Source organism: Streptomyces sp. NPDC039465, assembly GCF_055639315.1.
In genome coordinates this window covers 171,936-284,990 of sequence record NZ_JBVKAP010000003.1, presented here as the reverse complement: position 1 = coordinate 284,990, position 113,055 = coordinate 171,936, and the positions used below count along the sequence as shown (strand labels likewise).

General features: G+C 71.3%; 95 protein-coding genes and 1 pseudogene (2 of these 96 running past the window's edge). 38 read left to right on the top strand and 58 right to left on the bottom strand.

Translation table 11 applies throughout. The annotated features are described in order from the left end of the window. The 6 genes from ACZ7LT_RS11765 to ngcE form a co-directional block, all read right to left on the bottom strand. Positions 1-95 carry the beginning of an ATP-binding cassette domain-containing protein gene (locus ACZ7LT_RS11765; protein WP_471235850.1) on the bottom strand. The gene continues 700 nt to the left of window position 1, outside the view, so 95 of the gene's 795 nt are visible here — the first part of the coding sequence; it begins with the start codon at positions 93-95; its stop codon lies beyond the left edge, outside the window. A 146-nt stretch (positions 96-241) separates the two neighbouring features. After that, positions 242-1,348 (bottom strand): substrate-binding domain-containing protein, encoded by a 1,107-nt coding sequence (locus tag ACZ7LT_RS11760; RefSeq protein ID WP_471235849.1) that lies wholly within the window; start codon positions 1,346-1,348, stop codon positions 242-244. A 122-nt stretch (positions 1,349-1,470) separates the two neighbouring features. Beyond that, positions 1,471-2,682, bottom strand: coding sequence for an ROK family transcriptional regulator (locus tag ACZ7LT_RS11755; RefSeq protein ID WP_471235848.1), 1,212 nt, complete (start codon positions 2,680-2,682; stop codon positions 1,471-1,473). A 194-nt stretch (positions 2,683-2,876) separates the two neighbouring features. After that, positions 2,877-3,806, bottom strand: coding sequence for a carbohydrate ABC transporter permease (locus ACZ7LT_RS11750; RefSeq protein WP_471235847.1), 930 nt, complete (start codon positions 3,804-3,806; stop codon positions 2,877-2,879). Between the two features lie 5 nt (positions 3,807-3,811). Further along, on the bottom strand, positions 3,812-4,738 hold the full coding sequence (locus ACZ7LT_RS11745; RefSeq protein WP_471235846.1) for a carbohydrate ABC transporter permease: 927 nt from the start codon (positions 4,736-4,738) through the stop codon (positions 3,812-3,814). A gap of 48 nt (positions 4,739-4,786) precedes the next feature. Continuing rightward, the gene (gene ngcE, locus ACZ7LT_RS11740; protein WP_471235845.1) at positions 4,787-6,238 is read right to left on the bottom strand and encodes an N-acetylglucosamine/diacetylchitobiose ABC transporter substrate-binding protein; all 1,452 of its coding nucleotides are present in this window, start codon (positions 6,236-6,238) and stop codon (positions 4,787-4,789) included. A gap of 442 nt (positions 6,239-6,680) precedes the next feature. On the opposite strand from ngcE, the gene ACZ7LT_RS11735 reads away from it, so the two are divergent. Then, complete coding sequence (locus tag ACZ7LT_RS11735) at positions 6,681-10,508, top strand: GH92 family glycosyl hydrolase (RefSeq protein ID WP_471235844.1); 3,828 nt, start codon at positions 6,681-6,683, stop codon at positions 10,506-10,508. Here the strand turns inward: ACZ7LT_RS11735 and ACZ7LT_RS11730 are convergent. The 3 genes from ACZ7LT_RS11730 to ACZ7LT_RS11720 form a co-directional block, all read right to left on the bottom strand. Then, the gene (locus ACZ7LT_RS11730; RefSeq protein WP_471235843.1) at positions 10,505-10,861 is read right to left on the bottom strand and encodes a hypothetical protein; all 357 of its coding nucleotides are present in this window, start codon (positions 10,859-10,861) and stop codon (positions 10,505-10,507) included. The genes ACZ7LT_RS11735 and ACZ7LT_RS11730 overlap by 4 nt on opposite strands. Before the next feature lie 103 nt (positions 10,862-10,964). Beyond that, entirely contained in the window at positions 10,965-13,682 is a 2,718-nt protein-coding gene (acnA, locus tag ACZ7LT_RS11725) for an aconitate hydratase AcnA (RefSeq protein ID WP_471235842.1), read from the bottom strand. Positions 13,683-13,833: 151 nt separating this feature from the next. Next, positions 13,834-14,886: a LacI family DNA-binding transcriptional regulator gene (locus ACZ7LT_RS11720; RefSeq protein WP_471235841.1), complete on the bottom strand. Its 1,053-nt coding sequence runs from the start codon at positions 14,884-14,886 to the stop codon at positions 13,834-13,836. A gap of 178 nt (positions 14,887-15,064) precedes the next feature. Between ACZ7LT_RS11720 and ACZ7LT_RS11715 the strand changes: the two genes are divergently transcribed. The 3 genes from ACZ7LT_RS11715 (at position 15,065) to ACZ7LT_RS11705 (ending at position 19,028) form a co-directional block, all read left to right on the top strand. Next, positions 15,065-16,981: an amidohydrolase gene (locus ACZ7LT_RS11715; RefSeq protein WP_471235840.1), complete on the top strand. Its 1,917-nt coding sequence runs from the start codon at positions 15,065-15,067 to the stop codon at positions 16,979-16,981. Positions 16,982-17,091: 110 nt separating this feature from the next. After that, a complete protein-coding gene (locus tag ACZ7LT_RS11710) occupies positions 17,092-17,448 on the top strand; it encodes a VOC family protein (RefSeq protein WP_471235839.1) in 357 nt (118 codons plus the stop codon). A gap of 50 nt (positions 17,449-17,498) precedes the next feature. After that, the gene (locus ACZ7LT_RS11705) at positions 17,499-19,028 is read left to right on the top strand and encodes a helix-turn-helix domain-containing protein (RefSeq protein ID WP_471235838.1); all 1,530 of its coding nucleotides are present in this window, start codon (positions 17,499-17,501) and stop codon (positions 19,026-19,028) included. Between the two features lie 84 nt (positions 19,029-19,112). On the opposite strand, the gene ACZ7LT_RS11700 is transcribed toward ACZ7LT_RS11705, so the two are convergent. The 3 genes from ACZ7LT_RS11700 to ACZ7LT_RS11690 all read right to left on the bottom strand — a co-directional run bounded on the left by ACZ7LT_RS11700 (position 19,113) and on the right by ACZ7LT_RS11690 (position 23,969). After that, positions 19,113-20,657 (bottom strand): MFS transporter, encoded by a 1,545-nt coding sequence (locus tag ACZ7LT_RS11700; protein WP_471235837.1) that lies wholly within the window; start codon positions 20,655-20,657, stop codon positions 19,113-19,115. A gap of 84 nt (positions 20,658-20,741) precedes the next feature. Further along, positions 20,742-21,467 (bottom strand): GntR family transcriptional regulator, encoded by a 726-nt coding sequence (locus ACZ7LT_RS11695; RefSeq protein WP_471235836.1) that lies wholly within the window; start codon positions 21,465-21,467, stop codon positions 20,742-20,744. A 144-nt stretch (positions 21,468-21,611) separates the two neighbouring features. After that, positions 21,612-23,969 carry a collagenase gene (locus tag ACZ7LT_RS11690; RefSeq protein ID WP_471235835.1) on the bottom strand — a complete coding sequence of 786 codons (2,358 nt, stop codon included), beginning with the start codon at positions 23,967-23,969 and terminating at the stop codon, positions 21,612-21,614. Between the two features lie 227 nt (positions 23,970-24,196). On the opposite strand from ACZ7LT_RS11690, the gene ACZ7LT_RS11685 reads away from it, so the two are divergent. After that, the gene (locus ACZ7LT_RS11685) at positions 24,197-25,036 is read left to right on the top strand and encodes a helix-turn-helix transcriptional regulator (protein ID WP_471235834.1); all 840 of its coding nucleotides are present in this window, start codon (positions 24,197-24,199) and stop codon (positions 25,034-25,036) included. A 56-nt stretch (positions 25,037-25,092) separates the two neighbouring features. Further along, positions 25,093-26,157: a methyltransferase gene (locus ACZ7LT_RS11680; protein ID WP_471235833.1), complete on the top strand. Its 1,065-nt coding sequence runs from the start codon at positions 25,093-25,095 to the stop codon at positions 26,155-26,157. 21 nt (positions 26,158-26,178) lie between these two features. On the opposite strand, the gene ACZ7LT_RS11675 is transcribed toward ACZ7LT_RS11680, so the two are convergent. Continuing rightward, on the bottom strand, positions 26,179-26,577 hold the full coding sequence (locus ACZ7LT_RS11675) for a RidA family protein (protein ID WP_471235832.1): 399 nt from the start codon (positions 26,575-26,577) through the stop codon (positions 26,179-26,181). After that, complete coding sequence (locus tag ACZ7LT_RS11670; RefSeq protein WP_471235831.1) at positions 26,574-27,683, bottom strand: acyl-CoA dehydrogenase family protein; 1,110 nt, start codon at positions 27,681-27,683, stop codon at positions 26,574-26,576. The genes ACZ7LT_RS11675 and ACZ7LT_RS11670 overlap by 4 nt, the downstream gene beginning before the upstream one ends. Positions 27,684-27,782: 99 nt before the next feature. On the opposite strand from ACZ7LT_RS11670, the gene ACZ7LT_RS11665 reads away from it, so the two are divergent. The 3 genes from ACZ7LT_RS11665 to ACZ7LT_RS11655 all read left to right on the top strand — a co-directional run bounded on the left by ACZ7LT_RS11665 (position 27,783) and on the right by ACZ7LT_RS11655 (position 30,753). Beyond that, complete coding sequence (locus ACZ7LT_RS11665; RefSeq protein WP_471235830.1) at positions 27,783-29,396, top strand: AMP-binding protein; 1,614 nt, start codon at positions 27,783-27,785, stop codon at positions 29,394-29,396. Positions 29,397-29,427: 31 nt separating this feature from the next. Continuing rightward, the gene (locus tag ACZ7LT_RS11660; RefSeq protein WP_471235829.1) at positions 29,428-30,243 is read left to right on the top strand and encodes a PaaX family transcriptional regulator; all 816 of its coding nucleotides are present in this window, start codon (positions 29,428-29,430) and stop codon (positions 30,241-30,243) included. A gap of 99 nt (positions 30,244-30,342) precedes the next feature. Continuing rightward, the gene (locus ACZ7LT_RS11655) at positions 30,343-30,753 is read left to right on the top strand and encodes a hypothetical protein (protein WP_471235828.1); all 411 of its coding nucleotides are present in this window, start codon (positions 30,343-30,345) and stop codon (positions 30,751-30,753) included. Here ACZ7LT_RS11655 and ACZ7LT_RS11650 read toward each other — a convergent pair. The 8 genes from ACZ7LT_RS11650 to ACZ7LT_RS11615 all read right to left on the bottom strand — a co-directional run bounded on the left by ACZ7LT_RS11650 (position 30,742) and on the right by ACZ7LT_RS11615 (position 42,393). Continuing rightward, positions 30,742-33,045, bottom strand: coding sequence for a bifunctional salicylyl-CoA 5-hydroxylase/oxidoreductase (locus tag ACZ7LT_RS11650; RefSeq protein WP_471235827.1), 2,304 nt, complete (start codon positions 33,043-33,045; stop codon positions 30,742-30,744). The two genes, ACZ7LT_RS11655 and ACZ7LT_RS11650, sit on opposite strands and share 12 nt — an antisense overlap. A 2-nt stretch (positions 33,046-33,047) precedes the next feature. After that, positions 33,048-33,875, bottom strand: a complete 828-nt coding sequence (locus ACZ7LT_RS11645; protein WP_471235826.1) for an enoyl-CoA hydratase family protein — start codon at positions 33,873-33,875, stop codon at positions 33,048-33,050. A 125-nt stretch (positions 33,876-34,000) separates the two neighbouring features. Further along, on the bottom strand, positions 34,001-35,011 hold the full coding sequence (gene argF / locus ACZ7LT_RS11640) for an ornithine carbamoyltransferase (RefSeq protein WP_471235825.1): 1,011 nt from the start codon (positions 35,009-35,011) through the stop codon (positions 34,001-34,003). 127 nt (positions 35,012-35,138) lie between these two features. Further along, the gene (locus tag ACZ7LT_RS11635) at positions 35,139-36,377 is read right to left on the bottom strand and encodes an arginine deiminase (protein ID WP_471235824.1); all 1,239 of its coding nucleotides are present in this window, start codon (positions 36,375-36,377) and stop codon (positions 35,139-35,141) included. A gap of 56 nt (positions 36,378-36,433) precedes the next feature. Further along, positions 36,434-38,977 carry a polynucleotide kinase-phosphatase gene (locus ACZ7LT_RS11630; protein ID WP_471235823.1) on the bottom strand — a complete coding sequence of 848 codons (2,544 nt, stop codon included), beginning with the start codon at positions 38,975-38,977 and terminating at the stop codon, positions 36,434-36,436. Beyond that, a complete protein-coding gene (locus ACZ7LT_RS11625; protein WP_471235822.1) occupies positions 38,974-40,455 on the bottom strand; it encodes a 3' terminal RNA ribose 2'-O-methyltransferase Hen1 in 1,482 nt (493 codons plus the stop codon). Before ACZ7LT_RS11625 ends, ACZ7LT_RS11630 begins: the two co-directional genes overlap by 4 nt. 74 nt (positions 40,456-40,529) lie before the next feature. Next, positions 40,530-41,441, bottom strand: a complete 912-nt coding sequence (mmuM, locus tag ACZ7LT_RS11620) for a homocysteine S-methyltransferase (RefSeq protein ID WP_471235821.1) — start codon at positions 41,439-41,441, stop codon at positions 40,530-40,532. Positions 41,442-41,469: 28 nt separating this feature from the next. Beyond that, positions 41,470-42,393, bottom strand: a complete 924-nt coding sequence (locus tag ACZ7LT_RS11615; RefSeq protein WP_471235820.1) for an LLM class F420-dependent oxidoreductase — start codon at positions 42,391-42,393, stop codon at positions 41,470-41,472. Positions 42,394-42,674: 281 nt separating this feature from the next. Here ACZ7LT_RS11615 and ACZ7LT_RS11610 point away from each other — a divergent pair, with 281 nt between their 5' ends. Continuing rightward, entirely contained in the window at positions 42,675-42,983 is a 309-nt protein-coding gene (locus tag ACZ7LT_RS11610) for a hypothetical protein (RefSeq protein ID WP_471236362.1), read from the top strand. A gap of 32 nt (positions 42,984-43,015) precedes the next feature. Here the strand turns inward: ACZ7LT_RS11610 and ACZ7LT_RS11605 are convergent, their stop codons facing one another. From ACZ7LT_RS11605 to ACZ7LT_RS11590, 4 genes are all read right to left on the bottom strand, one after another. Beyond that, complete coding sequence (locus ACZ7LT_RS11605) at positions 43,016-43,522, bottom strand: DUF6099 family protein (RefSeq protein WP_471235819.1); 507 nt, start codon at positions 43,520-43,522, stop codon at positions 43,016-43,018. Between the two features lie 125 nt (positions 43,523-43,647). Beyond that, a complete protein-coding gene (locus ACZ7LT_RS11600) occupies positions 43,648-44,007 on the bottom strand; it encodes a nucleotide pyrophosphohydrolase (RefSeq protein ID WP_471235818.1) in 360 nt (119 codons plus the stop codon). 5 nt (positions 44,008-44,012) lie between these two features. Next, complete coding sequence (locus ACZ7LT_RS11595; protein ID WP_471235817.1) at positions 44,013-45,179, bottom strand: AAA family ATPase; 1,167 nt, start codon at positions 45,177-45,179, stop codon at positions 44,013-44,015. 55 nt (positions 45,180-45,234) lie between these two features. Next, the gene (locus tag ACZ7LT_RS11590) at positions 45,235-45,633 is read right to left on the bottom strand and encodes a cell division protein SepF (RefSeq protein ID WP_471235816.1); all 399 of its coding nucleotides are present in this window, start codon (positions 45,631-45,633) and stop codon (positions 45,235-45,237) included. 183 nt (positions 45,634-45,816) lie between these two features. Between ACZ7LT_RS11590 and ACZ7LT_RS11585 the strand changes: the two are divergent. Continuing rightward, a pseudogene (locus tag ACZ7LT_RS11585) lies at positions 45,817-46,467 on the top strand (4'-phosphopantetheinyl transferase family protein); the annotation flags it as partial. A gap of 22 nt (positions 46,468-46,489) precedes the next feature. Here ACZ7LT_RS11585 and ACZ7LT_RS11580 read toward each other — a convergent pair. The 3 genes from ACZ7LT_RS11580 to ACZ7LT_RS11570 are packed head-to-tail and all read right to left on the bottom strand — an operon-like array spanning position 46,490 to position 49,621. After that, positions 46,490-47,452: an NAD-dependent epimerase/dehydratase family protein gene (locus ACZ7LT_RS11580; protein ID WP_471235815.1), complete on the bottom strand. Its 963-nt coding sequence runs from the start codon at positions 47,450-47,452 to the stop codon at positions 46,490-46,492. Continuing rightward, positions 47,449-48,768 (bottom strand): activator-dependent family glycosyltransferase, encoded by a 1,320-nt coding sequence (locus tag ACZ7LT_RS11575; RefSeq protein WP_471235814.1) that lies wholly within the window; start codon positions 48,766-48,768, stop codon positions 47,449-47,451. Before ACZ7LT_RS11575 ends, ACZ7LT_RS11580 begins: the two co-directional genes overlap by 4 nt. A gap of 4 nt (positions 48,769-48,772) precedes the next feature. Further along, the gene (locus tag ACZ7LT_RS11570; protein WP_471235813.1) at positions 48,773-49,621 is read right to left on the bottom strand and encodes an SDR family NAD(P)-dependent oxidoreductase; all 849 of its coding nucleotides are present in this window, start codon (positions 49,619-49,621) and stop codon (positions 48,773-48,775) included. A 154-nt stretch (positions 49,622-49,775) separates the two neighbouring features. On the opposite strand from ACZ7LT_RS11570, the gene ACZ7LT_RS11565 reads away from it, so the two are divergent. Continuing rightward, a complete protein-coding gene (locus ACZ7LT_RS11565) occupies positions 49,776-51,011 on the top strand; it encodes a cytochrome P450 (protein ID WP_471235812.1) in 1,236 nt (411 codons plus the stop codon). A 20-nt stretch (positions 51,012-51,031) separates the two neighbouring features. Here ACZ7LT_RS11565 and ACZ7LT_RS11560 read toward each other — a convergent pair whose 3' ends face one another. After that, complete coding sequence (locus tag ACZ7LT_RS11560) at positions 51,032-51,457, bottom strand: nuclear transport factor 2 family protein (protein WP_471235811.1); 426 nt, start codon at positions 51,455-51,457, stop codon at positions 51,032-51,034. Between the two features lie 163 nt (positions 51,458-51,620). On the opposite strand from ACZ7LT_RS11560, the gene ACZ7LT_RS11555 reads away from it, so the two are divergent. Genes ACZ7LT_RS11555 through rfbA form a run of 5 tightly spaced genes read left to right on the top strand, consistent with a single transcriptional unit; the run spans position 51,621 to position 56,214 of the window. Further along, complete coding sequence (locus ACZ7LT_RS11555) at positions 51,621-52,400, top strand: cyclase family protein (protein ID WP_471235810.1); 780 nt, start codon at positions 51,621-51,623, stop codon at positions 52,398-52,400. Between the two features lie 32 nt (positions 52,401-52,432). Then, complete coding sequence (locus ACZ7LT_RS11550) at positions 52,433-53,143, top strand: class I SAM-dependent methyltransferase (protein ID WP_471236330.1); 711 nt, start codon at positions 52,433-52,435, stop codon at positions 53,141-53,143. A gap of 38 nt (positions 53,144-53,181) precedes the next feature. Continuing rightward, positions 53,182-54,291 (top strand): DegT/DnrJ/EryC1/StrS family aminotransferase, encoded by a 1,110-nt coding sequence (locus tag ACZ7LT_RS11545; RefSeq protein ID WP_471235809.1) that lies wholly within the window; start codon positions 53,182-53,184, stop codon positions 54,289-54,291. Continuing rightward, on the top strand, positions 54,291-55,295 hold the full coding sequence (locus ACZ7LT_RS11540) for a Gfo/Idh/MocA family protein (RefSeq protein WP_471236329.1): 1,005 nt from the start codon (positions 54,291-54,293) through the stop codon (positions 55,293-55,295). Before ACZ7LT_RS11545 ends, ACZ7LT_RS11540 begins: the two co-directional genes overlap by 1 nt. 43 nt (positions 55,296-55,338) lie before the next feature. Continuing rightward, positions 55,339-56,214 carry a glucose-1-phosphate thymidylyltransferase RfbA gene (rfbA, locus tag ACZ7LT_RS11535; protein WP_471235808.1) on the top strand — a complete coding sequence of 292 codons (876 nt, stop codon included), beginning with the start codon at positions 55,339-55,341 and terminating at the stop codon, positions 56,212-56,214. Between the two features lie 64 nt (positions 56,215-56,278). On the opposite strand, the gene ACZ7LT_RS11530 is transcribed toward rfbA, so the two are convergent. The 3 genes from ACZ7LT_RS11530 to ACZ7LT_RS11520 are packed head-to-tail and all read right to left on the bottom strand — an operon-like array spanning position 56,279 to position 59,290. After that, positions 56,279-57,787: an alpha/beta fold hydrolase gene (locus ACZ7LT_RS11530; protein WP_471235807.1), complete on the bottom strand. Its 1,509-nt coding sequence runs from the start codon at positions 57,785-57,787 to the stop codon at positions 56,279-56,281. After that, positions 57,784-58,803: a dTDP-glucose 4,6-dehydratase gene (gene rfbB / locus ACZ7LT_RS11525; RefSeq protein WP_471235806.1), complete on the bottom strand. Its 1,020-nt coding sequence runs from the start codon at positions 58,801-58,803 to the stop codon at positions 57,784-57,786. The genes ACZ7LT_RS11530 and rfbB overlap by 4 nt, the downstream gene beginning before the upstream one ends. A 52-nt stretch (positions 58,804-58,855) precedes the next feature. After that, positions 58,856-59,290: an ester cyclase gene (locus tag ACZ7LT_RS11520; protein WP_161290887.1), complete on the bottom strand. Its 435-nt coding sequence runs from the start codon at positions 59,288-59,290 to the stop codon at positions 58,856-58,858. A gap of 178 nt (positions 59,291-59,468) precedes the next feature. Here ACZ7LT_RS11520 and ACZ7LT_RS11515 point away from each other — a divergent pair, with 178 nt between their 5' ends. After that, complete coding sequence (locus ACZ7LT_RS11515; protein ID WP_471235805.1) at positions 59,469-60,536, top strand: SDR family oxidoreductase; 1,068 nt, start codon at positions 59,469-59,471, stop codon at positions 60,534-60,536. On the opposite strand, the gene ACZ7LT_RS11510 is transcribed toward ACZ7LT_RS11515, so the two are convergent. The 3 genes from ACZ7LT_RS11510 to ACZ7LT_RS11500 all read right to left on the bottom strand — a co-directional run bounded on the left by ACZ7LT_RS11510 (position 60,529) and on the right by ACZ7LT_RS11500 (position 63,436). Next, positions 60,529-61,866 carry an activator-dependent family glycosyltransferase gene (locus ACZ7LT_RS11510; RefSeq protein WP_471235804.1) on the bottom strand — a complete coding sequence of 446 codons (1,338 nt, stop codon included), beginning with the start codon at positions 61,864-61,866 and terminating at the stop codon, positions 60,529-60,531. The genes ACZ7LT_RS11515 and ACZ7LT_RS11510 overlap by 8 nt on opposite strands. Before the next feature lie 105 nt (positions 61,867-61,971). Continuing rightward, positions 61,972-62,847 carry an SDR family oxidoreductase gene (locus tag ACZ7LT_RS11505; RefSeq protein ID WP_471235802.1) on the bottom strand — a complete coding sequence of 292 codons (876 nt, stop codon included), beginning with the start codon at positions 62,845-62,847 and terminating at the stop codon, positions 61,972-61,974. Positions 62,848-62,860: 13 nt separating this feature from the next. Next, complete coding sequence (locus ACZ7LT_RS11500; protein WP_471235801.1) at positions 62,861-63,436, bottom strand: TetR/AcrR family transcriptional regulator; 576 nt, start codon at positions 63,434-63,436, stop codon at positions 62,861-62,863. Positions 63,437-63,604: 168 nt separating this feature from the next. On the opposite strand from ACZ7LT_RS11500, the gene ACZ7LT_RS11495 reads away from it, so the two are divergent. The 6 genes from ACZ7LT_RS11495 to ACZ7LT_RS11470 all read left to right on the top strand — a co-directional run bounded on the left by ACZ7LT_RS11495 (position 63,605) and on the right by ACZ7LT_RS11470 (position 71,478). Continuing rightward, the gene (locus ACZ7LT_RS11495; RefSeq protein ID WP_471235800.1) at positions 63,605-65,377 is read left to right on the top strand and encodes an ABC transporter ATP-binding protein; all 1,773 of its coding nucleotides are present in this window, start codon (positions 63,605-63,607) and stop codon (positions 65,375-65,377) included. 113 nt (positions 65,378-65,490) lie between these two features. After that, positions 65,491-66,783 carry an activator-dependent family glycosyltransferase gene (locus ACZ7LT_RS11490; protein WP_471235799.1) on the top strand — a complete coding sequence of 431 codons (1,293 nt, stop codon included), beginning with the start codon at positions 65,491-65,493 and terminating at the stop codon, positions 66,781-66,783. A gap of 29 nt (positions 66,784-66,812) precedes the next feature. Next, entirely contained in the window at positions 66,813-67,433 is a 621-nt protein-coding gene (locus ACZ7LT_RS11485; protein ID WP_471235798.1) for a dTDP-4-dehydrorhamnose 3,5-epimerase family protein, read from the top strand. 74 nt (positions 67,434-67,507) lie between these two features. After that, positions 67,508-68,932: an NDP-hexose 2,3-dehydratase family protein gene (locus ACZ7LT_RS11480; RefSeq protein WP_471236328.1), complete on the top strand. Its 1,425-nt coding sequence runs from the start codon at positions 67,508-67,510 to the stop codon at positions 68,930-68,932. Positions 68,933-68,957: 25 nt separating this feature from the next. Then, positions 68,958-70,184, top strand: a complete 1,227-nt coding sequence (locus ACZ7LT_RS11475) for a cytochrome P450 family protein (protein WP_471235797.1) — start codon at positions 68,958-68,960, stop codon at positions 70,182-70,184. A 10-nt stretch (positions 70,185-70,194) separates the two neighbouring features. Beyond that, positions 70,195-71,478 carry an activator-dependent family glycosyltransferase gene (locus tag ACZ7LT_RS11470; protein ID WP_471235796.1) on the top strand — a complete coding sequence of 428 codons (1,284 nt, stop codon included), beginning with the start codon at positions 70,195-70,197 and terminating at the stop codon, positions 71,476-71,478. A gap of 25 nt (positions 71,479-71,503) precedes the next feature. Here ACZ7LT_RS11470 and ACZ7LT_RS11465 read toward each other — a convergent pair whose 3' ends face one another. From ACZ7LT_RS11465 to ACZ7LT_RS11455, 3 genes are read right to left on the bottom strand one after another with little or no spacing between them, the layout of a single operon-like run. Then, positions 71,504-72,811, bottom strand: coding sequence for an activator-dependent family glycosyltransferase (locus ACZ7LT_RS11465; protein ID WP_471235795.1), 1,308 nt, complete (start codon positions 72,809-72,811; stop codon positions 71,504-71,506). 16 nt (positions 72,812-72,827) lie between these two features. Continuing rightward, positions 72,828-73,655, bottom strand: a complete 828-nt coding sequence (locus tag ACZ7LT_RS11460) for an NAD(P)H-binding protein (RefSeq protein ID WP_471235794.1) — start codon at positions 73,653-73,655, stop codon at positions 72,828-72,830. 33 nt (positions 73,656-73,688) lie between these two features. After that, positions 73,689-74,498 (bottom strand): FkbM family methyltransferase, encoded by an 810-nt coding sequence (locus ACZ7LT_RS11455; RefSeq protein WP_471235793.1) that lies wholly within the window; start codon positions 74,496-74,498, stop codon positions 73,689-73,691. A 224-nt stretch (positions 74,499-74,722) separates the two neighbouring features. On the opposite strand from ACZ7LT_RS11455, the gene ACZ7LT_RS11450 reads away from it, so the two are divergent. Further along, a complete protein-coding gene (locus ACZ7LT_RS11450) occupies positions 74,723-75,805 on the top strand; it encodes a nucleotide disphospho-sugar-binding domain-containing protein (RefSeq protein ID WP_471235792.1) in 1,083 nt (360 codons plus the stop codon). 61 nt (positions 75,806-75,866) lie between these two features. Here ACZ7LT_RS11450 and ACZ7LT_RS11445 read toward each other — a convergent pair whose 3' ends face one another. Genes ACZ7LT_RS11445 through ACZ7LT_RS11435 form a run of 3 tightly spaced genes read right to left on the bottom strand, consistent with a single transcriptional unit; the run spans position 75,867 to position 78,255 of the window. Further along, positions 75,867-76,286, bottom strand: a complete 420-nt coding sequence (locus ACZ7LT_RS11445) for an ester cyclase (RefSeq protein ID WP_471235791.1) — start codon at positions 76,284-76,286, stop codon at positions 75,867-75,869. A gap of 2 nt (positions 76,287-76,288) precedes the next feature. After that, complete coding sequence (locus ACZ7LT_RS11440; protein WP_471235790.1) at positions 76,289-77,197, bottom strand: alpha/beta fold hydrolase; 909 nt, start codon at positions 77,195-77,197, stop codon at positions 76,289-76,291. Continuing rightward, positions 77,194-78,255: a methyltransferase gene (locus tag ACZ7LT_RS11435; RefSeq protein WP_471235789.1), complete on the bottom strand. Its 1,062-nt coding sequence runs from the start codon at positions 78,253-78,255 to the stop codon at positions 77,194-77,196. The genes ACZ7LT_RS11440 and ACZ7LT_RS11435 overlap by 4 nt, the downstream gene beginning before the upstream one ends. Before the next feature lie 188 nt (positions 78,256-78,443). On the opposite strand from ACZ7LT_RS11435, the gene fabG reads away from it, so the two are divergent. From fabG to ACZ7LT_RS11415, 4 genes are all read left to right on the top strand, one after another. After that, positions 78,444-79,229: a 3-oxoacyl-ACP reductase FabG gene (gene fabG, locus ACZ7LT_RS11430; RefSeq protein WP_471235788.1), complete on the top strand. Its 786-nt coding sequence runs from the start codon at positions 78,444-78,446 to the stop codon at positions 79,227-79,229. Between the two features lie 25 nt (positions 79,230-79,254). Continuing rightward, complete coding sequence (locus ACZ7LT_RS11425; protein ID WP_471235787.1) at positions 79,255-80,205, top strand: aromatase/cyclase; 951 nt, start codon at positions 79,255-79,257, stop codon at positions 80,203-80,205. 17 nt (positions 80,206-80,222) lie between these two features. Further along, positions 80,223-81,530 carry an activator-dependent family glycosyltransferase gene (locus ACZ7LT_RS11420; RefSeq protein ID WP_471235786.1) on the top strand — a complete coding sequence of 436 codons (1,308 nt, stop codon included), beginning with the start codon at positions 80,223-80,225 and terminating at the stop codon, positions 81,528-81,530. Positions 81,531-81,721: 191 nt separating this feature from the next. After that, positions 81,722-83,812, top strand: a complete 2,091-nt coding sequence (locus ACZ7LT_RS11415) for an AfsR/SARP family transcriptional regulator (protein WP_471235785.1) — start codon at positions 81,722-81,724, stop codon at positions 83,810-83,812. 55 nt (positions 83,813-83,867) lie between these two features. Here ACZ7LT_RS11415 and ACZ7LT_RS11410 read toward each other — a convergent pair whose 3' ends face one another. Further along, positions 83,868-85,085 (bottom strand): methyltransferase domain-containing protein, encoded by a 1,218-nt coding sequence (locus ACZ7LT_RS11410; RefSeq protein WP_471235784.1) that lies wholly within the window; start codon positions 85,083-85,085, stop codon positions 83,868-83,870. Positions 85,086-85,228: 143 nt separating this feature from the next. Between ACZ7LT_RS11410 and ACZ7LT_RS11405 the strand changes: the two genes are divergently transcribed. Continuing rightward, on the top strand, positions 85,229-85,957 hold the full coding sequence (locus tag ACZ7LT_RS11405; RefSeq protein ID WP_471235783.1) for a class I SAM-dependent methyltransferase: 729 nt from the start codon (positions 85,229-85,231) through the stop codon (positions 85,955-85,957). Positions 85,958-86,002: 45 nt separating this feature from the next. Continuing rightward, entirely contained in the window at positions 86,003-86,800 is a 798-nt protein-coding gene (locus tag ACZ7LT_RS11400) for a phytanoyl-CoA dioxygenase family protein (protein ID WP_471235782.1), read from the top strand. A gap of 71 nt (positions 86,801-86,871) precedes the next feature. On the opposite strand, the gene ACZ7LT_RS11395 is transcribed toward ACZ7LT_RS11400, so the two are convergent. The 3 genes from ACZ7LT_RS11395 to ACZ7LT_RS11385 are packed head-to-tail and all read right to left on the bottom strand — an operon-like array spanning position 86,872 to position 90,475. Next, complete coding sequence (locus ACZ7LT_RS11395) at positions 86,872-88,089, bottom strand: acyl-CoA dehydrogenase family protein (protein ID WP_471235781.1); 1,218 nt, start codon at positions 88,087-88,089, stop codon at positions 86,872-86,874. Positions 88,090-88,101: 12 nt separating this feature from the next. Further along, positions 88,102-88,866 carry an NAD-dependent epimerase/dehydratase family protein gene (locus ACZ7LT_RS11390; RefSeq protein WP_471235780.1) on the bottom strand — a complete coding sequence of 255 codons (765 nt, stop codon included), beginning with the start codon at positions 88,864-88,866 and terminating at the stop codon, positions 88,102-88,104. A 16-nt stretch (positions 88,867-88,882) separates the two neighbouring features. Then, positions 88,883-90,475, bottom strand: a complete 1,593-nt coding sequence (locus tag ACZ7LT_RS11385; protein WP_471235779.1) for an FAD-binding oxidoreductase — start codon at positions 90,473-90,475, stop codon at positions 88,883-88,885. A 161-nt stretch (positions 90,476-90,636) separates the two neighbouring features. On the opposite strand from ACZ7LT_RS11385, the gene ACZ7LT_RS11380 reads away from it, so the two are divergent. After that, positions 90,637-91,521 (top strand): class I SAM-dependent methyltransferase, encoded by an 885-nt coding sequence (locus ACZ7LT_RS11380; protein ID WP_471235778.1) that lies wholly within the window; start codon positions 90,637-90,639, stop codon positions 91,519-91,521. On the opposite strand, the gene ACZ7LT_RS11375 is transcribed toward ACZ7LT_RS11380, so the two are convergent. The 6 genes from ACZ7LT_RS11375 to polX all read right to left on the bottom strand — a co-directional run bounded on the left by ACZ7LT_RS11375 (position 91,499) and on the right by polX (position 98,255). Then, entirely contained in the window at positions 91,499-92,521 is a 1,023-nt protein-coding gene (locus ACZ7LT_RS11375) for an acyltransferase domain-containing protein (protein WP_471235777.1), read from the bottom strand. The genes ACZ7LT_RS11380 and ACZ7LT_RS11375 overlap by 23 nt on opposite strands. Positions 92,522-92,555: 34 nt before the next feature. Beyond that, positions 92,556-93,587, bottom strand: coding sequence for a ketoacyl-ACP synthase III family protein (locus tag ACZ7LT_RS11370; protein WP_471235776.1), 1,032 nt, complete (start codon positions 93,585-93,587; stop codon positions 92,556-92,558). Positions 93,588-93,600: 13 nt separating this feature from the next. Then, positions 93,601-93,876: an acyl carrier protein gene (locus ACZ7LT_RS11365; protein WP_471235775.1), complete on the bottom strand. Its 276-nt coding sequence runs from the start codon at positions 93,874-93,876 to the stop codon at positions 93,601-93,603. After that, positions 93,869-95,086: a ketosynthase chain-length factor gene (locus ACZ7LT_RS11360; RefSeq protein WP_471235774.1), complete on the bottom strand. Its 1,218-nt coding sequence runs from the start codon at positions 95,084-95,086 to the stop codon at positions 93,869-93,871. Before ACZ7LT_RS11360 ends, ACZ7LT_RS11365 begins: the two co-directional genes overlap by 8 nt. Further along, positions 95,083-96,354 carry a beta-ketoacyl-[acyl-carrier-protein] synthase family protein gene (locus tag ACZ7LT_RS11355; RefSeq protein WP_471235773.1) on the bottom strand — a complete coding sequence of 424 codons (1,272 nt, stop codon included), beginning with the start codon at positions 96,352-96,354 and terminating at the stop codon, positions 95,083-95,085. Before ACZ7LT_RS11355 ends, ACZ7LT_RS11360 begins: the two co-directional genes overlap by 4 nt. 182 nt (positions 96,355-96,536) lie before the next feature. Beyond that, on the bottom strand, positions 96,537-98,255 hold the full coding sequence (gene polX, locus ACZ7LT_RS11350) for a DNA polymerase/3'-5' exonuclease PolX (RefSeq protein WP_471235772.1): 1,719 nt from the start codon (positions 98,253-98,255) through the stop codon (positions 96,537-96,539). Between the two features lie 108 nt (positions 98,256-98,363). On the opposite strand from polX, the gene ACZ7LT_RS11345 reads away from it, so the two are divergent. Both ACZ7LT_RS11345 and ACZ7LT_RS11340 read left to right on the top strand, forming a co-directional pair. After that, positions 98,364-99,284, top strand: coding sequence for a MurR/RpiR family transcriptional regulator (locus tag ACZ7LT_RS11345; protein ID WP_471235771.1), 921 nt, complete (start codon positions 98,364-98,366; stop codon positions 99,282-99,284). Positions 99,285-99,530: 246 nt separating this feature from the next. Next, positions 99,531-99,986: a hypothetical protein gene (locus ACZ7LT_RS11340; RefSeq protein WP_471235770.1), complete on the top strand. Its 456-nt coding sequence runs from the start codon at positions 99,531-99,533 to the stop codon at positions 99,984-99,986. Here ACZ7LT_RS11340 and ACZ7LT_RS11335 read toward each other — a convergent pair. The 4 genes from ACZ7LT_RS11335 to mutA all read right to left on the bottom strand — a co-directional run bounded on the left by ACZ7LT_RS11335 (position 99,943) and on the right by mutA (position 105,634). Continuing rightward, the gene (locus ACZ7LT_RS11335; protein ID WP_471235769.1) at positions 99,943-100,521 is read right to left on the bottom strand and encodes a Type-2Aa cytolytic delta-endotoxin; all 579 of its coding nucleotides are present in this window, start codon (positions 100,519-100,521) and stop codon (positions 99,943-99,945) included. The two genes, ACZ7LT_RS11340 and ACZ7LT_RS11335, sit on opposite strands and share 44 nt — an antisense overlap. An 80-nt stretch (positions 100,522-100,601) precedes the next feature. Then, entirely contained in the window at positions 100,602-101,582 is a 981-nt protein-coding gene (meaB, locus tag ACZ7LT_RS11330; RefSeq protein WP_471235768.1) for a methylmalonyl Co-A mutase-associated GTPase MeaB, read from the bottom strand. Between the two features lie 6 nt (positions 101,583-101,588). Beyond that, on the bottom strand, positions 101,589-103,793 hold the full coding sequence (gene scpA / locus ACZ7LT_RS11325) for a methylmalonyl-CoA mutase (protein ID WP_471236327.1): 2,205 nt from the start codon (positions 103,791-103,793) through the stop codon (positions 101,589-101,591). Further along, positions 103,793-105,634, bottom strand: coding sequence for a methylmalonyl-CoA mutase small subunit (gene mutA, locus ACZ7LT_RS11320; protein ID WP_471235767.1), 1,842 nt, complete (start codon positions 105,632-105,634; stop codon positions 103,793-103,795). Before mutA ends, scpA begins: the two co-directional genes overlap by 1 nt. Positions 105,635-105,938: 304 nt before the next feature. Here mutA and ACZ7LT_RS11315 point away from each other — a divergent pair, with 304 nt between their 5' ends. The 3 genes from ACZ7LT_RS11315 to ACZ7LT_RS11305 all read left to right on the top strand — a co-directional run bounded on the left by ACZ7LT_RS11315 (position 105,939) and on the right by ACZ7LT_RS11305 (position 108,437). Further along, a complete protein-coding gene (locus ACZ7LT_RS11315; protein WP_471235766.1) occupies positions 105,939-106,178 on the top strand; it encodes a helix-turn-helix transcriptional regulator in 240 nt (79 codons plus the stop codon). Positions 106,179-106,327: 149 nt separating this feature from the next. After that, on the top strand, positions 106,328-107,839 hold the full coding sequence (locus ACZ7LT_RS11310) for a DHA2 family efflux MFS transporter permease subunit (RefSeq protein WP_471235765.1): 1,512 nt from the start codon (positions 106,328-106,330) through the stop codon (positions 107,837-107,839). 88 nt (positions 107,840-107,927) lie between these two features. Beyond that, positions 107,928-108,437 carry a MarR family winged helix-turn-helix transcriptional regulator gene (locus ACZ7LT_RS11305; RefSeq protein ID WP_471235764.1) on the top strand — a complete coding sequence of 170 codons (510 nt, stop codon included), beginning with the start codon at positions 107,928-107,930 and terminating at the stop codon, positions 108,435-108,437. Between the two features lie 6 nt (positions 108,438-108,443). On the opposite strand, the gene ACZ7LT_RS11300 is transcribed toward ACZ7LT_RS11305, so the two are convergent. Further along, positions 108,444-110,093 (bottom strand): PP2C family protein-serine/threonine phosphatase, encoded by a 1,650-nt coding sequence (locus tag ACZ7LT_RS11300; protein ID WP_471235763.1) that lies wholly within the window; start codon positions 110,091-110,093, stop codon positions 108,444-108,446. Between the two features lie 132 nt (positions 110,094-110,225). Here ACZ7LT_RS11300 and ACZ7LT_RS11295 point away from each other — a divergent pair, with 132 nt between their 5' ends. Continuing rightward, on the top strand, positions 110,226-112,703 hold the full coding sequence (locus tag ACZ7LT_RS11295) for a SpoIIE family protein phosphatase (protein ID WP_471235762.1): 2,478 nt from the start codon (positions 110,226-110,228) through the stop codon (positions 112,701-112,703). Positions 112,704-112,765: 62 nt separating this feature from the next. Here the strand turns inward: ACZ7LT_RS11295 and ACZ7LT_RS11290 are convergent, their stop codons facing one another. Next, positions 112,766-113,055, bottom strand: the final stretch of a protein-coding gene (locus ACZ7LT_RS11290; RefSeq protein ID WP_471235761.1) for an alpha/beta hydrolase family protein. 730 nt of this gene lie beyond the right edge of the window; 290 of the gene's 1,020 nt are visible here — the last part of the coding sequence; the start codon falls outside the window, past its right edge — the gene reads right to left on this strand; the stop codon is at positions 112,766-112,768.

The window sequence follows — 113,055 nt, the reverse complement described above, 5'->3', positions numbered from 1 at the left end:
ATCTCCAGCTCTACGTCCGTAAGCGCCTGGACGGCGCCGAACCGCTTGGAGACTCCGCGCAACGCCAGCACGGGCGTAGCGGACACGTGAATCATCTCCTTCGCCGCCTGACCGGCGGGGATGGTGGTGCATTGTCGAGCACGAGGGGTGCGAGGAAGTCCGGCGCCCCGCCCCCGCTTGCGGGGCGTTGAACGGGGCGGGGCCGCCGGACCGGTACGAGAAGGCTTCCGCTCGGGGCCGGCTACTTGATGCCGGCCGCCTCGCAGGCCGCCTTGTACTCGGCGGTGCAGATGTCCGCGGCCTTGTAGACCTGGTCCTTGATGATCGTGCCGGCGATGTCGGCCTTGGTGACGATCTGGGCGTCGTACAGCTTCGCCGGGATGCCCTTGAACTCGCCGCTGAGGCTGTCGACCTTGGCCGGGGCGAGGTCGTCGATCTTCTCGCCCTTGAGCAGGCGGACGGCGATCTCGGCGGTGGTCTCGGCCTCCGGCTTGATCTGCTTGTAGATCGTGAAGGCCTGGTCGCCCTTGAGGATGCGCTGCAGACCCGCGAGCTCGGCGTCCTGGCCGCCGACCGGGACCTTGATGCCCTGCTTGGACAGGGCGGTGATGATGCCGCCGGCCATGCCGTCGTTGGCGGAGTAGACGCCCTGGAAGCCGCTCTTGCCGAGCGAGTCGATGGCGGCACCCATCTTCTTGTTGGCCTCGTCGGGCGACCAGTCCGGGATGTCCTGCTCGTAGACGACCTTCTTGACCTGCTTGTCGAGGACGCTGTGGGCGCCCTTCTTGAACAGCGGGGCGTTCGGGTCGGTCGGCGAGCCGTTGATCATGACGACGTTCGCGTCCTTGGCGCCGGCGCCCAGCGCCTTGACCAGGCCCTCGCCCTGCAGGCGGCCGATCTTCTCGTTGTCGTAGGAGACGTACGCGGCGATCGGGCCCTCGGCGAGCCGGTCGTACGCGACGACCTTGACGCCGTCGGCCTCCGCCCGCTGCACCCAGGACTTGGTCGCCTTGTAGTCGACCGAGTCGAGGATGATGACCTTCACGCCCTGCGTGACGAGCGCGTCGAACTGCTTCTTCTGGGTCTCGGTGTCCTGGGCCGCGTTGTTGTACTTCACGGTGCAGTCCGAGCAGAGCGCCTTGATCTTCGCCTCGATGATCGGGCGGTCGAAGGTCTCGTAGCGCGTGGTCTTGTTCTCCGGCAGGAGCAGACCGATGGTCTTGCCGTCACCGCCGCCGGACGTCGTGCCCGTCTTCGCGCCTTCGCCCGCCTTGCCGCACGCGGCGAGAGAGAGGGCCATGGACACCGCTGCCGTACCTATGACGACGCGTCGCGTCACTACGTTCATATGGGGTTGCCTCCCTGACGAGGCCGCGTCGTTGCGGCCGAGGTGGCAGGAAGTCAACTCGGCCGCAACCACACCGTCAAGGAGTAAATCCTTAACGAGATGACAACGGTGCCATTCGTTATCTAAGTGAAGGCAGGACTGGAGGCGGACGCCGCGGCCGGCATCGCGCTCTCCAGGAGGGTCGAATCGCCCATTTCACTCAGTGCGAGCGCCAGGGCGCCCAGCACCTCCGCGCGGCCGCCCAGCGCTCCGGGCGCCACCGACAACTGCCGCGCGGCGCTCGGGATCGCGTACCGCGACACCGAGTCCCGGATGGGTCCGAGCACCAGCTCACCGGCCTCCGCGAGGTCGCCGCCCAGGACCACCCGGCTGGGATTGAGCAGGTTGCAGAGGTTGGCGACACCGCTGCCGACATGCCGTCCGACGTCGGCGATCACCCGGCGGCAGCCCGGGTCGCCCTCGCGGGCCAGCTGGACCACCCGCTCCATGGTGAGATCGGTGCCGTGGCTGGGCTGCAGCAGCGGCAGCACGTACCGGGCGGCGGCGAAGGTCTCCAGGCAGCCGCGGTTTCCGCAGCGGCAGACCGGCCCCGACTCGTCGAGCGTGATGTGCCCGATCTCGCCGGCGGTGCCGCCCGGGCCCCGGTAGATCTGCCCGTCGATGACGAGCCCGGCGCCCACACCGCTGGCGACCTTGATGTACGCCAGGTCCTTCACGCCCCGGCCGCTGCCCCAGACCAGCTCGCCGAGCGCGCCCAGGTTGGCGTCGTTGTCGACGTACACCGGCACGCCGAGCCGGCCGGAGAGCTCCTCGGCGGGGTTGATCCCGCTCCAGCCCGGCAGGATCGCGGTGGAGCCGAGCGTTCCGGAGGAGACGTCGATCGGGCCGGGGACGCCGAGGCCGACCCCGATGACCTTCTCCTGGCCGATGCCGGTGGCCCCGATCAGCCGTTTGACCAGCTGTTCCGCCCGGTCGAAGCCTTCCGCGGCGGAGGCGTCGACATCGAGCGGCTCGGACTCCTCGGCCAGCACCTGATGGGCCAGGTTGCCGACCGCGACCCGAAGATGGGTGTGGCCGAAGTCGACCCCGATCACGATCCCGGCGTCCCCGCTGAGCGAGACGCTGCGGGCCCGGCGGCCGCCCGCTGAGGTGGGGGTGACGTCGACCGTTCCGCCGTCCTTCAGCTCGCGGACGATGTTGGAGACGGTGGCCGCCGACAGGCCCGTGGCTCTGGCGATCTCGGCCTGGGTGAGCGACCCGGCCATGCGCACCGCCCGTACGACCCGCTCGAGATTGGCCCGATGCAGAGATGTCTGCGACCCCGGAGTCTCCATCGACTCACTCACTCCTGCCGTTTTCTCCAACATGTGAACTCTAAGGGGAGCCGTTAGGGTGCGACCCCGTCAAGACCTTGAGCGACCGGAGCCTCGGATGAGCGATCACCGTGGGGAGAAATCCGGCATGGACGGCGAAGGGCCCCGGTGAGCGGTGCTCACCGGGGCCCGTGCGCGTATCTACGTCGCCGCGCCTACTTCAGCGCGCCCGCCGTCAGGCCCGCCACGACCTGCCGCTGGAAGACGATGTAGGCGGCGAGGACCGGCAGCATCGCCATCACCAGGCCGGCGAAGAGGCCCGACCAGTCCCCCTTGTATCCCTGGCTGGTGGCGAGCTCGACCAGGCCCTGGGAGAGGACCCGCTTGTCCGGGTCGGTGTTGAGCACGGTCGGCAGCATGTACTGGTTCCACTGCCCCAGGAAGTTGAAGATCCCGACGCTGATCAGGCCCGGCTTGGCCATGGGCAGCATGACCTGGAAGAACGTCCGGGTGTGCGAGGCGCCGTCGATCATCGCGGCCTCGGCGATCGAGGTGGGCAGCGTACGGAAGAACGCCGTCAGGAAGAAGACGGTGAACGGCAGCGAGTACGCGATGTAGACCAGGATCAGGCCGTGGATGGTGTTGAGCAGCCCGGTGTTGTCCAGCACGTAGAAGAGCGGGACCAGCGCGAGCATCACCGGGAAGCTCATACCGCCGACGAACAGGTAGTAGATGAAGCGGTTGCCGGGGAAGTCGAAGCGGGCGAGGACGTACGCCGCCATCGACCCGAAGAGCAGCGTGCCGACGAGCGAGCCGCCGACCACCACGACGGTGTTCAGGAAGTAGTCGCTCATATGGGCCTGGGACCAGGCGCGCGACCAGTTCTCGAAGTGCAGGGTGTCCGGCAGGGCCCAGGGCGAGTTGAAGATGTCCGCGTCGGTCTTGAAGGAGGTCATCACCGCCCACAGCAGGGGCAGGACGACCATGAAGGCCCACAGGATCAGCATGCCGTGGGAGAAGACGTTGAGGACCGTGCCCTCGGTCCTGCTCTCCTTGGCGGCGCCGCCGGCGGGGCCGGCCGCGGTGCGCTGGGCGGGCAGGCCGGTCTTGCCGAGGCCGGCGGGAGGGGTGTCGGTGGTCTTCATCTGGTTCAGAACTCCAGCCGCTCGCGCCGGCCCACCCGCATCACGACGGCCGCGAAGGCCAGGGTGACCACGAGCAGGGCGACACCGATGGTGGTCGCGTAGGCCGCCTGACCGTCCCGGAACGCCGCCTGGTAGACGTACAGCGGCAGGACCGTCGTCGCGTAGTCGGGGCCGCCGGGGCCGACGGACATGATGTGGACGACGGCGAAGGCTTCGGCGCCGAGGGCCAGGATGCCCATGTAGACCCAGCCGGACTGGACGGTGTCCCAGAGCAGCGGCAGGGTGATCCGGAAGAACGTGGTGATCCGGCTGGCGCCGTCGAGCAGGGCGGCCTCGTAGAAGTCCCTGGGGATGGAGGCCATGCCCGCGGAGAAGAGGACGACGAAGAAGCCGACGGTGCACCAGACGAGGACGGCCACGATGCACCACAGGGCGAGCTGGGGGTCGCCGAGCCAGTTCGGCAGGGACTCACCCTCGACGCCGACGCTCTTGAGCAGGCCGTTGATCATGCCTTGGGCGGGGTCGAAGGCGAACTGGAAGAGGATCGCGACGATGGCGATCGACAGGACCTGCGGGACGAAGTACGCGATCTTGTAGAAGCCCGAGCCGCGGACTCCCTGGATGGCGGCGCCCCGGCGACGCCGGCCGCCGACGTTGATCATGAAGGCGAAGAAGAGGGCGAGGCCGAGCGTCACCAGCGGCAGCAGAAGCGCCAGCAGCACGCTGTGCCACAGGGACTTCCAGAAGATGTCGTCCTCGAACATCTTCGTGTAGTTGTCGAAGCCGACCATCTGGAAGTCGGGGCTCAGACCGGTCCAGTCCGTGAACGAGTAGTAGATGGACTGGATGAAGGGCCAGATGACGAAGACGGCGTAGAGCGCCATGGGGATCGCCAAGAACCCGAGAATGAACCGGTACTTACCGTGTTGCATCGTGAGCGACTCCGACCTTCCTGTGCTGCCGCCGCTGGTGACGAGCCATCACTTCTGGTGCTTGAAGTGCTTGATGGACGAGTCCTTCGCCACGGCGTCCGCGTAGCCCTGGATCTTCTTGATGGTCTCGGCGGGGTTGAGCCGTCCGGCCATCATCTCGCCGAGGCCGGCGACGCCGATCTGCTCCTTGTTGAGCTTCACGTACCAGTCCTGGATCCGCGGGTTGACCACGTTCTGTCCGGCCTTCTGGAGGGTGGCGACACCCGACTTGAGGCCGTCGGAGAGCTCCAGGCCGCTGGTGCCGCCGTTGAAGGCGCTCAGTGACTTGGTGGCGGTGGTGAAGCTCTTGGAGGAGGCCTCGCTGAGCATGATGCGCAGCTGCTCCATGCCGCCCTCGACGTTCTTCGCCTGGGCCGGGACGATGAACGGCTCGCTGCCGGAGGCCCAGACGGTGCCGAACGGCATCTTGTCGGACTTGTCGAGGCTGGAGGGGCCGCTCACGGAGAGCTTGAAGTCCTTGGGGATGATGGCGGCTTCCTCGTTCTCGACCCAGGAGCCGTTGGGGATGAAGAGCGCCTTGCCACGGGCCCAGGCGCCCTGCGAGCCGCGGTGGTCGAGGCCCGGGGTGCCCTGGAGGATGTACCCCTTGGCGTAGAGCTCGTAGTACGCCTCGAACGCGGACTTGACGGCGGGGTGTTCCCAGGCCTTCGGCTCCAGGTTGTCGATGGCGTCGAGGACTTCCACGCCGCCGATCTTGGCGATGAAGGGGTAGAGGGAGAACGGCAGGTAGTACGGGTGCTTGCCGGGGTACGTCCAGCCGGCGATGCCCTGCTTCTTCGCCTTGGCGCAGAGCGCGAGCATCTCGTCCCAGGTCTCCGGGTACGTCGCATCGAGCTTCTCCAGGGCGGTCTGCGAGTACCAGACGCCGTACACGGTGTACGCGTAGAACAGGATCCAGAACGGCTCGCCGTCGAACTGGCCCATCTCGATGATGCCGGGCCGCAGCGTGTCGCGGACCTTCTTCGAGGGGTCGTCGATGGACGGCGCGTCCAGCAGCGGGGTGAGGTCGGCGAGCTGCTTCTTGCCGACCAGGACGCCCATGTCCATCTGCTGGGCACCGGAGTTGTCGATCAGGTCCGGCGGGGTACCGCCGTTGAAGCGGGGCTGGAGGACGGACTGGATCTTCTGGGTCTTGGAGAACTTCACCTTCGCCTTGGGGAAGTTCTTCTCGTAGATCTTGTTGGCGTCCTCGGCGTACTGCGTACCGAGACCGCCGTCGAAGATGACGACTTCGAGGGGTGCGGACTCGTTGACGGCCAGCGGGTTCTTGTCGGACTTCGTGCCCTTCTCGACCTTCCCCTTGTCCTCGCCGCCGGAGCCGCTGGCGCACGCGGACAGGAAGCTCATGGTGGGGACGGTGATCAGGCCGAGCGCGGCCGAACGCTTGATCAGATCGCGACGGCCGAGGCCCTCATTGTCGCGGGCGGAGGTGGATCCCATGCTCAAGTCCTCGCCTTCTCCAGGACTCAGGCGGTGTACCGGTCGCCCGTTTCGTCGCCTGAGCGAAGGGCCCCGCCACCGCGTTCCAGTGCAGCTTGAGGTGGTGCGTCTGGTGCGTCGAAAGCTTGGGTCGTGACGTTGGCGTATGGGTGGTGCAGGGTAGTCCGGTCGACCGGACGCCGACAGGTATAGTCCACTTCCCGCCAACTGAGCAAGATCGAAAGCAGTTTTCGGCGGCAGTCTTTCCCGAGTTGAGACCTCCGGGATATCCGTGGCGGTTTTGCGCCCTTCCGGCCACCGGCGAACTCCCTGGAATGGCCGAATCCACCCTTTCGGCGATGCCAACGCCCTTGACATCACCGGTCACTTAACTCCCTACTGGACCCTGCGCATCGCAGTTGACAACGTTGTCTCATCTCTTCGTCAGGAGATATGACTCCGCATGCAGCCCAGACCACAGCCCCCTCACAGACCACGCCCCCCTCTCGGGCACCTTCGCGCGGCCGCCCTCGTGGCGGCCGCCGCTCTGCTCCTCGGCAGCGCCCCGTCGACCGCCCTCGCCCTGCCCGCCCAACCGGACGGTGTGGAGCGGGAGTTCCGTACTTCCTTTGAAGCGGACGAACCCCAGCCGACCTGGCGCAACACCGTCGAAACGGCTCCGGACGGCGTGAAGCGCGCGTCCGGGGTGGACGGCGGCTTCTCCACCGGAATACCGGGCAATGTCACCGATAAGGTCGTGGCGGTCCGGGCCAACGGCGAGAACGCGGGCGCGGGTGAGACCAAGGAGAATCTCGTCGATCTCCAGCCCAGCACCAAATGGCTGGTGTTCGAGCCGACCGGCTGGGCCGAGTTCGACACGGATGAACCGGTCAAGGTGGTGACCTATGCGCTGACCTCGGCGAATGACGCCGCCGAGCGCGATCCCCGGAACTGGACGCTCAAGGGTTCGGCGGACGGCGAGGAATGGACCGTCCTGGACACCCGGGAGGGCGAGACCTTCGCCAAACGCTTCGAGACGAAGACGTATTCGTTCGAGAATTCAACTCCGTATACGCATTACCGGCTGGAGATCACCCGGAACAACGGCGCCGCGGGGATCACTCAACTCGCCGACGTTCAGTTCTCGAACGGCGACACATCGTCCCCGGTGCCGGAGGACATGCGGACGCACACGGACCGCGGCCCCGGCGGCTCCCCCACCGCCAAGGCGAACGCGGGGTTCACGGGCAAGCGGGCGCTGCGGTACGCCGGCCGCCATATGCCGGGCGGCCGGGCCTGGTCGTACAACAAGGTCCTCGACGTGAACACGGTCGTCGCCCGGAACACCGAGCTCTCCTACCGGATCTTCCCCTCGCTGCCCGAGACGGACCTCAACTACCCCGCCACCAACGTCTCCGTGGACCTCGCGTTCACCGACGGCACCTATCTGAGCGAGCTGGGAGCGGTCGACTCCCACGGCGGAGCGCTGACCCCGCAGGGCCAGGGCGCGGCCAAGCGGCTCTACGTCAACCAGTGGAACCAGGTCACCTCGGGGATCGGCACCGTCGCGGCGGGCCGGACCGTCGACCGGATCCTGGTGGCGTACGACTCCCCCAAGGGCCCGGCGGCGTTCCAGGGCTGGATCGACGACCTGGAGCTGCGGCCCAAGGGGCCGGAGCGCTCGCCCGGCCGGCTCTCCGACTACGCGTCGACGACCCGGGGCACCAACTCCAGCGGCTCGTTCTCGCGGGGCAACACCTTCCCGGCGACGGCGGTCCCGCACGGCTTCAACTTCTGGACGCCGGTGACCAATGCCGCGTCCAAGAGCTGGCTGTACGAGTACGCGCGCGGGAACAACGCGGACAACCTCCCTACCGTGCAGGCCTTCTCGGCCAGCCATGAGCCGAGTCCCTGGATGGGCGACCGGCAGACCTTCCAGCTGATGCCGTCGGCCGCGGCGGGCACCCCGGACACCTCGCGTACCGGCCGTGCGCTGCCGTTCCGGCACGAGCGGGAGACCGCGCGGCCGCACTACTACGGTGTGACGTTCGAGAACGGGCTGAAGGCGGAGATGGCGCCGTCGGACCACGCGGCGATGATGCGGTTCACCTATCCCGGCGAGGACGCCTCCGTGCTGTTCGACAACGTCACCGACGAGGGCGGTCTGACGCTGGACCCGGCGAGCAGCTCCTTCACCGGTTTCTCCGACGTGAAGAGCGGTCTGTCGACGGGGGCGACCCGGATGTTCGTGTACGGCGTCTTCGACGCGCCGGTCACCGCGTCCGGCGGGCAGGGGGTGCGGGGCCATCTGCGGTTCGACGCGGGCGTCGACCGTACGGTCACCTTGCGCATCGCCACCTCACTGATCAGCGTGGACCAGGCGAAGGCGAACCTTGCGGCCGAGATCCCGGCGGGTTCACGGTTCGAGCGGGTGAAGGACCGGGCGCAGAACGCCTGGGACGCGCTGCTGGGTCGGGTACGGGTGGAGGGCGCGACCCGCGATCAGCTGGTCACGTTGTACTCCAGCCTGTACCGGCTCTATCTGTATCCGAACTCCGGTTTCGAGAAGGTGGGTTCGGTCTTCAAGTACGCGAGCCCCTTCTCTCCGCAGACGGGCCCGGACACGCCGACGCACACCGGAGCGAAGATCGTCGACGGGAAGGTGTACGTCAACAACGGCTTCTGGGACACGTACCGCACGACCTGGCCGGCGTACTCCTTCCTCACTCCGCGCAAGGCGGGCGAGCTGGTGGACGGGTTCGTGCAGCAGTACAAGGACGGCGGGTGGATCTCCCGCTGGTCGTCGCCGGGGTACGCCGATCTGATGACCGGGACCTCCTCCGACGTCGCCTTCGCCGACGCCTATGTGAAGGGCGTGGACTTCGACGCGGCGGCGGCGTACGAGGCGGCGCTGAAGAACGCGACGGTCGCGCCGCCGAGCCGGGGCGTGGGCCGCAAGGGCATGGAGACCTCGCCGTTCGTGGGCTACGCCTCGACGGCGACGCACGAGGGTCTGTCCTGGTCGCTGGAGGGCTATCTCAACGACTACGGCCTGGCCAGGATGGCCGAGGCGCTCCACCGCAAGACGAAGAAGGAGCGGTACAAGGAGGAGGCCGCCTACTTCCTCAACCGTGCGCGGAACTATGTCACGTTGTTCGACGGGAAGGCCGGCTTCTTCCAGGGCCGGGATCCGGGCGGTGGCTGGCGGGTGCCGTCCGAGCGGTACGACCCGAGGATCTGGGGTTACGACTACACCGAGACCAACGGCTGGGGCTATGCCTTCACCGCGCCGCAGGACTCCCGCGGCCTGGCCAATCTGTACGGCGGTCGCGCGGGCCTGGCGAAGAAGCTGGACACGTACTTCGCCACGCCGGAGACCGCGAGCCCGGAGTTCGTGGGGTCGTACGGCAGTGTGATCCATGAGATGACCGAGGCCCGTGATGTGCGGATGGGGATGTACGGGCACTCCAACCAGGTCGCCCACCATGTGACGTACATGTACAACGCCGCCGCGCAGCCGTGGAAGACGCAGGAGAAGGTCCGCGAGGTGCTCTCCCGGCTCTACACCGGCAGCGAGATCGGACAGGGCTACCACGGCGACGAGGACAACGGCGAGCAGTCGGCCTGGTATCTCTTCTCGGCGCTCGGCTTCTATCCGCTGGTGATGGGCAGCGGGGAGTACGCGATCGGCTCGCCGCTCTTCACCAAGGCGACGGTGCGCATGGACAACGGCCGCACGCTCGTGGTCCGGGCGCCGGAGAACAGCGCGCGGAACATCTATGTGCGGGGTCTGCGGGTGAACGGCAAGCCGTGGCACTCGACGGCGCTGCCGCACGAGGTGATCGCCCGGGGCGGGGTGCTGGACTTCGCGATGGACGACACGACGTCCGCGTGGGGTACGGGACCGGGTGCCGCGCCGGTCTCCATCACCCGGGACGACAAGGTGCCGGTGCCGCGCGCCGATGTGGTGCGGGGCGCGGGGCCGCTGTTCGACGACACCTCGGCGACGGAGGCCCCGGTCGGGTCGGTGGAGCTGCCGGTGCCGGGTGAGGTGCGGGCCGTGCAGTACACGTTGACATCGTCCGACCGGGCGAAGGCTCCGACGGCGTGGGTGCTTCAGGGCTCGTCGGACGGGACGGTGTGGAAGGACGTGGACCGGCGGTCCGGTGAGTCGTTCGCCTGGGACCGGCAGACGCGGGTCTTCACGGTCGGGGCGCCGGGTGCGTACGCGAAGTACCGCCTGGTCGCGGCCGGTCCGGCGACACTCGCGGAGGTCGAGCTGATCGGCTAGCCGACCGTCCGGCCGTGTCCGCCGTCGTACTCCCGGGCGTCAGTGGGGGCGTCCGGGAGTTCGCGGTCCAGGGCCTCGCGATAGCGGACACAGCCGCGGAGGAACTGCGGCCAGGGCGGGACGGCCACGTCGGGGGTGACGGCTTCGGGCAGCAGCCCCCACAGCTGGGGGTGGTGCCAGCACAGGTCGTGGCCGGAGCTGTCCCGGTGGACGCGGATGGCGGCGCGGAGCCGTCGGACCTCGGCGAGCAGCGCGTCGCGGTCGAGCCGGGCGAGGTCGTCGTCGAGGTCGTCGGTGCCCCCGCCGACCGCGCCACCCACAGAGCCCGATTTGTCAGGGTTTTCTGCACTCATGGCGCGCAGGATAGGTGCTTCGGCGGATACGCGACCGGCCGCCACCCCGTGCGGGGGTGGCGGCCGGTGCCATGTGACCGTGCGCGGTGAGCCGCGCCGGTGACTAGCTGCGGATCAGGTTGCGCAGCACGTACTGCATGATGCCGCCGTTGCGGTAGTAGTCCGCCTCGCCGGGGGTGTCGATCCGGACGACGGCGTCGAACTCGACGCCGGTGTCGGTGGTGACCTTGACCGTGCGCGGGGTGGTGCCCTCGTTGAGCTCGGTCACACCGGAGATGGAGAAGGTCTCCTCACCGGTCAGGCCCAGGGCCCCGGCCGAGGCGCCCTCGGGGAACTGGAGCGGGAGGACGCCCATGCCGATGAGGTTCGAGCGGTGGATGCGCTCGTACGACTCGGCGATGACGGCCTTGACGCCGAGGAGCGCGGTGCCCTTGGCGGCCCAGTCGCGGGACGAGCCGGAGCCGTACTCCTTGCCCGCGAGGACGACGAGCGGGATGCCCTGCTCGATGTAGTTGCGCGAGGCGTCGTAGATGAACGACACCGGGGCGTCCGCCTGGGTGAAGTCGCGGGTGTAGCCGCCCTCGGTGCCCGGCGCGATCTGGTTGCGCAGGCGGATGTTGGCGAACGTACCGCGGATCATGACCTCGTGGTTGCCTCGGCGCGAGCCGTAGGAGTTGAAGTCACGACGCTCCACACCGTGCTCGGTGAGGTACTGGCCGGCCGGGGTGTCGGCCTTGATGGCACCGGCCGGGGAGATGTGGTCGGTGGTGACCGAGTCGCCGAGCTTCGCCAGCACGCGCGCGCCGGTGATGTCGGTGACCGGGGTGGTCTCCATCGTCATGCCCTCGAAGTACGGGGGCTTACGGACGTAGGTGGACTCGGTGTCCCACTCGAAGGTGTTGCCGGTGGGGATCGGCAGCGCCTGCCACTGGGCGTCGCCGGCGAAGACGTCCTGGTAGGACTTGTTGAACATGTCCTCGCCGATGGCGTTGGCCACGACGTCGTTGACCTCGGCCTCGGAGGGCCAGATGTCCTTGAGGTAGACCGGGTTGCCGTCGGTGTCGATACCGAGGGCGTCCTTGGTGATGTCCACCTTCATGGACCCGGCGAGGGCGTACGCGACGACCAGCGGCGGGGACGCCAGGTAGTTCATCTTGACGTCGGGGTTGATCCGGCCCTCGAAGTTGCGGTTGCCGGAGAGGACCGAGGTGACCGCGAGGTCGTGCTCGTTGACGGCCTTGGAGACCTCCTCCGGCAGCGGGCCGGAGTTGCCGATGCAGGTGGTGCAGCCGTAGCCCACGAGGTTGAAGCCGACCTTGTCGAGGTAGGGGGTCAGGCCCGCCTTGTCGAAGTAGTCGGTGACGACCTTGGAGCCCGGCGCGAGGGTGGTCTTGACCCACGGCTTGCGGGTCAGGCCCTTCTCCACGGCCTTCTTCGCGACGAGCGCGGCGGCGACCATGACGTACGGGTTCGAGGTGTTGGTGCAGGAGGTGATCGCGGCGACGGTGACGGCGCCGTGGTCGATCTCGTAGGTCGAGCCGTCGGGGGCGGTCACGGTGACCGGCTTCGACGGGGCGCCGTCGGGGTGGTTCGCCGGGGCGTCGGAGGCCGGGAAGGACTCCTTGCCCGCCTCGTCGACGTCGTCGACGTAGTTGCGGACGTCCAGCGCGAACTGCTGGGCGGCGTTCGCGAGGACGATGCGGTCCTGCGGGCGCTTCGGGCCGGCGATGGAGGGGACGACCGTGGAGAGGTCGAGCTCCAGCTTCTCGGAGAAGTCGGGCTCGGCGGACGGGTCCAGCCAGAGACCCTGCTCCTTGGCGTACGCCTCGACGAGCGCGACCTGCTGCTCGGAGCGGCCGGTGAGCTTGAGGTAGTTCAGGGTCTCGCCGTCGATCGGGAAGATCGCGGCGGTGGAGCCGAACTCGGGCGACATGTTGCCGATGGTGGCGCGGTTGGCGAGGCTCGTCGCCGCCACACCCTCGCCGTAGAACTCGACGAACTTGCCGACGACACCGTGCTTGCGCAGCATCTCGGTGATCGTGAGGACAAGGTCGGTGGCGGTGGTGCCGGTGGGCAGCTCACCGGTCAGCTTGAAGCCGACGACGCGCGGGATGAGCATGGAGACCGGCTGGCCGAGCATGGCGGCCTCGGCCTCGATGCCGCCGACGCCCCAGCCGAGCACACCGAGGCCGTTGACCATGGTGGTGTGCGAGTCGGTGCCGACGAGGGTGTCGGGGTACGCCTGGCCGTTGCGGACCATGACCGTACGGGCCAGGTGCTCGATGTTGACCTGGTGGACGATGCCGGTGCCGGGCGGGACGACCTTGAACTCGTCGAAGGCGGTCTGGCCCCAGCGCAGGAACTGGTAGCGCTCCTTGTTGCGGCCGTACTCCAGCTCGACGTTCTGGCCGAAGGCGTCCTTCGTGCCGAACTTGTCGGCGATGACGGAGTGGTCGATGACCAGCTCGGCCGGGGCCAGCGGGTTGATCTTCGCCGGGTCGCCGCCGAGCTCCTTGACGGCCTCACGCATGGTGGCGAGGTCGACGACGCAGGGCACACCGGTGAAGTCCTGCATGATCACGCGGGCCGGCGTGAACTGGATCTCCTGGCTGGGCTGGGCCTGGGAGTCCCAGTCGCCGAGGGCCCGGATGTGGTCGGCGGTGATGTTCGCGCCGTCCTCGGTGCGGAGGAGGTTCTCCAGGAGCACCTTAAGGCTGTAGGGGAGGCGCGCCGAGCCCTCCACCTTGTCCAGCCGGAAGATCTCGTACGACTCGTCGCCCACGCGCAGCGTGCTGCGGGCGTCGAAGCTGTTCGCCGACACGACAGTCTCCTTCATCAATGTGCGCGTTACTACCGCATCCTGCCGCGATGGCTCCTGGCCGATCCGCTAAGGTAAGACTTAGTTAGGTAACCCTTACCGGTGGCGCGGCTGCGGTGCGTCTTTCGGCAGATATCTCGATGTCGAGATAACTCTAGTACATCCCTGCGCCCTGAGACGAGGCACGCACCCGTAGGGCTGCGGGAACGACGATCGGGTGGGGTGTTTCGGCATGCCCGGACCCAGCGAGGCCGGTCCTGGAGGGGTCGGGGGCTCCGGCGAGCTCGACGAGGCGGGCGAGCAAGGTCACGGCCGTGCTCGCGGTGATCTCGGGGTGCAATGTCACCGTACTCACGGGCGGGTCGGTCTCCGCGTACCCAGGATCCTCGCTGGCGCACACCAGACGCAGCACATCCGGTACGGCAAGTCGGTGGCGCCGGGCCGCGGCGAGGAGCTGACGGCCACCGGGGTCGTAGAGGGAGTAGACGGCGTCGGGCCACTCCTCGGGGCTGCGGCGCAGCAGCGGGTCGAAGGCGTGGCCGTCGGTGTCCGACGGATCGAAGTCGACCAGGAGCGGTGGCACGCCCCGCTCGGCGCACCAGCGCTCGTAGGTCTCGGTGGCGGTGTGCGTGTAGTGGTCGCGGCCCCAGCCCGCGTGCAGTGCGACACGGCGCGAGCCGGCCGCCGCGAGGTGGGTGAGGACCTCACGGGTGGTGGCGCGGTGGTCGTTGTCGACCCACACGTCGCCGGGCAGCGCGTCGGCCGGGACGCCGTCGAAGACGAGCGGAAGGCCGCGGGCCCGCAGGGCCCTCAGCACCGGGTCGTCGGCCGGGCTGTCCACGAGGAGCATGCCGTCGACGGCGAGGGTGTGCCAGAGCTCCTCGGCGCCACGCTCCGAGGGGAGGGTGGTCAGGGCATAGCCATGGGCGTGGGCCGCGGCGGTCGCGGCGGTGATGGCGCGGGAGAAGAAGGGGATCCCGGCGAGGTCCCAGGCGACACCGGCGTTGGTGGTGACGGCGAGCCCGAGCGTACGGGTGCGCGGGGCCCGGGACGGCCCGTAGCCGAGGCCGGTGGCGAGGGCGCGGATGCGGCGGCGGGTGGCCTCGGCGATGCGGCCGGTGCCGTTGAGGGCGTGCGAGACGGTGGCGGTCGACACCTCGGCGGCGCGGGCGATGTCGGCGAGGGTGGGTCCGGACACGCGCGTCATCGTACGGATCCGGTGGCGGCGGGGGCAGTGCGCGGAGGGAAATCGCCGCCCCGGGCCCCTTCTGGTTAAGGGGTTAATCACGGAGTGTTCGGCCCACGGCGGGGGGGTCGTGTCTGCAGTCCGTCCCGGCTTGTCCGTTCCGTGCTTGTCCGTTCCGTGCTCTTGTCTGGAGTGGTCCATGAGTTCTTCTGCGTCCCGTCCGTCACGGCGTTCCCTGCTCGCCTCGTCGGGGGCGGTGGCCATGGCGGCCGCGGCCGGTGTGGCCGCGGGCGGGCCCGCCGCGGCGGCCGGTCCGGCGTCGGGGCCCGGGCGGCGCGGGTCCGCCGCGCTGATCGTGCATCACGCGCGGGTGTTCACGGGGCTGCCCGGTGGGCGGCCGGTGGAGGCGGTGGCCGTGGGCCGGGACGGGCGGATCCTCGCCACCGGGCGCGATGGCGAACTGCGGCGGCTGATCGGCCGGGACACCGAGGTCGTCGACGCCCGCGGGGCGACGGTGATGAGCGGGATCCATGACGGGCATGTGCATCCGCTGGCCGCCGGGAAGCGTTCGCTGCGGCCGTCGCTGGAAGGCGCGGAGACGACGGAGACCGAGCTGCTGGGGATCCTGACCGGGTTCCTGGAGGACTCCCCCGCTCAGGAGCCGGACGGCTGGCTGGTGGTGGAGGACTGGAATCCGGTGGGGCTGCTGCCGCAGGGCACCGCGCCGCATCACGCCCTGCTGGACAGGCTGCCGACCCGCCGGCCGGTCGCGCTGGTCGCCGGGGACGGTCACAACGTCTGGGTGAACGGCCGCGCTCTGCGGATCGCCGGAATCGACGCTTCGACGCCGGATCCGGTGGGCGGGAAGATCGTGAAGGGGGCGGACGGGCAGCCGACCGGAGTGCTCAAGGACGACGCCCAGCCGCTCGTGACACGTCACATTCCGGAGCCGGATCCGGCCGAGCTGACCGCCGCGTGCGCCCGGGCGCTGGAGCAGGCGGCCGCCTCGGGGGTGACCACGATGATGGACGCCTGGGTCGGCCGAGGTGAGCTGATGACGTATCAGGCGCTGGCCGCGAGCGGGAAGCTGCCGCAGCGGGTCGTGCCGGCCATCCGGATCGAGGCGGACCAGGCGAAGGATCCGGCGGGCGCGTTGGCGTACGCGAAGGGTCTGAGGCGCGAGTTCAAGGGTGTGCGGGGGCTGCGTTTCGGCATGGTCAAGGTGTTCCTGGACGGGGTGATCGAGCACCCCGCGCAGACGGCGGCGCTGCTGGAGCCTTATCTGGACGGCGCGGGACGGTCAACCGACAATCGGGGCGAACTGTATGTTTCCGGCAAGGACTACGGGCGCCTGACGGCCGCGTTCAACCGGGCAGGGTGGCAGATGCACGCCCATGGACTGGGTGACCGGGCGGTACGGACGGCTCTGGACGGATATGCCTGGGCGCGGCGCACGACCGGGCTGCGCGACACGCGCAACGCGGTGGCGCATCTCCAGCTCGTCGACCCGGCGGATTTGGGGCGGTTCGCCCGGCTGGGAGTCGTGGCGTGTATGCAGCTGCAATGGGCGGCGCGGGACACCTGGACGATGGAGGCGCTGCTGCCGTACATCGGTCCGGAGCGGCACCGCTGGATGTATCCGGCGCGGAGTCTGGAGCGGCACGGCGCGCGGCTTTCGGGCGGGTCGGACTGGCCGGTCGACGCGCTGCAGGTGTGGAACCAGATCCGTACCGCGGTGGACCGGCGTGGCGCGCACGGTGACGGTGAGCTCTACCGCGAGCTGGAGGGCCTCGACCGGGGCTCGGCGCTGCGGATGCACACGTACGGCACGGCGTGGCAGCTGCGGATGGACCGGATGACGGGATCGGTCCAGGAGGGCCGGGCGGCGGATCTCGTGGTGCTCGACCGTGATGTGACGCGCTGTCCGGTAAAGGACATCAGCGACACGCGGGTGGAGCTGACGCTGGTGGACGGGCGGGTGGTGCACGACGCGCGTTCGGAGTCCGGCCGGGCCGCGGCGGCGGGTCTCGCCCGGGCGGCGGAGGGGCCGCGTCCGGCGTCGTACGAGGCGGTGCACGGGGACCGGCACCGGGCGTGCGGCTGCGGCGGGCACTGACATGTCACCGAGTGCGGCGTGACATGCGACACGCCGCACTGGGGGCGGCCCAACCCCCGTACGGCGGCGCAGCGATTGCCGCCGTCGTGGGGGCGGCCGAGGATCGGCCCATGTTCAGTGGTTCACATGTGATCCTCTACACACCCGACGCGGAGGCCGACCGGGCGTTCCTCAAGGACGTACTCGGCTTCGGCCATGTGGACGCGGGGGAAGGCTGGCTCATCTTCAAGCTGCCGCCGGCCGAGGTCGCGGTGCACCCCAGCTCCGGTGAGCCGAAGCACGAGCTCTATCTGATGTGCGACGACATCGCGGCCGTGCTGGCGAAGCTGGCCGAGCGCGGGACGGAGATCTCACAACCGGTCAGCGACCAGGGCTGGGGCCTGCTGGCGGCGATCCGCCTGCCGAGCGGTTCCGAACTGTCCCTGTATGAACCGCGTCACCCCACTGCGCACGGTCTGTCCCTCTAATGACCCAGCCCAACGCGATCACCATCTCATATCTGAGATAGCCTGCGGCCATGGCAGACGACTACCTCGTACGCATCGGCAAGCTCATCCGTGACGCCCGGCAACACCGGGGCTGGACACAGACGCAGCTCGCCGAGGCACTGGCCACCAGCCAGAGCGCCGTGAACCGCATCGAGCGCGGCAACCAGAACATCAGTCTTGAGATGATCGCCCGTATCGGCGAGGCGCTCGACAGCGAGATCGTGTCGCTGGGTTACGCAGGACCCATGCACCTGCGCGTGGTCGGCGGACGCCGACTCTCCGGCTCCATCGACGTCAAAACCAGTAAGAACGCCTGCGTGGCGCTGCTGTGCGCCTCGCTGCTCAACAAGGGCCGTACGGTCCTGCGCCGCGTCGCCCGGATCGAAGAGGTCTTCCGACTCCTTGAGGTCCTCAACTCCATCGGCGTACGCACCCGTTGGATCAACGACGGCGTGGACCTCGAGATCGTGCCGCCGGCCCAGCTCGACATGGAGGCGATCGACGCCGAGGCGGCGCGTCGCACCCGCTCCATCATCATGTTCCTCGGGCCCCTGCTGCACCGGCTCGACCACTTCAAGCTGCCGTACGCCGGCGGCTGCGACCTCGGCACGCGGACGATCGAGCCGCACATGATCGCGCTGCGCCGGTTCGGTCTGGACATCACGGCGACCGAGGGCCTCTACCACGCCCAGGTGGAGGCGTCGGTCACGCCGACCCGGCCGATCGTGCTGACCGAGCGCGGCGACACCGTGACCGAGAACGCGCTGCTCGCCGCGGCGCGCCACGACGGCGTCACCGTCATCCGCAACGCCTCGTCCAACTACATGGTCCAGGACCTGTGCTTCTTCCTGGAGGCGCTGGGCGTACGGGTGGACGGCATCGGCACGACGACGCTGACCGTGCACGGTGTACCGCAGATCGACGTGGACGTCGACTACTCCCCCTCCGAGGACCCGGTCGAGGCGATGAGCCTGCTGGCGGCCGCGGTGGTCACAGAGTCGAAGCTGACGATCCGCCGGGTGCCGATCGAGTTCCTGGAGATCGAGCTCGCGGTCCTGGAGGAGATGGGCCTGGACCACGACCGCTCGGCCGAGTACTCCGCGGACAACGGCCGGACCCGACTGGTCGACCTGACGGTCCGCCCCTCCAAGCTGGAGGCGCCGATCGACAAGATCCACCCGATGCCGTTCCCCGGCCTGAACATCGACAACGTCCCCTTCTTCGCCGCGATCGCGGCGGTGGCGCAGGGCCAGACGCTGATCCACGACTGGGTCTACGACAACCGCGCCATCTACCTCACCGACCTCAACCGCCTCGGCGGCCGCCTCCAGCTCCTCGACCCCCACCGCGTCCTGGTCGAGGGCCCGACCCGCTGGCGCGCGGCGGAGATGATGTGCCCGCCGGCCCTGCGCCCGGCGGTGGTGGTCCTCCTCGCGATGATGGCGGCGGAGGGCACGTCGGTGCTGCGCAACGTCTACGTCATCAACCGCGGCTACGAGGACCTGGCGGAGCGCCTGAACTCGGTGGGCGCGCAGATCGAGATCTTCCGGGACATCTGAGAACCCTTCGCCTGAGACCTCTCATCGGCGCCTGAGGCCCCCGCTCCGCATCGGAGCGGGGGTCTTCCGCCGTGTCGGCAGAGGTCAGGGGACCGGTCCCACCCCGCCCTTGAGGCGTTCGATGTCGGAGGGGCGGACCTGGATGGCGACGAGGGAGATGATCAGGGCGACGACCGCGAAGGCCGCGGCGACGATGAAGCCGGCCGAGACGCCCGAGGTGAGAACCTCGTCGCCCCAGGGTGGCGGCAGTTGGCCGGTCTTCGCGAACAGGGCCTGCTCCACGGGGGACGCCTGGGCGAGGAAGGCGGGGACCTGGTCCTCCGCCTCGTTGCGGCTGACCGTGCCGAAGACCGTGACCAGGATCGACAGGCCCAGCGAACCGCCGACCTGCTGGGTCGCGTTGAGCAGGCCGGACGCCGCGCCCGACTCCTGCGGCTCCACGTTGGACAGGGCCATCAGGGTCAGCGAGACGAACATCAGGCCCATGCCCACGCTGAACACCAGCATCGGGCCGAGGATGGAGCCCGCGTACGTGGAGTGGACGTCGGTCAGCGTCAGCCAGGACAGTCCGGCCGCGAGGCACAGCGAGCCCAGAACCATGAAGGGTTTCGGCCCGAACCTGGGCAGCAGCTGCGAGGTGAAGCCCGCCGCCACCGCGATGACCGCGCTCACCGGCAGGAACGCCAGTCCGGCCTCCAGTGGGCTGAAGCCGAGGACCTGTTGCACGAACAGGGTGAGGAAGAAGAACATGCCGAAGATCGCCGCGGCCAGGCAGAGCATGATCCCGTAGGTGCCCGCCCGGTTCCGGTCGGCGAACATGTGCAGGGGTGTGATGGGCTGCCGCGACCTGCGCTCGATCAGGACGAACGTGACCAGCAGGACCACCGCGACGCCGAACGAGGTGAGGGTCAGCGCGTCCCGCCAGCCCTCCTGTGCGGCGCGGATGAAGCCGTACACCAGCGCCACCATGCCCAGCGTGGACGTCAGCGCGCCCAGGAGGTCGAAGTGGCCGGGATGCCGTTCGGACTCCCGGACGTGGCGCGGCGTGAGGAAGGCGATCAGCAGCGCGATCGGCACGTTCACGAAGAAGATCCAGCGCCAGTCGAGCCATTCGACGAGGACACCGCCGGCCAGCAGGCCGATCGCGCCGCCGCCCGCGGAGACGCCCGCGAACACGCCGAAGGCCCGGTTGCGTTCCGGTCCCTCGTCGAAGTTCGTGGTGATCAGGGAGAGCGACGTCGGGGAGGCGATCGCTCCGCCGACGCCCTGGAGGGCACGAGCGGCGAGCAGTTGCCAGCTGCTCTGGGCGACTCCGCAGAGCAGGGACGCGAGGCCGAACAGCAGCACGCCGAAGATGAAGACGCGGCGCCGGCCCAGGATGTCACCGGTTCGTCCGCCCAGCAGCAGGAGTCCGCCGAAGGTCAGCGTGTACGCGTTGACCACCCAGGACAGGTTGGTGGTGGAGAACTCGAGTGACCGCTGGATGTGCGGCAGCGCGATGTTCACGATGGTGATGTCGAGGACCACCATCAGCTGGCAGGAGGCGATGACGAAGAGGGCGATACCTTTGCCGTCGCCCTGCTCGGGGGCGGCGGTCGTGGCCGAGTTCGTCTGCTTGCGAGTCCTCATGGCGAATCGCGCTCTCGCGGGAGCCTGCGGGCGGGGCCGCCCACCATTCGACCGTAAGCCCCGCCCCTGACCCCCACCAGTCGATCAAGACGCCCCGCGTGCCGCCCCCAGCGTGCGGCGTGGCCTGCGCTCCACCGGTTCGTCTCGGGCCTGCGCCCACAGGGAGCGGACATGGCCGAGATGGCGGGCCATGCAGGCCTCGGCGGCCTCGTCGTCGCCTTCGAGCATCCGGTCGAGGAGCTCGTGGTGCTCCTCGGCGGAGGCGACGAGCAGTCCACGCTCGTCGAGCCCGGTCAGGCCGTAGAGCCGGGAGCGTTTGCGCAAGTCGCCCACTGTCTCGACGAGACGGTCGTTGCCGGCCAGGCCGAGCAGGGTGAGATGGAAGCGCCGGTCGGCGTCGAGATAGCCGATGAGGTTGTGCGCGCGGGCGCTGGTCACGATCTCGTCGGCGATCGGCCGTAGTTCCTTCAGCTGGGCAGCGGTCGCGATCCTGGTCACCCGGCCGACGGTGGGGACCTCGATCATGGCGCGGAGCTCGGTGTACTGGTCGAGATCGCGCTCGCTGACTTCCGTTATGCGAAAGCCCTTGTTCCGTACGGGTTCCACCAGGCCCTCCCGGGCCAGGTCGAGCATCGCCTCGCGGACGGGGGTGGCCGAGATCCCGAAGTCGGTGGCGAGGCCCGGCGCCGAGTAGACCTCTCCGGGGCGCAGCTCCCCGGCGATCAGGGCGGCCCGCAGGGCGTGGGCCACCTGATCGCGCAACCGCTCCTGGACGGTTGCCAGTTGGTGCTGTTTCAGATAGCCGCCCATGGCGCCCTCCGTGGTGTGGTGACGAGTGGACGTACGATCTCACGGAAGGGTGACGGTCCGAATTGTCCTGTGGACAACGCGAGACCGGGGCGGACGAATCCACCCCGGTCTCCGTGCGGTCGAGCAGGTCCTGCGGTCCTCAGCTCAGCTGCGGAGCGGTCCTTCGCAGGTGTACGGGGAGGTGCCGGCCTTGCGGTCGCTCCAGATCTCGACCTCGCCGAAGGAGCAGTTCATGTCGGCGAGATTGGTGGACGCGGCGCCCGCCCGGTCGAGGATGAAGTGGTCGACGGTCTCGGACATGTCCTTGAAGACCCGGTCCGGACTTCCGGCGTCACTGAGGTTGGCGGTGATGCGGCCGGTGCAGATGAAGCGCCGCTTGCCGGTGTCACCGTTCTCGGTGCACTGGGGGGTGCTGTACGTGGCCGTGGCGAACGAGAAGCGCACGGCCGCCACCGTCGAGTCGCGCAGCTGGTCGTTGGGGGTGTAGCGGGTGTTGGGCACGAACAGCTCGTCGACCTTGGCGATCTGGGCGTCGAGGAAGGCGTCGTAGCCGCGCTGGAGTGCGGCGTCCTTGCCGAGCCGGTCCCGCCAGGAGTCGAACGCGGCCGGGTTGTCGGCGCGCAGATGACCGTACATCTCCCGGAGCAGTCCGGGCCGTGCGGTCCACAGGTACTCGAAGAAGGTGCCGGCGTAGCTGTAGAAGCGGAATCCGTCGCCGTCGTACGTGGCGTGCAGCAGCTGGTCGACGGTCATCCGCGGGCCGCCCTGTGCGGTGTCACCGATGACGCTCTTCACCAGCGACTTACGGACGGCGACGCCGTTGTCGCGGGTCGCCCCGTCGAAGAACTCGGCCGTTCCCTCGTCCATCGCGGTGGTGCGGTCGTTCTGGTACCACGGGCCCTCGCCGAAGTAGCCCGGCACGGCGAAACGGCCGTTGAGGTAGTGCACGTACTCGTGGCGGAACAGCTCCTCCAGCGTCAGGGAGGAGTCCTGCGGCACCCGCCGCTGGTACGTGTAGAAGGTGGCACCGCGCTCGATGTAGATGCCGCCGTTGTTGGTGTCCATGCCGGTGAGGATGGGGTGGTAGTTCTCGTAGTCGGCGCGTGAGCCGTACAGCACGATGTTCAGGACGGCGTTGGTGTCACCGGTGAGCGGGGTCTCGGTGCCCAGGACGCGGTGGAACTGCGCCTTGACCTGCTTGCTCGCGTAGTAGAGCTGGTCGACGGTGGCGCGGTCGAGGCCGGTGCGGACCTTGATGGCGCCCTTGTCGTAGGTGTACGTGTACGGGAAGATCTTCCGCTCGATGTCCGCCTTGCAGACGCCGTACGGCTTGCAGGCCTCGTAGACGTTCAGCCAGGACACGAGCTTGGCCCACGGGGCGCTGCCGTGGCCGAAGTCGCGGACGACGGGGCCGAGGAGGGCACCGAGGTCGGCCACGACACCGTCGCGGAGCCCCGCCACCTGCCCGAAGCGGCCGTACTCGGAGAGGGCGTCGCGCACCACCCAGTCGTTGTCGGTGCCCTTGAGGTGGGTGTATCCGGCGAACTGCTTGAACGCCTCGCGGTAGCGCAGGTCCCGGGCGACGGCGGCGTGGAAGGCGGTGTCGCCGTTGCCCGGATAGACGCCGAGGTAGTTCACGGAGAGCGCGGCGAGGGCGGCGTTGCCCCAGGCCCGGTCGGCGTGCTGGTTCGGGTGGTACTGGTCCATGGTGGCCAGGACCTTTTTGATCAGGCCGAGTTGGTGATGGCGCAGGCCGGGCGCCGATCCGGTGTAGAGCGCCTCGCGCAGGGTTTCGGCGTTGGTGCCGGTGACGTCGAAGGTACGGGCCGCGGCGCCGAAGTCGGCGATGGCGCGGCGCAGTACGTCGACGGTGGGCGCGTCGGTGATGTCGATCTCGTCGCGGGAGAAGTCGTGGTACGCGACGGCGTGGAGATAGGTGAACATCTCCAGCAGGTGGGTGCCGTTGCGGCCGTCGTGGGAGGCGGCGCGCGCGGATATTCGGCGGCCGACGGCCTGGACGTGGGCGTCGGACATGACCGGGGTGAGCCGGGCGTCCCAGGTCCAGATCAGATCGCGCAGACAGCCGTTGGCGGTGACGGCCGGGTCGGCGAGGAAGTCGGCGAACTGCTCGGGGCCGAGGCGGGTGATGCCGTCGAGCGTGCACGGCACGGCGGCGGCCCGGGGCGGGGTGGAACGGGCCGCGGCGGAGGACTTGGGGGTCTGCGGGCCCGGGACGCGGGCCGAGGGGTGGCCGCCGGGCGCGGGGGCGGGCTGGAGGGTGCGGTGCGGCGCGCGGGCGAGGCGCTGGACCTCGTCGTGTGGATCGGCCCCATGGGCCCCGGGGGCCCCGGTGAAAGCAGGGGTGGCGGCCGCGGCGGACGCGGGGGCCGGGGCGGCCGTCGGGGCGGATTGCGCCTGGGCGCTCTGGGCGACCGGACCGAGCAGCGCCGCGGCGACGGCCGCGGCGAGCAGGGGTCTGCGCATGGATCTGGACTGGAACACCTACGACTCCTCTGTGGGAGGTGGGGGAAGCGGTGCATGTCAGCGTTACGGGTGGAGCAGAGACAACTCGCCTGCCTCCCGGCTCAGTTGAGGTGAGGGCGGTGTGGCTCCAGCAGTAAAATAGTAATGTGAAATTGCACTGACAACCCCCTGGGCGCTCCCTCTTCTTCACCTCCCCGGAACATTCGTCCAAGACAGGGACCGCCCAACTGGGCGACCGTAGAGGCATGCACAGCCACGAAGCGGGGGCCGTAGCCCCCCGTACCCCCATCGATCGTGACGCCGAGAACGGCTGGGAGGTCGCCCGCCCCGTCGGCGGCCCCTCCCTCGGCGGCGTCCGGATGGCCGGATTCCGTGACCGCGCCGCCACCGGGCTGGACATGCACGTGCTTCCCCAGCCCGCCGTGATCGTCGTCATCGGTCTCGCTGGTGGCCCGGTCACGGTGGAGAGCGCCACCGGGCCCCGCCCCATGAGGAGCCTCGTCGCCTCCCTGTCGCCCGGCCCGGCCCGCATCCGCGGCGAGCGGGTCGAATGCGTCGAGGTGGCCCTGTCACCCCGGGCCGCCTATGCGCTGCTGGGCGTACCCCCGCCCGAACTGGACGGTTCCCTCACCGGACTTGAAGACCTGTGGGGGCACGACGAGCGACGCCTCGGCGAGCAGCTGGCCGACGCCGGGACCTGGCAGGAACGCCTCACACTGGTGGACGAGTTCCTCGCCCGGCGGGCCGCGCGGGGGCCGTCGATGTCACCCGAGATCGCCGCCGCCTGGGACACCATCGTGGCCCGTCGAGGCCGGATACGGGTCGGTGACCTCGCCGCGTCGTACGGATGGAGCCGCAAGCGGCTGTGGTCCAGGTTCACTGCCCAGATCGGCCTCACCCCCAAGCGCGCCGCCATGCTGGTCCGCTTCGACCACGCCGCCCGGGCGCTCGCCGCCGGTGAGAGCGCCGGCGACGTCGCCCTGGCGTGCGGGTACGCCGACCAGCCCCATCTCCATCGTGACGTCCTGGCCCTCGCCGGATGCACGCCGGGCGTCCTGGCCGGCCGGGCGACGTCGGCCGACTGACCCTCAATCAGACCGCAAGAACCGAAGAGATCCCCACACGAAGGAAGGAACCACCTGTGACGAACACGGATGTCCGGGCAGCAGGACCGGCCGACCGCGATCTGATCGCCCGGCTCGCGTTCGGGAGCATGGCAGCCCAAACCCTGCGCGCGGCAGTCAGGTTGGGAGTCGTGGAGCTGATCGGAGGTACGGTACGCCCGGCCGCCGAGGTCGCCGCCGACGCCGGAGCCGAAGCGCAGCCCATGACGCGGCTGCTACGCGCCCTCGCGGGCCTCGGCCTGCTGAAGGAGGACGCCCCCGGGTCCTTCTCGGTGACCCCCGCCGGCGCACTGCTCGACCCCGGCCACCCCGACTCCCTCACGTCGTTCGTGCGGATGTTCACCGAGCCGGCGATCGTACGCGCCTGGGAGCACCTGGACGACAGTGTCCGCACCGGCGAGGTCACGTTCGACGCCGTCTTCGGCACGGACTTCTTCAGCCACCTCGCCCAGGACGCCGAGCTGTCCGCGGAGTTCAACGCGGCGATGAGCCAGGCCGTCGCGGAGACCGCCGCCGCGCTGCCGTACGCCTTCGACTTCGGCCGGTTCGCCACGGTCACGGACGTGGGCGGGGGCGACGGAACCCTCCTGGCCGGTGTGCTCGGCGCGCACCCGGGCATCACCGGAGTGGTCTTCGACACGGCGGAGGGTCTCGCCGAGGCGCCGAAGACGCTGGAGCGGCACGGACTGAACGAGCGCTGCTCCCTGGTCGCCGGGGACTTCTTCCGCTCCGTCCCCGCGGGCTCGGAGCTCTACCTGATGAAGAGTGTCCTGCACGACTGGTCGGACGAGCAGGCGGTCACGATCCTGCGCCACTGCCGCGAGGCGCTGAAGCCCGGCGGTCTCGTCCTGATCGTGGAGCCCGTGCTTCCCGAAGCCGTCGACACAGATGCCGGCGCCGACGTCACCGACGGCGGAGTCACCTACCTCAGCGACCTCAACATGATGGTGAACATAGGCGGCAGGGAGCGCACCCGCGAGGACTTCGAGGACCTGTGCCGGCGCGCGGGCCTGTCCGTCACCTCGGTCACCCCGCTCGCGGATGCCGCACCGTACTCCGTCATCGAGGCCGTGGCCGGCTGACGGACAGACCATCCGAAGGCTTCAGTCCAGGACCGCGAAGCCGTCCAGTTCCACCAGCGCCTGCTCGTCCCAGAGGCGGACTGCGCCGATCACCGCCATCGCGGGGTAGTCGCGGCCCACCAGCTGGTGCCAGATCCGGCCGAGTTCATGGGCGTGGGCGCGGTAGTCGGCGACATCGGTGGCGTACACGGTGACGCGTGCCAGGTCACCGGGCATGCCGCCGGCCGCGTGCAGGGCGGCGAGCAGATTGGTCAGCGCCGTGCGGAACTGTTCCGGCAGGGTCTCCCCCACCACCTTGCCGTCCGCGTCGAGCGCGGTCTGCCCGGCCAGGAAGACCACCCGGGAGCCGGTCGCGACCACGGCGTGCGAGAAGCCGGTCGGTGGGGAGAGCCCGGCCGGGTTGTGACGGTGCAATGTCATCGGTACAGCTCCTTGGCGATGATGGTGCGCTGGACCTCGGTGGCGCCCTCGTAGATCCGGGGCGCGCGCACCTCCCGGTAGAGATGTTCCAGCAGATGGCCGCGTTGCAGCGCGCGGGCGCCATGCAGCTGGACGGCCGTGTCGACGACGTACTGCGCGGTCTCGGTGGCGAGCAGTTTCGCCATGGCCGCGCGCCGGGGGACTTCCGGGTCCCCCGCGTCGTACGCCGCGGCCGCCGCGTACACCAGCAGCCGGGCCGCCTCCGTGCGGGTGGCCATCTCGGCGACCTGGTGGGCCACGGTCTGGAGGTCCTTGAGGACCCCGCCGAAGGCGGTCCGGCGGGCGGTGTGCCCGACGGTGGCGTCCAGCGCGGCCTGGGCCATGCCCACGGCGAAGGCCCCGACGCTGGGCCGGAAGAGGTTGAGGGTGTTCATGGCGACCCGGAAGCCTCGGTCGACCTCGCCGAGCACGTCGGCGGGGCCGACGGGGACCCGGTCGAAGACCAGGGCGCCGATGGCGTGCGGGCTGATCATCTCGAGCGGACTGCCGGTGAGGCCGGGGCGGTCGGCGGGGACGAGGAAGGCGGTGACGCCCCGGGCGCCCGCGTCCGCGTCCGTACGGGCGAAGACGGTGTAGAAGTCGGCCTCGGGGGCGTTGGAGATCCAGCGTTTCTCGCCGCTGAGCAGCCAGCCGTCGCCGCTGGGGGCGGCCTCCAGGGAGAGGGCGGCGGCGTCGGACCCGGCGTCCGGCTCGCTGAGTGCGAAGGCGGCGACCGCCCGTCCGGCGGTCACTTCGGGGAGCCAGCGGCTGCGCTGTTCGGGTGTCCCGGCGGCGGCGACGGGGTGGGCGCCCAGGCCCTGAAGCGCGAGGGCGGTCTCGGCCTCCGTACACGTATGGGCGAGCGCCTCCCGCATCAGACAGAGATCGAGCGCGCCGGCCGTGAACAGCCGCTCCAGCAGGCCGAGTTCGCCGAGCGCGGCGATGAGCGGGCGATTGACGCGGCCGGGTTCGCCCTGGGCGGCGAGCGGGGCCAGTTTGTCGGCCGCGAGGGTCCTGAGCTCTGCACACCAGGCGGTTTGTGCCGAATCGAGCGAGAATACGGGCATCCGTGCCCCCTCTTCATACGCATCTATCGCGGAGCGTTGACTGTCGTCACCTTCACGATACGCTCGATGGGCGACCCCACCACGACAAGGGGGCGGACCATGGAGCTGACACCGTCGGCGCACCACGACACCTTCACCCGGGACCATCTGCCGCCCCTGGAACAGTGGCCGGAGCTGGTCTTCGATCTGCCGGGGCTGCGCTACCCCCGGCGGCTGAACTGCGGGACGGAACTGCTGGACCGTACGGTCGAACGGTTCGGCGCGGACCGGCCCGTCTTCCATGACGCCACAGGCGGCGTCTGGACGTACGGCGAACTGCGCGAACGGGTGGACCGGATCGCCCATGTGCTCACCACCGACCTGGGCGTGGCGCCGGGCAACCGCGTGCTGCTGCGCGGCCCCACCACGCCGTGGCTGGCCGCCTGCTGGCTGGCGGTGATGAAGGCGGGCGCGGTGGCGGTCACCGTACTGGCCCAGCAGCGGGCCCAGGAGCTGGCCGTCATGTGTGACATGGCACGGTGCACGCACGCCCTCTGTGACATCCGCTCCGTGGACGACCTGGTCAAGGCGGAGGTTCCGGGGCTGCGGGTCACGACGTACGGCGGGGACTCCCCGGACGACCTGCTGTGGCTGGCGGCCGGCAAGCCGACGGTGTACGAGGCCGTGGACACGGCGGCCGACGACGTGGCGCTGATCGCCTTCACCTCGGGGACCACCGGACGGCCCAAGGGCTGTATGCACTTCCACCGTGACGTCCTGGCCGTCGCCGACACCTTCTCCGCGCATGTGCTGCGCCCCCGGCCGGACGACGTCTTCGCGGGCAGCCCGCCGCTCGGCTTCACCTTCGGGCTCGGCGCCCTGCTGGTCTTCCCGCTGCGTGCGGGGGCCAGCTCCCTGCTGCTCGAACAGGCCGGCCCCCGCCAGCTGTTGTCCGCCATCGCCCGGCACCGGGTGTCGGTGCTGCTCACCGCCCCGACCGCCTACCGGGTGATGCTGGACGAGCTCGACGGGCACGACACCGGCTCCCTGCGGCGCTGTGTGTCGGCGGGCGAGAATCTGCCGGCGGCCACCTGGCAGGCCTGGCGCGAGCGGACCGGGCTGCGGGTCATCAACGGCATCGGCGCGACCGAGCTGCTGCACATCTTCATCTCCGCCGCCGACGAGGAGATCCGGCCGGGAACGACGGGGCGGGTGGTGCCGGGCTGGCAGGCGCGGGTGGTGGACCGGGACGGGCGGCCGGTGGCCGACGGCGAGGAGGGCCTGCTCGCGGTCCGCGGTCCGGTGGGCTGCCGCTATCTCTCCGATCCACGTCAGCGGGAGTACGTGCGCGGCGGCTGGAACGTCACCGGTGACACCTACGTACGCGAGCCCGACGGGTACTTCCGCTATGTCGCCCGCGCCGACGACATGATCATTTCCGCCGGGTACAACATCGCCGGCCCCCAGGTCGAGGAGGCGCTGCTCGCCCACCCCGACGTGGTGGAGGCAGCGGTGGTGGGGCGCCCGGACGAACTGCGCGGGCAGATCGTGGTGGCGTACACGGTGGTACGTGACGGTGTACCCCGCGATCACACCACCCGGGAGGCGCTGCGTGACTTCGTGAAGGCGCGGCTGGTGCCGTACAAGTGTCCACGGGAGATCGTCTTCCTGGACGCCCTGCCCCGTACCGCCACCGGCAAGCTCCAGCGCTTCCGGCTGCGCGGTCCGGAGTGATCCCCTCCCCTCCGCGATCTAGAGTGATCACGTGGCCGAGCAGCACACCCCTCGTTCCCTGATCGTCTCCCTGTACGGCGCGTACGGACGGGCACCCGACAACGCCCCGCTGCCGGTGGCCGAGCTGATCCGGCTCCTGGCGGCGCTGGGCGTGGACGCGCCGTCGGTCCGCTCGTCCGTCTCCCGGCTCAAGCGCCGCGGCCTGCTGGTGCCCGAGCGCACGGCGGACGGCGCGGCCGGGTACGCGCTGTCCGCGGACGCCCGGCAGCTGCTGGACGACGGCGACCGCCGGATCTACGCGCGCACCGAGCCGACGCTCGCCGACGGCTGGGTCCTCGCCGTCTTCTCGGTGCCCGAGGCCGAGCGCCACAAGCGGCATCTGCTCCGCTCCCGCCTCGGCGGCCTCGGCTTCGGCACGGCGGCGCCGGGCGTCTGGATCGCCCCGGCACGGCTGTACGAGGAGACCCGGCACACGCTGGAGCGGTTGCAGCTGGTGACGTACGTGGACCTGTTCCGCGGCGATCACCTGGGTTTCGCGGCGACGGCGGAGGCAGTCGGGCGCTGGTGGGACCTGCCGTCCATCGCCAAACAGCACGAGGAGTTCCTCGCGGCGCACGAGCCGGTGCTGCGCGGCTGGCCTGCCGGGGCGCGGCGGCCCGCCGAGGAGGCCTACCGCGACTATCTCCTCGCCCTCGACTCCTGGCGCCGCCTGCCCTACGCGGACCCCGGCCTGCCGGCCGAGCTGCTGCCGCAGGACTGGCCCGGCGCCCGCTCGGCGGCGGTGTTCGGGGAGCTGCACGCGCGGCTGCGGGACGCCGGGGCGCGGTTCGTCCAGCAGGGCGCGTAACGCTCCGGCGCGGACGCGGGCCCGCAGCCGTCCTGCGCGCGGCGTGCGTCACCTGCGCGGCCTGCAACCGTCCAGGGCCCCGGGCCGTCCTTCCCGGGCATGACCGCTCCTTCCGTCTCGCGGCTCCAGAGCCTGTCCTGGGCCGCCGCCGCGCTGGCCGGCGCCGGCGCCGGTTACCTCGCCGTCTCGCTGGCCGCACGCGCGCGTGCCTTCTGCGACGCGGGCTGGGAGGCGGGCGGACGGTTCGAGCTGACGTTGCTGCTGGTGCCGGTGATGGCCGGGTTTGCTCTGGGGGCCCTGGGAGCGGCCGTGGTGGCCCGCAGGGCGAGCGCGCACGGTCCCCGGCCGCTGAGGGCACTGGCCCAGCTGGTCCTGGTGGCGGCCGTACTGGCTGCCCTGACCTGCTGGTTCTTCGCCGGATGGGGGACTCTGGAGGGCTATCCGGGGGATGCCGGCCGCTGTCCGCCGTCCAATGTCCCGCCGTGGTGGCCGCGCTGGCTACCGGCCTGAGCCCGCGGGCGGACCGAGGCTGAGCCGGGGTTTGGGGCCGTCCGTGCGGCCGGTGGGGGGTTTGCGGCTGCCCGCGCGGTACGGGGCGGGCCAGGGCGCGCCCGGGCCGTCGTACCCCTGGTCGGCCGCGGCGTGGAGCGTCCAGTGGGGGTCGTAGAGGTGGGGCCTGGCCAGCGCGCAGAGGTCGGCGCGGCCGGCCAGCAGGAGGGAGTTGACGTCGTCCCAGGAGGAGATCGCGCCGACCGCGATGACCGGGACGCCCGTGGCGGCGCGGATCCGGTCCGCGTACGGGGTCTGGTACGTGCGCCCGTACGCAGGGCGTTCGTCGGGCACCACCTGGCCGGTGGAGACGTCGATGGCGTCGGCGCCGTGCCGGGCGAAGGCACGGGCGATCTCGACGGCGTCCTCGGGCGTCGTGCCGCCCTCGGCCCAGTCGGTGGCGGAGATACGGACCGTCATGGGGCGGTCGTCGGGCCACTGGGCACGGACGGCGTCGAACACTTCAAGGGGAAAGCGGAGCCGGCCCGCGAGGGAGCCGCCGTAGGCGTCGGTGCGCCGGTTGGTCAGCGGGGAGAGGAATCCGGAGAGCAGATAGCCGTGGGCGCAGTGGAGTTCGAGGAGGTCGAAGCCGGCCTCGGCGGCGCGCCGGGCGGCGGCGGCGAACTGGTCGCGGACGAGGGTGAGTCCGTCCCGGTCGAGCTCCTGGGGGACCTGGTTGACGCCGGGGCGGTACGGCAGGGGTGAGGCGGCGACCAGGGGCCAGTTGCCGGAGTCGAGGGGCTGGTCGATGCCTTCCCACATCAGTTTGGTGGAGCCCTTGCGGCCGGAGTGCCCCAGCTGGACGCCGAGCGCGGTGCCGGGCGCCTGGTCGTGCACGAAGTCGGTGACGCGCCGCCAGGCCGCGGTCTGCTCGGAGGTGTAGAGGCCGGCGCAGCCGGGGGTGATGCGGCCCTCGGGGCTGACGCAGACCATCTCGGTCATGACGAGCCCGGCGCCGCCGAGGGCGCGGGCGCCGAGGTGGACGAGGTGGAAGTCGCCGGGGACGCCGTCGACGGCGGAGTACATGTCCATGGGCGAGACCACGACGCGGTTGCGCAGGGTCAGTCCGCGCAGCCGGAAGGGGGTGAACATCGGGGGCGTGCCGGGCGGGCAGCCGAAGTCGCGGACGACGGTGTCGGCGAAGTGGGCGTCGCGCAGCCGGAGGTTGTCGTGGGTGACGCGGCGGCTGCGGGTGAGGAGGTTGAAGGCGAACTGGCGTGGCGGCTGGTCGAGATAGGTGTCGAGCTCCTCGAACCAGGCGAGACTCGCCGCGGCGGCGCGCTGGGTGGAGGCGACGACGGGGCGGCGTTCGGCCTCGTAGGCGGCGAGGGCCTCGGGGAGGCTGGGCTGTTCCTCGATGCAGGCGGCGAGAGCGAGGGCGTCCTCGACGGCGAGTTTGGTGCCGGAGCCGATGGAGAAGTGGGCGGTGTGGGCGGCGTCGCCGATGAGGACCGTACGGCCATGGGACCAGCGTTCGTTGACGACCGTGCGGAACGCCGTCCAGGAGGAGTTGTTGCCGCGCAGGGGGTGGCCGCCGAGCGTCTCGGTGAAGATCTTGGCGCAGCGGTCGGCGGAGTCCTGTTCGTCGCGGGTGTCGAGGCCGGCGGCGCGCCAGACCTCTTCGCGCATCTCGACGATGACGGTGGAGGAGTCGGCGCGGTAGGGGTAGCCGTGCAGCTGCATCACGCCGTGGTCGGTCTCGGCGATCTCGAAGCGGAAGGCATCGAGGGCGAAGTCGGTGGCGAGCCAGATGTAGCGGCAGCGGTGGGTGGTGATGCGGGGGCGGAAGTGGTCGGCGTGGGCCTGGCGGGTGAAGCTGTGGATGCCGTCGGCGGCGATGACGAGGTCGTGGTCGGCGGCGAGGGCCGCGGCGGGCGGGGCCTCGGTGTGGAAGCGGAGGCGGACGCCGAGCTCGGCGCAGCGGCGGTGCAGGATCTCCAGGAGCCGGCGGCGGTCGAGGGCGGCAAAGCCGTGGCCTCCGGAGGTGAGAGTGCGGCCTCGGTGGACGATGTCGATGTCGTCCCACCGGACGAACTCTTCCCGCAGGGCGCGGTAGACCTCGGGGTCGGCGTGCTCGATGCCGCCGAGGGTCTCGTCGGAGAGGACGACGCCGAAGCCGAAGGTGGAGTCGGGGGCGCCACGCTCCCAGACGGTGATCTCGCGGCCGGGATCGAGGCGTTTGAGGAGGACGGCGGCGTACAGCCCGCCGGGTCCGCCGCCGATGACGGCGACGCGCAGGGGGCGGCCGGTCATGGCTAACGGCCCTGCCACTTCGGGGGCCTCTTCTCGGTGAAGGCCGCGTGGAACTCGGCATAGTCCTCGCCGTTCATCAGCAGCGCCTGGGTGGCCGCGTCCATCTCGACGGCGGCGGACAGGGGCATGTCGAGCTCGGCGGTGAGCAGGGCCTTGGTCTGCGCGTAGGCGAGGGCGGGGCCTTCGGCGAGGCGGCGGGCGAGCGCGGCGGCGCGTACGTCCGCCTCGCCCTCGTCGGCGAGTTCGCTGATCAGGCCGATCCGTTCGGCCTCGGGGGCGCGGACCGGCTCGCCGAGCATCAGCAGCCGGGTGGCGTGGCCGAGTCCGACCACCCGGGGCAGGAGGTAGGCGGCGCCCATGTCCCCGCCGGAGAGGCCGACTCGGGTGAAGAGGAAGGCGAAGCGGGCGGAGGGGTCGGCGATGCGGAAGTCGGCGGCGAGGGCGAGGACGGCGCCGGCGCCGGCGGCGACGCCGTGCACGGCGGCGATCACGGGGAAGGGGCATTCGCGCAGGGCCCGTACGACCTGGCCGGTCATCCGGTTGAAGTCGAGGAGCTCGGCGGTGTCCATGGAGAGGGTGGCGCCGATGATCTCGTCGACGTCGCCGCCGGAGCAGAAACCGCGGCCTTCACCGGCGAGGACGAGGGCGCGGACGGCCCGCTCGCGCGAAAGCTCGGCGAGGAGGTCGCGCAGATCGGCGTAGGCGCCGAAGGTGAGGGCGTTGAGCTTCTCGGGGCGGGCGAGGGTGACGGTGGCGACCCCGTCGTCGAGGGTGAGGCGGAGGTGGCGCCATTCCTCGGTGCGGGGCGCGGAGCTGGTAAAGGGGCTCATGGGATGGGGCCTCCCTCAGCGTGGGTGCGGTGGCGGCACCTCTCGCGAGCGTAACACCGATTGGTGACTGTCGTCAGGAGTACGCGATACGCCTCCCGCGGGTCACCTTGCCACGCGCCTGACGGCTAGGCGGCGGTGCCCGCGAGGGTGGCCACGAGCACGGCCTTGATGGTGTGCATCCGGTTCTCCGCCTCGTCGAAGACGACGGAGTGTGCCGATTCGAAGACCTCGTCCGTCACCTCCAGCTCGGTGAGGCCGTGCCGGGCGTGGATGTCCCGGCCGACGGTGGTGCCCAGGTCGTGGAAGGCCGGCAGGCAGTGCAGGAACTTCACGTCGGCGTTGCCGGTGGCGCGCAGGACGTCCATCGTGACCGCGTACGGGGCGAGGGCCGCAATCCGGGCGTCCCAGACTTCCTTGGGCTCGCCCATGGAGACCCAGACGTCGGTGGCGACGAAGTCGCAGCCGCGGACGCCGTCGGCGACGTCCTCGGTGAGGGTGATCCGGGCGCCGCTCGTCTCGGCGGCCTGCCGCGCGAGGGCGACGACCGCCTCGGCCGGCCAGTACTCCTTCGGCGCGACGATCCGTACGTCCATGCCGAGCAGGGCGCCGGTGACGAGGTAGGAGTTGCCCATGTTGAAGCGGGCGTCGCCGAGGTAGGCGAAGGTGAGCTCGGTGAGGGGCTTGTCGCTGTGCTCGGTCATGGTGAGCACGTCGGCGAGCATCTGGGTGGGGTGCCAGTCGTCGGTGAGGCCGTTGAGGACCGGCACTCCGGCGTGCGCGGCGAGCTCCTCGACGGTCGCCTGGCCGTCTCCCCGGTACTCGATGGCGTCGAACATCCGGCCGAGCACCCGGGCGGTGTCCTTGACCGACTCCTTGTGGCCCATCTGGGAGCCGGCCGGGTCGAGATAGGTGGTCGAGGCACCCTGGTCGGCAGCGGCGACCTCGAAGGCGCAGCGGGTGCGGGTGGAGGTCTTCTCGAAGATCAGGGCGATGTTCTTGCCGCGCAGCCGCTGGACCTCGGCGCCCGCCTTCTTGGCCGCCTTGAGCTCGGCGGCCAGGGCGATCAGGCCGCGGAACTCCTCGGCGGTGAAGTCCAGCTCCTTGAGGAAGTGGCGGCCGGTGAGGTCAGTGGCCATGGTGGTGCTCCCGGGTTCCGGATACGACGACCGTGGAAGTCTATACGAACATCAGAATTCTTATACAGAGCCCCTCCCGGCCGTGTCCCGGCACCCTGGCCCGACCGGCACTCACGTCCGACCGCGCTCAGGTCCGTACGGGATCACGCTCCACCGGGCAGCTCATACAGCGCGGACCGCCCCTCCCCCGCCCCAGCTCGCTGCCGGGGATCTCGATCACCTCGATGCCCTGCTTGCGCAGATGGGTGTTGGTGGTGGCGTTGCGCTCGTAGGCGACGACGACCCCGGGCTCCACCGCCAGCACGTTGCAGCCGTCGTCCCACTGCTCCCGCTCGGCGGCGTGCACGTCCTGGGTCGCGGTCAGCACCCGGATCTCGGTGAGGCCGAGGGCCGCCGCGATGGCGCTGTGCATGTGCTCCGGCGGATGGTCGCTGACCTTGAGGCTGCTGCCCGTGTCCCCCGGCTCGATGGTGTACGAGCGGAGCATGCCGAGCCCGGCGTACTGCGTGAAGGTGTCGTGGTCGACCATCGTCATCACCGTGTCGAGATGCATGAACGCCCGCCGCTTGGGCATGTCCAGCGCCACGATCGTGCGGGCCGAACCGGCCGCGAACAGCCCCCGGGCCAGCATCTCCACCGCCTGCGGGGTGGTCCGCTCGCTCATCCCGATCAGCACCGCCCCATGGCCGATGACCAGGACGTCCCCGCCCTCGATGGTCGAGGGATAGTCGGCCTGCCCCTCCGACCAGTGGTGAAACGTCCCTGCCGTGGGGCCGGTGAAGAGCGGATGGTGTTTGTAGATCGCCTCGAAGTGCACGGTCTCGCGCTGCCGGGCGGGCCAGCGCATGGCGTTGATGGAGACCCCGTCGTAGATCCAGGCCGAGGTGTCCCGGGTGAAGAGATGGTTGGGCAGCGGGCCGAGCAGGAAGTCGTCCAGGTCCATCACATGGAAGCGGACGGAGGTCGGCTCCGGGTGGGCGGCCAGGAACTCCCGCTTGGTCATCCCCCCGACCAGCGCCTCCGCCAGGGCGGCGGCGTCCATGGTGTCGAACGCGGCCCGCAGATGGTCGGTGGCGAGCGGCCCGTACTCCTTCTCGTCGAAGACCCGGTCCATGACGAGCGCACGGGCGGCCGGCACCTCCAGGGCCTCGCGCAGCAGATCGCCGAAGAGGTGCACCACCACTCCCCGGTCGCGCAGCACGTCCGCGAATCCGTCGTGCTCCTGACGGGCCCTGCGCACCCACAGCACATCGTCGAAGAGCAGGGCGTTCTTGTTGCTCGGGGTGAGCCGCTTCAGCTCCAGATCGGGGCGGTGCAGGATGACGCGGCGCAGCCGCCCGGTCTCGGAATCGACATGGAATCCCATGTCCTCATCCTCACCGGGCGGCACGCCGTTCACCCCCCGAAACGGCGACCGGATGGTCACAACCGGGGGTCGACCGGCTCCGACTCCAGGGCCAGGACGGCGAAGACCGCCTCATGGACCCGCCACAGCGGCTCCCCGTCGGCCAGCCGGTCCAGCGCCTCCAGGCCGAGCGCGTACTCCCGCAGCGCCAGCGAGCGCTTGTGGTTCAGGAACCGGCCGCGCAGCCGCTCCAGATTCTCCGGGCGCGTGTACTCGGGGCCGTAGACGATCCGCAGATACTCCCGGCCGCGGACCTTCACCCCCGGCTGGACCAGCCGGCCCTTGCAGTCCCTGGCCAGCGCCTGGAGCGGCTTGACGACCATGCCTTCGCCGCCCGCGCCGGTCAGCTCCAGCCACCAGTCGGTCCCGGCCCGCACCGACGCCTCGTCGCCGGTGTCGACGACGAGCCGCCGGGTGGCCTGGAGCAGACCGCCGCCGGATGCGGCGTCCTGCTCGACCAGCCGGTCCAGCCAGGACAGTTGCCGGTCGTGCGGCACGGCCGCCAGCGACCGCCCCTGGACGGCCAGGATCTGGAACGGCGCGAACCGCACCCCTTCGAGCCCCTCCGTCGGCCAGCAGTAGCGCCGGTACGCCTCCGTGAACGCGGCCGCGTCCTCGGCCCGCTCCCGCTGCCGGGTGAGCAGGTCCCCGACGCCGACACCGCGCGCGGCGGCCTGCTCCAGCGCCTGGATCGCGCCCGGGAACACCGCCCCGGCCGCGGCGCCGACCGCCGCGTACTGCGTGCGCAGCAGCCCGGACGCCTTCAGCGACCAGGGCATCAGCTCGCCGTCGAGCAGCAGCCAGTCCGTGTCGAGCTCGTCCCACAGGCCCGCCGCGGTCACGGCGGCGCGCAGCCGGCCGAGGACCTCTTCGGTGACGCCGGGGTCGGTGAAGAACGGCCGGCCGGTACGGGTGTGCAGGGCGCCCGTGGGGCCCTGCACACCGAACCGGTCGCGGGCGACGGCGGCGTCCCGGCACACCAGCGCCACGGCCCGGGAGCCCATGTGCTTCTCCTCGCACAGGACCTGGGCCACGCCGTCCGCGCGGTACTGCGCGAAGGCCTCGGCCGGGTGCTCCAGATAGCCGTCGGTCTTCGAGGTGGGCGTGGGCGCCATGGTCGGCGGGAGGTAGGCGAGCAGGCGCGGGTCGACCGCGAACCGGCTCATCACCTCCAGCGCCGCCGCGGCGTTCTCCTCGCGCACCCCGACGTTGCCCAGCTGCCGGGTCTCGACGACCCGGCGGCCGTGTACGTCCTCGAGGTCCAGCGGGCGGCCCTGGTGCCCGCCCAGCGCCTCGGTCACGAGCGGCTTGACCGGCTCGTACCAGACCTTCTCGGCCGGTACGTCGACCAGTTCCCGCTCGGGCCAGCGCAGCGCGGTCATCCGGCCGCCGAAGACGGCGCCGGTGTCCAGGCAGATGGTGTTGTTGATCCAGGAGGTGTTCGGCACGGGCGTGTGGCCGTAGACCACGGCGGCGCGGCCGCGGTACTCCTCGGCCCACGGATAGCGCACGGGCAGCCCGAACTCGTCGGTCTCGCCGGTCGTCTCTCCGTACAGCGCGTGCGCGCGGACCCGGCCGGAGGTGCGGCCGTGGTACTTCTCCGGCAGTCCGGCGTGGCAGACGACGAGCTTGCCCTCGTCGAGGACGTAGTGGCTGACGAGTCCGTCGATGAACTCCCCCACCCGCGCGCGGAACTCCTCGCTCTCCTTCTCCAGCTGCTCGATCGTCTCGGCCAGGCCGTGCGTGTGCTGGACGCTGCGTCCCTTGAGCCAGCGGCCGAGCTTGTTCTCGTGGTTGCCGGGCACGCACAGGGCCTGTCCCGCGGCGACCATGCCCATGACGCGGCGCAGGACACCGGGGCTGTCCGGGCCCCGGTCGACGAGGTCGCCGACGAAGACCGCCGTACGCCCCTCGGGGTGGACGCCGTCCTCGTAGCCGAGCTTGGCGAGCAGGGTCTCCAGCTCGGAGCTGCATCCGTGGATGTCGCCGATGATGTCGAACGGCCCGGTCAGGTGCCGCAGGTCGTTGAAGCGCTTCTCCAGGACGACCTCGGCGGCCTCGACCTCCTCGGTCCCGCGCAGGATGTGCACCTTGCGGAAGCCCTCGCGCTCCAGGCTGCCCAGTGAGCGGCGCAGTTCGCGTCGGTGACGCCGGATGACGTGGGCGGGCATGCCGGCCCGGTCGGGGCGGGCCGCGTTGCGTGCCGCGCACACGTCCTCGGGCATGTCGAGGACGATCGCGATGGGCAGGACGTCGTACTGGCGGGCCAGACGCACCAGCTGACGGCGGCTCTCCGGCTGCACGTTGGTCGCGTCGACCACCGTCAGCCGGCCGGCCGCCAGGCGCTTGCCCGCGATGTAGTGCAGGACGTCGAAGGCGTCGCGGCTGGCGCTCTGGTCGTTCTCGTCGTCGGCGACGAGACCCCGGCAGAAGTCGGAGGAGATCACTTCGGTGGGCTTGAAGTGCTTGCGCGCGAACGTCGACTTGCCGGAGCCGGTCGCGCCCACGAGCACGACGAGGGACAGGTCGGTGACGGCGAGCGTACGGGTCGGGGTGGTCATGCGGCCTGCTCCTCCTTCGGGATCGGGTCGGTCTTCAGGGTCGGGTCGGTCCGGCGGAAGACCGCCATCTGGGTCGGCGGACCCACCTCGGGGTCGTCGGGGCCGACGGGGGCGTGCTGGACGTCGTATCCGTGGCGTGCGGCGACCTCGGCCGCCCAGCCGCGGAACTCCTCGCGGGTCCATTCGAAACGGTGGTCGCCATGGCGGACGTGACCGGCGGACAGCGTCTCCCAGCGCACGTTGTACTCGACGTTCGGCGTGGTCACGATCACCGTGGCGGGCCGGGCCGCGGCGAACACGGCGTACTCCAGGGCGGGCAGCCGCTCCAGGTCGAGGTGCTCGATCACCTCGCTGAGGACGGCCGCGTCATAGCCGGCCAGCCGCTTGTCGGTGTACGTCAGCGCGCCCTGGAGCAGCGTGACGCGACCGGCCTGCCGCTCCCCCAGCCGCTCCAGACGCAGCCGCCGCCCGGCGACGGTCAGCGCCCGTACGGACACGTCGACGCCGACGATGTCGGTGAACCGCACGTCCTTCAGGAGCGCCTGCACCAACTGACCCTGCCCGCAGCCCAGGTCGAGGACGCGGGCGGCGCCGGTGGCGCGCAGCACGCCGAGGATCGCGTCGCGGCGCTGCTCGGCGAGCGGCACCGGCTTCTCCTCCGTGTCGACGCTCTCGTCGACGGCGTTGTCGACGTCCTCGACCTCCAGGCCGTCGGCCTCGGCGAGCCGGACCAGCTCCAGCCGCTCCGTGGCCTGCCGGGTCAGGCCCCAGCGGCGGGCGAGATAGCGGCTGGTGATCAGCTTCTGCTCGGGGTGGGTGGCGAGCCAGCCCTCCCCGGCGCGCAGCAGTTTGTCGACCTCGTCCGGGGCGACCCAGTAGTGCTTGGCGTCGTCGAGGACCGGGAGCAGGACGTAGAGCTGGCGCAGCGCGTCGGCGAGCAGCAGCTCGCCCTCCAGGACGAGCCGTACGTAGCGCGAGTCGCCCCACTGCGGGAACCGGGCGTCCAGCGGCACCGGTTCGGCCGAGACCGAGGACCAGCCGAGGGGCCCGAAGAGCCGGGAGACCAGCTCCGCTCCCCCGCGGGCGGGCAGGGCCGGGATCTCGATCCGCAGCGGCAGCGGCTCGGCGGCCCGCTCGGGCAGGGCCGCGCAGACACCGCGCAGCGCGGACTTGAAGACCGTGCTCATGGCGACGGAGAACAGCGACGACACGGCGTAGGGACGGTCGTTCACGTACTGCGCGAGCGCCGCGTCGGGCGCGCCGCCGCGGCCCTTGCCCTTGCCGCGCCTCACGAGCGCCACGGGGTCGACCTCGAGGAGCAGGGCGGCCGTGCAGCGCTCCGCGGTCGCCTCGGGGTAGAGGACGTGCGCGGTGCCGTGGGCGGTGGTGAACGTCTGCGCCTTGTCGGGATGCTTGTGCAGCAGGAATCCGAGGTCGGTCGCGGGACGCTCCTGGGTGCCGGTGGTGCTGATCGTCATGAACACACGTCCGAGTATGGTCCGCGCCGGATGGCTCTGACGAGGCATTTTCGACCGCCGCACGACGGTGCGGCTCATGGCGGGCCGTCCGCGAGGGCCCTCGTCAGTTCGGCGATCTGGCCGGGGCCGACCCGGCAGCAGCCGCCGACCAGGCGGGCTCCCTCGGCCGTCCACTCCCTCACCCGACGGGGGTCGTACGTGGCGGCGCCCCGCCAGCGCCCCGCGGTGGCGTCCCACCGCTCGCCGCTGTTGGGATAGACGACCACCGGCTTCCCGGTGACCTCGGCGGCGATCTCCACGGCCAGGTCCACCTCGTCGGCCGTGCAGCAGTTGACGCCCACGGCGGTCACCTGGTCGAGACCCGCCGCGAGCGCGAAGGCGCCCGCCAGATCCTGCCCGGCCCGGGTCCGCCCGCCCTCGACGGTGTACGAGAGCCACACGGGCACCCCGCACCCCTCGACGGCCCGCAGCAGGGCCTCGGCCTCGTCGGTGTCCGGGACGGTCTCCAGGGCGAGGACGTCCGGCCCGGCCCCGGCGAGGACCTCGATCCGGGGCCGGTGGAACCGCTCCAGCTCCCGCACGGTCAGCCCGTACCGCCCGCGGTATTCGCTGCCGTCCGCGAGCATCGCCCCGTACGGCCCGGCCGACGCGGCGACCCACACCTCACGCCCGGCCGGGTCGGCCGCGGCGCGGGCCAGCTCCACACTGCGGGCGAGCAGCCGGGCCGCCTCCTTCCGCTCGGTGCCGCGATGGGCGAAGCCCTCGAAGGTGGCCTGGTAGCTGGAGGTGATGAGGACCCGCGCACCCGCCCGCACATAGGCGGTGTGGGCCGCCTCGATCTGCTCGGGCCCGTCCGCGAGCAGCCGGGCCGACCAGAGGGCGTCGGACAGATCGCACCCCTGGGCCTCCAACTGGTTGGAGAGACCGCCGTCGAGGACGAGGACCTCCTCGGCGAGCGCGGCGGCGAGTGTACGGGCGGGTCTCATGGCTCCTCCTGCGGCGCCGCGGCGGCGCTCAGTTCAGCTGGGACTGGACCTTGGCGGAGATCAGCTCCAGATGGTCCAGGTCGTCGAGGTCGAGGACCTGGAGGTAGATACGAGAGGAGCCGATCGCGCCGTAGCGGCCGATCTTGTCGACGACCTCGGCGGGCGAGCCGGCCAGGCCGTTGGCCTTGAGCTCGTCCACGTCCCGGCCGATAGCGGCGGCACGCCGGGCGACCTCGGCGTCATCCCTGCCGACGCAGACGACCAGCGCGTTGGAGTAGATCAGGTCGCCGGCGGACCGGCCGGCCTCCTGGGCGGCGGCACGGACTCGGCCGAACTGCCGCTCGCTGTCCTCGACCGAGGCGAAGGGGATGTTGAACTCGTCGGCGTACCGCGCGGCCAGCCGGGGCGTGCGGGTGGCGCCGTGGCCTCCGACGAGCACCGGGACCTTGGTCTGGGCGGGTTTGGGCAGCGCGGGTGAGTCGGTGAGCTGGTAGTACCGGCCCTCGTAGGAGAACGTCTTGCCGGTGTCGGTGTCCCACAGTCCCGTGACGATGGCCAGCTGCTCCTCCAGCCGGCCGAACTTCTCCTTGGGGAAGGGGATGCCGTAGGCCTTGTGCTCCTCCTCGAACCAGCCCGCGCCCAGGCCCAGTTCGACCCGGCCGCCGGACATCTGGTCGACCTGGGCGACCTGGATGGCGAGGACGCCGGGCAGCCGGAACGTACCGGCTGTCATCAGCGTGCCAAGGCGGATCCGGCTGGTCTCGCGGGCGAGGCCGGCCAGGGTGATCCAGGCGTCCGTCGGTCCGGGCAGTCCGTCGGCGGAGCCCATGGAGAGGTAGTGGTCGGAGCGGAAGAAGGCGTCGAAGCCGAGTGCTTCGGTGGCCTTGGCGACGGTCAGCAGGGTGTCGTAGCTCGCGCCCTGCTGGGGTTCGGTGAAGATTCGAAGATCCATACCTCCATCCTGCACCGCTGTTCGCGGCTCAACCTTTCCGCCGATGCGGCGGGTGGAACGTCAACCTGTCCGGCTCCCGGGGGCGCCCTCCGGCCCTGTCGGGTGAATATCGCTTCCCGCGGCGGCCCGGGTCCGGTGTGGCCAGTGACCGGCGGCGGGCACCCGTCGTTGGCTCGGGCGGAGCCGGACCGCCCGGCCCGCGCGCCGGCGGCAGTCGTCCGGTGCGTCTTTTTCTCTTGCCGCCTTTCCCCGTGGGGAAGGCCTGGGCCGAGGAGGCCGCCATGTCCCAGGAAGCCGCGCCCGAACAGGCGATGCCCGAGCAGCCGGTGGGGCAGTCCGTGCCCGAGCAGAAGTCCCCCGGCGCCCCGAAAGGGCTGCTGCAGCAGATGGAGGAGCTGATGGCGGCGCTCACCGCCGACCTGTCCCAGCTCGACGCCGACCTCCAGTCCTCGGCCGACCGCACGGACCGCGACGGGTCCGCCGCGGACCGCCCCGCTACCCCTCGGGACCGCGAGGAGACCGCCGAGCGCACCGAGCACGCTCAGCACACCGAGGGCGCCGAGGGCGCGAAGGACCGGACCGGCTTCTGAGCGCGGCCACCGCCGCACCGCCTGCGCCGAGATCATGACGGCCCCGCCGTCGAGTCCGCCGGGTCGCCCCGGCCCCATGCCGCGCCGGGTGACCTGCCTCTCTCCCGGACCGTGAGTCTGCGCAGCATCCCCCGGACCCGGTCGTTCGACTCGTCGGCGGCGTCGATCGCCTCGATGCACTGCCAGTACAACCCCTCCTCGTCGGTGGCGCAGGCGACACCGACGAGGGCGATCCCGACCTCGCCGAGCAGCGCGCTCAGCGCGGTCAGCGCGATACGGGCGTCGCCGACGCCGGCGAGCTGCGCGGCCCGTAACCCGCCCGCGCGCAGGGCGGGATGGTCCAGCGGTCCGCGCGCGCCGCCGATCTCACTGAGCCCGCGCGCCTCGCCCCGCAACTCCTGCGGTCCGCCGAGCGCGAGATGACTTCCCACGGCCTGGGCCAGGGCCTGTGCCTGCCAGGCCTCGGCCACGATGTCCAGCGCGTCCCGGCTCTGGGCCAGGGCATGCCGTCCGACTGCGATGAGCCGCTCCGCTTCCATGTACGCCGCCCCCGTTCGTACGACTGTCTGCTACTCATTCCACTACCCAGAGTGAGTGCGACTGAGCCCAAAAGCCAGGGGAATTCGGAAATCTGTGGACAGGAAGCTCGATGTGAATAAGTCGATCACTCCGAAGAGTGACGATCGGCGCGTGCGGAGCGTCCTGGAGGCCGTCCAGCCGGGAAGCGGAGCTCGTTCCGGTCGATCTTCGCGGAGAGCGCGGCCAGCGGGTCGACCCCCAACGACCCGCAGAACTGGAGCAGATACGCGAGCACATCGGCGACCTCGTCGGCGACGCGGTGGGCGGTGTCCGGGTCGTCCATCACCCGGGCGGCTTCCTCGGGCGTCAACCACTGGAAGATCTCCAGCAGTTCGGCGGCCTCCACGCTGAGCGCGGCCGCCAGGTTCTTGGGGGTGTGGTACGGCTGCCACTCGCGGGAGGCGGCGAACTCCGCCAGTCGGCGTTGCAGTCCCTGAACGTCCATGTCTGTCACGGCTCCAGGTCTACCACTGCCGCCCCGGTGGTCTCCCGGGCGTGTCCGGCGCCCGCGGCGCCGACCGTGCCGACGAGCCTGAGGTGGCCCTCTGCGCAGATGCCGGTGGCGAGCGAGAGCAGGGCCTTGGTCTGGCGGGTGTCGAGGCCGCGGTCGAATCCGTCGGCGAGGACGGTCAGCGTCTGCATGGCGCCGGGCACTTCGGCGACCTGGTCCATCGCGAGCACTCCGGGGCCGGTGAGCAGCACCAGCGCCAGGGCGAGGTAGCGCAGTTCGCCGTCGCCGAGCCGGCCCAGCGGTGTCCCGTGCCCGGACCCCGGCCCGCCGGCCGCCGGCCCGCCCCGGTCCAGCAGGGCCCGTACGGTCCCGTCGCCGAGGAGTTCGACGCCCAGGCCCGCCACCGGTCCGGCGCACCCGGCCCGGGCCATCGCGGCGAGCCTGGCGTGGCGGCGGGTGCAGGCGGTACGGGTGCGGTGGAGCACCTCCGCCAGGTTGTCGCAGCCGCGCCGCAGCCGTCCCGCGCCGAGGGCGACCGGGGCGCGCATGAGCTGCGGCTGCGGATCGCAGGCGAAGACCGAGCACAGGGCGACGACGACCTGTTCGGCGGCGGCGAGGACCCGTAACTGCCCGGGTGTCTTGCCGGCCACCCGCAGTGGGAGCAGGGCGGTGGCGAGCCGGTCGTCGGGCAGCGGCGCTCGGGTGACCGGCGCGCCGCTGCCCGCCGTGTGCCACTCGGCCTGCACGGTGGCGCGTCCGGGGTCCCGCAGCGCCGTGGTCAGCAGGGTCGTCCCGTCGGCGGTGAGGCGTTCGCCGACGATCCGCAGGGCGGGTTCGGCCTGGACGGCGACGTCGAGGCGTACGGTCCCGGCCGGTCCCGCGGTGGTGCAGCCGATCCGGAAGCCGCGCCTGCCTTGGGCGTCGGGCCCGGCCCGCTCCGGTACGCACGCCTGCGCGTCCGGGAAGACGCTCCCGAGCCGGGCTCCCGCGCCCAGGCGCGCGAGCGCCTCGTACGCCTCCAATGCGCTGGACTTGCCGGTGCCGCTCGGCCCCGCGAAGAGTGTCACCGGCCCCAGCGGATAGACGGCCGCGCGATGCGACTTGAAGGCCGAGAGCCGCAGGTGGGTGACGGTGGGGCGGGTCGGGCGGGCGGCGACGGAGTCCATGAGGGGGACGCTATGCAGCGCCCCGATGCGGAACCGTTTTGCCCGGTGGGCCTTCCTACGATTGGGGGACGGCGGCGGCCGCCGCCCCCTCGACCTCGGTGCCCACGGGGGCGAGCAGGAAGACGTTCTTGTCGACGCGGTGCATGCCGCTGCCGAGGCCGAAGACGACACCGCTGCTGAAGTCCAGGATGCGCTTGGCGACTTCGGTGTCGGCGCCGGTCAGATCGAGGAGGACCGGGATCTGGGCGATGAGGTACTCGGCGACCTCGCGCGCGTCCGCGAAGACCTGCACCCGCAGCACGACCATACGGCGCTGCTCGACGGCCTCGTACGGCTCGGGCAGTGTCCGGTGGTCGACCCTGGAGGGCCATTCGTTGCGCCCCCGCAGCGGCAGGACCTGGGCGAGGCCCTCCCACTGCTCGTCGGTGACGTCGTACCTCTCGTACCTACTCATGCACCCATCCTCCCGTTCCTCACCCGTTCGGCCCAACAGCGACACGACCGGGCTGTCGAGCGCAACAAGATCATTGGAAGGGCGCCACTGTCACCTCGGGCGCGCCCCGGGGCGGGCGGTGGGCGGATCCGGGCCCGACCCGTGGCGGTGGACACCCGGCGACCGAACGGATAGACCTGCCGGGTGCACCCGGATGAGGCCCATGTCTGGCAGCTCGACCCCACCCGTGTCGCGGGCCGGGGGCCGACCGAGGCGCGGGCGGCGCTGCTGTCGCCCGAGGAGAGTGCCCGGCTGGCCGCCCACCGCGACCCTCGGGCCGGACACACGTTCCTGGTGGCGCGCAGTCTCCTGCGGTGCGCGCTGTCCGAGCTGGAGCCCGAAGTCGCCCCGGCGGCCTGGTCGTTCACCCGTGGACCGCACGGCCGCCCGGAGATCGCGGCCCCGCGGCGCCACACGTCCGTACGCTTCAACGTGTCCCACACCCGCGACCAGGTGGTGTGTGTGGTGGTACGGGACGCCGACTGCGGGATCGACGTGGAGCCGGCCGGGCGGACCGTCGACGTGCCGCTCCTGGCGGGCGACGTGCTGGCCCCGGCCGAGGCCGCTGTCCTCGCCGCGGCCGGGCCGGGGCACCGCTCGGAGGTGTTCCTGCGCTACTGGACGCTCAAGGAGGCCTACGCCAAGGCGCTGGGGTCCGGGATGCGGCTGCCCTTCGCCGGTCTCGTCTTCGGCCCGCCCACCGCCGGTGCGCCACGGCTGGACCCGGCCGCGCATCCGGAAGGCGCCGACTGGCAGTTCGCGCAGTGGGTGACGGCTCCGGGCCCGGCCGGGCAGGGGTGGGTGGTGTCGCTGGCGCTCAGCCGGCCAGGCGGGCGTGAACTGCGGATCGTACGGCACGATCGGTGGCCCACATGTCCGCCATCGCCCGCGCGAGGGGGATCCGTGGACGCCAGTCGAGCAGCCGGCCGGCGAGGGTGATGTCGGCCTGCGTCCAGCCGCCGCCCTTGCTCTCCACCCGCGCCGACCGCTCCCTGACCGCGTGCGGCGGTATCCCGGAGGCGGACACCAGCAGGGAGACCAGTTCCCGCATGCTCACCGCCTCGCCCCGCCCGATGTTGATCACCTGCCCGACAACCGGGGCGCGGGCGGCCCGGACGACGGCGTCGGCGAGGTCGCGGACGTCGATGTAGTCACGCCGGGCGTCGGCGATGGTCAGCTCCAGGCCCTCCGGCTCGGACGCCTCGGCCAGCTTGGCCATCACCGTGCCGAGGAAGCTCGCCCGGGTGGTGTGCGGCCCGCACACATTGACGGCGCGCAGCACCACGCCGTCGGCCTCGCCGGCCCGGGTGGCGGCGAGCACCGCCTCGGAGCCGGCGTGTTTGGTGCGCGCGTACGGCGTCGTCGGGTTCGGTTGGACGTGCTCGTCGATGGGGACGCCGTCGGGGACGAAACCGTACTCGTGGATCGTTCCCACCTGGACGATCCGGGGCCGTCGGGGCATCAGAGCGGTGGCCGCGAGGAGCCGGTCCACCAGCTGGACATGGGCGTGGTGCATCGCCTCCTCGGTCGACACCCAGCCTCCGGTCGCGTTGACGACCACCTCCACGCGCGCGGTGGTGAGCAGGGCCGCGAGTGCGGCCGGGTCGGCCGCCGCGACGTCGAGGGCGTGGAAGGCGTGCGGGGCGAGGTCCGGCCGGGGCCGGCGGGCCACGGCGAGGACGTCGTAGCCGGCCCGGCCGAGGGCGGCGCACACCTCCCGGCCGACGCAGCCGGTCGCGCCCAGGACGGCGGCCGTGGGCAGGGAGTTCAGGGCGGTCATCGGTTCTTCACTCCTTGGCGAGGGCCGCGGTGTGCGGCGGTGAGCCGTTCCAGTACGGGGACGAGGTCGGCCGGGGCCGGGGCGGCGAGGGACTCGGTGCGCAGCGCGGCGGCGGCCCTGGTGAAGGACGGATCGTCCAGGACGCGGACGAGCATCGTGCGCAGTTCGGCGGCGGAGAACTCCTCGGCCGGCCGGACGAGTCCGGCGCCGGAGTCCGCGACCCGCCGGGCCTTGGGGATGTTGCACCACATCCGGGCCGGCAGCATGATCTGCGGCACGCCGTGGGCGAGGGCCGTGGCGACGGTGCCCGATCCTCCGTGGTGGACGATGGCGGCGCAGCTGGGCAGCAGGATGTCCAGGGGGACGAAGTCCACCACCCGGACGTTGTCCGGGACGTCCGTCAGATTGTCGAGCTGGCCGGCGGTGAGGGTCGCCACCACCTCGACGTCCAGGTCGCCGACGGCGTCGAGGAGGGCGCGTACGGAGGCCCGGTCGCCGCCGACGATCTCCCGGAAGGAGCGGCCGAGGGTGAGACACACCCGCGGGCGGGCGGGCGGCTCGCGCAGCCAGTCGGGGATGGCCGACGGGCCGTTGTACGGCAGGTAGCGGACCGGGACGTAGGGATGGTCCACGGGCAGGCGCAGGGAGGTGGGCAGGGGGTCGACGGTCCACTGGCCGAGTACGGCCTCCTCGGCGAACTCGCGGCCGTGCTCGGCGAGAATGGGGCCGAGCCACTCCTCGAACGGGTCCTCGTGGAGCGCGGCCGGGCGTCGCGCGAGCAGGTCGTGGTAGTGGGCGCGCATCCAGCCCATGAGGTCGAGGCCGAACATCAGGCGAGCGTGGGCGGCGCCGGTGGCCATGGCCGCGACGGCACCGGCGTAGTACATCGTGTCCCACACGACCAGGTCGGGCCGCCAGTACCGGGCGAAGTCGACCAGTTCGGAGATCACCGGGCGTGGATTGGTGGCCTGGTGGACGACATGGCTCCAGGTCGTGAGCACCCCGTGGACGTAGTCGTAGGTCAGCTTCTCCGGGCGCAGCTCGCCGATGTCGAGGACGTCGAGCCAGGAGTCCTCCGCCTGGTCCTGCCCGGACGGGCCGTCCGGCTCGGGTTCCTCCTGCTGGTTCATCTTGGCGCCGACGTCGAGCACTTCGCCGACGGGAACCGCCGTGAGTCCGGCGGCGAGGATGTCCTCGTGCACGTCCGGCTGGCTGGCCATCCGGACGTCATGGCCCGCCGAGCGGAGCGCCCAGGCAAGCGGCACCTGCGTGTTCACATGGGTGGTGGCGGGGAAGGGGGTGAACAGCACACGCATCTCGTCATCCGCCCTCGCGGCTCAGGTGTTCCCAGTCGGTGTAGGCGCGCAGGCGGTTTCGTTGGTCCGCGACCACGTCGTCGTACGCCCGGTCGCCGAGCACGATCCGGCGCGGCGGGCTGTCCGTGCGGGAGAGCGCCAGGACGACCGCGGCGGCCGCGGCCGGGGAGGCCGGCGGCGGGGACGCGGCCCAGGACGCCTCCAGGGCGGTGCGGGCGTCGTCGTAGGCCGGGTGGGGGGTGGTGGCGGTCGTACCGAGGTGGCCTAGGCCGGTGTCGTAGCCGCCCGGCTCCAGGACGGTGACGTGGATGCCGAAGGGCTCGACCTCGGCCGCGACGGCCTCGCCGACCGCCGCGAGCGCCGCCTTCCCGGCGCCGTAGAGCCCGGTGCCCGCCGCGCCGCCGCCCGCCCCCATCGCGGTGACCTGGAAGAGATGGCCGGAGCCCTGGGCGCGCAGGACGGGCAGGACGGCCTGGGTCACCCACAGCGCGCCGAAGAAGTTGACGTCGAGATGGGCGCGGGCCTGCTCTTCGGTGGCCTCCTCGACCATGCCGAACAGGAGCTGCCCCGCGTTGTTGACGACGACGTCGAGCCGGCCGAAGGCCGCCGTGGCGCGCTCCACCGCGGCGAAGACGTCCGCCCGGCGGCTCACGTCCAGGGGCAGGGATATCAGGCGCCCGTCGTGCTCGCGGCCCAGGACGTCCAGGGCGGAGATGTCACGGGCCGCGGCGACGACCCGGTCTCCGGCCGCGAGCGCGGCCTCGGCGAAGGCGCGGCCGAGCCCACGGGAGGCTCCGGTGATGAACCAGACCCGGCTCTCGTGGGGCGGTTCGGGGACGGGGAGTTGAGTCATCCCACCACCGTGGCCGAGGGTCATCGAGTTTGCGTTGAGCCGCGCTCGAAGGGAGTCGTCCACGCTACGCACGTCACGCCCGCCGCAGCGCACGCGTGCCCGCACCCGGACCGACCGGTGCGGTGGCCGGCCCACCGATCGAGGGAGCCTCCCGATGAACACCGCAGACCACGTCCTGGACCGTCTTCTCGCCCCCGGGCAGGACGATCCGTACCCCCTCTACGCCGAGCTGCGTACCAACGCGCCGGTGCATTTCAGCCCCCAGCTGGGCAGTTACGTCCTCACCCGGTTCGAGGACTGCGAGCGGGTGATGAAGAATCCGGCGCTGTTCCCGGCGCCCGACCCCGCCTCCTTCGCGTCGTTCATGCCGGAGCACAGCACGTACGACGCGTTCCGGGTGCTGGTCAGCTCGATCGTGAACGCCAATCCGCCGGAGCACACCCGGCTGCGCCGGCTGGTGAGCCGGGCGTTCACCGCGCGGCGGGTGGAGTCGCTCAAGCAGGGGGTGATGACGATCGCCGCCGACCATGTCGACAAGGTCGCCGCGCGCTCCGTCGACGGGGCCGTCATCGACTTCCACGACGAACTGTCCGTGCCCGTACCGCTCCAGGTGCTGGCCCGGCTGATCGGCCTGCCGCTGGAGGACGACCAGCTGCTCGCCGGGCTGATCCCGCGGATCATCAACGTGGTCGATCCCAGCAGTGACACGGCGGCGCTGCGCGACGCGGACCAGGCCCTGCACACCCTCCTCGACCGGCTGTGGGAGCTGGTCGAGCGGCGCCGTGCCGAGCCGGCCGACGACCTGGTGTCGGCGCTGGTGGCGCCGGCGACCGGCCGCGGTGAAGGGGCGGAGGCGCTGACCGACGACGAGTTGAAGGCGGTGTTCGTGGCGCTGCTGACCGCCGGGTTCGAGACCTCGGCGACGGCGATCGACATCAGCGTGCACACCCTGCTCACCCATCCCGAAGAGCGGGCTGGGCTCGCGACCTACGAGGGGGCTCTGCGGTTCGTCGACGAGGTGCTGCGGTGGGACGCTCCGGCGGCGATGTCCGCCGGGTTCCGGTATGCGGCGCAGGACGTCGAGTTCGGCGAGTACCGAGTGCCGGCCGGTTCGCCGGTACGGGTACTACTCGGCGCGGCGAACCGGGACCAGGAGGCCAACGCGGATCCGGACCGGTTCGACCCGGCGCGGACGGCGCCCCGCACCCTGGTCTTCGGCGGGGGTGTGCACCACTGCCTGGGCATGAACCTGGCCCGGATGGAGATCGCCGCGGTGCTGATGGCGATGGCGCACCGGCTCCCCGGGCTGCGGTTCGCCGAGGAGCCGGTGCGCCGACGGTCCATGCCGCTGCGTGACTTCGCCTCGTTCAAGGTGCGGCTGGGCGACTGAGGGAGCGGCCTGGGACCGGCTCAGGGACGGTCGTCGCGGGTGACCCGCCGCTCCTTCACGAGCAGTTCGCCCTGTTCACGGACGAGCACGTCCTCGCAGACGCACATCAGGTGCAGCCGCGGCTGACCGCCCCGCGGGGTGGCGAAGATCTGCGCGTAGCTGCGGACCGCGAGGGCGCCGTCGTCGCGCGGGTCGACATGCACCATGGACAGCACATGCCGGTGGACTTCCGCGGCCTCGGCGAGGCCGGCGGCCGACGCGCGTACGCCTGCGGCGAGTGCGGCGCGGCCGCGGACCGGTTCGGGGAGCGAGGGCGGGGCGAAGACCCCGTCCTCGGTGAACGTACGGGCCCAGCCGTCGGCGTCCCCGGCGTCCAGCAGCTGCATATGGCGTGCGTAGAACTGCTGGACGTCGGCGACCACTTGTGCGGACACGGCGTCTGACACGGGCGCTCTCCTCGATGCTCGAAGCTGGTGGGGGGTGGGAGGACGATCCCGCACCGGCTTCGAGATCCGTTCAATGCGCCGCCCCAGCCATCCTCCATCGAGCCTCGCTCCGCTGCGCGGACGATCGCAACGCCCTTGCGTTCCGGCGGCCCGAAGGTGATGTATGCGCCTGATCGATCTGTCCTCACCCGTGGATTCCTCCTTCGTCGAACCCGACCCGGTGGTCCATGACGTCCTCACGCCGCGTCAGGGTGCCGAGCACATGAGCGCGGAGATGCGGGAGCACTTCGGCATCGACTTCGATCCGGACGAACTCCCGGACGGCGAGTTCCTCTCCCTGGACCGGATCTCGCTCACCACTCATACCGGCACCCATGTCGACGCCCCGTCGCACTACGGCTCGAAGGCCGCGTACGGGACGGGAGTTCCCCGGCACATCGACGAGATGCCGCTCGACTGGTTCCACCGCCCCGGGATGGTCCTCGACCTGACCGACGCGCCGACCGGGGTGGTGGGAGCGGAGCGGCTGGCGAAGGAGTTCGCCAGGATCGGGCGGGAGCCGGAGCCGCTGGACATCGTGCTGCTGCGGACGGGCGCGGACGCCCGGGTGGGCACGGCGTCGTACTTCACCGACTTCGTGGGACTCGACGGGCCCGCCGTGGAGCTGCTGCTCGACATGGGAGTGCGGGTGATCGGGACGGACGCGTTCAGCCTGGACGCCCCGTTCGGCGACATCATCGCCCGCTACCGCGCCACCGGGGACCGTTCGGTGCTGTGGCCGGCCCATTTCGCCGGACGGCGACGGGAGTACTGCCAGATCGAGCGGCTCGCCGGCCTGGACGCGCTGCCCGCTCCGTACGGCTTCCAGGTGTCCTGCTTCCCCGTGAAGATCACCGGCGCGGGGGCGGGCTGGGCCAGAGCAGTGGCCATCGTCGAGGACTGAGCCGACCGATCCGACCGACCCCAGGGAGAATGATGTACGGGCAGGAACTGGCCAAGGTCTACGAGATCTTCTACCGCAGCCGTGGCAAGGACTGGACGGCGGAGGCCGAGGATGTGACGCGGCTGATCCGCGAGCGGATGCCGCAGGCGAAGACGCTGCTGGACGTGGCGTGCGGCACGGGGGCCCATCTGGCCACGTTCCGCGAGCGGTTCGAGGAGACGGAGGGGCTGGAGATCGCGCCGCCCATGCTGGAGTTGGCGCGGCAGCGGCTGCCCGATGTCCCCCTGCACCAAGGAGACATGCGCGACTTCTCGCTGGAGAGCACCTTCGACGCGGTGGTCTGCATGTTCTGCGCGATCGGCTATCTCGGCACGGTCGAGGAGATGAGGGCCGCTGTACGGGCGATGGCGGACCATGTCTCGCCCGGTGGCGTGCTGGTGATCGAACCGTGGTGGTTCCCCGAGGACCACGTCGAGGGCTATGTCGCCGGCGACCTGGGGCGGGAGGACGGGCTGACCGTCGCCCGGATCTCGCACTCGACGCTCCAGGGGCGGGCGACCCGGATGGAGGTCCGGTTCCTGGTCGGCGACGCCTCCGGCATAAGGGAGTTCACCGAGATCGACGTGCTGACGCTGTTCACCAAGGACGAGTACACCCAGGCGTTCCTGGACGCCGACTGCTCCGTCGAGTACCTGCCCGGCGCACCGACCGGCCGGGGACTCTTCGTCGGCGTCCGCCGCTAGCAGAGCACCACCGACCTACCAGAAGGGCCCGACCAGCAATGACCACCCATGTGTGGGACTACCTGCCGGAATACGAGACCGAACGCGACGACATCCACGACGCGGTGGAGACCGTGCTGCGCTCCGGGCAGCTGGTGCTCGGCGGCAGCGTCCGCGGCTTCGAGGAGGAGTTCGCCGCCTACCACGGGCTGGCGCACTGCGTCGGCGTCGACAACGGCACCAACGCCATCAAGCTGGGGCTCCAGGCCTGCGGCATCGGCCCCGGCGACGAAGTGATCACGGTGTCGAACACCGCGGCGCCGACCGTCGTCGCCATCGACGGCACCGGTGCGACCCCGGTCTTCGTGGACGTGGACCCCGACACGTACCTCATGCGGGTCGATCAGGTCGAGGCGGCCATCACCCCCCGTACCCGGGCGCTGTTGCCGGTGCATCTGTACGGGCAGTGCGTCGACATGGCGCCGCTCCAGGCGCTCGCCGAGCGGCACGGCCTGGTGCTCTTCGAGGACTGCGCCCAGGCGCACGGCGCCCGTCACCACGGGCAGCTCGCCGGCACGATGGGCCGGGCCGCGGCGTTCTCCTTCTACCCGACCAAGGTGCTGGGGGCGTACGGCGACGGCGGCGCGACGGTGACCTCCGACGACGAGGTGGAGCGGAATCTGCGCCGGCTGCGCTACTACGGCATGGAGGAGCGCTACTACGTCGTGCGCACCCCCGGCCACAACAGCCGCCTGGACGAGCTCCAGGCGGAGATCCTGCGCCGCAAGCTCACCCGGCTCGACCGCTATGTCGAGGGCCGGCGGGAGGTGGCCCGCCGGTACGCGGAGGGCCTGGGCGACACCGAGCTGGTGCTGCCGGCGATCGCGCCCGGCAACGACCACGTCTACTACGTCTACGTGGTGCGCCACCCGAGGCGCGACGCGATCATCGAGGCGCTCAAGGCCTTCGACATCTTCCTCAACATCAGCTACCCGTGGCCGATCCACACGATGACCGGGTTCGCCCACCTCGGGTACGAGAAGGGCGCGCTGCCGGTGACCGAGAGGGTGGCCGGCGAGATCTTCTCGCTGCCGATGTATCCCTCCCTGTCCCCCGACACCCAGGACAAGGTGATCGGCGCGCTGCGCGACGTACTGGCCGCTCTGTGATGGAGGCCCGCCGCGGCCCGTTGCGGATGGGCGTGCTGGGGTGTGCCGACATCGCGCTGCGCCGGATGCTTCCGGTCCTCGTGGAGGAGGAGTGCGCCGAGCTGGTGGCGGTGGCCAGTCGGGACCGGCACAAGGCGGCCGCGACGGCGGACCGCTTCGGATGCGACGGCGCCGTCGGCTACGACACGCTGCTGCGGCGGGACGACATCGACGCGGTGTACATCCCGCTGCCGCCGGCCCTGCACCACCGCTGGGTCACCGAGGCGCTGGCGGCCGGGAAGCACGTGCTGTGCGAGAAGCCGCTGTGCACCTCCTACGCCGACACCCTGGACCTGATGAAACAGGCCCGGGCCCGTGGTCTGGTCCTCGCCGAGAACTTCATGTTCCTGCACCACTCGCAGCACGGTGCGGTGCGGCGGCTGCTCGACGAGGGCGTGGTGGGGGCCGTGCAGGTGTTCAGCAGCTCCTTCGGGGTGCCCCCACTCGACCCGGCCGGCTTCCGCTACCGGCCGGAGCTGGGCGGCGGCGCGCTGCTGGACACCGGGGTCTACCCGCTGCGCGCGGCTCAGCTCTATCTCGACGGTGAGCTGGAGGTGCTGGCGGCGACGCTGCGGATCGACGAGCGCACCGGCGTCGACGTGGCGGGGACGGCGCTGCTGTCGGCCGTCGACGGCACGGCGGCGCAAGTCTCCTTCGGGTTCGACCATGCCTACCGGTCGCACTACGCGCTGTGGGGCAGGTCGGGCCGGGTGACGGTGGAGCGCGCGTTCACCCCGCCCGAGCAGTTGAAGCCGCCGGTGCGGATCGCGCAGCAGGACCGGGTCACCGAACTGGCGGTCGCCGCGGACCATCAGGTGCGCGGCGCGGTACGGGCCTTCGCCGCGGCCGTCCGCTCGGGCGCCGAGGGCCCGCTGGACGAGGAGATCACCCTGCGTCAGGCGCGGCTGGTCGAGGAGGTACGTCTGCGGGCCCGGCGGTTCCCCCACCGGGCGGGGCGGTTGTGAGCACCGGCCGGAAACGACGGGACGGCAGGAGGAGGGGACGGACATGAAAGGCATCATTCTGGCCGGAGGCTCGGGCACCCGGCTGTACCCGATCACACTCGCGGTGTCGAAGCAGCTGATCCCGGTCGGCGACAAGCCGATGATCTACTACCCGCTGTCGGTGCTGATGCTGGCCCGCGTCCGCGAGATCCTGATCATCGCCACTCCGACGGATCTTCCGCAGTTCCGGCGGCTGCTCGGGGACGGCTCGCATCTCGGTCTGGAGATCGACTACGCGGAGCAGGCCCATCCAGGCGGCCTGGCCGAGGCGTTCATCATCGGTGCGGACCACATCGGGTCGGATTCGGTCGCACTGATGCTCGGCGACAACATCTTCCACGGCCACCGGTTCTCCGACGTCCTGGCGGAGAACGCGGGCGACGTGGACGGCTGCGTGCTGTTCGGATACGCCGTGCACGATCCGCACCGGTACGGCGTGGGCGAGACGGACGCCGAGGGACGACTGCTGTCCATCGAGGAGAAGCCGGCCCGGCCGAAGTCCAACCGGGCCATCACGGGCCTGTACTTCTACGACAACGACGTGATCAACATCGCCAAGAACATCACTCCTTCGCCCCGCGGCGAGCTGGAGATCAGCGATGTGAACCAGGTCTATCTGGAGCGGGGCAAGGCCCGGCTGATCGACCTGGGGCGGGGGTTCGCCTGGCTGGACACGGGCACCCCGGAGTCCTTGCACGAGGCGACCCAGTACGTGAGCACCCTGGAGCACCGCCAGGGGATCCGGATCGCCTGTGTGGAGGAGGTCGCCCTGCGCATGGGGTTCATCGACGCGGAGGCGTGCCACGCGCTGGGGGAGCGGATCGCCAAGTCCGACTACGGGCAGTATGTGATGACGATCGCACGGGAGTTCGCCGGCTGAACGGCGCCGGAACGGCGGAAGGGGCGGGCCCACCGGGTGGGCCCGCCCCTTCCGCGCGAGGAGACTACGGCTCCGGCACGCCGGGGCAGCTCGTCCGCGGGGCCGTCCGTGCCTCCGGCTGCGCCAGATGGCGGTCGACCTGGGCCCGCACGCAGTCGCTGATCCAGTAGCTTCCGTGGCCCCAGCCCTCGTAGCTGAGCAGCCTGGCCTTGGGGAAGGCCTGGGCGGTGACCCGTTCGGCCCAGCGGTGCGGCATGGAGGGGTCGTGGCGGCTGTTGGTGAGCAGCACCGTGGGCGCCTGGCCGCCCAGGCGCAGCGGCCGCTGCGGGTTCCTGGTCTCGCCCGTCATGCCGAGGCAGTCGGTGACGGCGCCCCAGGCCACGGCGGTGAGCCTGGTGTGCGGGGCGTTGGCCAGGGCGACCTTGCGCAGCCGCAGGACGTCGGCGACGCCGTTCACCGGCATCCGGTAGTCCGCGCAGAAGGCGGCGCTCTGCGGGTGGTGGAGCGTGGCCGGCGGGGTGGCCACCGTGGCCGCGCCCTGGTCGCCGCCGCCGAAGAGGCATCCGGTCCGGTCGGCGTCGACCTGGGTGAGGCAGTCGGACAGCTCGGCCCAGCGCCGCTGGAAGAAGAAGAACGACACCTGGGTGCTGAGCAGATATCCGTCGAGGGTGAAGGGCGGCGCGCCGGGGACGGTGGCCGTCAGCTCGCCCCGCTCCGCCTTGGCGTGCAACTGGTCGTACCAGCGGGCCGTTCCCCCGGCTCGCTGGGGGCAGCTGGGGGTGCGGTCGCACCAGTCGGCGAAGCCCCGGAACGAGTCCTCCACGGCCGCGGACCGGTCGGCGACCCAGCGGGAAAGGTCCGCGGTGTGGTCCAGGTTGCTCTCCCAGACCGCGGTGCGCAGCCGGGCGGGGAAGAGCTCGGCGTACGCCTGACCGGTGAGCGTCCCGAAGGAGTCGCCGTAGAAGGAGAGCTGCCGCTCGCCCAGGGCCGCCCGGACGGCGTCCATGTCACGGGCGACGCTGCGGCTGTCCATGTGGTCGAAGACCGGTCCGGTGAGGGTGCGGCACGTGTCCGCGAACGCGCGGTGTGCCTCGACCGCGCGGGCGAACTGGGCGGCGGTGGCCGGGACGGCGGGCACGCCGCCCGGGTAGGCGGCCGCGTCGCACAGGACCGGGTTGCTCCGCCCGGTGCCGCGTACGTCCATGGCGACGAGGTCGAAGCGGCTGCTCGTCCCGGCCGAGAAGAGCTGTGGATTGTGCAGTACGGCGTCGACACCGGAGCCGCCGAGTGCGCCCTGGCCGTGGAAGAGGACCCCGATGCGCCGGGACGGATCGGCAGCGGCCCGTCGCACGAGCGCGAGGTCGAGGGTGGGACCGTCCGGGTCGGCCCAGTCGACCGGGACGGTGATCCGGCCGCACCGCAGTGCGGGGTCCTCGGGCGCTTCCTGGCAGGCCGCCCAGGCGATGCGCGCGCCGGGCGGGTTCTGGGGCCGCGCCTGAGCGGGGCCGGGCAGCGCGAGGAGGCCGAGCAGGGTGGCGGCGAGGGCGCCGAGTGCCGTGAGCCGCCGTCTCATCGACCGCCCCTTCCGCCGCCCCATCCGGCCTCGTCGACCGGGGCGCGGTCCAGGAGCGGCTCCCACCAGGAGCGGTGCTCGGCGTACCAGCGGACGGTCTCCCGCAGCCCTTCGGTGAAGTCGACGCGGGGGCGCCAGCCGAGTTCGTCGCGCAGGGTGCTCCAGTCGAGGACGTAGCGGCGGTCGTGTCCGGGCCGGTCGGGCACGATGGTCTTCAGGGTGGACGGCAGTCCGAGCTCGTCGAGGACGAGGTCGGCGATCTGCTCGATGGACGCCTCGACGCCGGTACCGACGTGGTACGTACGACCGATCTCGCCGTGTGCCAGGACGGTTTCGATGGCTCGGCAGTGGTCCAGGACGTGGATCCACTCACGCCGGTTCTCGGTCTGGGCGTACAGCTTCAGCGGTCGGCCGTCGAGGGCGGCGGTGGTGAAGGCCGGGATCACCTTCTCCGGGAACTGGTGGGTGCCGTAGTTGTTGGCGCAGTTGGAGATGGTGACCGGCAGGCCGAAGGTGTGGTGGTAGGCACGGACCGCGTGGTCCGCGCCGGCCTTGCTCGCGTTGTAGGGGGTGCGCGGCCGGTAGGGGCTGGACTCGGTGAACAGGTCGGTCGTGTCCAGGTCCAGATCTCCGTAGACCTCGCAGGTGGAGACATGGTGGAAGCGTGCGACGCCGATGCGCCGGGCGGCCTCCAGGAGGGTCTGGGTGCCCAGCACGTTGGTCCGGAAGAACTGTCCCGGCTCCAGCAGGGCGTACGAATTGTGGGACTCAGCCGCGAAGTTGACGATCACGTCGACGCCATGGGTGCGCAGTACGCGCTCCATGGCGACCGGGTCGTCGATGCTCGCGTGCTCGAAGACGATGTCGTCGCGGAGGTCGTCGAGGTTTGCGGTGTTTCCGGCGTAGGTCAGCGCGTCCACGACAATGACGCGGTCCCCCGGATGGGTACCGCGCCAGTGCCTGACGAAATGCGATCCAATGAATCCGGCCCCGCCGGTGACCATGAGGGTGCCCATGCGGGCCACAGTAGGAACGGCCGGTGGTGAACGGACCGGATACCGCTGGAGGCTATGGCCGCCAGCCGCCGGCCTCCGGCCAGGGGTCACCGAGCTGGCGCAGGGTGCCCTGGAATTCCGGCCAGTCCCGGTGGTCGCGGATCTTGCCGTCCACGAAGCGGAACAGATGCACCTGCTCGCCGGCGAACCGCCGGCCGGTGGGCGCCATGCCGACCAGGTTGCCCACGTGCCGGCCGTAGAGGACGAGGTACGCGCGGACCCACTCGCCGTTCTCCTCGATCTTGACCTCTTCCAGGTGGGCCTCCTCGGAGAAGGTCGCCTTGACCCACTTGACGATCATGGCGAAGCCGGCGGGGCCCGGCGGAATGCCGTGCTCCAGCACGGCGGGGTTCAGATACTCCTCGTGGAGGTACTCGGCGGCATCGTCGGCGTTTCCGGTGTTGAAGGCGTTGATCACCCGTCGCACGGCGTCTGTCTGATGGCTCATCGGCGGCGCTCCTGGCCTTTCTCCTCGGCGGGCAGGTGCGTGCAACGTGACATCCGGTGGTCGCCGACGCGTCGACTTCCGCTCGACGGCGTCCAACGCGCCCCCAGCCGACCGCGAGAGGCGTCGCCCATGCTGGCCCGGCCCAGTCGAAGACCTTGCAGAGGGGTGTGTGTCGCACATGACCGTTCAGGAACCCGGTGACGGGGTCACCTTCGTCAACACCTTCACGCTGTCCGCCTCACCGGCCGAGTTCGAGGAGGCGTTCGCCCGGACGTCGCAGTACATGGCACGGCAGCCGGGATTCATGGAGCACACGCTCGTGCGGCACACGAAGGATCCGGGGCGGTACGTCAACATCGCCCGCTGGCGGGACGCCGGGTCGCTGCAGCGGGCGGTCGCCCGGCCGGAGTTCCAGGAGCACGCGGCCGCGCTGCGGGCGCTCGCCTCCAGCGATCCGCAGCTGTACACCCCGCTGCGTACGGTCCGCCCGGCGCCGGCCGAGGACGGGCCGGTCGTCGTGGTCACCGGCGGCGGCACCGGTATCGGACGGGCCACCGCGCACGCGTTCGCCGAGCAGGGCGCCCGGGTGCTGGTCGTGGGACGTACGCCCGAGAGCCTGACGGGCACGGCCGAGGGGTACGACTCCATCCGCACGGCCGTGGCCGACCTGACCGCCGAGGGCGCGGCCGAGGAGGTGGTGGCCGAGGCGCTGCGCGTCTTCGGCCGGATCGACGTGCTGGTGAACAACGCGGCGGTGGCGCTGCACGGCACCCTCGCCGACCACTCCCGCAAGCACGACGAGACACAGGTCGCCACCAATCTGCTGGCGCCCATCGCGCTGACCCGGGCCGCGCTGGAGGCGCTGGAGGCGAGCGGCGGCACCGTGGTCAATGTCAGCACCTCGGGGTCCCTGGGGCTGCGGACCTGGCCGGGAGCGAGTGTCTTCGGAGCGAGCAAGGTGGCCCTGGACTTCCTCACCAGGACCTGGGCGGTGGAGCTCGCGCCGCGCGGGATCAGGGTCGTGGGCCTGGCTCCGGGTGTCGTCGACAGCGGGATCGGGGTGCGGATGGGCATGTCGCAGGAGCAGTACGCCGGTTTCCTCGCGGAGATGGGGTCCCGGGCGCCGGCGGGCCGGGTGGGCACGCCCGCAGAGATCGGCTGGTGGATCACCCAGCTGGCCCGGGACGAGGCCGGCTACGCCAATGGAGTGGTGGTGCCGGTGGACGGCGGCCTCTCGCTCACCTGACGGCCGTGACGCGGGGGCGCCTGTGCAGTGCGGTCAGGCGCTCCAGCGTCGGCACCAGATCGCTCGGTGCGGGGGTGGCCAGCATCTCGTCGCGCAGCCGCGCCGCGCGGTGCGCGAACGAGGGTTCGTCGAGGACCCGGGCGAGCAGCGCGCGCAGCTCGGCGGCGGAGAAGCGGTCCACGTCGGTGATCCGCAGTCCGGCTCCGGCCGCCTCCAGCCGCTGTGCCTTGCGGGCGGTGTCCCAGATCATGTCGGGAACGAGGATCTGCGGTACGCCGTGGGCGAGCGCGGTCTGGAACGTGCCGGCCCCGCCGTGGCTGATCACCGCCGCGCAGCTGGGCAGCAGCGCGTCGAGCGGGACGAAGTCCACGACCCGGACGTTCGCCGGGAGCGGGGCACCGAGGGCGGCCACCTGTGCGGCGTTGAGGGTGGCCACCACCTCCACGTCGAGGGCGGCGACCGCGGCGATGATCTCGGCCACGGAGGCCCGGTCACGGCCGAACACCTCCTGCTGGGAGACGCCGAGGGTGACGCAGACGCGCGGCCGGGCGGGCGGCTCGTGCACCCAGGAGGGCACGATGGAGGGTCCGTTGTAGGGGACGTAGCGCATCGGGACGCGGAGACCGCCGGTGGGCAGGGCGAGCGAGCCGGGTACCGGGTCGATGGTCCACTGTCCGGTGACGGCCTCCTCGGTGAAGTCGAGGCCGTGTTCGGCCAGGGTCCAGCCCAGCCACTCGGACATGGGGTCGTCCCGCAGCGGGGCCGGCCGGCTCGCCTGGGCGGCGAGATGGTGCCCGCGCATCCAGCCGACCAGGTCGAGACCGAACAGCATGCGTGCGTGCGCGGCGCCACTGGCCAGTGCGGCGACCGGGCCGGCGAAGGTGAGCGGGTCCCACAGGACCAGGTCCGGACGCCAGTTGCGGGCGTACCGGACCAGGTCGTCGGTCATCTGCCAGGAGAAGTAACGGAACAGCAGCGGGGCGTAGGCCGCGAACACGCCTTGGGTGTGCTCGGGGGTGAGTCGTTCCGGGGCGGTCTCGGCGATGTCGAGGAGTTCGGGCCAGGTGGCCATGTCGACCGCGTGCGGGTTCGCCTCCGCCTCCGCCTCGGTCCAGTCCCAGGCCCGGTCGTCGACGACGGCCGCGTCCTCGGCCTGGTTGAGCGGTTCACCGACCGGGACCGCGGTCAGTCCCGTGCGGGTGATGTCGTCGGCCAGGTCCGGCTGGCTCGCGATCCGTACGTCGTGACCGGCTGCCCGCAGCGCCCACGCGAGGGGCACCTGGGCGTACAGATGTGACCGTGCCGCGAACGTCGTGAACAGGACCCGCATCCCCAACTCCTCTGCCGTGACCGTCCGTTCGCCGCTCACCGTAGGTGCGCGGCGGTGGATTCGGCTCGTATCGCGCTGGAGTGCCCCCTGGCGGGGGCACCGGGTTCAGCGGAAGTCGGCGGCGTGGTCGCGGGCCCATTCCGTATAGGGCCTCGCGGGGCGTCCGGTGACCGCGTCGGCGGTGACCGTCCCCGGGGCCTGCTCCGGTTCGGCCTCGGCGAGGGCGGCGGGCTCGGCGGGTGCGGATTCGACGCCGGAGTAGTCCTCGTAGCCGAGCAGGAAGTCGGCGTTGGCCGCCGCCCAGCCGCCCTGACGGTGGTAGAAGGCGCGCGCCTCGGCCACGCCGAGCTCCTCGATGCGGATGTCCTCGCCGATGGCCGCGGCGATGGCGGCGACCTGTTCGCGCTGCGTCAGCGTCTGGGGGCCGGCCAGCGTGTACGCGGTGTTGACGTGCCGGTCCTCGACGAGGGCGGCGGCGGCGACGTCGGCGATGTCCCACTCGTGGATGGGAGTGCTGCTGCGGTCGGGGTAGGGGTCGACGACGCTGCGCGTCGCCCGGATGGAAGGGCCCCACATGTGCAGCGAGTTGACCGCGAACTCGCCGGGCCGGACATGGGTCCATTCGACACCGGACGCCTCTACGGCCAGCTCGACCGGAAGGTGGTACTCGGTGTCGTAGCCGGCGGTGACGGTCGCGGAGGAGAGCAGCACGATCCGCCGCACCCCCGCCGCCACGGCCAGGTCCACCACCTCCCCGGCCGCCTCCAGGACGGGGAAGAGGAACATCTTCTCCACCCCGTCCAGCGCCTGCGGCAGGGTCTCGGGCCGGGCCAGGTCGCCGGCGACGACCTGCGCCTCGGCGGGCAGGCCGGCCGTCCCGGGCGAGCGGGTCAGCGCCCGTACGTCCTCACCTGCTTCCACCAGCCGGCGGACCACCTGGCGTCCCACGTTTCCGGTCGCCCCGGTCACCAAGATCGTCACAACACACGTCCCCTCAAGTCTGTGCTCGGATTCCGTTCTCGAGCATGCGGATGACCGCGGCCGCGACGCCGTGCCGCGGCAGAACGCCGCGGCTGGCCGAGTCGCAGCCGGTGTAGACGAGCGCCCAGAGCGTGTCCTGGATCCACTCCACCGCGACCGTGGGGTCGAAGACGCCTTCGGCCTGGCCGCGCCTGATCAGATCGGTCACCATCTGTGCCACGGAGTCCGGTTCGTCGCCCGCGTCGAAGCCGTCGAGGACGCGAGGGTCGCCGTAGAGGAACAGCAGCCGCTCCCCCGTGTCGACCAGGGCCGCGACCAGTCGGCGCAGGGCCTCCAGCGGCGGCCCGTCACCGACCGCCGCGTCCTGGACCGACTGCTGGATCACCAGATAGGCGTCGGCGACCGCGGCCTGGACCAGGACGTCCCGGTCGGGGAAGTAGCGGTGCAGCGTGCTGCGTCCCACCTGGGCGGCCTTGGCGATCTCGGCCAGCGTCGCGGCGCGGTCCCGGGCGAGCACCTCCGCGGCCGCACCCAGGATGGCGCGGCGGGTGCGACTGCGTGTTCCGGACTCCACATCTGCACTGCCCATGTGCCAAACGTAGCAGATGATCACCCATCAATGGTCACCCGTCTGCTATTTTGGGACATCGATGTTCCATTTAGATGCTCTGATGTTCTGGAAGTGGATCGAGAGAGGGGCGGCGACATGAGCGTGGAGGGCATGGTCTTAGGAGGCGCACCCGCCGGGAGCCCCCCGGTGCGGTTCGCCAACACGCGGGTGCTCTGGTCCTTCGTACGGCCGCACCGCTGGACGCTGCTGGTGGCCTTCGCCCTGACGGCCGTGACCACCGGGACCATGCTGGCCACCCCCATGGCCACCAAAGGCATCCTGGACGGCCTGGCGGACTCCGCTCCCCTGGCCCGGGCCATCTGGATCCTGGTCGGCCTGCTGATCGTCGGTTCGGCCCTGGGGTGGATCCGGCTGATCATGCTGGGCCGCCTCGCGGAGCAGGTGGTCCTGGACGCCCGCGTCACCATGGTGCGGCGACTGCTGCACGTACCGGTCGGCGGACTGGGCCGGCGCTCCCCCGGAGAGCTGGTCACGCGCGTCACCTCCGACACCCTGCTGCTGCGGGAGGCCGCCTCCTCCACCGCACTGGAGTTCTTCAGCTCGATGATCATGGTGGTCGGGTCATTGGTGCTGATGGCGGCGCTCGACTGGGTGCTGCTGCTCGTCATGGTCGGCACGATCGTCCTGATCGCCGCGGTGATCGGCCTGGTCATGCGGCCGCTGGCGGCGGCCCAGCAGGAGGCGCAGGCGGCGATCGGGCGGCTGGGCGGCGTCCTTGAGGGCGCGCTGCGGGCGATCCGTACGGTGAAGGCCAGCCGCTCCGAGACCTGGGAGAGCGACCGCATCCTGCGCGAGGCGCGTGAGTCGTTCCGGCAGCGGATGCGGGCGGTGCGGATCGAGGCGCTCAGCTGGACGCTGACCGGCGTCGGTTTCCAGGGCGCGATCCTGGTCATCCTGGGGGTGGGCGCCTGGCGGGTGAGCCTGGGCCAGCTGACCGTCTCCGGGCTTGTCGCCTTCCTGCTGTACGCGTTCCTGGTCGTCGACCCCGTCACCAAACTGAGCCAGTCGGTCTCCCTGCTCCAGTCCGGCCTCGCCGCGTCCGCGCGGATCCGCGAGATCCAGGACCTGCCGGTGGAGGACACCCGGGCGGTGCCCGAGCGGACCACGGCCTCGATCGCCGGCGTCCACTCCCCCGTGCTGTCCTTCCGTGAGGTGACGGCCCGTTACGCCCCGGGCACCAGGAGGGCGCTGAACGGCGTGAGCATGGACATCCCCCGCCGCGGGCACACCGCGGTGGTCGGCCCGTCCGGCGCCGGGAAGACCACGCTGTTCTCGCTCGTCCTGCGCTTCCTGGAGCCGGAGGACGGCACTGTCGCCCTCGACGGCGTCCCGCTCGCCCAGTATTCGCTGGACGAGCTGCGCCGGCGGATCGTCTATGTCGAGCAGGACACCCCGCTGGTGCCGGGCACCCTGCGGGAGAACCTGCGCTACACCAACCCCGAGGCGGACGACGAGGCCCTGTGGGCCGTACTGCGGGCCGTCCGGCTCGACGAGAAGGTCAGCTCCCTCCCGCAGGGCCTGGACACCCCGATGGACGGCACCGTCGTCTCCGGCGGCGAGCGCCAGCGCATCGCACTGGCCCGGGCCCTGGTGAGCGAGCCCGAGATCCTGCTGCTGGACGAGGCGACCGCCCAGCTGGACGGGCTGACCGAGTCCGCGATCCATGACGCCGTGGTCGAGGTCGCCGCCCGCGGCGCCGTGATCACCATCGCCCACCGGCTCTCCACCGTCGTCGACGCCGACCAGATCCTCGTCATGGAGGACGGCTTGTGCCGGGCCACAGGCAGCCATGACGAACTGCTCGCCACCGACGACCTGTACCGGGATCTGGTGGCGGCGCTACGGATCGCGACGATCAACCAGGGGGCCCAGGGCCGGGACACGGCCGTCGCCGGCTGACCTCCGGACACGAGACGGCCGGGCGCCCGGTCCCGCACGGGCGTCCAGCCGTCGTCGATCGGGCTGCGAGGGCCGCCCACCACGCTTCGGGGCGGAAGCAGAGGAGAGCTGTGATGCGGGTCCTGTTCACGACCTTCGCCGCCAAGTCCCACCTGCACATCCAGATCCCGCTCGCCTGGGCGCTGCGCTCGGCCGGCCACGACGTGTGTGTCGCGAGCCAGCCGGATCTCGTCGAGTACATCTCCCACACCGGTCTGACGGCCGTGGGGGTCGGCGAACACCTGGATCTGGATGTGCAGATGTCCGGGGCCAACCGGCGGCGGGACGACACCGAGGAAGTGGCCGGCGACCCGGACTTCCTCACCCATGCCGATCTGTCCGGACTGCACCCGGAGCGCCGTACCTACGGCTATCTGCGGAACGCCTTCGCGCTGATGGCGACCCATGTGTATCCGACGCTCTCCTCCGCGTCCACGATCGGCGACCTGGTCGGCTTCGCCCGGCGGTGGAAGCCGGATCTGGTGGTCTGGGACACCCATACGTTCGCCGGGGCCGTCGCCGCGACGGTCACCGGCGCCGCCCATGCCCGGCTGCTGTTCGGCGCGGATCTCCTGGGCCACTCCCGGCAGCTCTTCCGCCAGGAGCACGACCGGTTGCCGGCCGGTGAACGCTCCGACCCGCTGGCCGAGTGGCTCGGCGGGGTCCTGGACGGGTACGGCCGCCCCTTCACGGAGGAGGTCGTCACCGGGCACTGGACCATGGACGGGCTGCCGGCCGCGATGCGGCTGCCGGTACCCGGCCAGCACCACGTACCGGTGCGGTTCGTCCCGTACAACGGCCCGTCCGTGCTGCCCGACTGGCTCGCCGAGCCGCTGGAGCGGCCCCGGGTCTGTCTGACCCTGGGCTCGTCCGGCCGTGAGGTGCTGGGGGCGGACCGTGCTTCGGTGGCGGATCTGCTGGAAGCGGTCGCCGACGTGGACGCCGAGGTCGTCGCCACCCTGTCGGCGGCACAGCTGGGCGAGGCGGGGAAGGTGCCGGACAACGTCCGGGTGGTGGACTTCGTCCCGCTGGACGCGCTGCTGCCGAGCTGCTCGGCCGTCATCCACCAGGGCGGCGCGGGGACCTTCCAGAACGCCCAGCTGCACGGGATACCTCAGATCATCGTCCCGGACCTGCTCTGGGACTCCCCGTACAAGATGCGCCACCTCCGGTCGACCGGCACGGGCCTGGCCGTGGCCGATGTCGACCGGTTCACCGCGGCCCAGCTGCGGGACATGCTCGTCCGCGTGCTGGACGACCCCTCCTTCGCCCGGAACGCGGCCGGTGTCCGCCGGGAGATGCTGGGCATGCCCGCGCCCCGCGACATCGTGCCGGTCCTGGAACGCCTGACCGCCGAGTACCGCTGAATACCGCTGAGTTCGGGAGAGACGGACAGATGACCTTCACCATGCAGTCACGCAAACTCGCCGTCGACGGCGCCTACGAATTCATTCCCCGGGTCTTCGACGACGAGCGCGGATCCTTCACCTCTCCGTACCAGGAGAGCGCCTTCGTCGAGGCGACCGGGCACTCCCTTTTCCGGGTGGCCCAGACCAACCACAGCACCTCCCAGCGGGGGGTGGTGCGGGGGCTGCACTTCACCGTGTGCCCGCCCGGCATCGCCAAATACGTCTACTGCGCCCGGGGCCGGGTGCTGGACATCGCCCTGGACATCCGGGTCGGCTCACCCACCTTCGGCGCCTCCGACAGCGTGGTCCTCGACCCGGCGAGCTGCCGCGCCATGTACTTCCCCGTCGGGGTCGCGCACGCCTTCGTCGCGCTGGAGGACGACACGGTCGTCTCGTACATGCTCTCCGGCGAGTACGTGAAGGAGGACGAGATGGCCCTGTCGGTCCTCGACCCCGCGCTCGGGCTGCCCATCCCCAGCGACATCGACATCGACCCGATCATGTCCGAACGGGACACCCAGGCACCCACGCTGGCCGAGGCGCAGGCGGCGGGCATGCTCCCCGACTACGACAAGTGCCTGGAGATCGACCGGGCGCTGCGGTCGTGAGGACGCTCCACGGTTTTACCGACACCCCGCTGCGGCTCGCCGAGTCGCTGGCCCACGGGTCCGGCGATACCCCCATGGCCGAGCGGGTGGCGGACGTGCAGCGGTGGTTCACCGAGTTCGGCCGGTACGCCTACACCGAGGTGGCTCCGATGCCGCTCGACGGGCTCAGTGGCTGGCACCGCGACCCGGACACCGGCGACATCCGCCACGACAGCGGCAAGTTCTTCACCATCGAGGGTCTGGCGGCCAAGGTGCCCCAGGGGCCGGTTCCCGAATGGACCCAGCCCATCATCAACCAGCCGGAGATCGGGGTGCTCGGCCTGCTGGTGAAGGAGACCGACGGTGTCCTGCGCGCCCTGGTCCAGGCGAAGGTCGAGCCGGGCAACCGCAACGGCCTCCAGCTCTCCCCCACCGTGCAGGCCACCCGCTCCAACTACACCCGGGTCCATCAGGGCCGCGCCGTGCCGTATCTGGAGTACTTCCGCGACCACCACGCCCATCATGTGATCGCCGATGTGCGCCAGTCGGAGCAGGGCGCCTGGTTCTACCGCAAACGCAATCGCAACATGGTGGTGGAGACCACGCGGGAGGTCGAACTCCGCGACGGGTTCACCTGGCTGACCCTTGGCGAGCTGTACGCGATGCTCGCCGAGGAGGACCGGGTCAACATGGATCTGCGTTCGGTGCTGTCCTGTCTGCCGCTGCCCGCGCGCGGTCTGGACACCGTGCTGCGCTCCGACGGTACGGGCTTCCGTGGGGCCCTGGTGCGTTCCTGCCAGCCGTCGGCCGGTGCCCGGCACTCGCTCGGGGAGCTGCTGAACTGGCTCACGGACACCCGTGCCGGCATCGACGTGCTCACCGAGCGCATCGCGCTCGACGGGCTACGGGGCTGGCGGCGCACCCCCGAGACGATCACGCACGAGAGCGGGCGGTTCTTCTCGGTCATCGGGGTGGACGTGACCGCCGGGGGCCGGGAGGTCGCCCACTGGACACAGCCGATGATCCGGCCCCAGGGTCAGGGCGTGATCGCGCTGCTGGTGGCGCGGATCGACGGTGTGCTGCACGCGCTGATGCACGCGCGCGTGGAGCCGGGCTATCTGGACGTGGCCGAACTGGCCCCGACCGTGCAGTGCATCCCGGACAGTGTGGAAGTGCTGCCTGCCGCGGCCCGGCCGCCGTTCCTGGACACCGTGCTGTCGGCGGCCCCCTCCCAGCTCCGCTACGACACGGTGCTCTCGGAGGAGGGCGGGCGCTTCTACCACGCCCTGAGCCGGTACATGATCGTGGAGACGGACGCGGAGGGGATCGAGCATCCGGAGTTCCGCTGGATCGCTGTCCACCAACTGATGGAGCTGCTGCGGCACAGCCACTATCTCAACGTCCAGGCCCGCAGTCTGGTGACCTGCCTGCACAGTCTGCTCGCCGCACCGGCGACGGCCGCCCCGGCCATGCCCTCGGTGGCGACCGGCCCGAGCACAGCGGGAGTCGAGGGAAGCTAGAGCGGCCCGGCCTACTTTCGGCCGCATGATTTCCACCAAGACCGACAGCGAGCTGGGTCCCGAGCTGATGACGCTCCGCGGCATGCAGTGGATCTACGGCATCAAGGACGACCCGTACGCCCTGCTGCTGCGGGCCGAGAGTGACGACCCGCACGAGCTGGGGCGACGTGCCCGGGAACACGGGCCGTTGATGTGGAGCACCGCCGAGAGCTGGGTGACCGCGCGGTATGCCACGGCCGCCGCGCTGCTGGGCGACGCGCGGTTCGGGGTGCGCTACCCGAAGCCGCAGGCACCGGACGGTGAGGAGGCGTCCTTCGCCTGGCAGATCCCCGCCCTGCACGACGTCCTGCCCCTGGACGACGTGTTCCTCGCCCTGGATCGCGAGGCGTACCAGCGGCTGCGCGGGGTGACCGTGGCAGCCGTCGGTACGGACTCGGGCTTCTCGGCGCGGGTGGCGGAGCGGGCCACCGTGCTGCTGGACCGGCTGGGCGACACCTTCGACCTGATGACCGACTTCGCGCATCCGCTGGCCGCGCACGCCCTGGCCGGGATGGTGGGGACGGGGGTGGACCCCGGCCGGCTGGCCGCGCTGTGCGCGCAGGCGGCGCCCGCGCTGGACGCCACCTTGTGCCCGCCGCGGATGTCCACGGCCCGTGAACTGATCACGGCCGCCACGGAGATCCGCGATCTGATCGCGGCGGTGACCCCCGGCGGGCCCGGGGACGACCTGTTCGCGTCGCGGATGCTGCTCGCCGTCGCCGGCGTGCAGCTGGCCGCCAACCTCACCGCGCGGACCGTCTCCGCGCTTCTGGACGCTCCCGACGCGGTGGCCGCGGTCCGCGAGGACCCGGAGCTGGTGGCGGCGGCGGTACGGGAGACCGTGCGCCACGCCCCTCCGGTGCGGCTGCAGAAGCTGTTCGCCTACGAGGACGTGGAGGTGGCGGGCGTGCCGCTCGCGGCCGGTGCCGAGGTGACCGTACTGGTGGAGGCCGCGCAGCGGGACCCGGAGGCGTTCGCGGACCCGGACCGCTTCGATCCGGGGCGGGAGCCCGGGCCGGGGACGCTGGCGTTCACGGATGGCCTCCCCACGGGGGTGCTGGAGCCGTTCGCCGTGCCTCTCGCCACCGCGGCGGTGGCGGCAGTCACCGGCCGGCTCGGGGCGCTGCGCCGGGCGGAACCCGAACTACGGCGGCTGCGGGCCCCGGTCACCGGCGGTGTGCTGTATCTGCCCGTCACCACGACGGCCGGCTGAGGGGGGTCCGATGCGGGTACTGATGACGTGTTTCGCGGAGGAAAGCCACTTCAGTGGGTCCGTGCCGCTGGCGTGGGCGCTGCGGACGGCCGGTCACGACGTGCGGGTGGCGAGCCAGCCCGCCCTGACCGACGCCATCGTCGGCGCCGGACTGACGGCCGTTCCGGTGGGCGGTGACCCCGCCCTGCACACGGTGCTCGGGGCGGTGGGCGGCGACATCATGACGCTGCACGACCGGGCGGACTATCTGGAGAAGCGCCACGAGCGGCTGCCGTTCTCCTTCCTCAAGGGCCATGACACGGTCATGGCTTCGCTCTTCTACTCCTGGATCAACAACGAGTCGATGATCGACGAGCTGGTCGCGTTCGCCCGCGACTGGCGTCCCGATCTGGTGATCTGGGAGCCGTTCACCTTCGCCGGGGCGGTCGCCGCCCGCGCGAGCGGAGCGGCCCATGCGCGGCTGCTGTCGTTCCCCGACATGTTCGGCAGCACGCGCCGGCTCTTCCTCGACCGCCTCGCGGCGGGGGCGGCCGCCCACCGCGACGACACCCTCGGCGAGTGGCTGACCTGGACGCTCGGCCGGTACGGCTGCTCCTTCGACGAGGAGATCGTCACCGGACAGTGGTCCATCGACCAGATGCCGCCGAGCGTCCGGCTGTCCCTGGGGCATCCGCTGGTGCCGATGCGGTACATCCCGTACAACGGGCAGGTCCCGACCGTGGTGCCGGGCTGGCTGCGCGCAGAGCCCGAGCGGCCGCGGGTCTGTGTGACGGCGGGGATGACGGCCCGGGACACCGGTGCCCCCAACGCCGTCCTCGCCGACGACGTCTTCGCGGCCGTGGACGGTCTGGACATCGAGGTGGTGGCGACGCTGAACCCGGCGGAACGTGAGCTGATCGGCGCCACCCCGGACAACGTCCGGGTGGTCGACCACGTCCCGCTGGACGCGCTGCTGCCGACCTGTGCGGCGATCGTGCACCACGGCGGGGCGGGCACCTGGGGGACGGCCACCGCCCTCGGGGTGCCGCAGATCTCGCTCGGCCGCGTGTGGGATGCCGTGTACCGCTCGCAGCGGATCGAGGAGCTGGGGGCCGGGCTGCATCTGCCGGCCGGCGGGGTGTCGGCGCGGAGCCTGCGGGCCGGGCTCGTCCGGCTCCTGGAGGAGCCGGAGTTCCGGCGGCGGGCTGGGCTGATACGCGACGAGGTCCGGACGGCGCCGCACCCGAACGAGGTGGTGGAGACCCTGGAGCGGCTCACCGCGCGCCACCACGGCCGGGTGGCCGCGGCGCGCTGACCCCGCGGCTGGGGCGGGGCTGCGGTCAGCGCCGGTGGGCCGCAGTCAGCCGCTCCAGAGCGGGCACGATCTCGCGGGGCGAGGGCGTGCCGAGCATCTCCCGGCGCAGGGCGCCCGCCCGGAGGGTGAAGGACGGCTCCTCCAGGACGCGTACGAGCAGGTCGCGCAGCCCGGCCGCGGTCAGTGCACGGACGTCCCGTACATACAGCCCCGCGCCGGCCTCCTCCACGCGCCGGGCCTTGAGCAGGTTGTCCAGCATCAGCGCGGGCACGACGACCTGCGGGACCCCGTGGGCCAGCGCGGTCTGGGTGGTGCCCGAGCCGCTGTGGTGGATGATGGCCGAGCAGCTGGGCAGCAGCGCGTCCAGCGGGACGAAGTCCACGGCACGGACGTTGTCCGGGAGCCGGGGCAGCTCGGCCAGCTGGGCGGAGTTGAGCGTGGCGACCACCTCGATGTCGAGTTCGGCGACCGCGTCGAGGAGTTCGGCGACCGAGGCCCGGTCGCCGCCGAGCAGTTCGCGGAACGACCGGCCCAGCGTGAGGCAGACCCGGCGCCGGCCGGCGGGGCGGCGCAGCCAGCCGGGGACGGTGGCGTGTCCGTTGTACGGCACGTAGCGCATCGGCAGATACGGATGGTCGACGTCGAGCCGCAGTGAGGTCGGTACGGGGTCGATGGTCCACTGGCCGAGGACGGCCTCCTCCGCGAACTCCCGCCCGTGGCGGCGGAGCAGCGGGCCCAGCCACTCCTCGAACGGGTCCTCGCGGTGCTCCGGCGGTCGCTCGCGCAGCGCGGCGCGGTAGCTCTGCCTCATCCGGCCGATGACGTCGAAGCCGAACATCAGCCGGGCGTGGGCGGCTCCGGTGGCCATGGCGGCGATCGCACCGGCGAAGGTCGTCGGATCCCAGATCACCAGGTCGGGCCGCCACCGGCGGGCGAAGGCGACCAGGTCGTCGACCGTGCCGGGTGAGGAGGTCTGCTGGAAGCTGTGGCTGGTCCAGGCGGTGAGGACGCACTGCATGTAGTCGTAGGTGAGCCGCTCCGGGCGCAGCTCGCACAGGTCGAACAGCTCCCAGGCGATGCCGCCCTGGGCGTTCCAGATGTTGCCCTCGACCCGCACCTCCTGCTCGGTCAGCGGGGAGACGTCGGTCCACTGTCCGGGGTCGAGGGCCTGTCCGACGGACACGGCGGTGAGGCCGGAGCGGACGATGTCGTCGGCCAGGTCGGGCTGGCTGGCCACGCACACCTCGTGTCCGGCGGCGCGCAGCGCCCAGGCGAGGGGCACCTGGGCGTGCAGATGGGTGGCGGCGGCGAGAGTGGTGAACAGGACGCGCATCAGCGGGCCTCCGGGGTCATCGGAAGTCCGCCCGGTGGTCGGCGGCCCACTGGGCCAGGGTGCGGGCGGGTTTGCCGGTGAGCCGCTCGACCGTGTCGTACACGGCGGCGGGCCGGCCCACCCAGGAGGCCTGGAAGGCCAGGATGTAGTCGGCGATCGGCTCGGGGAGGCCCTGTTCGATCATGTCCGCGCGGGCCGCGGCCGGGGTGACCTCCTCGAAGCGCAGCTCACGCCCGAGTCCGGCGGCCAGGGACCGTACCTGCTCGCGTACGGTGAGCGCCTCGGGGCCCGAGACGCTGTGCACGGCCCCGGCGTGGCCGTCCTCCAGGAGTGCCGCGGCGGCGACCGCCGCCACGTCGGCCTCGTGGACGGGGGCGCCGACGGCGTCGGGGTAGGCGGCGCGCACCACGCCGCCGGTGGCGATGGAACTGCCCCAGACGCTCAGCTTGTTGGCGGCGAACTCCCCCGGCCGGACATGGGTCCAGTCGAGGCCGGTCCGCTCGACGGCCTCCTCGACCGGGCGGTGGTGGTCAGGGTCGCTGCCCTCGGTGACGGCGTCGGAGGAGAGGACGACGATCCGCCGTACCCCCGCCTGGGCGGCGAGCCGCGCGACCTGAGCGGCGGTGGACGGCTCGGGGAACAGATAGAGCCGTTCGACACCCGTCAGGGAGGGCAGCAGGCTGTCGGGGCGCAGCAGGTCTCCTGCGACGACCTCGACGGCGTCGGGGAGCGCGGCGCTGTCCGGGGTGCGGGTCAGGGCGCGTACGGGCGCCCCGGCCGCCACCAGGAGGTCGACCACATGGCGGCCGACGCTGCCGGTGGCTCCGGTGATCAGAAAGGTCACGGGGGTGGGTCCGTTCGGTCGGGGCGGGGTGCGTCAGTCGCGGGTGGCCAGGACCAGATGGACGGTGCCGCCGGTGTACACCCCGAACTGGGAGATCTCGGAGCGCAGCCCGTGCTTGGCCATCAGGGCGGTGATCTCGTCGAGGCGGCCGTCGATGTCGTGGACTTCGAGCAGGACGCGGCGCACCATCGGCCAGTGCTCGTCGTCGAGACCCTTGAGGACGTCCAGCTCGCCGCGCTCCACGTCCACCTTGAGCAGCCCGATGCGCTCGACGCCCTGGTCCCGGATGATTCCGCTGAGCGTGCCGACGTCCACCTGGACGGTCTGCCGTACGTCGAACATCCGCCACACGACCTGCCGGGTCTGCTGGTCGGCGTCGATGTTGTCGAGGTTGGCCTCGATGTTGCGGACGTTGTCCTCCTCGTCCTCGAAGAGGGTGGAGGAGGACGGGATGTACGGGTGGAAGATCAGTTCGGCGGTGCCGGGCTCGGAACCGAGTGCCATGTTGAAGGCGGTGGCGCCGGGCAGGTGTTCGGCGAGATTGGCCGCGAGGCAGCCATGGGTTTTGGGCGCCGGTTCGAAGGCCAGGACGCGGGCGCCGGGGGCCTGGGCGGCGAAGCGGATCGCGGCGAGTCCGACGTGTGCGCCGACGTCGACGATCACCTCGTCGGGGCCGAGACCGGCGGCCGCGGTCCGGTAGAACGGCGCTTCGGTGAGCTCCGTCCAGAGGGTCTGCGCCTCGGCCTCGTTCATGGCCTGGACCGTGGGCCCGTCGGGCAGCGCGCAGCGCACGGTCGGCGGGGCCGGAGGCAGGTCGGCGGGGAGGTTCCAGTAGTCCACCATGCGGTCCACGATGGGGCCGCGCCCATGACTTCCCCCCGCAGACCGCTGGAGCCGCGGGCGCCGGGCGGGTCGACCGGTTGTCGGTCGCCGCGCGAGATCGTCCTGACACGCTCGCCGGAGCCTGCGCCCCGGCCGCCCGGAAGCCGTCGGCGCACTTCGTCGACAGGGGAACCATGCGCGCGCTGTTCGTCACATCTCCCGTACTCAGCCATATCTTTCCGACGGTGCCGCTGGCGCACGCGCTGCGGGCGGCGGGGCACGACGTGCGGTACGCCGTCGGTGACGCGCTGGACGCCGTCACGGCGGCGGGTCTGCACGCCGTCGACATCACCCCCGGCCTGGACTACACCAAGGTCTGGGTGCCGGACGGCGCCGAGGATCCGATGTACGTCGAGGACGCAGGGGTGGAGTTCCTGGCCGAGCTGTTCGGCCGGGTCTCCGGGGTCGAGGTCGACGGGACCTTGGAGGTGGCCCGGTCCTACCGGCCGGATCTGATCGTGCACTCGGCCGCGCAGGGCGCCGGAGCGCTGGCCGCCGCAGCGCTGGGGATTCCCTGCGTGGAGCTGCCGTTGGGCCCGGCGGACAGCGATCCGCGGCTGGCGGGGCTGCTCCGCGAGGCCATGAAGGGCGACTACGAACGCCATGGGATCCCGGGGACGCCGCCCCGGACCGTGCGGATCACCTCCGTCCCCGAGCGGCTCGTACCGCTGCTGCCGGGCGGGGAACGACCCGAGCACGAGTGGTCGATGCGATACGTCCCGTACAACGGCGGCGCGGTGCTGCCCGACTGGCTGGCCCGGCCGGCCGACCGGCCCCGGATCGCGGTCACGCTGGGGTCGATCGGGGCGCAGTGGGGCGGCATCACCGTCCTCGCACCTCTGATCGCGGCGGCGGGCGAGGTGGACGCGGAGTTCGTGCTGACCCTGGGCGGCGGAGATGTGGAGCTGCTCGGTGAACTGCCGCCGAACGTCAGGACGGTGGAGTGGGTGCCGCTCGCGCCGCTGCTGGAGACGTGTGCCGGGATCGTGCACCACGCGGGGTCGGGGACGCTGCTGACGGCGATGACCCTGGGGGTGCCGCAGTGTGTGCTCCCGGACGGCGCCTACCAGCGGGCCAACAGCGATCTGCTGGTGAGCAGCGGGGCCGGTTTCGCGGTGGACGCGGCGGAGATCGGCGCGGCCGAGTGCCGGCGGCTGCTCGAGGACCCGGCGCTGCGGACGGCGGCCCTCGGGCTGCGCGACGAGCTGCGCGGAACGATGCCGAGCCCGGCCGCGCTGGTACCGCGGCTCGAGGAACTGGCGGCCTGAGACGTGCCGGTGCCGGGCCTCTCGTACGGACGAGGGGCCCGGCACCGTCGTGCGTACGGAGTCAGAGGCCTTCGGGGACCTTGCCCAGGGCGCGGTAGAGGGGCGAGAAGTTCATGACGTCCCAGTGCTCGACGACCCGGCCCTGGTCGTCGAACCGCAGTTCTTCGAGGTAGTGCCAGGTGACCGGCTGTCCGGTGGCGGGCACACCCATGAAGTCACCCTTGTGCGTGGCGGTGACGGTGATGCGGAGCATGACCCGGTCGCCCTCGGCGACGATGCTCTTCGCCTCCAGGTGAAGGTCGGGGAAGGACGTCAGGGAGCCGCGCATGATGTCCGCGATCAGGCCGGCGGGCATGGACCGGCCGTCCTCGTCGTAGTGGACGGCGCCGGGGGCCCAGAAGGCGATGACCCCGTCGGGATCGCCCCGGTTCCAGGCGGCCACCATCTCCAGGGCGCGGCGCTTGTTGTCGGCGGGTGACATGGCTACTGCTCTCCTTGCGGCTGGGGGCTGAAGACGTGCGCGGTGATGGCCTCGGCGAGGGGTGCGTGGACGGCGCCGGGCAGGGCGTGGCCCATGCCGGGGATCTCCACGAGCCGGGCGCCGGGGATGAGTCCGGCGAGGTGGCGTCCGTGCGGGGGCGGGGCGATCGGGTCGTTGAGGGCCTGGACGACCTGGGTGGGCACCCGGACCTGGGCGAGTTCGGTGGCACGCTCGCGGGGGTGGGACGGGAGCATGTGGTGGGCGGTCGGTTCGGTGGCCGTGCCGGCGTGGTCGGCGGCGTCCTGCTCCCAGCGGCGGAACTCGTCCGCGTCGAAGGGGAGCTGGTCGCCGGAGAAGATCCGGGAGCGCTCGACGCGCCGGTCGAGCTCGGCGCCGGCTCCGTCGACGGGCTGCGACATCAGCTCCAGGGCGTCCAGGAGGGCCGGTCCGGGCAGGGGAAGTCCGTCGGCGGAGGGTTCGCCCTTGAAGAGGCGTTCGATGTTGCCGTCGAAGTCGACGTCGAGGCCACCGCCGAGCATGAGGGTGAGGCTCAGCAGCCGTCCGGGGTGGTCGAGGGCGAGGAGCTGACCCATGATCGTGCCCATGGACATGGTCACCACATGGGCGGCGGGGATGTCATGGGCGTCGAGGACGGCGACCGCGTCCCGGGTCAGCTCCGTGTACGTGTAGGGATGGGCGGCGAAGTCGCGGACCGTGGAGCGGCCGGTGTCCCGGTGGTCGTAGCGGATCACCCGCAGCCCGCGTGAGGTGAGCTGGTCGACGAAGTCACGGGGCCACGCGCGCGAGGACTGGTTGCCGCCGGCGATGAGGAGCAGCGGGGGATGCGCCGGGTCTCCGAGAGCCTCGCTCCACAGTCGTACGTCTTCGCTCCGGACGATGCACTCGGTCATACGGGGCTCATTTCGATCAGGCAGAAGTCGAAGGGGACGACCGGCGAGCTGATGGGTGTCACCAGGGAGGTGACAGCCAGTCCGGCGGAGGCGGCCAGGGCGCGCCACTCCTCGGTGGTGCGGACCCGCCCGCCGAGGAAGACCAGCATCCGCATGTCCAGGACGCTGAAGTAGCGGTCGGAGGTGGAGACGTCGGGCCCCTCGGCGGGCTCGGCGCGCTCCCGCAGCAGGATGCGGCCGCCCGGTTCCAGGGCGTCGCGGCAGCGTTCGAGGATGCGCCGGGCGTCGTCGTCCTGCCAGTTGAGCAGCACCATGGAGAGCAGGACGAGGTCGGCGCGGACGGGGAGTTCGTCGAAGAAGTCGCCGCCGAGCACGTCGATGCGGCCGTCCATCCCGGCGGCGGCGATCCGCTCGCGGGTCCGGCCGGCCGGGCCGGGCAGGTCGAGGACGGTGCCGCGCAGATGCGGTGCGGCGCGCACCACGGACTGGAGGAATCCGCCCGGGGCGCCGCCGACGTCGAGCACATGGCGCACCCCGCTCCAGTCGTAGGCGGCGATCGGCGCGGCGTGGACGGCCTCCTCCTCGGTGGCCATCAGCCGGTCGAAGGCCTCGCCGAGTTCGGGGACGGCCGACAGGTCCTCCCAGAAGGGGCGCCCGTACAGCGCCTCGTAGGAGGGCCGGCCGGTCCTGACCGCGTCGAGGAGGCGGGTGAACGCGAGGTCGGCGCGGCCGACGGGCTGGTCGAGAGCGAGCCAGTGGCGCTGCTGCACAGGGTGGTCGTCGGCGAGCAGCAGCCCGACGTCCGTGGGCTCGAACCGGCCGGGGGAGGTCTCGCGGTACACCCCGACGGCGGCGAGATGGCGGACGAGGCGGTGCAGCGCGCCGGGATCGGTGCCGGTGGCGGCGGCGAGGTCCTTGGCGACGGTGGCGCCGGAGAGCATGTGGTCGGTCAGCCGCAGCGTCGCCGCGACCCGCAGCGCCATCGGAGTCACCAGGTCGCACATGCTGATCAGGACGTCCATGGGGGTGCCGTCGTGCTGTCTGCTGGAACTGCTCACGTGGGCTTCTCCCGGATCCGCCGGCCGGCCCTTGTCCCAGCCGTTTGCCCGGCGAGTATGCGGCCCTCCTCTCGCAAGGCTCTCGATGATCACTGGGCCGGTTCCGGACGGCCCGGACGATCGGGTCCAGTGGGGTACGAGGCTCCGCTGGCAGCCTGGGCCGCCGGACCACTGGTGAGGGGGATGGCATGACAAGTCAGGATCAAGGCGTCGCCGTGGTGACCGGCGCGACCAGCGGAATCGGTGCGGCGGTCGCGGAGCTGCTGGCCGAGCGCGGCCACCGGGTCTTTCTGTGCGCACGTGACCGGTCCCAGGTGGACGCGACGGTGGAGCGGCTGCGCAAGGCGGGCCATGACGTCGACGGGCAGACCTGCGACGTCCGTTCCGCGGACCAGATCCGCGCCTTCGTCACCGCGGCGAAGGAGCGTTACGGGCCGGTCGGTGTGCTGGTGAACAACGCGGGCCGCAGTGGCGGCGGTACGACCGCGGAGATCACCGACGAGCTGTGGCGCGATGTGATGGAGACCAATCTCGACGGCGTCTTCCGGATGACCCGGGAGGTGCTCACCACCGGCGGGATGCTGGAGAGGGGCCACGGCCGCATCGTCAACATCGCCTCCACCGGCGGCAAGCAGGGCGTGATGTTCGGGGCGCCCTACTCGGCCTCCAAGCACGGAGTCGTCGGCCTCACCAAGGCGCTGGGCCTTGAGCTCGCCAAGACCGGGGTGACCGTCAACGCGGTCTGCCCCGGCTATGTGGAGACGCCGATGGCGCAGCGGGTGCGCCAGGGCTATGCGGCGTTCTGGGAGACCTCCGAGGAGGAGGTGCTGAACCGGTTCGAGGCGAAGATCCCGCTGGGCCGGTACTCCACGCCCGAGGAGGTCGCCGGCCTGGTGGGCTACCTGGTCACGGACACGGCCGCGTCGATCACCGCGCAGGCGCTCAACGTCTGCGGCGGGCTCGGCAATTACTGAGCACGGACCGAGGGAGACGCAATCCATGACAAAGCCGGCGACGCACCGCACCGAGCACCGCATCATCGTGGCGGCCGCGCCCGAGGTGGTGTTCGGGCTGATCGAGAACGTGGCGGACTGGCCGGTGATCTTTCCGCCGACCGTCCATGCCGAGCAGGCCGAGCGGACCGGGGACACCGAGCGGATACGGATCTGGGCGACCGCCAACGGCGAGGTGAAGGGCTGGGTCTCCCGGCGTGAGCTGGACCGGGCGGGCCTGCGCGTCCGCTTCCGGCAGGAGGTCTCCCGCTCCCCGGTCGCCGCGATGGGCGGTGAGTGGGTGATGGAGCCGCGGCCGGAAGGCGGCACCCTGGTCCGGCTGCTGCACGACTACCGCGCGGTCGGCGACGATCCGGCGCATGTGGAGTGGATCCGGCAGGCGGTGGACCGTAACAGCGACAAGGAGCTGGCGGCGCTGCGCGACGCGGCCGAACAGCGCGAGCGGCGGGCCGAGCTGCTGCTGTCGTTCTCCGACACGATCCCGGTCGACGGTGCCGCCAAGGACGTGTACGACTTCGTCGACCAGGCCGACCGGTGGCCGGACCGGCTTCCGCACGTGGCCCGGGTGGAGCTCACCGAGGACGTCCCCCAGCAGCAGATCCTGGAGATGGACACCCGTACGGCGGACGGCTCCACGCACACCACCAGATCGGTGCGGATCTGCTTCCCGTACGAGCGAATCGTCTACAAGCAGCTGCTGACCCCCGCGCTGATGACCGCGCACACCGGTGAGTGGACGATCCGGGAGGACGGGGCACAGACGCTGATCACCAGCACCCACACGGTGGTGATCAACCCGGAGCCGATCACCCGGATCCTCGGCGCGGACGCCGGGGTCGCCGAGGCGCGGACCTTCGTCCGTGAGGCGCTCGGCCGCAACAGCACCACCACCATGCTGCATGCGAAGAAGTACGCCGAGGACATCGCACGCGGCTGAACCGGAAAGGCAACGCCATGCGGGTCCTGTTCACCTCGTTCGCCGCGACGTCCCATGTGCATACGCAGGTTCCGCTGGCATGGGCGCTGCGCGCCGCCGGGCACGAGGTACGTATGGCCAGCCAGCCGGACGCGGTCGAGCACATCCGGCGGGCCGGCCTCACCGCCGTACCTGTGGGCGAGCCGCTGGATCAGGAGTCGCTCGTCCAGGAGCTTGACGAACGGCGGTCCGAGGCGCAGGAGGAGGGCGGTACGGGCCCCGGGGCGCTGGACTTCGTCGCGCTGACCGACATCAGTGAGCTCCGCCCCGAGCGGATGACGTATCCGTACATGCAGGCCAGGCAACTCGCGCTCACGATGGGGGCGTTCCCCACCCAGTCGGACCCGGGCACGATCGACGATCTCGTGCGATTCGCCCGGTGGTGGCGGCCGGACCTGGTGGTCTGGGACACGATGACCTTCTCGGGCCCGGTCGCCGCGATGGCGTCCGGCGCCGCCCACGCCCGGCTGCTCTTCGGACTGGACCTGATCGGATGGCTGCGCGGCCACTACCGGGCCGAGCTCGGCTCCCGGCATCCCCTGCTGCGGGACGACCCGATGGCCGAGTGGCTGGGCTGGACACTCGACGCGTACGACTGCGCGTTCGCGGAGGAGGCGGTGGTCGGGCAGTGGACGGTCGATCCGATGCCGGCGTCGCTCGCCCTCGCGGTGCCGGGGATCCGGGTGCCCGTGCGGTACCTGCCGTACCACGGGCCGTCGGTCGTACCCTCCTGGGTGCACGAGCCGTCGGCGCGGCCGCGGGTGTGTCTGACCCTGGGCCTCTCCCAGCAGGAGGTGTTCGGTCGGGACAGGGCGTCCCTGACCGAGATCCTGGCCGCGGTCGCCGAGCTCGACGTGGAGGTCGTGGCCACCTTGAACGCGGCCCAGCTGGCCGCACTCGGCGGTGATCCACCGTCCAACGTACGGGTGGTGGGGTTCGTTCCCCTCGACGCCCTGCTGCCCACCTGCGCGGCGGTTATCAGCCATGGCGGCGCCGGGACGTTCGGCACCGCGCTCACCCATGGGGTCCCGCAGGTCATCGTGCCCGACCTGCTCTGGGACACCACCCGTAAGGCCGAACGGCTCGAAGCGGCAGGCGCCGGCCTGAGAGTCGCCGACCCCGAACGGTTCACCGCGGCCGAACTGCGCGGCCTGCTGGCCCGGGTCCTCGGCGAACCGTCGTTCACGGCGGCGGCCGCCCGCGTCCGCGACGAAATGCGGGCCACCCCCGCCCCCGCCGACATCGTGCCCACCCTCGAACGACTTACGGCCGAATTTCGACGGTGACAACCCATCACTCATCGTTCCTTTATACGGGACACCTCGGGCGAATCCCCTGACCGCGCACTCGTCAAACCATTTTTGCCCGCGCTTGGGGAACACTTTTTTCGCCATTGACAGAAGCGTCCTTGAAACCTAAAGTCAAGATCGAGTTTCGACAGCGGCTTGACCAGCCGCTGAACAAATGGGGGCACGCCATGGATTTCCGGGTTCTCGGACCTCTAGAGATGCTCGACAAAGGGCAGAATGTAGCGCCGACGGCACCCAAGCCGCGGCAGGTCATCGCCCTGCTGATCATGCGACGCAACGCCGTGGTGCAGACGAATGAATTGATCGACGAATTATGGGAGGAAGGCCCTCCGGCCAGCGCCCTGACCACTCTCCAGACCTATGTGTACAAGCTCCGGAAAATACTTGTTCGGCACGGCGGAAAAGGACTCCTCCATACCCGCCCCGGTGGCTATCTGCTGGAAATCCCGAACTCCTCCATCGATCTCCACCGGGTGGAAGGAGCAGCCGCCGAGGGACAGGCGGCGCTGGAGGCCGGAAATCCGGCCCGGGCCCGCGACATTCTGACCCAAGCGCTTTCGACCTGGCAGGCGCCGGCGCTGGTCGACGTGGACCAGGGGACCCTGCTCTCCTCGTACGCGACGCGGCTCGAGGAGTTCCGCTCCCGCATCCTGGAGCTGCGTATCGAGGCGGACCTCCAGCTCGGCCACCACCGGGAACTGGTGAGCGAGCTGAAGTCCCTGGTACTCACCCATCCCTTGCACGAGCATCTGCACGGCTCCCTCATGATCGCCCTGCACCGCTCCGGGCGACGCCATGAGGCCCTGGAGGCGTTCCGGGTGCTGCGCCGCAACATGATCGAGGATCTCGGTCTCGAACCGGGCGAGGAACTGCGCCAGTTGCACCAGGCCCTCCTCGGCGACTCCCCCGTCGGTCCGCCGTTCGAGGCCCGGCAGACCCCGCGTCCGGCCCCCGCGCCGCTGGGCGCGCCGGTGAGCGCGCCACACGTCGAGCCCGCGCCGGCCCCGGCCGACGACGTCGCCCCCGAGCCGGCCCGGCAGGAGACGCCGGCACCGGAACGAATACCCGTCACCACGGCCCGGGCGGCGCCGGAGCGGCACGCCACCGCCACACCCACGTCGCCGGTGCCCGTACCGGCCGAACTCCCGGCGGACGTACCGGACTTCACCGGACGCGCCGGCGCTCTCGACGAGATCACCGCGCATCTGACCCCCGACGAGCCGCACGGCAACGCGACCCGGGTCGTGGTGATCGCGGGCATGCCCGGGGTGGGCAAGACCGCCCTCGCCGTCCATCTCGCGCACCGGCTGCGCCACCGGTTCGAGGACGGGCAGCTCCATGTCGAGCTGGCCGGCTCCTCGGACACACCCCGGGACATCATGGACGCCCTCCATGAGGTGCTGCACTCCCTCGGGGTGCCGCACACGCACATTCCGGAGGGTCTGGAGGAGCGCAGCAAACTGCTGAGGTCGACCACCGCGTCCCGACGGCTGCTGCTCGTCCTCGACGACGCCTCCTCGCTCGCCGACGTACGCCCCCTGCTGCCCGGCGGGCCGCACTGCGCGGTGATCCTGACCAGTCGCCGCCGACTGCACGGTCTGGCCGGGGCGCAGAACGTCGATCTTCAGGTGTTCGCCTGCCCGGAGGGCCTGGATCTGCTCGCCTCGCTCATCGGGCGGCAGCGGCTGGAGCAGGAGTCGGAGGCCGCCGACCGGCTGGTGGCCCTGTGCGGAGGGCTGCCGCTGGCGCTGCGATGTATCGGCGGCCGGCTGGCGGCCATGCCCGGGCTGCCGCTGGCCCGGGTCGCCGACCAACTGGCCAGGTCCCGGGACATCATGGCGGAGCTGAGGCTGGGCGAGCTGGATGTGAAGTCCGGCTTCGACGCCGTCTACGGCCGGCTGTCCCACTCCGACCGCGCCGCGTTCCGGCTGCTCAGCATGTTGCCCGTGGACTCCTTCTCCACCCCGGCCGCGGCCGAGCTGCTCGGCTGCGAGGTGCCCGTGGTGGAGCGGGTGCTCCAGCGCTTCGTCAACATGTATCTGCTCCAGATCGTCCGCTACGACCATGACGGCATGCACTACGCCTATCCGTCGCTGACCTGGCGCTACGCCCGGTCTCGGCTGGATGCCACGCTCACCCGGCCGGCCCGTGACGGGCGGTCGGCGCGCGGACCGCAGGGCGACCGGTCGGAGCACGCGCGCGCCGCGGAGCTGGACAACGCTGTCACTCACAGCGGCGGGCACGCCGCCGTCTCCTGACGGCACCCGGACGTGCGTGTGGCGAGGGAGGCACTCCCTCGCCACACGCACGCGCTCAGACCACGTGGACATGCGGGACGTAGAGGATCCACTTTCCGCCCGCGTCCCGGAAGCGGGTCTCCTTGGCGATGATCTCCTCGGCGTGGTTCCACGCGAAGAGCAGCGCGTAGTCGGGATACGGATCCTCGAACGCGGCCCGCGGGCGCACCGGTATGTGCGAGCCGGGGGTGAGCCGCCCCTGCTTGTTGGGGGTGGTGTCGGAGACGAAGGACACCAGATCGGGGCCGATGCCGCAGTAGTTGGCCACGGTCGCGCTCTTCGCGGTGGCGCCGTATCCGACGACCGTGCGGCCCTCCTCCTTGAGCCGCCTGAGCAGGCCCACGAGGTCGTCGCGGGACTTCTCGACCTTTCCGAAGAAGGTCCGCAGGGTCTCCAGGTCGGCCAGGCGCCTGACCTTCTCCTCGGTGAACAGCGCGGCCACCGACGGGTCGGGTGTGCGCCGGCCCTTGCGGGCGATGGTGTAGCGGACCTCGCCGCCGTGCACCGCCAGCCGCTCGGCGTTGACCAGTTCGAAGCCGAACCGGTCGGCCATGGCGGAGACCGACGTGACGCTGAAGAAGTAGTAGTGCTCGTCGTAGATCTGGTCGTAGGAGGTCTTGTCGACGATGTCGGCGAGGTACGGGTCCTCGAAGACGAACACCCCGTCCTCGGCGAGCAGGGCGTCCACCCCCCGGAAGATGGAGTCCATGTAGGGGATGTGGCAGATGGTGTTGGCGGCGTAGATCAGCTGCGCGGGTCCCTCCGCCGCGCGGATCTCGGTGGCGGTGGACTCTTGGAAGAACTCGGTCGATACCCGGATGCCGAGCCTGCGGGCGATGTCGGCCACGCTCTCCGACGGCTCCACACCCAGGTGCCGTACGCCTGCCTCGGCGAGGGCCTTGAGCATGATGCCGTCGTTGCAGCCGAGTTCGACCACGAACGAATCGGGGGACGTCAGCTCGGTTCGCAGGAAGTACTGAGCGGTCTGCTCGAAGTGCTTCCTCATCACCGACGACCCGGAGGACAGATACGGGTAGTGCCCGTTGAACATCAGGTGCCGCGGCACTTCCTCCATGAGTTGGACCATGCTGCACGAGGCGCACACGCCCAACGCGAGCCGGAAGAAGTACTCGTCCCCGATGTAGTCGGGCTCGAGAAACCCGCTGGACAGCGGCTGCGTGCCGAAATCACCGAACTCGTGAAGTCGGCCGCCGCAGATACGGCAGCTCGTCATGGTGAACAGCCTTCCGTCCCGCTCTCGCAGCCATGTCGACGACGGCTCGACGCCGACCGGCTCCAGCGGGTCTCGGCGGGCCCTCTAGCCGGCGTTCCGACGATGAGGACACGCGAGGGTCGGGCGAACAGTGGGGAGTCGCTTTGTACGGCGCCGAGGCCAGCGAAATTTACGAGCTGCTGCACCAGGGCAAGGGGAAGGACTACGCCGCCGAGGCGGCCGAGGTCGCCCGCCGGGTCCGGGCACTGCTGCCGGACGCCGGGTCGCTGCTGGACGTGGCCTGCGGGACCGGGGCCCATCTCCAGTACTTCCGCAAGGAGTTCGAGCGGGTCGAGGGACTGGAGATGTCCGCACCGATGGTGGCCGCCGCCCAAAGACGGCTGCCCGGGGTGCGGGTGCACACCGGGGACATGCGCGACTTCGCGCTGGGCTCCGCCTTCTCCGCGGTCACCTGCATGTTCGGATCCATCGGCTATCTGTCGTCGGCGGCCGAACTGGACGCCGCGCTCGACCGGTTCGCCCGCCACCTTCATCCCGGAGGGGTCGTCGCGATCGACCCGTGGTGGTTCCCGGAGACCTTCCTGGACGGCTATGTGTCCAGCGGTACGGCCACCGAGGCAGGGCGGACGCTGGCCCGGGTGTCGCACGCGGTACGCGAAGGCGACACGTCACGGATGGAGGTGCACTACCTCGTCGCGGACTCGGTCGCGGGCATACGGCACTTCAGCGAGACGCATCGGATCACGCTGTTTACCCGGGCCCAGTACGAGGCGGCCTTCACCGCGGCCGGCCTGAGCGTCGACTACGTGCCGGGACTCCACGGCGGCCGGGGACTGTTCATCGGTGCGCTCACCCGACCCCGCGCCCTCTGACCGTGCTCCACCTCAGCTGGATCAAGACCCGAAGGAGACCGTCACGTGCCGCCCCTGAGCGAGCTGACCACCCCCGAGAATCTGTCCGAGGACACCGTCCGCCGCTACCGTGACGACGGATTCGTGCACATCCCCCAAGTGCTCTCCGCCGAGGAGGTGGCCACCTACCGCGCGGCCGCCGAGGCCATCCTGGAACGGGACATGGAGATCTGGGCGGGCGGCGAGGACGGCGGCCAGGTCGAGGTCAACTACGTGACCCAGGCCTGGCGCAAGGACGAGACGCTGCGCTCGCTCGCGCTGCATCCGAGCCTGACCGGGATCGCCGCCCGGCTGGCCGGCGGCCCGCTGCGGCTCTACAGCAGCGAGGTCCTGGTGAAGGAGCCGCGCAAGGCGCTGCCGACCCTGATCCACGACGACGAGGCCGGCCTGCCCATGGACGGCCTGTCGCTGACCCTGACCGCCTGGGTCGCCTTGGTGGACGTGCCCGTCGAGCGTGGCTGCCTGAGCTATGTGCCCGGCTCCCATCTGCGCAAGGAGTCCGAGCGGCTGGTCCACATGACGAGCTTCGAGCACTTCCGGTCGGCCGAGGAGGTGTGGCCGGACTTCCCCTGGCAGCCGCGGGTCACGGTGCCGCTGCGCGCCGGTGATGTGGCCTTCCACCACTGCCGTACGGTCCATATGGCGGGGCGCAATGACACCGACGAGCGACGGATCGGCCATGGCGTGATCTTCATGGACGCCGGTGCCACGTATCTGCCCGGCGTCATGGACGAGTACCTGTCCCACATGCGCCCGGGGCAGCCGCTCGACGACGAAAAGCTGTTCCCGCTCATCAGCGGCTGACCGCGACACATGGAAGGGCCCCGGGAGGCGTTGCTCGCCTCCCGGGGCCCTTGTCCGTGCGGCCGTCCTGCTCAGGACTCCAGGTCCAGCGCGTGGGCGCTCAGATGGTCGATGGCATCCGCGTATGTGAAGGGCTGCATGAACCACCCGGCCCGGACGTCCCGGTAGCGGCGGGACAGCGGGTGCCCGGCGGTGAAGGAGGCGCCGCCGGTGAGCGTCATGCAGTCCTCGACGACGGCCGCGGCGGTCCGGTTGACCACGAGCTTGGCGTACTGGAAGGGGGCGATCATCCGCAGTCCGCGTTCGGCCGGGTCGTCACCGGTCCGGCCGGCATGGTGGTCGGTGTGCAGCAGGGCGGCGCCGAGCGCGGTGCGAAGGGTGTACAGCTTGACGTCCATCTCGGCGACGAGGGTGCGTACGGCCGCGGCCGGGTCGCCGCCGCGGCGCCTGATCCCGGCGACCGCGAGGTCCCGGGCGGACTGCGCGATGCCGGCGTACACCCCGAGCAGTCCGATGGAGCTCACCGTCTGCCCGGCCATCGCGGCGTGGTTGACCTCGCCGACCGGCCCGCGCAGGAAGAGGTCCGCCTCCGGGACCGGGCAGTCGTCGAAGACCACTTCGGAGCTGGCCGAGGCTCGCATGCCCATGCCGTCCCAGTTGTCCGGGACCGTCAGGCCGGGGGTGTCCGCCGCAAGGAAAGCGGAGGCCAGCCGGGCCGGGCCGGTCGCCGGCCGGGTGCGGGTGGCCACGACGAAATGGGTGGCGACCGGGGCCATGGAGACGAGGATCTTCCGTCCGGAGAGCAGCCAGCGGCCGGCCCCGTCCGGGCGCAGTTCGGTCGCCGGGCCCGCGTCCTTGAGGGCCCCGCCGATGACCGCGTCGTCCTTGCCCATCAGCCACAGGACACGTTCCGCGAGAGCCTGCCCAGCGGGGTCGGCATGGCGGAGCTCGTACGACATGGTGATGCCGCGGCACAGCTGCATATGGAGGCAGAGCGCGGTGGCGGCGTCGGCCTCGGCGACCCGCATGACGGCCAGGGCCACGTCGTGGACGCTGCTGACGCCGAGGCCGCCGAAGGTGCGCGGGACGGTGGCGGACAGCACGCCGTCGGCGGACAGGGCCCGGAACACCTCGCTGGGGAAGGTGCCTTCGCGGTCGTGGGCGGCGGCGGCCTCCGCGATACGCGGCAGATGTCCGCCGAGGATGTCCAGGAGCCGCGCTCCCTCCGGGGAGACCGGGGCGCTGAGGTCCGCCAGCTGCGGAAGCGTGACGCCGGCTTCGCTGATCATGGGTCCTTCTCCTCAGGATGTCGGCCCGGCCTGGAGGCCGGCCGGGTTCGGTTGCGCGGCGAGATACCGGTCGATGGCGCTGCGGAAGTAGCCGGGACCGAATCCGCGCAGGGCGGCCTCGGGCACGAGGCGGTGGAGTTTGGCCACGGAGGGGCAGTGGGACACCGTGTGTCCGGCGGCCAGCCGTTCGGCGCGGGTACCGAGACGCAGTTCCAGGTGGTCGAGGATGTCGGTGACGGCCGCGCAGTTCCCGGAGGCCACGTTGACGGTCTCGTTGTCGACCCCGGTGCGCAGGATCTGGTCGAAGAGGCCGACGAAGTCCTCGACATGGAGCAGGTCGCGGCGGGCGCCCTCCTGGACGGCGACCTGTCCGGCGCGCAGCCGCCGGACCAGGACGGGCAGCAGCCGGTACTCCGGTTCCCCCGGTCCGAGGACATAGCCGAGCCGCAGGATCAGATGGCGTACGCCGGAGTCGCGGACCAGGGTCTCCAGGTCGAGTTTGTGCTGTCCGTACGGGAGCGCCGGGGCCACCGGCTCGTCCTCCAGGCCCCGGCAGCCGGGTGCTCCGTACATGGAGACCGTGGAGAAGAAGACGAGCTGGTGGCCGTCGGCGAGGCAGCGCTCGACGGTGTCCTTGACGAGCAGGCGTTCCCGCTCATGGGCGGAGTCCGGCAGCGGGTGGCGTGGAACGCCGGCGGCCAGGACGGTCACCCCGGGGTGCGCGCCGCTCAGGGGCCGCAGATGGCGGGCGAGGAACCCGCTGCCGATGAGCTCCACGGTCGGTGTTCCCTCCTCAGGCCTGCGGACGGACGGACAGCGCGTGGTGGAAGACGTTCCGGGGGTCCCAGCGGGCCTTGATCCGCTGGAGCTGGGGGTAGTTGTCGCGGTAGTAGAGGGTGTGCCAGGGGACGCCGGAGGTGTTCCACTTCGGGTCGGCGAGATCGGTGTCCGGGTAGTTGATGTAGCAGCCGCTGTTGGCGTCGTTCGGGACGGGGACGCCGCCGGTCTCCGCGTACACCTCCTGGTAGAAGCGGCGGATCCAGTTGATCTCCTCGCGGTCGGCGGGGTCGGCCCAGTAGAGGTCGTAGGCCACGCTGAACAGCGCGTCGCGGTGCGGGAAGGCGGTGGCGGAGGGGGCCGCGGTGTTGATCCGGCCGCCGAAGGAGGTGACGTAGACGGAGGCGCCCCAGCGGGTGTCGCCGTCGGTGAGGTATTTATGGACGACCCCGATCTGCCGGTCGGTCCACCGCCTGCGCAGGAAGGCGGCCTTGGACTTGAAGGGGGTGCCGCCCGCGTAGGTCGCGGCGCCGAGGGTGGCGGTGAGCCAGGGCTGGTTGCTGCGGGTGGTCTCGGGGGCGACCCCGACGCCGGCGGTGACCTGCGCGAGGTACTCGTCCATCAGCCGGTCGGCGTCCGGCTGTTCGCCGCTGACACCCACCAGGAGCTGGAACGATCCGGTGGCCTTGTGGGTCAGCGCGAGCGAGCTGGCGACCTTGGCCTGCGGATGGCGTTCGTGCCAGCTGCCGTGGTTGCGTACGAGAGTGGTGAAGGCCCGCTCGTCGATCTGGGCCCACTGCCAGGTCGCTGCCAGGCCCGGCACGGTGGCGGGCGGCTTGGGCAGCAGGCCGGCCGGGTCCTTGCCGCGGGCCTGCGGGGAGCGCAGCAGATAGCGCAGGACGACGCCGAAGTTGCCACCGCCGCCACCGGCGTGGGCCCACCACAGGTCCCGGTTCGGGTCGTCGGCGCGGCGGGTGGCGACCACCCGGCGGGCCTTGCCGTTCTTGTCGACGACGACCACCTCGACGCCGTGGAGATGGTCGACGACCATGCCGTGCTCGCGCGAGAGGGTGCCGTAGCCACCGCCCGCGGCATGGCCGCCGATGCCGACGCTGGGGCAGCTGCCGCCGGGGATGGTGACGCCCCAGCCGTAGTACAGGTCCTTGTAGACCTTGCCGAGGGTGGCGCCCGCCTCGACGGAGAACGCCTGGTGCTCGGGGTCGAAGGTGACGTGGTTCAGCGGGGAGACGTCAAGGACGATCCGGACGTCGGGTCCGGTGACGAAGTCCTCGTAGCAGTGTCCGCCGCTGCGGACGGCGATCCGCTTGCCGGTCCGTACCGCCTCTTCCACCGCCTGGACGACCTGCTCGCCCGAGTAGACGGCCCGGACGGCGTCGGGGCGTGGCGTGAACCGTCCGTTGTAACTCTTGTTGAGGCTCGCGTACCGGGTGTCGTCGGGGCCGACGGTGACCGGGCCCGGTATCGGGTGACAGCTCGCTCCGGTCCGCCCGGCGGCCGTCGCGGTGGTGCCGGTGAGTCCGGTCAGGGCGGCGGCGCCGCCCGTGGCCGCCGTCCCCCACAATATGTGACGTCGTGTCAACTCTGCCATGTGAACATCGTTCCTTCCCCCGTGCGGTGACCGGCGAGTGGCGCGCGCCCACGCTAGGCACGGCGGCTGTCGGTTGCCTCGGCTTCCGCTGTAGGGGCGGTGGAGCTCGCTTCCACTCGCCTGCGAGAGGGGCGCGAGAGGACGGCCGCACGCTTCGCCGTATGGCAGCGAAGAGTGATGGCAAGGTCGACGACACGGCGTACAAGACGGAGGTCACCCGGGCATTCGACCGGGCGGCGGCCCACTACGACCGGATGGGCGTCGAGTTCTTCAGCCCGATGGGCCGGCGGCTGGTCGAGCGGGCCGCCCCCCGGCCCGGCGAGCGGGTGCTCGACGTGGGCTGCGGGAGGGGCGCGGCACTCTTCCCGGCGGCCGCGCTGACCGGGCCGACCGGTTCCGTCCTGGGCATCGACATCGCACCGGCGATGATCGAGGAGGCGCGGCGGGAGGCGCTGAAGCAGGGCGCGGGCCATGTGGAGCTCCGGGTGATGGACGGCGAGCGGCCCGAACTGCCGCCGCGCTCCTTCGACCTGGTCCTCGGCAGCTACAGCGTGATCTTCCTGCCGGACGCTCCGGCGGCGCTGGCCCGCTATGCGGAGCTGCTGGCCGACGGCGGTCGGATCGCCTTCACCAGCCCCGTCTTCACGGACGACACGTTTCCGTTCCTGCCGCCGGTGTTCACCGAGCTGATTCCCCGGTCGCTGCTGGCGAACCTGCCCGCCGAGTGGCAGCCGGAGGCGCTCCAGCGCCGTTTCAACAGCTGGCTGGGACAGGTCACGGATCTGCGGCGGACGATGGAGAAGGCCGGATTCACCGAGGTCGAGGTGGTCGACGAGCCGGTCGAGCTGGTCGCCACCTCGGGCGAGGCGTGGGTGGACTGGTCGCACACGCAGGGGATGCGGCTGCTGTGGACGCATCTGCCCGCGGAGGAAAGCGCCCGGCTGCGGGAGCGGCTCATCACCGCCCTCGACGCGATGCGGGACGGTGACGGGCCGCTGGTGATCGACACTCCGGTGCGCTATGTCACCGCGACCGTGCGCCGATGAACCCGTGCTCGGCGAGGCTCTCCCGGGCGGCCGCGACCGAGGCGCGGTCCCGCTCCGGAGGGCCGGGGCGGGCCGGCAGCAGCGTCACGACGGCGCTGGTGCCGGCCCGTACGGCCGGGTGGCGCCGGGCGAGCTGGGCCAACGTCTGCCCCGGTCCCGCTTCCACCAGTACGGCGTCCCGCCCGGTCAGGACGGCGTCGAGGGCGGGCCAGAACAGCACCGGGGCGACCGGCTGCGCCGCCCAGTAGCCGGGGTCGCCGGCCTCCCGGTGGGTCAGCGGCCGCGCGGTGTAGCAGGAGTGCAGCGTCAGCGCCGCCGGTGTGACCGGCAGCGCCGCGATCGCCCGCTCCGATCCGGCGACGGCCGGGGCGAGCACCGGGCTGTGGAAAGGGCTGAGTGAGGGCAGCCGGCGACAGGTGAACTCGTGCTCCGTCAGGGCCTTGTGGACGCGTTCGAGAGCGGGATCGGGTCCGGCGAGGACCGTCTGCCGGGGCGCGTTGACCGCGCCGACGACGACGTCGCCGCCGCCGCCGCCGCCGCCGAGGAACGGTTCGACCTCGCGCACGGACGCGGCGACGGCGAGCATCCCGCCGGGCGGGCCGTCGGCGAGCAGCCGGATCCGGTCGAGGACGAGCCGCGTCGCGTCCCGCAGGGTGAAGATCCCGGCGAGTACGGCCGCGGCGAGCTCGCCGATGCTGTGGCCGAGCAGGACGTCGGGGCGACTCCCCCAGCTCAGGACGAGCCGGCCGAGGGCGTGGTCGACGGCGAACAGCAGCGGCTGGGAGCGGGTGACATGGTCGAGGTCGACGGCGGGTCGGTCGGTCAGCCAGTCGGCCCGGAGCCGCTCCCCCTCGCCTTGGGCGTACGCCTCGACGGTGTCGAAGACCTCGTCCATCGCTGCGGTGAACACCCGCTCGGCGCCGTACAGCCCGGCGGCCATCCGTAGGTGCTGCGCCCCCTGCCCTGGCAGGAGTAGCACCATCGCCCGACGTTCCCCCATGGTCCCCATCCTCCGTATGCGTTCGGTCGTCCGTTCATGGCCGCTCCGCCCACGCCGGGCGTTCGAGCATTTCGATCACGGCGCAGGACCAGGTGAACCCGGCGCCCACGCTGACCAGCAGGCACGTGTCGCCGGGGCCGAGCGCCCCGGAGGCGGTGAGGTGATCGAGTCCGGCGAACGGGTCACCCGCCCCGAGGTGGCCGACCCGCCGGCTCCAGGGCCAGGTCGTGCGCTCCGGATCGATGGCGAGCGGGCCGAAGTACGCCGCCTGGAGCCGGCGCCGCCCCAGATGGGGCAGGGCGATCCAGTCGATGTCGGCGAGGTCGAGCTCCGCCTCGGCGAGGGCTTGTTTGAGGACGGCCTCCTGGGCGGCGGCGACCTTGGACACCGCGTAGGAGACGCCCGTGGTGGCGAGGAAAGCCCGCTTGCACGCCTCCAGGTCGACCTGGGGGCGGTGGGTGAACGGCGCGTCCTGGAACGGGTCGTCGCCCCGATGCATTCCTTCCAGCTCCGGTACGGAGACCGTGACGAGGCTGCGGATCCGCGCGAAACCTGTGCGGCGTGAGAGGACGAGAGCGGTGGCGCCGTCGCCGTACACCGTGCCGGGGTCGCTGTGCCAGCGGTCGAACCCGGGCGGGCAGAACTTGTCCCCCGTGGTGATCAGCGCGGCCGAACGCCCCGGGTCGACGGAGAGGTAGGCCGAGGCGAGTTCCAGCGCGGCCATGCCGCCGTTGGAGACCTGGCGGACCTCCATCGCGGGGCAGTTGTTGCCGACGGCGGCCCGCTGCACGTAGGACGCGGGGGCCCACAGGTCGTGGCCCTGATGGAAGAAGCTCGCATGCAGGACGAGGTCGATGTCCGGGCCGTCGCTCCCGGCCCGCGCCAGCGCGGTGCGGGCGGCGCGGGCGGCCATCTGCGGCGCGGACTCCTCCCCGGCCACGGCGACCGAGAGACTGCCGGTGCTCCGCGCGAGGGACGCGGAGCACCGGCCGTCGGCGACGGCGTCCTCGGTGCTCACCCGTGGGGGCAGCCAGCTGCCGGTGGCGGCGATGAAGAGCCGGTCCATGGCGGTGGCCCCGTCAGTGGGAGGGCCGGGTCCCGGCCGAGGCCAGGGTCTCGTTGACGGCGGTCACGAACTGGTTGAGGGTGCGGATCTCTGCGAGGGCGTCGTCGGAGAGTTCGGCGCCGAACTCTCGTTTGACCCGGCTCGCGGCCTCCATCAGGGCCAGCGAGTCATAGCCGAGGTACTCCAGTTCGACGTCGCCGACGTCCCCGCCCTCGGCGGCGACGGCTTCGTCCTCACCGGCGCATTCGCGCATGATGTCGATCAGTACAGGCAGCGTGAGCTCACTCACTGGTGTCCTTTCCTCGCCCGCGCAGTACGAGGGCGCTGTTGAATCCGTTGTGGCCGCGGGCCAGGACGAGCGCCGTGGTGCCGTGGAACGGCCTCGGCTCGCTCACCAGGTCGAGCGGATGTCCCGGGGTGACCCCGGGAGTCGGGGGGATGACGCCCTCGCTCAGGGCGAGCAGCGCGAGAACGACGTCGAGCGGCGCACCGCCGGAGTAGAGGCGGCCGATCAGGATCTTGGGTGCGGTGACCGGGACTCCGTACGGGCCGAAGAGCCGGACCAGCGTCTCGGCCTCGACGCGGTCGCCCTCGGCGGAGCCGTCGGCGTCGGCGAAGACGACGTCGATGTCGCCGGTGGTGAGCCCGGCGTCGGCGAGGGCGAGTTCGGCGGCGCGGCCGAGGTTGGCGGGGCGTCCGGAGTGCGGCGGCGGGTCGAAGGTGGCGCCGTAGCCGGCGATCTCACCGAGTACGGTCGCGCCGCGCGCCCGCGCGCGTGCCTCGTCCTCCAGGACGAGGATCGCGCCGCCCTCACCGGGCACGTGGCCGCTCGCGGCCGGATCGAAGGGCAGATAGGCGCGCTCGGGGTCGTCGCTGGTGGACAGCCGGCCACTGGCGATCCGGGCGGCCATGCCGTAGGGGCTCAGGGAGGATTCCATGCCGCCGGTGAGCACGGCCGTGGCGCCGCCGCGCAGGGCCCGTCGGGCCTGGGCGATGGCGTCGATGCCGCCGGCCTGTTCCGCGACGACGACCCCGGTCGGGCCGCGCAGATCGTGCTTGATGGAGATCTGGCCGGTGTTGACCGCGTAGAACCAGGCGAAGGACATGTAGGCGCTGACGTGGTCGGGGCCGCTGCCCCAGAGGTTCTGCAGTTCCCGCTGGCCGAAGTCGAAGCCGCCGGCCGCGGCCGCCGTGATGACGCCCAGGTCGGTCCGGTCCAGGTCGCTGGTGTCCAGGGCCGCGTCCGCCAGCGCCCAGTCCGCCGCGGCGAGCGCGAACCGGGTCATACGGTCGGTCTGCGGCAGGAGTCTGCTCGGCAGCCGGCCGGCGGCGTCGAAGTCGCGCACCTGGCCGGCCAGCCGGCTGGGGAAGGCGGTGGTGTCGTACCCGTCGATGGGCGTGATGGCGGGCCGGCCTTGCAGGGTCGCCGACCAGAACTCCTCCGTCCCGAGGCCGTTGGGGGCAACGACGCCGGTTCCGGTCACTACGGCCGTGGTCACGCGGCCCTCCTGTCCCTGTGGTTGAGCACCATGGCGCTCTGGAATCCGCCGAAGCCGCTGCCGACCGTGAGGACGGTGTCCAGCCGCCGCTCCCGGGCGGTCAGCGGCACGTAGTCCAGATCGAGTTCGGGGTCGGGCCGGTGCAGATTCGCGGTCGGCGGTACGACTCCGTGCTCCAGCGCCAGCGCGCAGGCGGCGATCTCGATCGCGCCGACCGCGCCGAGCGAGTGGCCGATCACGGACTTGATGGAGGAGACGGGCACGGCGTGCGCGTGGGCGCCCAGGCTGCGCTTGAAGGCGGCGGTCTCGTGCCGGTCGTTCTGCTGGGTGGCGGTGCCATGGGCGTTGATGTAGTCGACGGCGGTCGGATCGAGCCGGGCCCGGTCCAGCGCCGAGGTGATGGCTGTGGCCATCTCCCGCCCGTCGGAACGCAGCCCGGTCATGTGGTGGGCGTTGCCGTGCGAGGCGTATCCGGCGATCTCGGCGTAGACGTGGGCGCCGCGCGCCCGGGCACGTCCCAGCTCCTCCAGGACGAGGACCGCGGCGCCTTCACCGAGCACGAAGCCGTTACGGGTCCGGTCGAAGGGGCGGGAGGCGGAGGCGGCGTCGTCGTTGCGGGGCGAGGTGGCCTTGATCGCGTCGAAGCAGGCGACGGTGATCGGGGCGATGGGGGCATCGGCGCCCCCGGTGATCATGATGTCGGCGCTGCCCTCACCGATGAGTGCGCAGGCGTGGCCGATGGCGTCGATGCCAGAGGTGCAGCCCGCGGAGACGACGGAGTTGGGGCCTTCGGCCCCGGCGAACCAGGCCACCTCCGCCGACAGCGAGCTGGGCACGAAGTAGTCGTAGAGATGCGCGGAGGCCGCGGCCGGGTCGACGACCCACTCCCGGCCGCCGTCGCTGACGGCGAGGTACTCGCGCTCCAGCATCTGGGTGAGGCCGACGGCGTTGCCGATGCTGACCCCGGTCCTGTGCGCCTCCTCGGGGCCGATCCGCGGCTCGCTGTCGGCGAGCGCCTCCCGGGCGGCGATCATCAGCATCTGGGCGGCCCGGTCCAAGCGCTCCGTGTCCGCCTCGGTCAGTCCGCCGGCGAGCGGATCGAAATCGCACTCGGCGGCGATCCGGGAACGGAACGGGGCCGGGTCGAAGGCGGTGATCCCCCGGGTCGCCGGCCGGCCCGAGGTGATGCGCTCCCAGAACGCCTTCGTCCCGGTGCCTCCCGGCGCGACCACACCGATCCCGGTGACGGCGACGCGACGCTCCCCCATGACGACCCCCTGTCTCACCAGCGAAAGTGCTTACCGGCTTCGACGATGAGCCGCTCTGGTCGCAGGGGCGTCGAGGACGACTGGACGGTGAGCGGGGCGGCGTCGACCGGCCTGACGCCGAGCACAGCCGGCTGCACATCCGGTCGATCGCGGCTGGTCGCGGCGGCGGGGACGGGCGCGGGTCATCCCGGGCGCAGGAAGCGGCGCAGTCGGCCCAGCGGCCAGGTGTTGATGACGTCCTCACCGGTCAGCCAGCCGCGCTGGGCCATACCGACGCCGTAGCGCAGATACGGCAGATGAGTGGTGGAGTGGGCGTCGGAGTTCACCGCGAATTTCACCCCGTACGTCTTGGCACGCAGGATGTCGTCGTCCCGCAGATCGAGGCGCTCGGGGTGCGAGTTGATCTCCAGGGCGGTGCCGGTGCGGGCGCAGGCCTCGAAGACGGCGTCGAAGTCGGCGTCCAGGCCGGGGCGCTTGCCGATCCGGCGGGTGGTGGGGTGGCCGATGACCGAGACGTACGGGTTCTCGGCGGCGCGGACCAGTCGGCGGGTGAGGCGGTCACGGCTCTGGTTGAAGTGGGAGTGGACGGAGGCCACGCAGATGTCGAAGCCGGCGAGGAATTCGGCCGGCCAGTCGACCTCGCCGTCGGGTCCGATGTTCAGCTCGGTGCCGTGCAGCAGCCGCATCCCCCGGTGCGCGCGGTCGAGTTCGCGGACGCGGGCGCGCTGGGCGAGCATCTTCTCCTCGGTCATGCGCTGCATGGCGAGGTCGGGGGCGTGGTCCGTGACGGCGAAGTAGGCGTAGCCGCGCGCCGCGGCCGCCTCCACCATCGCCTCCAGCGAGGACAGTCCGTCGGTGAGGTCGGTGTGGGTGTGCAGATCGCCGCGCAGCGCCTCCTCCGTGACCAGGTCGGGCAGTTCGCCGCGCTCGGCGGCCGTGATCTCGCCCCGGTCCTCGCGCAAAGTGGGCGGGATCCAGGGCAGTCCGATCCGTTCGTAGATCGCCTCCTCGGTCTCTGAGGTGATCTTGCGGCCGCTCTTGGCGTGGAAGAGGCCGTACTCGGAGAGCTTCAGCTTTCTGCGGACGGCGATCTCGCGGGTGCGGATGTTGTGCGCCTTGGAGCCGGTGAAGTACTGCAGTCCGGCGCCCCAGGAGCCGGGCGGCAGGACCCGCAGGTCCACCTGGAGGCCCTTGGCGGTGCGGATGGAGGTCTTCTTCTCGCCGTGCGCGAGGGTCTCGGCGGCCTCCGGGAGCGCGACGAGCGCGGCCATGAAGGGGGCGGAGGCCTCGGCCGCCACCAGGATGTCGACGTCGCCGATGGTGTCGCGCATCCGGCGCAGCGATCCGGCGTAGGCGCAGCGTTCGCAGCCCGGGAGGGCGGAGAGCTCGCCGACGATCCGTTCGGCGACCTCCATCGCCGCGTCGACGAGGATCCGCCCGCCCGACGCGCGCAGCAGCTCGATGCCGTGGAGGATGTTCTGCTCGGTCTTCTCCCCGAATCCCTTGAGGTCGCGCAGGCGTTCGCCGTGGATGGCGTCGACGAGCGCGTCGACGGAGGAGATGCCGAGCTCCTGGTGGAGGAGCATCGCCTTGCGCGGGCCGAGCTGGGGGATGGCGATCAGCTCGCGGACGCCGGCGGGGATGTGTTCGCGCCGCTCCTCGACGGCCGAGACCTGGCCGGAGCTGAGGAACTCCACGATCTTCTCGGCGATGGAGCGGCCGACGCCGGGGATCTCCCGCAGCTCCTTGACGTCCAGGCCGGCGACGTCGGCCGGGTGCCCGCCGACCGCCCGGGCGGCCTTCTCGTACGCGCGTGCCTTGAAGGCGTCGCCGCCGCTGATCCTGACGAGGTCGGCGTACTCCTGCAGGAGCGCCTGGACCTCCGCGTTGGTCCGGGGCATGGTTCCAGGGTGCGCGCCGCGCCCCTCCGTCGCCACCACGCGGGCCGCCCCATGGGGCCACGCTGCGTGAACTATCTTGGGCTCGACGGGACACGAAGGAGGCACCCCGTGCCATCAGGGCAGCAGGCGCGCGCACAGGCCGCCGCGATCACGCCGGGCAGAGGCTCCGCCGAACCGACGGCGGCCCCCGCGGACCGGGTCCGGGCGCTGTTCGGCGGGCACCGGCTGTCCCCGGCCCAGCGGCGGATCGCCCAGTACATGATCGACCACCTCACCGAGGCCGCGTTCCTGTCGATCACGGATCTCGCCGAGCGGGTGGGGGTCAGTCAGCCGTCGGTGACGCGGTTCGCCACCTCGCTGGGTTTCAGCGGCTTCCCGGCGCTGCGGGAGGCGCTCCAGCCGATCGCGCTGAGCGCGGTGGCCGGCTCCCCCGACGTACGGGAGGACCGGCGCAACGAACTCCAGGCCGCGGTGGACGCCGAGATCGACAATCTGGAGTCGCTGCGCCGGGTGCTCGCCGACACCGACCAGGTCCTCGACGTGGGCCGGGAGCTCGCCCGGTCCGTGCCGCTGACCATCCTGGGCCTGCGGATCTCGGTCTCCCTGGCCGAGTACTTCGCGTACGCGGCCCGCCGGATCCACCCCGACGTACGGGTGGTGACCCGCGGCGGCAGCGTCTCCTACGACGCGCTGCTGCAGTCCCGGGAGGCGGGCGGGACCTGGGTGCTGGCCTTCGCGATGCCCCGGCACGCCCGCGAGACGCTGGCTGCGATCCGAGCCGCGCGGGGCGTCGGGCTGAAGGTCGCGCTCATCACCGACCTGGCGCTCGGGCAGCTGGTGGAGGAGGCCGACGTGGCGTTCACGGCGGGTACGGGGTCGCGGCTGGTCTTCGACTCGTACGCGGCGCCGCAGTTGCTGTCCGCCTCGCTGCTGCAGGCGATGGCGGACGCCGATCCGGAGCGGACGCAGCTGCGTCTGGAGGGGTACGAGCAGGCCGCCGAGCAGCACAATTTCTTCCTGGAGGACTGACACCGGGGCCCCTGGCACCCGGTCTTTTTCATGCCCCGCGTCGCATGAAATTTTTCATACCCTTGCTTACTCGACGGTATATATATTTACTGCTGGTGTGCGCCCGGGCCCCTGCCGACCCCTCCTCCTCATGTCGGCCCCTGGTGTTCCATCCGCGGCGGTCTTGGTCAACCCCTGGGCCGGGACCGCCGCACCCCCTCCCATCAGGTCATTCATCTTCAGGTCATCTTTCTGGAAGCGACAACGATGTCCCCGACCTACTCCCCCGTCAGCGCCGACTGGCCGTGCCAGGTCAGGACTCCCGGCAACCGCGACTGGGAACGCACGGCAGCCCGCTGGCTGCGTGATCTTCTGCCGGCCCGCTACGCCGGTTACTCCCCGCTCACCCGCCACCCGGTGCTGCTGGCGCGCCATGCGCAGCTTCAGATACAGCACGAGATACGCGCGGTGCGGGTGGCTCTGCAGACCTCTCGGGCGGAGCTGCCCACGCTCGGGGTGCCCGAGCCCACGATCGAGAACGCAATCCAGATGTACGCCGTCGAGCTGGAACAGCTGGGACGGCTGGCGCGCGGCGTCCGCCTCGTGACGGAGGCGCTGCTCGCGGCCGGTTCGGCCCGGGACGGCGGGCCGGTACGGGGCGGTGCCCGTCAGGCGGCGCTCACGCCGCGAGCCGCAGCTCCTGGCGCACCACGATCGCGTTGAGCCGGATCGCGTACGGGGCGATGTCGTCGGTCTTGAGGACACCGGCCCGGGCCTTGTCCAGGCCGACGGTGACGTCGACACAGAAGGCGATGGCGTACATGTGCTCCCCGGTCTCCTCGTCCTGGAGGGCGAAGAGCAGGTCGCGGTAGTAGCTGGTGCGGTCCTCGCCCTCGGCGTAGTACGAGAGCCCGCGCTCGCCCTCCTGTGCGGCGAGGCCGGTGAAAGCGCGCACGAGCTCCTGCTCGATGGTGCCCCAGAACGAGGCGGCGGCGAACGTCTCGGGCAGCGCCTGGCGGACGGCCTCCTTCAGGGACTCCACCATGACCTGGACCGGGGCGGTCTCCTGAAGACCCCAGCCCCGGACCATCTTCACGATCGTGCTGTCCGGGATGGCGGCGGCCGCCTCCCGGATGTGGCCGAAGTCGAAGTTGACGGTCGCCGGGGCGATCGCCTCCTGGAACGTCCGGTCGAGGCCCCGGGCCTGGTCGAGATGGGCCGGGCCCACCTCGATGACCGTCCTGAAGCTGGCAGCCATGACTCCTCCTGCGGGTGTCGCGGTGATCGGGAGGGGTCAGTATGCCCAGCCGCCTGGGCCCGGGGCGATCGTGTCTCAGATCAGTGCGCCCCGAACGCCGCCAGGATCCGTTCGGCGGCCAGCGTCGGGGTCAACTCACCCTCGCGGACCTGGCGTTCCAGCTCCGGGGCGAGGTCCCGTACCTCCGGGTGGGCCCGCAGCCGGCCGAGCAGCTCGTCGTGGACCATGGCCCAGGCCCAGTCGACCTGCTGGTCGCGGCGTTTGGCGGCGAGCCGGCCGCCCGCGTCCAGGAGCGTACGGTGCTGCTCCAGGCGGTCCCAGACGGTGTCGAGGCCGGTGGACTCGCGGGCGCTGCAGCTGAGCACCGGCGGGGTCCAGGCCGCGTCCGCGGGGTGCATGAGGCGCAGTGCGCCCGCCAGTTCGCGGGCGGCGCCGCGGGCGTCGCGCTCGTGCGGGCCGTCGGCCTTGTTGACGGCGATGACGTCGGCCAGTTCCAGGACGCCCTTCTTGATGCCCTGGAGCTGGTCGCCGGTGCGGGCGAGGGTGAGCAGCAGGAACGAGTCGACCATGCCGGCGACGGTGGTCTCCGACTGGCCGACGCCGACGGTCTCGACGAGGACGACGTCGTAGCCCGCCGCCTCCATCACCACCATGGATTCGCGGGTGGCCTTGGCCACCCCACCCAGGGTGCCCGCGCTCGGCGACGGCCGCACGAACGCGGCCGGGTCGACGGCGAGCCGCTCCATCCTGGTCTTGTCGCCCAGGATGGAGCCGCCGGTACGGGTGGAGGACGGGTCGACGGCGAGCACGGCGACCCGGTGGCCGAGGCCGGTGAGCATCGTCCCGAAGGCGTCGATGAAGGTCGACTTGCCGACCCCGGGCACCCCGCTGATGCCGATCCGCCGGGCGTTGCCGGTGTGCGGCAGCAGCTCGGTCAGCAGCCGCTGGGCGAGGACGCGATGGTCGGGGCGGGTGGACTCGACGAGGGTGATCGCGCGGGCGATCCACGCCCGTTTCCCGTCGAGCACCCCCTTCACACAGGTGTCCAGATCGATGCGCATGCGCGGCTACAGCTCGTCGTGGCCCAGTGTCGCGGCGAGCCGCGTCACCAGGTCGTGGGCCGCGTCCGGGATCACCGTGCCGGGCGGGAAGACCGCCGCGGCCCCCATCTCCAGGAGCGTGGGCACGTCCTGCGGCGGGATGACCCCGCCCACGACGATCATGATGTCGTCGCGGCCCTCCTCCGCGAGCTGCTCGCGCAGCGCGGGGACGAGGGTGAGATGGCCCGCCGCCAGCGACGAGACGCCCACGACGTGCACGTCCGCCTCGACGGCCTGCCGGGCCACCTCGGCCGGGGTCTGGAAGAGCGGGCCGACGTCGACGTCGAAGCCCAGGTCGGCGAAGGCGGTGGCGATGACCTTCTGGCCGCGGTCGTGGCCGTCCTGGCCCATCTTGGCGACGAGGATGCGCGGGCGGCGGCCCTCCGCCTCCTCGAAGCGCTCGACGAGGGAGCGGGTACGTTCCACGGAGGGGGATGCTCCTGCCTCGGTGCGGTACACACCGGAGATCGTACGGATCTGGCTCGCGTGGCGGCCGTACACCTTCTCCAGGGCGTCGGAGATCTCGCCGACGGTGGCCTTGGCGCGGGCGGCGTTCACCGCGAGGGCCAGCAGGTTGGACTCCAGGCCCGGGCCGGAGCCCCGGCCGGCGGCCTCGGTGAGCGCGCGCAGCGCGTCCTGGGTGGCGTTCTCGTCGCGCTCCTCGCGCAGCCGGCGCAGCTTGGCGATCTGCTGGGCGCGCACGGAGGAGTTGTCGACCTTGAGGACGTCGATCTGCTCGTCGCTCTCGACGCGGTACTTGTTGACGCCGATGACGGGCTGGCGGCCGGAGTCGATACGGGCCTGGGTGCGGGCGGCCGCCTCCTCGACGCGCATCTTGGGGATGCCGGCGTCGATGGCCTGGGCCATGCCGCCGGCCGCCTCGACCTCCTGGATGTGCTGCCAGGCGCGCCGCGCCAGGTCGTAGGTGAGCTTCTCGACGTAGGCGCTGCCGCCCCAGGGGTCGATGACCCGGCAGGTGCCCGACTCCTGCTGGAGCACCAGCTGGGTGTTGCGGGCGATCCGGGCGGAGAAGTCCGTCGGCAGGGCGAGCGCCTCGTCGAGGGCGTTGGTGTGCAGCGACTGGGTGTGGCCCTGGGTGGCGGCCATCGCCTCGACGCAGGTGCGGGTGACGTTGTTGAAGACGTCCTGGGCGGTCAGGGACCAGCCGGAGGTCTGCGAATGGGTGCGCAGGGAGAGCGACTTGGCGTTCTTCGGGTCGAACTGCTTGACCAGCCGGGCCCACAGCAGCCGGGCCGCGCGCATCTTGGCGATCTCCATGAAGAAGTTCATGCCGATGGCCCAGAAGAAGGAGAGCCGCGGCGCGAACGCGTCCACGTCGAGGCCCGCGTCCCGGCCCGCGCGCAGGTACTCCACACCGTCGGCCAGGGTGTACGCCAGCTCCAGGTCGGCGGTGGCCCCGGCCTCCTGGATGTGGTAGCCGGAGATGGAGATGGAGTTGTAGCGCGGCATCTTCTGCGAGGTATACGCGAAGATGTCGGAGATGATCCGCATCGAGGGCCGGGGCGGATAGATGTAGGTGTTGCGGACCATGAACTCCTTGAGGATGTCGTTCTGGATGGTCCCGGCCAGCTTCTCGGGCGGTACGCCCTGCTCCTCGGCGGCCACGATGTAGAGGGCGAGGACGGGCAGCACGGCGCCGTTCATCGTCATCGACACGGTCATCTTGTCCAGCGGGATGCCGTCGAAGAGCTGGCGCATGTCGTAGATGGAGTCGATGGCGACGCCCGCCATGCCGACGTCACCGGTGACGCGCGGGTGGTCGCTGTCGTAGCCGCGGTGGGTCGGCAGGTCGAAGGCGACCGACAGGCCCTTCTGTCCGGCGGCGAGGTTGCGTCGGTAGAAGGCGTTGGACTCCTCGGCGGTGGAGAAGCCGGCGTACTGCCGGATCGTCCACGGCTGGTTGACGTACATCGTCGGGTACGGGCCGCGGAGGTACGGCGCGACGCCCGGGTACGTACCGAGGAAGTCCAGGCCCTCCACGTCACGGCCGGTGTACAGCGGCTTGACGGCGATGCCTTCCGGGGTGTCCCAGACCAGGTCGTCGGCGCTGCTGCCGGTCGACTCCTTGACGGCCGTGCGCCACTGCTCCTCGGTGGTGTCGGCCGGCGTGCCGGAGTCCAGGGGGACTTCGGAGAAGTCCGGAATGTGCATCACGCCGCCACTCCCATGCGGTCCAGGACGGAGGACAGGACGCCGACGGCGTCGCAGCCCGCGAAGATGTATGCGTCGACGCCGGTGTGCTCGGCGGGCCGGCCCGCGAGGAACACCCACTTCGCGCCCGCCGACTTCAGCGCCTGGGCGACCTCGGCGGCCTGCTCCTCGTAGAGCGCGTCGCTGGAGCAGAGGCAGGCGATGGTGGCGCCGCTGGCGGCGAAGGCCTCGGCGGCGGTGGCCGCGTCCACGGAGACGGGGTCATGGACGGGCTCGACGCCGCCGGCCTGGAAGAGGTTGGCGGCGAAGGTGGCCCGGGCGGTGTGCGCCGAGGCCGGGCCGAGCGCGGCGAGGAAGACCTTGGGGCGGGCGCCGGTGGCGGCGAGGTGGGCGTCGGAGCGGCTGCGCAGCTCCTCGTACGCCTCGTCGCGGCGCACCCGCGGGAGTCCGCCGGCCGGCGGGAGCGGCGCGGGCTCGCGCTCGACGGGCTTCTCCGCCAGGTGCGGGAACTCGCTGACGCCGGTGATGGGTTCGCGCCGCTTGGCCAGCTTCTTCTTGCGCGCGTCCCAGGTGGCGGCGATCCGCTCGCCGAGGAGTCCGGAGCGCAGGGCCTGCTCCTGGCCGCCGGCGCGCTCCAGCTCCTGGAAGAACTCCCAGGCGGCGTGGGCGAGTTCGGTGGTGAGGCGCTCGACGTACCAGGAACCGCCGCCGGGGTCGGCGACCCGGCCGAGGTGCGACTCCTCAAGGAGGATGGAGGAGGTGTTGCGGGCGATGCGGCGGGCGAAGGCGTCCGGCAGGCCGAGCTCGTGGTCGAAGGGCAGCACGGTGACGGCGTCCGCGCCGCCGACCCCGGCGCCGAGGCAGGCGATGGTGGTGCGGAGCATGTTCACGTACGGGTCGCGGCGGGTCATCATGACCGGCGAGGTGACGGCGTGCTGGCGCTGCGCCCCCGCCCCGGGCACGCCGGACGCCTCGGCGATCCGGGCCCACAGGCGGCGCGCCGCCCGGAACTTGGCGATGGTGAGGAACTGGTCGGCCGTGGCCGCGTAGCGGAACTCCAGCTGCCGCAGGGCCGCTTCGACCGGCAGTCCGGCGTCGGTGAGGTGGCGCAGCGAGGCGACGGCGGTCGCGAGCGAGGCGCCGAGCTCCTGCGCGGCGGAGGCGCCGGCCTCGTGGTACGGCAGCGCGTCCACGGTCAGGGCCCGCAGCCCCGGGTACTGGTCGTGGCAGCGCCGGGCGAGCGCCGCGGTGTCCTGCCAGTCGACCGGATGTCCGGTGCGGGCGGCGAGGGCGAGCGGGTCGGCCCCGAGGTTGCCGCGGGCCGCGCCGGAGGCGACGCCCTGGGCCTCGTACAGCCGCAGCAACTCCTCGGCGGCGGCGGTCGTTTCGGCTCCGGCGTCGAGGACGACCGGCGCCAGGTCGAGGTAGACGCCGTCGAGGGACTGGGCGAGGCCGTCGACCGGCACGCCGAGCTCACCGACGGTCAGCCACAGCGAGGTGACCCCGTTCTCCAGGTCGCCGAGCACCGCTTCGTTGGTGCGGGCGGGCTCGGACCGGCCGTGCCGCTGCCGTACGTCCCAGCCGCCCACGGGGCGGCCGCCGCGTACGTACGGGGCGAAGCCCGGGTATCCGGTGTCCGCGACGGCGTCGCGCGGGGTGTAGAGGGGGCGGGCGACGAGTCCGTCGTCCAGCGCCGTCGTGAGCGCTTCCTCGGCCGCTTCGCCCGAGACGTCCTTGCCCGACTTGCGCAGCACACCTTCGACAAGGCGCTGCCACTGGTCATGGGTGGCGTCCGGGAACTCGGCGGCGAGCGAAAGCCCGTCATCGGGGAGAACCGTCATGCGGGGGATGCTAGGCCAGCGGCACGGATGAGCAGCAGGGGCTACAGCTGTGACGTTGCCCTCGCCAGACCCCACCCGTACGACCCCCCTGACCTCCGCTCACGGGTGGGGAGGGGCCCTTCCCACTCCCAGGTCATGTAGTAGGCGTGCTACGGTTTTGATAGTAGACCTGCTACGAGAAAGACAACTGCTTTGATCGTTATGGACGAACTCGCGGGCGCGCGCGGGCGCACCGCAGGAGTCCGCGTGGCACCCCCCGGGGCCCGCGGCCCGCGCATGCGATACGGATCACAGGGCGGGCGCGATGAGTGACACCGTCCACAACAGAATCGCCATGCTCCGCGCGGAACGGGGCATCTCGCGCCGGCAGCTCTCCGAGGCCCTGGGCATCCACTATCAGACGGTGGGTTACCTGGAGCGGGGCGAGTACAGCCCGAGCCTGTATCTCGCCCTGCGGATCGCGCAGTACTTCGACGTGCCGGTCGAGGTGGCCTTCTCGACCGAGCCGTTCCCCCGGCTCGGAAGCGGTGAGCGCTCAGGGTGACGTACCGCTCGGAGTGAAGCCGGCACACCTTGACACTGCCGCGCCCCGAAATTACCTTCACCATAGAGATACTTAATGATGGAGGAGCCTTGAACGCGCCGGCACAGACAGAAACCCCTTCCCGGACACGGTGGTTAGGCCTCATCGCCTTGTCCCTGGGCGTGGCCCTGATCGTCGTGGACCTCACGATCGTCAATGTGATCCTCGCGCCGATCATCGAGGACCTCGCGATCGACTCCGTCGAGGCCCAGTGGATCCAGGAGTCCTACGCGATCGTCTTCGCGGCGCTGCTCCTGTTCACCGGACGCCTCGCCGACCTGCACGGCGCCCGCAAGATCTTCCTGATCGGTCTGGTCGTCTTCGGTGTGACGAGCCTGGTGGCCGCGATCGCGCCGAGCGGCGGTCTGCTGATCCTGGCGCGGTTCGTGCAGGGCGTCGGCGGCGCCATGATCCTGCCGACCTCGCTGGCCCTGGTGAACGCGACCTTCACCGGCAAGGCCCGCGGGCAGGCCTTCGCCATCTGGGGTTCGACGATCGGTGCCGCGGCGGCCGTCGGTCCGCTGCTCGGCGGCTGGCTCGCCGACTTCTCGTGGCGCTGGGCCTTCGGCATCAACATCCCGCTGGTGATCGTGATCATGGCGGGCGTCCTGATCTATCTCGACGCGTCGCCGCGCACCCAGGGACGGATCGACATCGTCGGCGGCATCATGTCCGCGATCGGTCTCGGCTTCCTGGCGTTCGGGCTGATCGAGGGGCGCAGCTACGGCTGGATCGTCACCATCGAGCCGCTGAAGATCAGCGGGTTCACGTGGAGCGGCGGCCCCTCTCCGGTCCTCGTCTCGTTCGTCATCTCCGCTCTGGTGCTCATCGCCTTCTGGCGCCGGCAGGCGGCGCTCGGCCGTAAGAACGCCGAACCGCTGGTGGATGTGCGGCTCTTCTCGATCCCGTCCTTCCGCAACGGCAACGTGGTGACCGTGATCGTCGGCCTCGGCGAGTTCGGCATCATCGCGGTGCTGCCGCTGTGGCTCCAGTTCGCCCTGGACTACAGCGCCTTCCAGGCAGGTCTCGCGCTCGTCGCGCTCGCCGTGGGCAGCTTCTGCGCGACCGGCGCCAGCTTCAACATGGCCGCCTCCGCGCTGGCTCAGGTACGGATCGGTCTGCTCCTGGAGGCCGTCGGCCTGGTGCTCCTCGGGCTCATCGCCGCCACCGACAGCGCCTGGTGGCTGATCGCGATCGCGCTGTTCATCTACGGCATCGGTGTCGGCTTCGCAACCGCGCAGGTCACCAATGTCGTCCTGGTGGACGTGCCGGTCGAGAGCGCCGGACAGGGGTCCGGCATCCAGAGCGCGGCCCGCGAGCTGGGTTCCGCGCTGGGTATCGCCGTCCTCACCACGTTGTTCTTCAGCTCGCTCACCTCCAACCTGAAGGACCGCCTCACCGAGGCGGGACTCCCGGGCAAGGACGCCGAGGAGCTGAGCGGAGTAGTGACGGAGAGCGCCGGATCCGTGATCCCGTCCCTGGCGGCCGATCCGAAGAGCGCGTCGGCGGCGGACGCCGCCCGGGAGGCGATGTCCCTCGGTCTGGAGCTCTCCAGCTACGTCTGCGCCGGCCTGCTGGTGCTGGCCCTCGTGGCCACGGCGGCCATCAGGGTCCGGCGGTGATGCTCCCTCATGACGTTGCCTCCATGACGTTGCCTCGCCGCGTAATATCCCCGAGGACATATGAGCGAGATACGCGGGGGTCAGGTCGATGGCTGACGAAGAGCTGGCGCGGGTGTCGGCGCAGAGCGTCCGAATCGTGAACGAGCTGCGTTCCTGGGGTGCCAACTACACGGAATTCACCCGACGTTTCGCCAACCATCTCGGACTGCATTCCACGGACGCCGCCGCGCTGGTGGAAATCCTCTACGCGGAGGACCAGAACGCGCCGCTCTCGCTGGCCCGCCTCAGCGAGCGCGTGTCGCTGACGTCGGGCGCGACGACCGCTCTGGTGGACCGGCTCGAAAAGGCCGGACACATCGTCCGTACGCGCGGCGAACACCCCGACCGGCGAGTCGTGACCCTGCGCAGCAGCCCGGCGATCGCAAAGCCGGCCTCCGAATTCTTCCAGCCCTTCTCGGACCGGCTCACGGCGATGATGGCGCAGTATCCGCCGGAACTCATCGAGCAGTTCGAGGAATTCCTCACGGACATGCGCTCCACACTCACCTCACTGCTCGGCGACGAGTACCGCGAGACCCGGGGCCGAGAGCGGGCGTGACGACGATCAGACGCTGATGTGCAGGATGCAGATGTCGTCCCGGCGCGTGTCCGGGCGTACGAGCGCGTCCAGGATGCCGTCCAGGGGCCGCACGCTGCCGCTGCACGCCGCGGCCGTACGGGCCAGTCGGGCAAGGCCGTCGTCGAGCTCCTCGCTCGGAGCCTCGACCAGACCGTCCGTGTAGAACAGCAGGTGGTCGCCGGGCAGCAGGCGGATGGTGGACGAGTCGTAGCGCGGAGCGGTCGTGGCGCCCAGGAGGACACCGTGCGGCGACGCCAGGTAGCGGGCCTCGCCCTGGCGAAGGAGCAGGGGCGGCAGGTGGCCGGCCCGCACCCAGGTGAGCAGTCCCGCGTCCGGCTCGTACCGCGCCATGATCATGGTGGCCGTGCTGAAGCCCCGGTCGGAGCTGTGCCACAGAAGCGTGTTGAGCCGGCTGAGGATCGCGGCGAGAGGGGTGCCCGTGACGGCCATGCCCTTGGCGGTGAAGCGCAGTTGGGCCATGGTGGCGACGGCGTCGAGGCCGTGGCCCGCCACGTCGCCGACGACGAGCAGTGCGCTGCCGTCAGGCAGTTCGATGGCGCTGTACCAGTCGCCTCCGACGTTGAGCCCCTCCTGGAGGGGCTGATACGCGACGTCGACGGTGAGGCCGGCCAGTCGCAGGGACTGCTGGGGCAGCGGCAGCAAAGCGTCCTGGAGCCGGGCGGCGAGGCTGCGCTCGGCCGCCAGCATGCCCTGCTGGGCCAGGGCGGCCCGCTCGTGCTGGAGCAGCTGCTCCTCGGCCCGTTTCGCGGCGGTGAGGTTCTGGAAGAAGCCGTACACCTCGACCGGGTCCCCGCGTACGTCCGTCTCGGCCTCCGCGACGATCCGGACGTACCGGACCTCCTCGCCAGGCGTGAGGATGCGGAAGGTGTGATCGATCGGCTTGCCGCGCCCGAGGAGGCGCCGCACGGCCCTGCTCAGGGCCGGAAAGTCCTCGGTGACGGCATGCCGGGGCAGCTCCTCCAATGGCGTCGGGCCGAGCGAGGGGGCCCTGCCGAAAATGCTGTAGACCTGCTCGGACCAGGTGGTGGTGGCGCGGACCAGGTCCCAGTCCGCCCAGCCCATGTTCCCCAGGCGCTGCATCACCGCCAGGCGGCGCTGCTCCCGCTCCCCGTTGTCCAGTCGGACCCAGGAGACGATCAGCCCTCCTTGGCACGGCGCCGCCCGGACGGCGAACCGGGACAGCCGGGGAATGCCGCCGAGGGCCTCCTCGTACTCGAACGGCTCGCCTTCGTAGCGGGTGCCGGTCGCCAGCGCTCCGAGGTACCCGTCCCACAGCACGGTGCCCCGCACGGTGGGATACGTCTCCAGGAGGCTGAGCCCCACCAGTTCCTTGCCCCTGCGGCCGGCTACGTCCAGCGCGTCGGGGGAGGCCGCCGTGATCCGGAAGTCCTGGATGTCGCCGTTCGCCCCGGGCGACGGCACGAGGAAGATCACCGAGCCGGCCAGGCCGTCCAGCAGCTCCTGCACCGCGGACACCGGCAGGGCGGGGGCCCGCTCGTCTTGGGCCGTGCGCTGTCGACGGGGTACGTAGCGGCTCGACGCGAGGACGGCGTCACGGGTCGCGCCGGAGGCCGCGGCGGCTCCACCGAGGCTGCCGGTACTCGACTCAGGCACGTCCGCCTCATCGCGGTTACCCGTCATAGGACGAGCATGCCACGGATGGGCACAGCTGCCCCCGGCGCGGGAGGCTGGGCAGTAGGGAGTACCCGCTCAGCGTTCCGTTCGGCAGGTCGAAGGGTGGTAGCCATGGACGCACCGGTGCCGGGTGTGGGCGAGGCGCCCGAGGACCCGTTCGCGCTGCACAGCTCGGCCTCGGCGGTACTGGACGACCACGGCAGGATCGTCGGCTGGAGCGAGCGCGCGCGGCAGCACCTCGGCTACCCGCCCGAGGAGGTGCTGGGCCGGGCGGCGGTCGAATTCCTGGTCGGCGCCGGCGACCGCGAGGCGGTCCTGGACGCGGTGGCCGCGTGCGAGCGCGACGGCGGCTGGTCCGGGGTCCTGCCTGTCCTGCACCGCAGCGGGCGACGGGTGGAGCTGGGATTCCGCGCCCGCTCAGTCATCCGCACCGGCTCGGCCCGCGAGTGGTTCCTCGTCGCCGCCCCGGCAGAGGAGGTGCTCCAGTGGGAGACGGACCGTTCGGTCCTGGACGGTCTGTTCCGGCGCTCCCCGATCGGACTGTCCGTCCACGCCCCCGACCTGAGCGTCCTGCGGGTCAACCGGGCGCTGGCCCGGTTCGCGCAACTTCCGGCGGCGGAGGTCCGGGGCCGGCGCACCGGCGACTTCCTGATCGGTCCGGACGTGGAGACCATCGAGACCCGGCTGCGCCGGGTACTGGAGACGGGCGAACCCCTGATCTTCACCGAGCAGACCTGTCGCCTGAGGAGCGACCCCGGCCACGAGCGGGTGGTGTCGGTGTCGGCGTTCCGGATGGAGGACCCCTCCCGCGGGATCCTCGGAGTCACCCAATTGGTGGAGGACGTCACCGATCGCCACCGGGCCCGGCGACGGCTCGCCCTGCTCAACCGCGCGAGCGCCCGCATCGGGACCACACTGGATCTCGACCGGACCGCCTGGGAGCTGGCCGACGTCGCGGTCCCCGACCTCGCCGACGCCGTCTCGGTGGATCTGCTGGAGCCGGTGGCCCGCGGCGAGGAGACCGCCGAGGAGACGATCGGACCGGTCCGCAGGATGGCCGTCCACTCGGTCGTGGCGGAGGCGCTGCGGGTGATGTATCCCGCCGGAGAGGTCTTCCGCTTCGACCCTCGTACCCCACAGGCCAGGTGCCTCGCCGAGCGGCAGCCCATCCTCGAATCAGTGCTTCAAAGCAGCCCCGGCTGGTACTTCCAGGAGCCGGAGCGCGCACGGCGCGCACTCGGCCTGGGCGCTCACTCGCTGATCGTCGTACCGCTGACCGCCCGCGGTGTGCTCCTCGGCCTGCTCAGCCTGTGGCGGGCCAGGTGGCCCCAGCCCTTCGAGGAGGACGACCTCACGCTCGCGGAGGAGTTCGCCGCGCGCGCCGCCCTCTGCATCGACAACGCCCGCCGCTACACCCAGCAGCACCAGGCGGCGCTGACATTGCAGCGCAGCCTGCTGCCGCGGGAGCTGCCCGAGCACAGTGCGGTCGAGGTCGCGTACCGCTATCTGCCGGCCGATCCCGCCACCGGCGTCGGCGGCGACTGGTTCGATGTCATCCCCCTCTCCGGAGCCCGCGTCGCCCTCGTGGTCGGCGATGTCGTGGGCCATGGCCTGCACGCCGCGGCCACCATGGGCCGCCTGCGCACAGCCGTACACACCCTGGCCGGCCTGGACTACGCGCCGGAGGAGGTCCTCTCCCACCTGGACGACCTGGTCAACCGTCTGGCCGCTGAGCAGGAGCCGGCCGAAGGAGGCTCGCAGGGCCGGCAGATCGTCGGCGCGACCTGCCTCTACGCGGTCTACGATCCGACTTCCCGGCGCTGCACCCTGGCCCGCGCGGGCCACGTGCCCCCCGCCCTCGTGACCGCCGACGGCGAGGTGAGCCTGCCGGACCTTCCCGAGGGGCCGCCGCTGGGCCTGGGCGGACTCCCGTTCGAGTCCGCCGAACTGGAACTCGCCGAGGGAAGCCTGCTGGCGCTGTACACGGACGGCCTCGTCGAGGCCCGTGGCCACGACCTCGACGAGGGTCTTGAGCGGCTGCGGGAAGCCCTGTCCCGGCCCGGCCGGTCACTGGAGGAGACCTGTACGGCGGTGCAGGAGGCCCTGCTGCCCGAGCACCCACACGACGACGTCGCACTGCTCCTTGCCCGCACCCGCGTGCTGGCGCCGGAGCGGGTCGCCTCCTGGGAACTGCCCGCGGAGCCGACGGCCGCCGCCCGGGCACGGGACCTGACGAGGGCCACGCTGACCGACTGGGGCCTGGGAGAGCTGGCCTTCACCGCCGAACTGGTCGTCAGTGAACTGGTCACCAACGCCTACCGGTACGGGGGCGGCTCGCCGGCGACCCTGCGGCTCATCCGCGACCGCAGCCTGATCTGCGAGGTCTCCGACAGCAGCAGCACCGCTCCGCATCTACGGCGGGCGCGCACCACCGATGAGGGCGGGCGCGGTCTCTTCCTGGTGGCCCAGCTCACCGATCGGTGGGGCACCCGCTACAGCCGGGACGGCAAGACCGTCTGGACGGAGCTTCCTTCGGCCACAGCGGCGGAGGGGCACTCGGCGGCTGGGGCGAGCCCGGTCGGCCGCTGATCGCGAAAAGCGGCCGCGTGGACCCGGCTTTCGCATGCGCCGGGGTTCACGGAGGTCCGTGGTCATCGCTTCGCCGCTACGGCGTCGAGGGAGGCCAGGAAGTTCCGCTGGTCGGCCAGGAAGCCCTCGGCGAACAGGGCCCGCGGCACGCACAGCGCGGTCAGGGTGAGACGGACCGACGAGTTCTCGACGTCGTGCTTGACCAGGCCGTGGGTGGCGTCGGGGTAGCGGGCGACGCGCAGTGCCGGTCCCGGGAGCAGGCGGCGGTAGGCGGCCTCCGTATCGGCGGTGTCCACGTTCACGTCGTGCCCGGCGAGCACCAGCAGGACGCGCAGCCCGCGCAGCGCGGGCA

Excerpts from the sequence above, each read along its gene's own strand:
- ACZ7LT_RS11510 (WP_471235804.1), bottom strand. The coding sequence starts at position 61,866 with ATGCGGGTCCTGTTCACGACGTTCGCGGCACGGTCACATCTGTACGCC.
- ACZ7LT_RS11485 (WP_471235798.1), top strand. The coding sequence starts at position 66,813 with ATGACCTTCACCATGCAGTCACGCAAACTCGCCGTCGACGGCGCCTAC.
- ACZ7LT_RS11745 (WP_471235846.1), bottom strand. The coding sequence starts at position 4,738 with ATGCAACACGGTAAGTACCGGTTCATTCTCGGGTTCTTGGCGATCCCC.
- ACZ7LT_RS11475 (WP_471235797.1), top strand. The coding sequence starts at position 68,958 with ATGATTTCCACCAAGACCGACAGCGAGCTGGGTCCCGAGCTGATGACG.
- ngcE (WP_471235845.1), bottom strand. The coding sequence starts at position 6,238 with ATGGGATCCACCTCCGCCCGCGACAATGAGGGCCTCGGCCGTCGCGAT.
- ACZ7LT_RS11410 (WP_471235784.1), bottom strand. The coding sequence starts at position 85,085 with ATGACGAGCTGCCGTATCTGCGGCGGCCGACTTCACGAGTTCGGTGAT.
- ACZ7LT_RS11415 (WP_471235785.1), top strand. The coding sequence starts at position 81,722 with ATGGATTTCCGGGTTCTCGGACCTCTAGAGATGCTCGACAAAGGGCAG.
- ACZ7LT_RS11570 (WP_471235813.1), bottom strand. The coding sequence starts at position 49,621 with ATGACTCAACTCCCCGTCCCCGAACCGCCCCACGAGAGCCGGGTCTGG.
- ACZ7LT_RS11520 (WP_161290887.1), bottom strand. The coding sequence starts at position 59,290 with ATGAGCCATCAGACAGACGCCGTGCGACGGGTGATCAACGCCTTCAAC.
- ACZ7LT_RS11490 (WP_471235799.1), top strand. The coding sequence starts at position 65,491 with ATGCGGGTCCTGTTCACGACCTTCGCCGCCAAGTCCCACCTGCACATC.
- ACZ7LT_RS11630 (WP_471235823.1), bottom strand. The coding sequence starts at position 38,977 with ATGACCACCCCGACCCGTACGCTCGCCGTCACCGACCTGTCCCTCGTC.
- ACZ7LT_RS11715 (WP_471235840.1), top strand. The coding sequence starts at position 15,065 with ATGAGTTCTTCTGCGTCCCGTCCGTCACGGCGTTCCCTGCTCGCCTCG.
- mutA (WP_471235767.1), bottom strand. The coding sequence starts at position 105,634 with ATGACGGTTCTCCCCGATGACGGGCTTTCGCTCGCCGCCGAGTTCCCG.
- ACZ7LT_RS11720 (WP_471235841.1), bottom strand. The coding sequence starts at position 14,886 with ATGACGCGCGTGTCCGGACCCACCCTCGCCGACATCGCCCGCGCCGCC.
- ACZ7LT_RS11610 (WP_471236362.1), top strand. The coding sequence starts at position 42,675 with ATGTCCCAGGAAGCCGCGCCCGAACAGGCGATGCCCGAGCAGCCGGTG.
- ACZ7LT_RS11295 (WP_471235762.1), top strand. The coding sequence starts at position 110,226 with ATGGACGCACCGGTGCCGGGTGTGGGCGAGGCGCCCGAGGACCCGTTC.
- ACZ7LT_RS11515 (WP_471235805.1), top strand. The coding sequence starts at position 59,469 with ATGACCGTTCAGGAACCCGGTGACGGGGTCACCTTCGTCAACACCTTC.
- scpA (WP_471236327.1), bottom strand. The coding sequence starts at position 103,793 with ATGCACATTCCGGACTTCTCCGAAGTCCCCCTGGACTCCGGCACGCCG.
- ACZ7LT_RS11340 (WP_471235770.1), top strand. The coding sequence starts at position 99,531 with ATGTCCCCGACCTACTCCCCCGTCAGCGCCGACTGGCCGTGCCAGGTC.
- ACZ7LT_RS11565 (WP_471235812.1), top strand. The coding sequence starts at position 49,776 with ATGAACACCGCAGACCACGTCCTGGACCGTCTTCTCGCCCCCGGGCAG.
- ACZ7LT_RS11455 (WP_471235793.1), bottom strand. The coding sequence starts at position 74,498 with ATGGTGGACTACTGGAACCTCCCCGCCGACCTGCCTCCGGCCCCGCCG.
- ACZ7LT_RS11650 (WP_471235827.1), bottom strand. The coding sequence starts at position 33,045 with ATGACCGGCCGCCCCCTGCGCGTCGCCGTCATCGGCGGCGGACCCGGC.
- ACZ7LT_RS11685 (WP_471235834.1), top strand. The coding sequence starts at position 24,197 with ATGCACAGCCACGAAGCGGGGGCCGTAGCCCCCCGTACCCCCATCGAT.
- ACZ7LT_RS11425 (WP_471235787.1), top strand. The coding sequence starts at position 79,255 with ATGACAAAGCCGGCGACGCACCGCACCGAGCACCGCATCATCGTGGCG.
- ACZ7LT_RS11695 (WP_471235836.1), bottom strand. The coding sequence starts at position 21,467 with ATGGGCGGCTATCTGAAACAGCACCAACTGGCAACCGTCCAGGAGCGG.
- rfbA (WP_471235808.1), top strand. The coding sequence starts at position 55,339 with ATGAAAGGCATCATTCTGGCCGGAGGCTCGGGCACCCGGCTGTACCCG.
- ACZ7LT_RS11635 (WP_471235824.1), bottom strand. The coding sequence starts at position 36,377 with ATGGGATTCCATGTCGATTCCGAGACCGGGCGGCTGCGCCGCGTCATC.
- ACZ7LT_RS11580 (WP_471235815.1), bottom strand. The coding sequence starts at position 47,452 with ATGACCGCCCTGAACTCCCTGCCCACGGCCGCCGTCCTGGGCGCGACC.
- ACZ7LT_RS11665 (WP_471235830.1), top strand. The coding sequence starts at position 27,783 with ATGGAGCTGACACCGTCGGCGCACCACGACACCTTCACCCGGGACCAT.
- ACZ7LT_RS11465 (WP_471235795.1), bottom strand. The coding sequence starts at position 72,811 with ATGCGCGTCCTGTTCACCACTCTCGCCGCCGCCACCCATCTGCACGCC.
- ACZ7LT_RS11470 (WP_471235796.1), top strand. The coding sequence starts at position 70,195 with ATGCGGGTACTGATGACGTGTTTCGCGGAGGAAAGCCACTTCAGTGGG.
- ACZ7LT_RS11540 (WP_471236329.1), top strand. The coding sequence starts at position 54,291 with ATGGAGGCCCGCCGCGGCCCGTTGCGGATGGGCGTGCTGGGGTGTGCC.
- ACZ7LT_RS11670 (WP_471235831.1), bottom strand. The coding sequence starts at position 27,683 with ATGCCCGTATTCTCGCTCGATTCGGCACAAACCGCCTGGTGTGCAGAG.
- fabG (WP_471235788.1), top strand. The coding sequence starts at position 78,444 with ATGACAAGTCAGGATCAAGGCGTCGCCGTGGTGACCGGCGCGACCAGC.
- ACZ7LT_RS11550 (WP_471236330.1), top strand. The coding sequence starts at position 52,433 with ATGTACGGGCAGGAACTGGCCAAGGTCTACGAGATCTTCTACCGCAGC.
- ACZ7LT_RS11555 (WP_471235810.1), top strand. The coding sequence starts at position 51,621 with ATGCGCCTGATCGATCTGTCCTCACCCGTGGATTCCTCCTTCGTCGAA.
- ACZ7LT_RS11675 (WP_471235832.1), bottom strand. The coding sequence starts at position 26,577 with ATGACATTGCACCGTCACAACCCGGCCGGGCTCTCCCCACCGACCGGC.
- ACZ7LT_RS11600 (WP_471235818.1), bottom strand. The coding sequence starts at position 44,007 with ATGGACGTTCAGGGACTGCAACGCCGACTGGCGGAGTTCGCCGCCTCC.
- argF (WP_471235825.1), bottom strand. The coding sequence starts at position 35,011 with ATGGCCACTGACCTCACCGGCCGCCACTTCCTCAAGGAGCTGGACTTC.
- ACZ7LT_RS11530 (WP_471235807.1), bottom strand. The coding sequence starts at position 57,787 with ATGAGACGGCGGCTCACGGCACTCGGCGCCCTCGCCGCCACCCTGCTC.
- ACZ7LT_RS11500 (WP_471235801.1), bottom strand. The coding sequence starts at position 63,436 with ATGGGCAGTGCAGATGTGGAGTCCGGAACACGCAGTCGCACCCGCCGC.
- ACZ7LT_RS11700 (WP_471235837.1), bottom strand. The coding sequence starts at position 20,657 with ATGAGGACTCGCAAGCAGACGAACTCGGCCACGACCGCCGCCCCCGAG.
- ACZ7LT_RS11545 (WP_471235809.1), top strand. The coding sequence starts at position 53,182 with ATGACCACCCATGTGTGGGACTACCTGCCGGAATACGAGACCGAACGC.
- ACZ7LT_RS11760 (WP_471235849.1), bottom strand. The coding sequence starts at position 1,348 with ATGAACGTAGTGACGCGACGCGTCGTCATAGGTACGGCAGCGGTGTCC.
- ACZ7LT_RS11440 (WP_471235790.1), bottom strand. The coding sequence starts at position 77,197 with ATGACCGAGTGCATCGTCCGGAGCGAAGACGTACGACTGTGGAGCGAG.
- ACZ7LT_RS11590 (WP_471235816.1), bottom strand. The coding sequence starts at position 45,633 with ATGAGTAGGTACGAGAGGTACGACGTCACCGACGAGCAGTGGGAGGGC.
- ACZ7LT_RS11380 (WP_471235778.1), top strand. The coding sequence starts at position 90,637 with ATGGCAGCGAAGAGTGATGGCAAGGTCGACGACACGGCGTACAAGACG.
- ACZ7LT_RS11595 (WP_471235817.1), bottom strand. The coding sequence starts at position 45,179 with ATGGACTCCGTCGCCGCCCGCCCGACCCGCCCCACCGTCACCCACCTG.
- ACZ7LT_RS11420 (WP_471235786.1), top strand. The coding sequence starts at position 80,223 with ATGCGGGTCCTGTTCACCTCGTTCGCCGCGACGTCCCATGTGCATACG.
- ACZ7LT_RS11645 (WP_471235826.1), bottom strand. The coding sequence starts at position 33,875 with ATGAGCCCCTTTACCAGCTCCGCGCCCCGCACCGAGGAATGGCGCCAC.
- meaB (WP_471235768.1), bottom strand. The coding sequence starts at position 101,582 with ATGCGCATCGATCTGGACACCTGTGTGAAGGGGGTGCTCGACGGGAAA.
- ACZ7LT_RS11625 (WP_471235822.1), bottom strand. The coding sequence starts at position 40,455 with ATGACGATCAGCACCACCGGCACCCAGGAGCGTCCCGCGACCGACCTC.
- ACZ7LT_RS11335 (WP_471235769.1), bottom strand. The coding sequence starts at position 100,521 with ATGGCTGCCAGCTTCAGGACGGTCATCGAGGTGGGCCCGGCCCATCTC.
- rfbB (WP_471235806.1), bottom strand. The coding sequence starts at position 58,803 with ATGGGCACCCTCATGGTCACCGGCGGGGCCGGATTCATTGGATCGCAT.
- mmuM (WP_471235821.1), bottom strand. The coding sequence starts at position 41,441 with ATGAGACCCGCCCGTACACTCGCCGCCGCGCTCGCCGAGGAGGTCCTC.
- ACZ7LT_RS11710 (WP_471235839.1), top strand. The coding sequence starts at position 17,092 with ATGTTCAGTGGTTCACATGTGATCCTCTACACACCCGACGCGGAGGCC.
- ACZ7LT_RS11305 (WP_471235764.1), top strand. The coding sequence starts at position 107,928 with ATGGCTGACGAAGAGCTGGCGCGGGTGTCGGCGCAGAGCGTCCGAATC.
- ACZ7LT_RS11370 (WP_471235776.1), bottom strand. The coding sequence starts at position 93,587 with ATGGACCGGCTCTTCATCGCCGCCACCGGCAGCTGGCTGCCCCCACGG.
- ACZ7LT_RS11655 (WP_471235828.1), top strand. The coding sequence starts at position 30,343 with ATGACCGCTCCTTCCGTCTCGCGGCTCCAGAGCCTGTCCTGGGCCGCC.
- ACZ7LT_RS11395 (WP_471235781.1), bottom strand. The coding sequence starts at position 88,089 with ATGATCAGCGAAGCCGGCGTCACGCTTCCGCAGCTGGCGGACCTCAGC.
- ACZ7LT_RS11355 (WP_471235773.1), bottom strand. The coding sequence starts at position 96,354 with ATGGGGGAGCGTCGCGTCGCCGTCACCGGGATCGGTGTGGTCGCGCCG.
- ACZ7LT_RS11375 (WP_471235777.1), bottom strand. The coding sequence starts at position 92,521 with ATGGGGGAACGTCGGGCGATGGTGCTACTCCTGCCAGGGCAGGGGGCG.
- ACZ7LT_RS11730 (WP_471235843.1), bottom strand. The coding sequence starts at position 10,861 with ATGAGTGCAGAAAACCCTGACAAATCGGGCTCTGTGGGTGGCGCGGTC.
- ACZ7LT_RS11755 (WP_471235848.1), bottom strand. The coding sequence starts at position 2,682 with ATGGAGACTCCGGGGTCGCAGACATCTCTGCATCGGGCCAATCTCGAG.
- ACZ7LT_RS11315 (WP_471235766.1), top strand. The coding sequence starts at position 105,939 with ATGAGTGACACCGTCCACAACAGAATCGCCATGCTCCGCGCGGAACGG.
- ACZ7LT_RS11735 (WP_471235844.1), top strand. The coding sequence starts at position 6,681 with ATGCAGCCCAGACCACAGCCCCCTCACAGACCACGCCCCCCTCTCGGG.
- ACZ7LT_RS11615 (WP_471235820.1), bottom strand. The coding sequence starts at position 42,393 with ATGGATCTTCGAATCTTCACCGAACCCCAGCAGGGCGCGAGCTACGAC.
- ACZ7LT_RS11575 (WP_471235814.1), bottom strand. The coding sequence starts at position 48,768 with ATGCGTGTGCTGTTCACCCCCTTCCCCGCCACCACCCATGTGAACACG.
- ACZ7LT_RS11385 (WP_471235779.1), bottom strand. The coding sequence starts at position 90,475 with ATGGCAGAGTTGACACGACGTCACATATTGTGGGGGACGGCGGCCACG.
- ACZ7LT_RS11480 (WP_471236328.1), top strand. The coding sequence starts at position 67,508 with ATGGCCGAGCGGGTGGCGGACGTGCAGCGGTGGTTCACCGAGTTCGGC.
- ACZ7LT_RS11705 (WP_471235838.1), top strand. The coding sequence starts at position 17,499 with ATGGCAGACGACTACCTCGTACGCATCGGCAAGCTCATCCGTGACGCC.
- ACZ7LT_RS11750 (WP_471235847.1), bottom strand. The coding sequence starts at position 3,806 with ATGAAGACCACCGACACCCCTCCCGCCGGCCTCGGCAAGACCGGCCTG.
- ACZ7LT_RS11605 (WP_471235819.1), bottom strand. The coding sequence starts at position 43,522 with ATGGAAGCGGAGCGGCTCATCGCAGTCGGACGGCATGCCCTGGCCCAG.
- ACZ7LT_RS11445 (WP_471235791.1), bottom strand. The coding sequence starts at position 76,286 with ATGTCACCCGCCGACAACAAGCGCCGCGCCCTGGAGATGGTGGCCGCC.
- polX (WP_471235772.1), bottom strand. The coding sequence starts at position 98,255 with ATGCCCCGGACCAACGCGGAGGTCCAGGCGCTCCTGCAGGAGTACGCC.